The 112,408-nt window shown below is 70.5% G+C and carries 111 protein-coding genes, 2 tRNA genes and 2 pseudogenes (1 of these 115 cut by a window edge); 42 read left to right on the top strand and 73 right to left on the bottom strand.

Features of this window, described 5'->3' with window-relative positions; all coding sequences use genetic code 11:
• From PKF00_RS35390 to PKF00_RS35365, 6 genes are all read right to left on the bottom strand, one after another.
• Window positions 1–785, bottom strand: the 5' portion of a protein-coding gene (locus tag PKF00_RS35390; protein WP_271222074.1) for an SCO4651 family lipoprotein. It extends 70 nt beyond the left edge of the window; 785 of the gene's 855 nt are visible here — the first part of the coding sequence; its start codon is at window positions 783–785; its stop codon lies beyond the left edge, outside the window.
• A gap of 163 nt (window positions 786–948) precedes the next feature.
• Window positions 949–1,662 (bottom strand): 50S ribosomal protein L1, encoded by a 714-nt coding sequence (gene rplA, locus PKF00_RS35385; RefSeq protein WP_271222073.1) that lies wholly within the window; start codon window positions 1,660–1,662, stop codon window positions 949–951.
• A 181-nt stretch (window positions 1,663–1,843) separates the two neighbouring features.
• The gene (gene rplK / locus PKF00_RS35380) at window positions 1,844–2,275 is read right to left on the bottom strand and encodes a 50S ribosomal protein L11 (protein WP_012887815.1); all 432 of its coding nucleotides are present in this window, start codon (window positions 2,273–2,275) and stop codon (window positions 1,844–1,846) included.
• A 115-nt stretch (window positions 2,276–2,390) separates the two neighbouring features.
• Window positions 2,391–3,239: a transcription termination/antitermination protein NusG gene (gene nusG, locus PKF00_RS35375; RefSeq protein ID WP_271222072.1), complete on the bottom strand. Its 849-nt coding sequence runs from the start codon at window positions 3,237–3,239 to the stop codon at window positions 2,391–2,393.
• Window positions 3,240–3,304: 65 nt separating this feature from the next.
• A complete protein-coding gene (secE, locus tag PKF00_RS35370; protein ID WP_271222071.1) occupies window positions 3,305–3,553 on the bottom strand; it encodes a preprotein translocase subunit SecE in 249 nt (82 codons plus the stop codon).
• A 75-nt stretch (window positions 3,554–3,628) separates the two neighbouring features.
• A tRNA-Trp gene (locus PKF00_RS35365) sits at window positions 3,629–3,701 on the bottom strand.
• Window positions 3,702–3,972: 271 nt separating this feature from the next.
• Between PKF00_RS35365 and PKF00_RS35360 the strand changes: the two genes are divergently transcribed.
• Both PKF00_RS35360 and PKF00_RS35355 read left to right on the top strand, forming a co-directional pair.
• Window positions 3,973–5,178, top strand: coding sequence for a pyridoxal phosphate-dependent aminotransferase (locus tag PKF00_RS35360; protein ID WP_271222070.1), 1,206 nt, complete (start codon window positions 3,973–3,975; stop codon window positions 5,176–5,178).
• Between the two features lie 250 nt (window positions 5,179–5,428).
• A pseudogene (locus tag PKF00_RS35355) lies at window positions 5,429–6,448 on the top strand (adenosine deaminase); the annotation flags it as partial.
• A 282-nt stretch (window positions 6,449–6,730) separates the two neighbouring features.
• Here PKF00_RS35355 and PKF00_RS35350 read toward each other — a convergent pair.
• From PKF00_RS35350 to PKF00_RS35335, 4 genes are all read right to left on the bottom strand, one after another.
• Complete coding sequence (locus PKF00_RS35350) at window positions 6,731–8,929, bottom strand: ATP-binding protein (protein WP_271222069.1); 2,199 nt, start codon at window positions 8,927–8,929, stop codon at window positions 6,731–6,733.
• Between the two features lie 65 nt (window positions 8,930–8,994).
• Window positions 8,995–10,905, bottom strand: coding sequence for an ATP-binding protein (locus PKF00_RS35345; protein ID WP_271222068.1), 1,911 nt, complete (start codon window positions 10,903–10,905; stop codon window positions 8,995–8,997).
• Between the two features lie 32 nt (window positions 10,906–10,937).
• Window positions 10,938–12,980: an ATP-binding protein gene (locus tag PKF00_RS35340; RefSeq protein WP_271222067.1), complete on the bottom strand. Its 2,043-nt coding sequence runs from the start codon at window positions 12,978–12,980 to the stop codon at window positions 10,938–10,940.
• Between the two features lie 79 nt (window positions 12,981–13,059).
• Window positions 13,060–15,237 carry an ATP-binding protein gene (locus tag PKF00_RS35335; RefSeq protein WP_271222066.1) on the bottom strand — a complete coding sequence of 726 codons (2,178 nt, stop codon included), beginning with the start codon at window positions 15,235–15,237 and terminating at the stop codon, window positions 13,060–13,062.
• Between the two features lie 124 nt (window positions 15,238–15,361).
• On the opposite strand from PKF00_RS35335, the gene PKF00_RS35330 reads away from it, so the two are divergent.
• The gene (locus tag PKF00_RS35330; protein ID WP_271222065.1) at window positions 15,362–16,096 is read left to right on the top strand and encodes a class I SAM-dependent methyltransferase; all 735 of its coding nucleotides are present in this window, start codon (window positions 15,362–15,364) and stop codon (window positions 16,094–16,096) included.
• 82 nt (window positions 16,097–16,178) lie between these two features.
• On the opposite strand, the gene PKF00_RS35325 is transcribed toward PKF00_RS35330, so the two are convergent.
• Window positions 16,179–16,457, bottom strand: a complete 279-nt coding sequence (locus PKF00_RS35325; RefSeq protein ID WP_271222064.1) for a hypothetical protein — start codon at window positions 16,455–16,457, stop codon at window positions 16,179–16,181.
• A gap of 143 nt (window positions 16,458–16,600) precedes the next feature.
• Between PKF00_RS35325 and PKF00_RS35320 the strand changes: the two genes are divergently transcribed.
• A complete protein-coding gene (locus PKF00_RS35320; RefSeq protein WP_271222063.1) occupies window positions 16,601–16,783 on the top strand; it encodes a hypothetical protein in 183 nt (60 codons plus the stop codon).
• 137 nt (window positions 16,784–16,920) lie between these two features.
• Here the strand turns inward: PKF00_RS35320 and PKF00_RS35315 are convergent, their stop codons facing one another.
• The 6 genes from PKF00_RS35315 to PKF00_RS35290 form a co-directional block, all read right to left on the bottom strand.
• A complete protein-coding gene (locus tag PKF00_RS35315) occupies window positions 16,921–18,066 on the bottom strand; it encodes an acetyl-CoA C-acetyltransferase (RefSeq protein ID WP_271222062.1) in 1,146 nt (381 codons plus the stop codon).
• Window positions 18,067–18,140: 74 nt separating this feature from the next.
• A complete protein-coding gene (locus PKF00_RS35310; RefSeq protein ID WP_271222061.1) occupies window positions 18,141–19,745 on the bottom strand; it encodes a DUF2079 domain-containing protein in 1,605 nt (534 codons plus the stop codon).
• Window positions 19,742–20,605 carry a class F sortase gene (locus PKF00_RS35305; RefSeq protein ID WP_271222060.1) on the bottom strand — a complete coding sequence of 288 codons (864 nt, stop codon included), beginning with the start codon at window positions 20,603–20,605 and terminating at the stop codon, window positions 19,742–19,744. The genes PKF00_RS35310 and PKF00_RS35305 overlap by 4 nt, the downstream gene beginning before the upstream one ends.
• A gap of 13 nt (window positions 20,606–20,618) precedes the next feature.
• On the bottom strand, window positions 20,619–21,530 hold the full coding sequence (locus PKF00_RS35300; protein WP_271222059.1) for a hypothetical protein: 912 nt from the start codon (window positions 21,528–21,530) through the stop codon (window positions 20,619–20,621).
• A 645-nt stretch (window positions 21,531–22,175) separates the two neighbouring features.
• The gene (locus PKF00_RS35295; protein ID WP_271222058.1) at window positions 22,176–23,315 is read right to left on the bottom strand and encodes a glycerophosphodiester phosphodiesterase; all 1,140 of its coding nucleotides are present in this window, start codon (window positions 23,313–23,315) and stop codon (window positions 22,176–22,178) included.
• Window positions 23,316–23,510: 195 nt separating this feature from the next.
• Window positions 23,511–23,909, bottom strand: a complete 399-nt coding sequence (locus tag PKF00_RS35290) for a DUF4259 domain-containing protein (protein WP_271222057.1) — start codon at window positions 23,907–23,909, stop codon at window positions 23,511–23,513.
• Between the two features lie 166 nt (window positions 23,910–24,075).
• Here PKF00_RS35290 and PKF00_RS35285 point away from each other — a divergent pair, with 166 nt between their 5' ends.
• Window positions 24,076–24,513 (top strand): hypothetical protein, encoded by a 438-nt coding sequence (locus PKF00_RS35285; protein WP_271222056.1) that lies wholly within the window; start codon window positions 24,076–24,078, stop codon window positions 24,511–24,513.
• Window positions 24,514–24,527: 14 nt separating this feature from the next.
• On the opposite strand, the gene PKF00_RS35280 is transcribed toward PKF00_RS35285, so the two are convergent.
• The 6 genes from PKF00_RS35280 to PKF00_RS35260 all read right to left on the bottom strand — a co-directional run bounded on the left by PKF00_RS35280 (window position 24,528) and on the right by PKF00_RS35260 (window position 30,192).
• The gene (locus tag PKF00_RS35280) at window positions 24,528–25,067 is read right to left on the bottom strand and encodes a GNAT family N-acetyltransferase (protein ID WP_271222055.1); all 540 of its coding nucleotides are present in this window, start codon (window positions 25,065–25,067) and stop codon (window positions 24,528–24,530) included.
• Window positions 25,068–25,150: 83 nt separating this feature from the next.
• Entirely contained in the window at window positions 25,151–26,518 is a 1,368-nt protein-coding gene (locus PKF00_RS35275) for a carotenoid oxygenase family protein (protein WP_271222054.1), read from the bottom strand.
• 409 nt (window positions 26,519–26,927) lie between these two features.
• Complete coding sequence (locus PKF00_RS35270; protein WP_271222053.1) at window positions 26,928–27,752, bottom strand: DUF6461 domain-containing protein; 825 nt, start codon at window positions 27,750–27,752, stop codon at window positions 26,928–26,930.
• A 188-nt stretch (window positions 27,753–27,940) separates the two neighbouring features.
• Window positions 27,941–28,144: a DUF397 domain-containing protein gene (locus PKF00_RS35265; RefSeq protein ID WP_271222052.1), complete on the bottom strand. Its 204-nt coding sequence runs from the start codon at window positions 28,142–28,144 to the stop codon at window positions 27,941–27,943.
• Window positions 28,145–28,151: 7 nt separating this feature from the next.
• Window positions 28,152–28,349 (bottom strand): Scr1 family TA system antitoxin-like transcriptional regulator, encoded by a 198-nt coding sequence (locus PKF00_RS44760; RefSeq protein ID WP_369011193.1) that lies wholly within the window; start codon window positions 28,347–28,349, stop codon window positions 28,152–28,154.
• Window positions 28,350–28,710: 361 nt separating this feature from the next.
• Window positions 28,711–30,192: an NsdA family TPR-like regulatory protein gene (locus PKF00_RS35260; protein ID WP_271222051.1), complete on the bottom strand. Its 1,482-nt coding sequence runs from the start codon at window positions 30,190–30,192 to the stop codon at window positions 28,711–28,713.
• A gap of 580 nt (window positions 30,193–30,772) precedes the next feature.
• On the opposite strand from PKF00_RS35260, the gene PKF00_RS35255 reads away from it, so the two are divergent.
• Window positions 30,773–31,084, top strand: coding sequence for a hypothetical protein (locus tag PKF00_RS35255; protein ID WP_271222050.1), 312 nt, complete (start codon window positions 30,773–30,775; stop codon window positions 31,082–31,084).
• A gap of 533 nt (window positions 31,085–31,617) precedes the next feature.
• Here PKF00_RS35255 and PKF00_RS35250 read toward each other — a convergent pair.
• Entirely contained in the window at window positions 31,618–32,007 is a 390-nt protein-coding gene (locus tag PKF00_RS35250) for a nuclear transport factor 2 family protein (RefSeq protein ID WP_271222049.1), read from the bottom strand.
• A 174-nt stretch (window positions 32,008–32,181) separates the two neighbouring features.
• Between PKF00_RS35250 and PKF00_RS35245 the strand changes: the two genes are divergently transcribed.
• Complete coding sequence (locus tag PKF00_RS35245) at window positions 32,182–32,811, top strand: TetR/AcrR family transcriptional regulator (RefSeq protein ID WP_271222048.1); 630 nt, start codon at window positions 32,182–32,184, stop codon at window positions 32,809–32,811.
• A 446-nt stretch (window positions 32,812–33,257) separates the two neighbouring features.
• Here PKF00_RS35245 and PKF00_RS35240 read toward each other — a convergent pair whose 3' ends face one another.
• The gene (locus PKF00_RS35240) at window positions 33,258–34,580 is read right to left on the bottom strand and encodes an alpha/beta hydrolase family protein (protein WP_271222047.1); all 1,323 of its coding nucleotides are present in this window, start codon (window positions 34,578–34,580) and stop codon (window positions 33,258–33,260) included.
• A 303-nt stretch (window positions 34,581–34,883) separates the two neighbouring features.
• Between PKF00_RS35240 and PKF00_RS35235 the strand changes: the two genes are divergently transcribed.
• From PKF00_RS35235 to PKF00_RS35225, 3 genes are read left to right on the top strand one after another with little or no spacing between them, the layout of a single operon-like run.
• Entirely contained in the window at window positions 34,884–35,441 is a 558-nt protein-coding gene (locus tag PKF00_RS35235; protein ID WP_271222081.1) for a Chromate resistance protein ChrB, read from the top strand.
• Window positions 35,438–36,619 carry an MFS transporter gene (locus PKF00_RS35230; RefSeq protein WP_271222046.1) on the top strand — a complete coding sequence of 394 codons (1,182 nt, stop codon included), beginning with the start codon at window positions 35,438–35,440 and terminating at the stop codon, window positions 36,617–36,619. Before PKF00_RS35235 ends, PKF00_RS35230 begins: the two co-directional genes overlap by 4 nt.
• A gap of 54 nt (window positions 36,620–36,673) precedes the next feature.
• Window positions 36,674–37,456 (top strand): methylenetetrahydrofolate reductase, encoded by a 783-nt coding sequence (locus tag PKF00_RS35225; protein WP_271222045.1) that lies wholly within the window; start codon window positions 36,674–36,676, stop codon window positions 37,454–37,456.
• A gap of 23 nt (window positions 37,457–37,479) precedes the next feature.
• Here the strand turns inward: PKF00_RS35225 and PKF00_RS35220 are convergent, their stop codons facing one another.
• The 6 genes from PKF00_RS35220 to PKF00_RS35195 all read right to left on the bottom strand — a co-directional run bounded on the left by PKF00_RS35220 (window position 37,480) and on the right by PKF00_RS35195 (window position 43,303).
• Window positions 37,480–37,848, bottom strand: a complete 369-nt coding sequence (locus tag PKF00_RS35220; protein ID WP_271222044.1) for a hypothetical protein — start codon at window positions 37,846–37,848, stop codon at window positions 37,480–37,482.
• Between the two features lie 419 nt (window positions 37,849–38,267).
• Window positions 38,268–39,230 carry a threo-3-hydroxy-L-aspartate ammonia-lyase gene (locus PKF00_RS35215; RefSeq protein ID WP_271222043.1) on the bottom strand — a complete coding sequence of 321 codons (963 nt, stop codon included), beginning with the start codon at window positions 39,228–39,230 and terminating at the stop codon, window positions 38,268–38,270.
• Between the two features lie 180 nt (window positions 39,231–39,410).
• Window positions 39,411–40,361, bottom strand: a complete 951-nt coding sequence (locus PKF00_RS35210; protein ID WP_271222042.1) for a hypothetical protein — start codon at window positions 40,359–40,361, stop codon at window positions 39,411–39,413.
• The gene (locus PKF00_RS35205; RefSeq protein ID WP_271222041.1) at window positions 40,358–40,894 is read right to left on the bottom strand and encodes an RNA polymerase sigma factor; all 537 of its coding nucleotides are present in this window, start codon (window positions 40,892–40,894) and stop codon (window positions 40,358–40,360) included. The genes PKF00_RS35210 and PKF00_RS35205 overlap by 4 nt, the downstream gene beginning before the upstream one ends.
• Before the next feature lie 244 nt (window positions 40,895–41,138).
• A complete protein-coding gene (locus PKF00_RS35200) occupies window positions 41,139–42,020 on the bottom strand; it encodes a class F sortase (protein ID WP_271222040.1) in 882 nt (293 codons plus the stop codon).
• Between the two features lie 32 nt (window positions 42,021–42,052).
• Window positions 42,053–43,303: a hypothetical protein gene (locus PKF00_RS35195; RefSeq protein ID WP_271222039.1), complete on the bottom strand. Its 1,251-nt coding sequence runs from the start codon at window positions 43,301–43,303 to the stop codon at window positions 42,053–42,055.
• Window positions 43,304–43,673: 370 nt separating this feature from the next.
• Here PKF00_RS35195 and PKF00_RS35190 point away from each other — a divergent pair, with 370 nt between their 5' ends.
• The gene (locus PKF00_RS35190; RefSeq protein ID WP_271222038.1) at window positions 43,674–44,819 is read left to right on the top strand and encodes an acyl-CoA dehydrogenase family protein; all 1,146 of its coding nucleotides are present in this window, start codon (window positions 43,674–43,676) and stop codon (window positions 44,817–44,819) included.
• A 90-nt stretch (window positions 44,820–44,909) separates the two neighbouring features.
• On the opposite strand, the gene PKF00_RS35185 is transcribed toward PKF00_RS35190, so the two are convergent.
• Window positions 44,910–45,290, bottom strand: coding sequence for a hypothetical protein (locus tag PKF00_RS35185; protein WP_271222037.1), 381 nt, complete (start codon window positions 45,288–45,290; stop codon window positions 44,910–44,912).
• Here PKF00_RS35185 and PKF00_RS35180 point away from each other — a divergent pair.
• The gene (locus tag PKF00_RS35180) at window positions 45,268–45,648 is read left to right on the top strand and encodes a hypothetical protein (RefSeq protein ID WP_271222036.1); all 381 of its coding nucleotides are present in this window, start codon (window positions 45,268–45,270) and stop codon (window positions 45,646–45,648) included. The two genes, PKF00_RS35185 and PKF00_RS35180, sit on opposite strands and share 23 nt — an antisense overlap.
• Window positions 45,649–45,668: 20 nt before the next feature.
• A complete protein-coding gene (locus PKF00_RS35175; protein WP_271222035.1) occupies window positions 45,669–45,830 on the top strand; it encodes a hypothetical protein in 162 nt (53 codons plus the stop codon).
• Window positions 45,831–45,857: 27 nt separating this feature from the next.
• On the opposite strand, the pseudogene PKF00_RS44755 reads toward PKF00_RS35175, so the two are convergent.
• The 7 genes and pseudogenes from PKF00_RS44755 to pdxH all read right to left on the bottom strand — a co-directional run.
• Window positions 45,858–45,983: pseudogene (locus tag PKF00_RS44755) on the bottom strand (MmyB family transcriptional regulator); the annotation flags it as partial.
• Entirely contained in the window at window positions 45,977–46,315 is a 339-nt protein-coding gene (locus tag PKF00_RS44750; RefSeq protein WP_369011192.1) for an MmyB family transcriptional regulator, read from the bottom strand. The pseudogene PKF00_RS44755 and the gene PKF00_RS44750, both read right to left, overlap by 7 nt.
• A 460-nt stretch (window positions 46,316–46,775) precedes the next feature.
• Entirely contained in the window at window positions 46,776–47,549 is a 774-nt protein-coding gene (locus tag PKF00_RS35170; RefSeq protein ID WP_271222034.1) for an alpha/beta fold hydrolase, read from the bottom strand.
• Between the two features lie 481 nt (window positions 47,550–48,030).
• Window positions 48,031–50,259, bottom strand: coding sequence for an ATP-binding SpoIIE family protein phosphatase (locus PKF00_RS35165; RefSeq protein WP_271222033.1), 2,229 nt, complete (start codon window positions 50,257–50,259; stop codon window positions 48,031–48,033).
• A gap of 120 nt (window positions 50,260–50,379) precedes the next feature.
• Window positions 50,380–51,084: an iron-dependent transcriptional repressor DtxR gene (locus tag PKF00_RS35160; RefSeq protein ID WP_271222032.1), complete on the bottom strand. Its 705-nt coding sequence runs from the start codon at window positions 51,082–51,084 to the stop codon at window positions 50,380–50,382.
• A gap of 158 nt (window positions 51,085–51,242) precedes the next feature.
• Window positions 51,243–52,490, bottom strand: coding sequence for an MFS transporter (locus tag PKF00_RS35155; RefSeq protein ID WP_271222031.1), 1,248 nt, complete (start codon window positions 52,488–52,490; stop codon window positions 51,243–51,245).
• Between the two features lie 59 nt (window positions 52,491–52,549).
• The gene (pdxH, locus tag PKF00_RS35150) at window positions 52,550–53,203 is read right to left on the bottom strand and encodes a pyridoxamine 5'-phosphate oxidase (protein WP_271222030.1); all 654 of its coding nucleotides are present in this window, start codon (window positions 53,201–53,203) and stop codon (window positions 52,550–52,552) included.
• 168 nt (window positions 53,204–53,371) lie between these two features.
• Between pdxH and PKF00_RS35145 the strand changes: the two genes are divergently transcribed.
• Together PKF00_RS35145 and serC are read left to right on the top strand one after the other, a co-directional pair.
• Window positions 53,372–54,478 (top strand): citrate synthase 2, encoded by a 1,107-nt coding sequence (locus tag PKF00_RS35145; RefSeq protein WP_271222029.1) that lies wholly within the window; start codon window positions 53,372–53,374, stop codon window positions 54,476–54,478.
• Between the two features lie 180 nt (window positions 54,479–54,658).
• Complete coding sequence (gene serC / locus PKF00_RS35140; RefSeq protein WP_271222028.1) at window positions 54,659–55,768, top strand: phosphoserine transaminase; 1,110 nt, start codon at window positions 54,659–54,661, stop codon at window positions 55,766–55,768.
• Between the two features lie 236 nt (window positions 55,769–56,004).
• On the opposite strand, the gene PKF00_RS35135 is transcribed toward serC, so the two are convergent.
• From PKF00_RS35135 to PKF00_RS35080, 12 genes are all read right to left on the bottom strand, one after another.
• On the bottom strand, window positions 56,005–56,889 hold the full coding sequence (locus tag PKF00_RS35135; RefSeq protein ID WP_271222027.1) for a GntR family transcriptional regulator: 885 nt from the start codon (window positions 56,887–56,889) through the stop codon (window positions 56,005–56,007).
• 107 nt (window positions 56,890–56,996) lie between these two features.
• On the bottom strand, window positions 56,997–57,641 hold the full coding sequence (locus PKF00_RS35130; protein WP_271222026.1) for a rhomboid family intramembrane serine protease: 645 nt from the start codon (window positions 57,639–57,641) through the stop codon (window positions 56,997–56,999).
• 136 nt (window positions 57,642–57,777) lie between these two features.
• Entirely contained in the window at window positions 57,778–58,542 is a 765-nt protein-coding gene (locus PKF00_RS35125) for a crotonase/enoyl-CoA hydratase family protein (RefSeq protein WP_271222025.1), read from the bottom strand.
• A 9-nt stretch (window positions 58,543–58,551) separates the two neighbouring features.
• Window positions 58,552–59,325, bottom strand: coding sequence for an SDR family NAD(P)-dependent oxidoreductase (locus tag PKF00_RS35120; RefSeq protein WP_271222024.1), 774 nt, complete (start codon window positions 59,323–59,325; stop codon window positions 58,552–58,554).
• A gap of 33 nt (window positions 59,326–59,358) precedes the next feature.
• Window positions 59,359–59,709: an STAS domain-containing protein gene (locus PKF00_RS35115; protein WP_271222023.1), complete on the bottom strand. Its 351-nt coding sequence runs from the start codon at window positions 59,707–59,709 to the stop codon at window positions 59,359–59,361.
• A gap of 358 nt (window positions 59,710–60,067) precedes the next feature.
• Window positions 60,068–60,799, bottom strand: coding sequence for an energy-coupling factor ABC transporter ATP-binding protein (locus tag PKF00_RS35110; RefSeq protein ID WP_271222022.1), 732 nt, complete (start codon window positions 60,797–60,799; stop codon window positions 60,068–60,070).
• Complete coding sequence (gene cbiQ / locus PKF00_RS35105; protein ID WP_271222021.1) at window positions 60,796–61,560, bottom strand: cobalt ECF transporter T component CbiQ; 765 nt, start codon at window positions 61,558–61,560, stop codon at window positions 60,796–60,798. Before cbiQ ends, PKF00_RS35110 begins: the two co-directional genes overlap by 4 nt.
• Window positions 61,560–62,591, bottom strand: a complete 1,032-nt coding sequence (locus tag PKF00_RS35100) for an energy-coupling factor ABC transporter permease (RefSeq protein WP_271222020.1) — start codon at window positions 62,589–62,591, stop codon at window positions 61,560–61,562. Before PKF00_RS35100 ends, cbiQ begins: the two co-directional genes overlap by 1 nt.
• Before the next feature lie 68 nt (window positions 62,592–62,659).
• A complete protein-coding gene (locus PKF00_RS35095) occupies window positions 62,660–64,540 on the bottom strand; it encodes a glycosyltransferase family 2 protein (protein WP_271222019.1) in 1,881 nt (626 codons plus the stop codon).
• A gap of 287 nt (window positions 64,541–64,827) precedes the next feature.
• Window positions 64,828–65,826, bottom strand: coding sequence for a fimbrial biogenesis chaperone (locus tag PKF00_RS35090; protein ID WP_271222018.1), 999 nt, complete (start codon window positions 65,824–65,826; stop codon window positions 64,828–64,830).
• Between the two features lie 75 nt (window positions 65,827–65,901).
• Complete coding sequence (locus PKF00_RS35085; protein ID WP_271222017.1) at window positions 65,902–66,429, bottom strand: hypothetical protein; 528 nt, start codon at window positions 66,427–66,429, stop codon at window positions 65,902–65,904.
• 237 nt (window positions 66,430–66,666) lie between these two features.
• Window positions 66,667–67,212, bottom strand: coding sequence for a flavoprotein (locus tag PKF00_RS35080; RefSeq protein ID WP_271222016.1), 546 nt, complete (start codon window positions 67,210–67,212; stop codon window positions 66,667–66,669).
• A 267-nt stretch (window positions 67,213–67,479) separates the two neighbouring features.
• Between PKF00_RS35080 and PKF00_RS35075 the strand changes: the two genes are divergently transcribed.
• Window positions 67,480–67,812, top strand: a complete 333-nt coding sequence (locus PKF00_RS35075) for a PadR family transcriptional regulator (protein ID WP_271222015.1) — start codon at window positions 67,480–67,482, stop codon at window positions 67,810–67,812.
• A 741-nt stretch (window positions 67,813–68,553) separates the two neighbouring features.
• Entirely contained in the window at window positions 68,554–69,030 is a 477-nt protein-coding gene (locus tag PKF00_RS35070; protein ID WP_271222014.1) for a GNAT family N-acetyltransferase, read from the top strand.
• 132 nt (window positions 69,031–69,162) lie between these two features.
• Here the strand turns inward: PKF00_RS35070 and PKF00_RS35065 are convergent, their stop codons facing one another.
• A complete protein-coding gene (locus tag PKF00_RS35065; protein WP_271222013.1) occupies window positions 69,163–69,804 on the bottom strand; it encodes an HAD-IA family hydrolase in 642 nt (213 codons plus the stop codon).
• A gap of 136 nt (window positions 69,805–69,940) precedes the next feature.
• On the opposite strand from PKF00_RS35065, the gene PKF00_RS35060 reads away from it, so the two are divergent.
• Window positions 69,941–70,090, top strand: a complete 150-nt coding sequence (locus PKF00_RS35060; protein ID WP_271222012.1) for a hypothetical protein — start codon at window positions 69,941–69,943, stop codon at window positions 70,088–70,090.
• Window positions 70,091–70,144: 54 nt separating this feature from the next.
• Complete coding sequence (locus PKF00_RS35055) at window positions 70,145–70,531, top strand: hypothetical protein (RefSeq protein WP_271222011.1); 387 nt, start codon at window positions 70,145–70,147, stop codon at window positions 70,529–70,531.
• Between the two features lie 601 nt (window positions 70,532–71,132).
• On the opposite strand, the gene PKF00_RS35050 is transcribed toward PKF00_RS35055, so the two are convergent.
• The 6 genes from PKF00_RS35050 to PKF00_RS35025 all read right to left on the bottom strand — a co-directional run bounded on the left by PKF00_RS35050 (window position 71,133) and on the right by PKF00_RS35025 (window position 77,016).
• A complete protein-coding gene (locus PKF00_RS35050) occupies window positions 71,133–72,743 on the bottom strand; it encodes a flavin monoamine oxidase family protein (protein WP_271222010.1) in 1,611 nt (536 codons plus the stop codon).
• Window positions 72,744–73,202: 459 nt separating this feature from the next.
• On the bottom strand, window positions 73,203–73,499 hold the full coding sequence (locus PKF00_RS35045; protein WP_271222009.1) for a hypothetical protein: 297 nt from the start codon (window positions 73,497–73,499) through the stop codon (window positions 73,203–73,205).
• Window positions 73,500–73,986: 487 nt separating this feature from the next.
• Window positions 73,987–74,059: transfer RNA gene (locus tag PKF00_RS35040), tRNA-Thr, on the bottom strand.
• A gap of 62 nt (window positions 74,060–74,121) precedes the next feature.
• Window positions 74,122–75,090, bottom strand: a complete 969-nt coding sequence (gene rlmB / locus PKF00_RS35035) for a 23S rRNA (guanosine(2251)-2'-O)-methyltransferase RlmB (protein WP_271222008.1) — start codon at window positions 75,088–75,090, stop codon at window positions 74,122–74,124.
• A 23-nt stretch (window positions 75,091–75,113) separates the two neighbouring features.
• Window positions 75,114–76,511, bottom strand: a complete 1,398-nt coding sequence (gene cysS / locus PKF00_RS35030; protein ID WP_271222007.1) for a cysteine--tRNA ligase — start codon at window positions 76,509–76,511, stop codon at window positions 75,114–75,116.
• Between the two features lie 115 nt (window positions 76,512–76,626).
• The gene (locus tag PKF00_RS35025) at window positions 76,627–77,016 is read right to left on the bottom strand and encodes a PPOX class F420-dependent oxidoreductase (RefSeq protein ID WP_271222006.1); all 390 of its coding nucleotides are present in this window, start codon (window positions 77,014–77,016) and stop codon (window positions 76,627–76,629) included.
• 67 nt (window positions 77,017–77,083) lie between these two features.
• On the opposite strand from PKF00_RS35025, the gene PKF00_RS35020 reads away from it, so the two are divergent.
• Window positions 77,084–78,451 carry a hypothetical protein gene (locus tag PKF00_RS35020; protein ID WP_271222005.1) on the top strand — a complete coding sequence of 456 codons (1,368 nt, stop codon included), beginning with the start codon at window positions 77,084–77,086 and terminating at the stop codon, window positions 78,449–78,451.
• A 577-nt stretch (window positions 78,452–79,028) separates the two neighbouring features.
• Here PKF00_RS35020 and PKF00_RS35015 read toward each other — a convergent pair.
• From PKF00_RS35015 to PKF00_RS35000, 4 genes are all read right to left on the bottom strand, one after another.
• Window positions 79,029–79,295 (bottom strand): GlsB/YeaQ/YmgE family stress response membrane protein, encoded by a 267-nt coding sequence (locus PKF00_RS35015; RefSeq protein ID WP_271222004.1) that lies wholly within the window; start codon window positions 79,293–79,295, stop codon window positions 79,029–79,031.
• A gap of 94 nt (window positions 79,296–79,389) precedes the next feature.
• On the bottom strand, window positions 79,390–79,656 hold the full coding sequence (locus PKF00_RS35010) for a GlsB/YeaQ/YmgE family stress response membrane protein (RefSeq protein ID WP_271222003.1): 267 nt from the start codon (window positions 79,654–79,656) through the stop codon (window positions 79,390–79,392).
• A gap of 168 nt (window positions 79,657–79,824) precedes the next feature.
• Window positions 79,825–80,304 carry a 2-C-methyl-D-erythritol 2,4-cyclodiphosphate synthase gene (ispF, locus tag PKF00_RS35005; RefSeq protein ID WP_271222002.1) on the bottom strand — a complete coding sequence of 160 codons (480 nt, stop codon included), beginning with the start codon at window positions 80,302–80,304 and terminating at the stop codon, window positions 79,825–79,827.
• Between the two features lie 17 nt (window positions 80,305–80,321).
• Complete coding sequence (locus PKF00_RS35000; RefSeq protein ID WP_012887713.1) at window positions 80,322–80,804, bottom strand: CarD family transcriptional regulator; 483 nt, start codon at window positions 80,802–80,804, stop codon at window positions 80,322–80,324.
• Window positions 80,805–81,066: 262 nt separating this feature from the next.
• On the opposite strand from PKF00_RS35000, the gene PKF00_RS34995 reads away from it, so the two are divergent.
• Window positions 81,067–81,699 carry a copper chaperone PCu(A)C domain-containing protein gene (locus PKF00_RS34995; RefSeq protein ID WP_271222001.1) on the top strand — a complete coding sequence of 211 codons (633 nt, stop codon included), beginning with the start codon at window positions 81,067–81,069 and terminating at the stop codon, window positions 81,697–81,699.
• A 237-nt stretch (window positions 81,700–81,936) separates the two neighbouring features.
• Here PKF00_RS34995 and PKF00_RS34990 read toward each other — a convergent pair whose 3' ends face one another.
• Window positions 81,937–82,626 carry a response regulator gene (locus tag PKF00_RS34990; RefSeq protein ID WP_271222000.1) on the bottom strand — a complete coding sequence of 230 codons (690 nt, stop codon included), beginning with the start codon at window positions 82,624–82,626 and terminating at the stop codon, window positions 81,937–81,939.
• Window positions 82,623–83,798, bottom strand: a complete 1,176-nt coding sequence (locus PKF00_RS34985) for a sensor histidine kinase (protein ID WP_271222080.1) — start codon at window positions 83,796–83,798, stop codon at window positions 82,623–82,625. The genes PKF00_RS34990 and PKF00_RS34985 overlap by 4 nt, the downstream gene beginning before the upstream one ends.
• Window positions 83,799–83,956: 158 nt before the next feature.
• Between PKF00_RS34985 and phoU the strand changes: the two genes are divergently transcribed.
• Entirely contained in the window at window positions 83,957–84,616 is a 660-nt protein-coding gene (gene phoU, locus PKF00_RS34980) for a phosphate signaling complex protein PhoU (protein ID WP_271221999.1), read from the top strand.
• A 159-nt stretch (window positions 84,617–84,775) separates the two neighbouring features.
• Here phoU and PKF00_RS34975 read toward each other — a convergent pair whose 3' ends face one another.
• From PKF00_RS34975 to mshA, 3 genes are all read right to left on the bottom strand, one after another.
• Window positions 84,776–85,519: a phosphoglyceromutase gene (locus PKF00_RS34975; protein WP_271221998.1), complete on the bottom strand. Its 744-nt coding sequence runs from the start codon at window positions 85,517–85,519 to the stop codon at window positions 84,776–84,778.
• 162 nt (window positions 85,520–85,681) lie between these two features.
• Entirely contained in the window at window positions 85,682–86,161 is a 480-nt protein-coding gene (locus tag PKF00_RS34970; RefSeq protein ID WP_271221997.1) for a type III secretion system chaperone family protein, read from the bottom strand.
• Between the two features lie 18 nt (window positions 86,162–86,179).
• A complete protein-coding gene (gene mshA / locus PKF00_RS34965; protein WP_425582336.1) occupies window positions 86,180–87,466 on the bottom strand; it encodes a D-inositol-3-phosphate glycosyltransferase in 1,287 nt (428 codons plus the stop codon).
• A gap of 105 nt (window positions 87,467–87,571) precedes the next feature.
• Here mshA and PKF00_RS34960 point away from each other — a divergent pair, with 105 nt between their 5' ends.
• The 11 genes from PKF00_RS34960 to PKF00_RS34910 all read left to right on the top strand — a co-directional run bounded on the left by PKF00_RS34960 (window position 87,572) and on the right by PKF00_RS34910 (window position 95,265).
• A complete protein-coding gene (locus PKF00_RS34960) occupies window positions 87,572–88,309 on the top strand; it encodes an SDR family oxidoreductase (protein ID WP_271221995.1) in 738 nt (245 codons plus the stop codon).
• A gap of 23 nt (window positions 88,310–88,332) precedes the next feature.
• A complete protein-coding gene (locus tag PKF00_RS34955) occupies window positions 88,333–89,142 on the top strand; it encodes a class I SAM-dependent methyltransferase (RefSeq protein ID WP_271221994.1) in 810 nt (269 codons plus the stop codon).
• Between the two features lie 136 nt (window positions 89,143–89,278).
• Window positions 89,279–89,635, top strand: a complete 357-nt coding sequence (locus PKF00_RS34950; RefSeq protein WP_271221993.1) for a BlaI/MecI/CopY family transcriptional regulator — start codon at window positions 89,279–89,281, stop codon at window positions 89,633–89,635.
• Window positions 89,632–90,558 carry a M56 family metallopeptidase gene (locus PKF00_RS34945; RefSeq protein WP_271221992.1) on the top strand — a complete coding sequence of 309 codons (927 nt, stop codon included), beginning with the start codon at window positions 89,632–89,634 and terminating at the stop codon, window positions 90,556–90,558. Before PKF00_RS34950 ends, PKF00_RS34945 begins: the two co-directional genes overlap by 4 nt.
• 99 nt (window positions 90,559–90,657) lie before the next feature.
• The gene (locus PKF00_RS34940; RefSeq protein WP_271221991.1) at window positions 90,658–91,200 is read left to right on the top strand and encodes a helix-turn-helix domain-containing protein; all 543 of its coding nucleotides are present in this window, start codon (window positions 90,658–90,660) and stop codon (window positions 91,198–91,200) included.
• A 5-nt stretch (window positions 91,201–91,205) separates the two neighbouring features.
• Window positions 91,206–91,673: a hypothetical protein gene (locus PKF00_RS34935; RefSeq protein ID WP_271221990.1), complete on the top strand. Its 468-nt coding sequence runs from the start codon at window positions 91,206–91,208 to the stop codon at window positions 91,671–91,673.
• 228 nt (window positions 91,674–91,901) lie between these two features.
• Window positions 91,902–92,234: a DUF2516 family protein gene (locus tag PKF00_RS34930; protein ID WP_271221989.1), complete on the top strand. Its 333-nt coding sequence runs from the start codon at window positions 91,902–91,904 to the stop codon at window positions 92,232–92,234.
• A 41-nt stretch (window positions 92,235–92,275) separates the two neighbouring features.
• Window positions 92,276–92,830 (top strand): GNAT family N-acetyltransferase, encoded by a 555-nt coding sequence (locus PKF00_RS34925; RefSeq protein WP_271221988.1) that lies wholly within the window; start codon window positions 92,276–92,278, stop codon window positions 92,828–92,830.
• Between the two features lie 150 nt (window positions 92,831–92,980).
• Complete coding sequence (locus tag PKF00_RS34920) at window positions 92,981–93,589, top strand: TetR/AcrR family transcriptional regulator (RefSeq protein WP_271221987.1); 609 nt, start codon at window positions 92,981–92,983, stop codon at window positions 93,587–93,589.
• Between the two features lie 96 nt (window positions 93,590–93,685).
• Window positions 93,686–94,648, top strand: a complete 963-nt coding sequence (locus PKF00_RS34915) for an NAD-dependent epimerase/dehydratase family protein (RefSeq protein WP_271221986.1) — start codon at window positions 93,686–93,688, stop codon at window positions 94,646–94,648.
• Window positions 94,645–95,265: a hypothetical protein gene (locus tag PKF00_RS34910; protein ID WP_271221985.1), complete on the top strand. Its 621-nt coding sequence runs from the start codon at window positions 94,645–94,647 to the stop codon at window positions 95,263–95,265. Before PKF00_RS34915 ends, PKF00_RS34910 begins: the two co-directional genes overlap by 4 nt.
• Here the strand turns inward: PKF00_RS34910 and PKF00_RS34905 are convergent.
• The gene (locus PKF00_RS34905) at window positions 95,225–95,860 is read right to left on the bottom strand and encodes an SGNH/GDSL hydrolase family protein (RefSeq protein WP_271221984.1); all 636 of its coding nucleotides are present in this window, start codon (window positions 95,858–95,860) and stop codon (window positions 95,225–95,227) included. The two genes, PKF00_RS34910 and PKF00_RS34905, sit on opposite strands and share 41 nt — an antisense overlap.
• 126 nt (window positions 95,861–95,986) lie before the next feature.
• Here PKF00_RS34905 and PKF00_RS34900 point away from each other — a divergent pair, with 126 nt between their 5' ends.
• Window positions 95,987–96,721: an alanyl-tRNA editing protein gene (locus PKF00_RS34900; RefSeq protein ID WP_271221983.1), complete on the top strand. Its 735-nt coding sequence runs from the start codon at window positions 95,987–95,989 to the stop codon at window positions 96,719–96,721.
• 549 nt (window positions 96,722–97,270) lie between these two features.
• Here PKF00_RS34900 and PKF00_RS34895 read toward each other — a convergent pair.
• Entirely contained in the window at window positions 97,271–98,332 is a 1,062-nt protein-coding gene (locus PKF00_RS34895) for a neutral zinc metallopeptidase (protein ID WP_271221982.1), read from the bottom strand.
• A 134-nt stretch (window positions 98,333–98,466) separates the two neighbouring features.
• On the opposite strand from PKF00_RS34895, the gene PKF00_RS34890 reads away from it, so the two are divergent.
• Together PKF00_RS34890 and erm are read left to right on the top strand one after the other, a co-directional pair.
• On the top strand, window positions 98,467–100,209 hold the full coding sequence (locus PKF00_RS34890; RefSeq protein WP_271221981.1) for a DUF2207 domain-containing protein: 1,743 nt from the start codon (window positions 98,467–98,469) through the stop codon (window positions 100,207–100,209).
• Between the two features lie 349 nt (window positions 100,210–100,558).
• Window positions 100,559–101,281, top strand: coding sequence for an ErmE/ErmH/ErmO/ErmR family 23S rRNA (adenine(2058)-N(6))-methyltransferase (gene erm / locus PKF00_RS34885; RefSeq protein WP_425582344.1), 723 nt, complete (start codon window positions 100,559–100,561; stop codon window positions 101,279–101,281).
• A 103-nt stretch (window positions 101,282–101,384) separates the two neighbouring features.
• Here erm and PKF00_RS34880 read toward each other — a convergent pair whose 3' ends face one another.
• Entirely contained in the window at window positions 101,385–102,671 is a 1,287-nt protein-coding gene (locus PKF00_RS34880; RefSeq protein WP_271221979.1) for a serine hydrolase domain-containing protein, read from the bottom strand.
• 349 nt (window positions 102,672–103,020) lie between these two features.
• Here PKF00_RS34880 and PKF00_RS34875 point away from each other — a divergent pair, with 349 nt between their 5' ends.
• From PKF00_RS34875 to PKF00_RS34860, 4 genes are all read left to right on the top strand, one after another.
• Complete coding sequence (locus PKF00_RS34875; RefSeq protein ID WP_271221978.1) at window positions 103,021–104,469, top strand: sensor histidine kinase; 1,449 nt, start codon at window positions 103,021–103,023, stop codon at window positions 104,467–104,469.
• 160 nt (window positions 104,470–104,629) lie between these two features.
• Window positions 104,630–105,328: a response regulator gene (locus PKF00_RS34870; protein ID WP_271221977.1), complete on the top strand. Its 699-nt coding sequence runs from the start codon at window positions 104,630–104,632 to the stop codon at window positions 105,326–105,328.
• Between the two features lie 199 nt (window positions 105,329–105,527).
• Complete coding sequence (locus PKF00_RS34865; RefSeq protein ID WP_271221976.1) at window positions 105,528–106,085, top strand: winged helix-turn-helix domain-containing protein; 558 nt, start codon at window positions 105,528–105,530, stop codon at window positions 106,083–106,085.
• Window positions 106,078–106,923 carry an SRPBCC family protein gene (locus PKF00_RS34860; protein ID WP_271221975.1) on the top strand — a complete coding sequence of 282 codons (846 nt, stop codon included), beginning with the start codon at window positions 106,078–106,080 and terminating at the stop codon, window positions 106,921–106,923. The genes PKF00_RS34865 and PKF00_RS34860 overlap by 8 nt, the downstream gene beginning before the upstream one ends.
• 77 nt (window positions 106,924–107,000) lie before the next feature.
• Here the strand turns inward: PKF00_RS34860 and PKF00_RS34855 are convergent, their stop codons facing one another.
• The 3 genes from PKF00_RS34855 to PKF00_RS34845 all read right to left on the bottom strand — a co-directional run bounded on the left by PKF00_RS34855 (window position 107,001) and on the right by PKF00_RS34845 (window position 110,145).
• Window positions 107,001–107,972, bottom strand: coding sequence for an alpha/beta hydrolase (locus tag PKF00_RS34855; protein WP_271221974.1), 972 nt, complete (start codon window positions 107,970–107,972; stop codon window positions 107,001–107,003).
• A gap of 278 nt (window positions 107,973–108,250) precedes the next feature.
• Complete coding sequence (locus PKF00_RS34850) at window positions 108,251–108,874, bottom strand: response regulator (RefSeq protein WP_271221973.1); 624 nt, start codon at window positions 108,872–108,874, stop codon at window positions 108,251–108,253.
• Window positions 108,871–110,145 carry a sensor histidine kinase gene (locus PKF00_RS34845; protein WP_271221972.1) on the bottom strand — a complete coding sequence of 425 codons (1,275 nt, stop codon included), beginning with the start codon at window positions 110,143–110,145 and terminating at the stop codon, window positions 108,871–108,873. Before PKF00_RS34845 ends, PKF00_RS34850 begins: the two co-directional genes overlap by 4 nt.
• A gap of 565 nt (window positions 110,146–110,710) precedes the next feature.
• Here PKF00_RS34845 and PKF00_RS34840 point away from each other — a divergent pair.
• Together PKF00_RS34840 and PKF00_RS34835 are read left to right on the top strand one after the other, a co-directional pair.
• Window positions 110,711–111,292: a GlcG/HbpS family heme-binding protein gene (locus tag PKF00_RS34840; protein ID WP_271221971.1), complete on the top strand. Its 582-nt coding sequence runs from the start codon at window positions 110,711–110,713 to the stop codon at window positions 111,290–111,292.
• A gap of 317 nt (window positions 111,293–111,609) precedes the next feature.
• A complete protein-coding gene (locus PKF00_RS34835) occupies window positions 111,610–112,203 on the top strand; it encodes an ankyrin repeat domain-containing protein (RefSeq protein ID WP_271221970.1) in 594 nt (197 codons plus the stop codon).
• Window positions 112,204–112,408: the final 205 nt, after the last annotated feature.

Raw genomic sequence — 112,408 nt, 5'->3', positions numbered from 1 at the left:
GGCGGGGCCGAAATCGTCACGGGCTCGTTGAAGCCCCTGAAGGACGTGACCAGGTTGAACGAGGAGCCCTGCTCGGCGCCGCTGAGCGTCACCTTGCGGGGCAGGCTCTCGGCGTCGGCCCACAGGTCGAACTTCACGTCCTTCACCTGCGAGAGCCGCTGCTCGAGCTGCTCCCGCTTGGCCGGGTCGATGACCTGCGCGGCCTCGGCCACCGGGAAGGTGCCGCTGTAGTGCGTGGTCTCGACCCCGCCGACCGTCTCGGTGCCGACCGCCTTGACGTCCTTCGACGCGGTCAGCAACTTGACCGTCCCGGCCAGGTCGAACTGCTGGGCCTGGGTGAGGAAGTCCCTGACGCCCGCCTGGCCCTGGGCGTCGAGGTCGGAGAGCGAAGCCTTGGCCCACGGCTTCGTCGTGCCGGCGAACTTGTTGAGCAGCTCCGACTTCACGTAGACCGTTTCGCCGGTGAGGATCACCCTCGCTCCGCCGGGCACCTTCTGCCCGCCGAGATCGATCGTGCTCAGCGTGACGTCGGTCGCCAGCTGGGGCTTGCTCTGGTACACCAGGGTGCCCTGAACCTTGCCGGCGCCCTTGTCTCCATCAGTGGCGTCGAGCACGAGGTCCGCGGAGTAGGAAGTGACCTCCCCGGCCCTCTGCGCGCTCTGCTGCACCGCCTCGGCGGCGGCCAGCTTGACGTTTCCGAGGGAACCGGTGCTCTGCGCACCGCATCCCGTGACCGCGACCAGCACGGCCGCTCCCAGTGTCAGTGCGGGAGCCAATCGGCGCATTCGTCTTCACTCCTTCGTGTCCCCCGATGGACTTGTTTATGACCCTACGCCGGGAGATCGCCACACGCGTCCTCCGGAAGAACGAAGAAAGGCCTCAACCGAATGGCCATTCGGTTGAGGCCTTCCCGAGAAGACGTCTGCTATTCAGGACGTCTCAGATGTCTCAGGCGTCGAGCTCCGCGGTCATCGCCCGCGTCACGTTCGGGTCGACCGGGATGCCCGGGCCCATGGACGTGGTGAAGGTGACCTTCTTCAGGTAACGACCCTTGGCCGCGGACGGCTTGAGACGCAGCACCTCCTCGAGGGCGGCGGCGTAGTTCTCGACGAGCTGACGATCGTCGAACGACACCTTGCCGATGATGAAGTGCAGGTTCGCGTGCCGGTCGACACGGAACTCGATCTTGCCGCCCTTGATGTCGGTGACGGCCTTGCCGACGGCCGGGGTCACGGTGCCGGTCTTGGGGTTCGGCATCAGACCACGCGGGCCGAGCACGCGGCCCAGGCGGCCGACCTTGCCCATGAGGTCCGGGGTGGCGACGACGGCGTCGAAGTCGAGGCGGCCCTTGGCGACCTCGTCGATCAGGTCGTCGGCGCCCACGATGTCGGCGCCCGCGGCGCGGGCCTCCTCGGCACGGTCACCGGTCGCGAAGACCAGGACCCGGGCGGTCTTACCGGTGCCGTGCGGGAGGTTGACGGTGCCGCGCACCATCTGGTCCGCCTTGCGGGGGTCGACACCCAGACGCAGGGCGACCTCGACGGTGGCGTCGAACTTGGCGACGTTGGTCCCCTTGGCCAGCTTGGCGGCCTCGACCGGGCTGTACAGGTTCGCGTTGTCGATCTGGGCTTCCGCGGCGCGGTATCCCTTGCTGCGCTTCACTTGCTCACTCCTGTTGAATCCGAGTGCTCGTGGTGTGGGCCAGCGCCTGGCCCCTCCACTTACTTCGACGTTGTGGTGATGGGCGCGTTCGTCGGCGCACCCGCCGTTCTCCGGCACCGCCCGGCCCCGTGGACGTCGTCGCGTCCACACGGCCGGCCTTCAGAGCCGGTCGCCGCGTCCGTCAGTCGGCGATCGTGATGCCCATCGACCGGGCGGTGCCGGCGATGATCTTCTCGGCCGCCTCGATGTCGTTGGCGTTGAGGTCCTGCATCTTGGTCTCGGCGATCTGGCGCAGCTGCTCCTTGGTGAGCTTGCCGACCTTGTCCTTCTGCGGGACGGGCGAGCCCTTCGCCACACCGGCGGCCTTCTTGATCAGCTCAGGCGCCGGAGGCGTCTTCGTGACGAAGGTGAAGGTGCGGTCCTCGAAGATGGTGATCTCAACGGGGATGATGTTGCCGCGCTGGGCCTCGGTGGCAGCGTTGTACTGCTTGACGAAGTCCATGATGTTGACGCCGTGCGGACCGAGGGCGGTACCGACCGGCGGAGCGGGCGTGGCCTGGCCAGCGGGAAGCTGGACCTTGACCAGTGCCGCGATCTTCTTCTTAGGAGGCATGGTTCTCTCCGGGTCCTAATCGGGGTGATGCGGCTCCCACGCAGACACGGGGAGCATGTCGGAAGGCCGTGCTTCGCGAGACACGGCCACCGAACGTCTTAGGTTATGCGATCGCTCAGATCTTCGAGACCTGGTTGAACGAGAGCTCGACGGGGGTCTCGCGACCGAAGATCGAAACCAGCACCTTGAGCTTCTGCGACTCGGCGCTGATCTCGCTGACCGTGGCGGGCAGGGTGGCGAAGGGGCCGTCCATGACCGTGACGGACTCGCCGACCTCGAAGTCGACGGTCGCGGTCGAGACCTTGGTGGTCGACTTCTTGACCTCTTCGGAGGGCTCGGGGGCCAGCAGCTTGGCCACCTCGTCGAGGCTCAGCGGGCTCGGCTTGTTGGACAGGCCCACGAAGCCGGTCACACCGGGCGTGTTGCGCACCGCGGACCAGGACTCGTCGGTGAGCTCCATCCGGACCAGCACGTAGCCGGGCAGCACCCGCTCCTTGACCAGCTGGCGCTTGCCGCTCTTGACCTCGGTCACGTGGTGGGTGGGCACCTCGACCTGGAAGATGTAGTCCTCCATGTTGAGGGACTGCGTGCGCGTCTCGATGTTCGACTTCACGCGGTTCTCGTAGCCCGCGTAGGAGTGGATGACGTACCACTCGCCGAACTGACTGCGCAGCTGACGCTTGAACTCCTCGACCGGATCGACGTCGGGGAGGACGTCACCGTCCTCGTCGACCTGTCCGGCGAAGGCCTCCTCGGACTCCTCGTCCTCGTCGGTCTCTTCCTCGTCGTCCTCGTCGTCGTCCTCGTCGACGCCGCCGGCCGCGACCTCATCGGTCTCGGTGTCGGCGTCGGCGTCGAACTCGTCGGACTCGTCGAGCGAGTCCTCCGCGACGTCGACGACCTCTTCCGGCTCGTCAGTCCGCTTTTCGCGGGACTCGCCGGCCGGCTGTGAAGACTCGGACACGGTGGCTCATTCTCTTTCGTCGATGGGCTGATGAAATTACGGGGGGCGATCCGCCGGATGCCGGCTCAGGCTCCGCCGAAGATCCGCAGCACACCTTCGGTGAGCACCGCGTCGAGCGCGGACACGATTCCGACCATGACCAGAACGAAGATCAGGACGATCGTGGTATAGGAAATAAGGTCCTTGCGCGTGGGCCAGATGACCTTGCGAAGTTCAGCAACGACCTGCCGATAGAAGAGGGCGGGAGAAGTGCGCTTGGCCTTCTTCTCACCGCTCGGCTTGTCTGCGGTTTCGCCGCGCGTGTCGATCGCCACAGTCCTCACCTGCTCCGTCGAGTCCAACGCATGTCTGCGGCGCGCTAGACGCCCTGATGCGCGGACCGCTCCTCGCAGGGCACGAGGGACTCGAACCCCCAACCGCCGGTTTTGGAGACCGGTGCGCTACCAATTGCGCTAGTGCCCTAAGACATGAACCACCATACATCGGTTGGACCGAAGTTTGTCCGTGGCTCACTGTCTGACCGCCGATTCACGCACGTGGCGGTGAGACCTGCCGAAGTCTACGGGGGAATGGCCCCTACGTCGAACCGGCAGGTGATCGCCCAGGTCACTGCCTGTTTCTGTCGCTTGCGGCACTTGCCCGCGAGGCGGCGGGGAAATCACGCGGGCCGATCACGAATGCCGATCACGGAGGCGGGGCGGCGGCGACGGCACAGGTCTGTAACCATGGAGGCATGACCCGTCCTCGCATCTCAGCGCGCATCTCCGCCATCTCCGAGTCCGCCACGCTCGCCGTGGACGCCAAGGCCAAGGCCATGAAGGCGGCGGGCCGCCCGGTCATCGGCTTCGGCGCGGGCGAGCCGGACTTCCCGACTCCCGACTACATCGTCGAGGCGGCCGTCGAGGCGTGCCGCAACCCCAGGTTCCACAAGTACACCCCCGCGGGCGGCCTGCCCGAGCTGAAGGAGGCCATCGCGGCGAAGACGCTGCGCGACTCCGGCTACCAGGTCGACGCGGCCCAGGTCCTGGTCACCAACGGCGGCAAGCAGGCCGTCTACGAGGCCTTCGCCACGCTGCTCGACCCGGGCGACGAGGTGCTGGTCGTCGCCCCGTACTGGACGACCTACCCCGAGGCCATCAAGCTCGCGGGCGGCGTCCAGGTCGACGTCGTGACCGACGAGACCACCGGTTACCTCGCGAGCGTCGAGCAGCTCGAGGCGGCCCGCACCGAGCGCACCAAGGTCCTGCTGTTCGTCTCGCCGTCCAACCCGACCGGCGCGGTGTACACCCCCGAGCAGGTCGAGGCGATCGGCCGCTGGGCGGCCGAGCACGACCTGTGGGTGGTCACCGACGAGATCTACGAGCACCTCACGTACGGCGACGCGACCTTCGCCAGCATCGCGACCGTCGTCCCCGAGCTGGCCGACAAGGTCGTCGTCCTGAACGGCGTCGCCAAGACCTACGCCATGACCGGCTGGCGCGTCGGCTGGCTGATCGGCCCGAAGGACGTCGTCAAGGCCGCGACCAACCTGCAGTCGCACGCCACGTCCAACGTCTCGAACGTCGCCCAGATCGCGGCCCTGGCCGCGGTCTCCGGCGACCTGTCCGCCGTGGCGAAGATGCGTGAGGCCTTCGACCGCCGCCGCCAGACCATGGTCCGCATGCTCAACGAGATCCCGGGTGTGCTCTGCCCCGAGCCGAAGGGCGCCTTCTACGCCTACCCGTCGGTCAAGGAGCTGCTGGGCAAGGACTTCGGCGGCAGGCGTCCCGAGACGTCCGCCGAGCTCGCCGAGCTGATCCTCGAGGAGGCAGAGGTCGCCCTCGTCCCCGGCGAGGCCTTCGGCACCCCCGGTTACTTCCGCCTGTCCTACGCGCTCGGCGACGACGACCTCGTCGAGGGCGTCAGCCGGGTGGCCAAGTTCCTGGGCCAGACCCACTAGGGCGCGCCCTGCCGCGGAACCGGCGGGCCCCGGCCGTCACGGCCGTGTGCGGCCGTCGTGTGCGGCCGTCGTGTGCGGCCGTCGTGTGCGGCCGTCGTGTGCGGCCGCCGTCCCGGATCCCCGAACCGGCGTCCTCGCGGGGTCTCAGGGGCGCTTCGAAGAGCCTTGACCGCGAGTCGGCCGGGAGAACGACCGCGGCGGGCACGGCGTACCGCACCAAGGAGCGCCCGGCGTACGGCACCATATGGAAATGCCACGCCCGCTCACCGACCTGCCAAAGGCCCACCTGCATCTGCACTTCACCGGCTCGATGCGGCACACCACCCTGATCGAGCTCGCCAGGGAGCAGGGGCTGCACCTGCCGGACGCCCTCGAGGAGGACTGGCCTCCCCGGCTGCGGGCGACGGACGAGCGCGGCTGGTTCCGCTTCCAACGGCTCTACGACATCGCGCGGACGGTCCTGCAGCGCCCCGAGGACGTCTACCGGCTGTTGCGGGAGGCCGCCGAGGACGAGGCGGCGGAGGGCTCGCGCTGGCTGGAGATCCAGGTGGACCCCTCCGGGTACGCCCACCGGTTCGGCGGACTCACCTCGACCCTGGAGCTGATGCTGGACGCCGCGCGCGGGGCCGCCGCCCACGCGGGCGTCGGGGTCGCGGTCGTGGTCGCCGCCAACCGGACCCGGCACCCCCTGGACGCCAAGACGCTCGCCCGCCTCGCCTCCCACCACATGGACCAGGGCGTGGTCGGGTTCGGGCTCTCCAACGACGAGCGCAGAGGCCGGGCCCGTGACTTCGACGGAGCCTTCAGGCTGGCCAGGCGGGCGGGGCTGCTGGCCGTGCCGCACGGCGGGGAGTTGCTGGGCGCGGCGAGCGTGGCCGAGTGCGTGGACGCTCTGGGCGCGGACCGGGTCGGGCACGGCGTGCGGGCGGCCGAGTCGCCGCGGCTGATGGAGCGCCTCGCGGACCGGCAGATCGCGTGTGAGGTCTGCCCGACCTCCAACGTCGGGCTCGGGGTCGCGGAGCGGGCCGAGGACGTGCCGTTGCGGCGGCTGTTCGAGGCGGGAGTGCCCATCGCGCTCGGCGCGGACGACCCGCTGCTGTTCGGCGCGCGGCTGCTGCCCCAGTACGAGCTGGCGAGACACGTGTACGGCTTCCGCGACGCCGAGCTGGCCGAACTCGCCCGGCAGTCGATCAGGGCGTCGGCCGCCCCCGAGAGCGTGCGCAAGGAGCTCCTCAGGGAGATCGACGAATGGCTGGCCTCCCCCGACCCCGCCGTGGAGAGCCCGGCGGGCACGAGGGAGCCGGCGCTTCCGGAGAGCCGGTCGAGCGCGGCGGACCGGACCGGCACGGAGAGCCGTACGGACACGGAGAGTCGTACGGGCGCGGCGGACCGGACGGACACGCGAGACCGGACGGACACGGAGAACCAGACGGGCGCGGAGAGCCGCGCGGACGCGGAGAGCCGTACGGGTACGGCGGACCGGACGGATCGGGGAGCCCCGCGGAGCCGGTAGAGCCGGTGGGTGCGAAGACGCCTCCGCGCGTCCTGACGGTCAGCCGAGGGCGTAGGCGACGGCGGAGCCGGGGTCGTCGTCGTGGCCCTCGGCGAACAGCGCGTCGTAGACGTCGTCGCCGAGCAGTTGCCTGGCCGTGCGCTCGGCGACCGCTCCGGGCTCGGACATGCCCTCCGGGGCGGGTCTGCGCAGTCCGAAGAGCGCGGAAAGTCGCGTTCCCGTCCCCTGGAGCCTGGCGGCGCGACGGCCGTCCCCCTGGATCGCGGCGATCACGGCGAGTTGGTCCACGGCCAGCACCACGCCGCTCGCGTCGCGGAAACGCCACTTGACCTCCAGTGACCTCCTGGCCGCCGCGGTCGCCTCCGCCACCCGGCCGAGGCCCAGCTGGGCGACGGAGAGCACGTAGTCGCCGCAGGCGCGGGCCCAGCGCTCGCCGCGCGCGTCGCAGAGCCTCCGCATCTCCTCGAGGGCGGAGACGGCCCCGGTGAAGTCGCCGCGCCAGATGGCCGCCATGGCGAGGATCACCAGGGCGAGCGGCTCGCCGACGGTCGCGCCGCCCGCCGTCCCGAAGTGCTCCCGGGCGCGTTCGACGTCGGGCTCGACCTCGTCGAGGTTCCCGGCGAGCAGCGAACTCCCCGCGAGCCTGAGCCGGGCGTGTCCCGCCGCCGCGTGGTCGTCCCAGCCGAGGGCGGCGGGCAGCGCCGCCTCGATCCTGCGGCGGCCGTACTCCAGGTCTCCCTGGGCGAGGGCCACGCAGCCGTCGGCCCACAGGAGCCTGGGCAGCGCGGGGTCGGTGACGGGGGCGGCGTCGATCGCCCGTCTCATGTGGTGGCGGCCCTCCCGTGACCGGCCGAGGCACAGCCACAGGATCCAGAGCGTCCCGGCGAGCTCGACGGACAGCGGGGTCGAGGGGGAGGCGAGGGCGAGGCGGAGGTCGGTGAGCGAGAAGTTCAGCCTGGCCGCCCACTCCTCCTGCCGTGGGCCGTACCAGGCCGCGTCCGCCCTGCGGGCGAGGTCGAGGTGGTAGCAGCGGTGCCGCAGGACCAGCCTGGCCTCGTCGCCGAGGCCGAGGAGCCGCTCCCCTCCGTACTCCCTGACCGTGTCCGGCTGCCGGTAGCCGCCGGGGACCCGGACGAGCAGCGCCCTCTCGACCAGGTGGACCAGCAGGCCCGGCACGTCGGGCAGGTGCTCGTCCCCGCAGACCCACAGGGCGGCCTCGGCGTCGAAGCTCCCCGGGAAGACCGACAGGCGCGCCCACAGCAGCCGTTCCCCCGGGCCGCACAGCTCGTGGCTCCAGCTCAGGGCCGCGCGCACGGTCTGGTGCCGGGGGATCGGCGTCAGGCCGGTGAACAGCTCCTCGAAGCGTCGTTCCAGACGGTCGGCGAGCCGCTCGACCGGCAGGTCCCTGAGCCATCCCGCGGCCAGTTCGATGGCGAGCGGGATGCCGTCGAGCCGCCTGCAGATCCTCGCGGCCGCCCTCAGCGCCGTCTCCGTCTCCGCGCCCGCCCCCGGCGCGGCGTCGTCCACTCCAGCGCCCGTCTCGGCCCCTGTCTCGGCCCCTGTCTCGGTGCCCGCCTCAGTGCCTGTCTCAACGCCCGTCTCAGCGCCCGTCTCAGCGCCCGTCTCAGCGCCCGTCTCAGGGCCCTCCTGAGCGCCCTGGGGGCGACGTACGGCCCCCGCGCGGTCGAGGAAGAGCCTGAGCGCGTCGTCGGCCGCCGGCACGGGCCCAAGCCCCGGCGCGGGCGCCTCGAACGGCTCGACGGGCAGCAGCGCCTCCTGAGGCAGCCCGAGCGCCTGCCGGGAGGTCACGATGATCCGCACCCCCGGCGCGCCGGCCAGGATGTCGGTGACGAGGGCCCGGCAGGCGGTCGTGAGATGCTCGCAGGCGTCCAGGAGCAGCAGCAGACTCCTGCCGGTGAGAAACTCCACGAGCGCCTCGACCTGGGGCCTGGGCGACTCCTCGCACAGTCCCAGCACGGCCGCGACGACGTGGGCGAGCAGGTCGCCGTCGCGCTCGCCGGACAGCCGGACCAGCCATGCGCCGTCGGGGCACGAGCCGTGGCACTGCTCGGCGGCCCTGACGGCGATCCGCGACTTGCCGACGCCTCCGGCGCCGGTGACCGTGACCAGCGGGGTCTCGGTCAGGAGCTTGAGCAGTTGCCCGACCTCGGTCTCACGGCCGATGAGGCTGCTCGTCTCCGCGGGGAGGTTCCCGCGCCACCACGGTCTGGTTTCCAACGCTTCGCGCTCCTTCCACCCACTCAGCGCGCGTCGCACTCGGCGCACATCGCACTCCGCCAGGGTCACGAACGGGTCAGCCGACCGCCTCCCGGTGGGGTTTCCCTCTCCCCGAGTGCAATACTCACCGCCGTTTCGAGGTCGAACTTCTCCCCGCGCGCGCAGAGATCTCCCGGGCTCAGGCGTTCGACGACGAACGCGGCGGAGGCGCTGATCGAGGCGAGAACGGGCGAACGCGGGTGCTCGCCCTCGAGCTTCCCCCAGGCCTCCCCCGCCGCCGCCAGCAGCGCCGCGCCCTCCTCGACCCGGCGATCGGCGACCGCCAGCACGCCGAGCAGTTCGACCCCGGCCGCCTGAGCCGCCCTGTCGTCGAAGAGGCGGGCGGTCCGCAGCGCCTCCCGGGCGTGCTCCCCCGCGGCGGCGACGTCGCCGCGCAGGCAGTCCGCCTGGGCGCGGAGGTGGCACAGGTGGGAGCGGGTCCAGAGTTCCTCGCACGCCTCGCAGAGCTCCAGACCGTCGGCGAGGACCTCGACGGCGGCGTCCACGTCCCCCACGGCCAGCAGGGAGGCGGCCACGACGGTGTAGCCGGGCAGCAGCACGGGCAGGAGCGGCAGGACACGGCCCGCGCAGCGGTCGCGGGCCTCCTGGATGAGCGGCACGGCGTCGGCGGTCTCGGCGCGCCGGGCCGCGACCTGCGCGGCGAGCTGCTCGACGTACGGCGTCGCGTGGCCCCCCGGGTCCCCCGCCCGGCACTCCGACAGCCGCTCCTCCGCCCCCCGCAGGTCTCCCTGGAGGGTGGCGACCCACGCGCACACCCACAGCGCCCTGGTGCGCGCGGGCCCCGTCGCCCGGTCCAGGGTCAGCGCCCTGTCGAGGTGACCGCGCCCCTCCTCGTGGAAGCCGCAGCACACCCACAGGGGCCAGAGCGTCCCGGCCAGGTCCAGGGCCGTCCCGACGTCCATGCCGGTCTCGAGCGCCAGCCGGAGGTTCGCGGCCTCAAGGCGCAGCCTGCGGTGCCAGCGCACCTGGAGCCGCGGCCACTCCGCCTCCGCGCGGCGGGCGAGGCGGAGGTAGAAGTCGTGGTGGCGGAGCCGTATCTCGTCCTCCTGCCTGAGCAGGGCGAGCCATCCCGCGCCGAACTCGCGCGTGGCGTCGAGCATCAGGAACCGGACCCCCGCCGGGGTCTCACGGCGCAGCAGCACGGACTTGTCGACCAGGCCCGCGACCACGTCGACCATGTCCTCCACGCCGAGGGTCTCGTCCTGGCAGACGTAGGTCACCGCCTCGAGGTCGAACTCCCCCGCGAACGCCGAGGCCCGCGCCCAGAACAGTCGTTCCCCGGTCGTGCACAGCTGGTGGCTCCAGCCGACGCAGGTGGCCAGCGCCCTGTGCCGGGACGGGCCCCGCCTGTCCTCGTCCACGAGGAGGCCGAAGCGGTCGTCCAGCCCGGCCAGGAAGTCCGTGACGGGCATCGTGCGCAGCCGCGCCGCGGCCAGCTCGATCGCCAGGGGAAGGCCGTCCAGCCTGTCACACACCTCGGGAAGCCACGCGCCGGTCAGGTCCGCGAGCAGCGCGCACGCGTCCTCGGCGGGCAGGCCGGTCAGCACCCGCAGGTGCTCGCCGGGGACGGCGAGCGACTGCCGGCCGATCGCCAGGACGCGGAGCACGGGGTCGGCGGTGAGCAGTTCGCTCACCAGCGAGGCGACCTCCTCGACCAGGGCCTCGCAGGTGTCCAGCACGAGCAGGGACCCGGTGGACGCGGCCAGGGCGTCCAGGACGGCGGGGGCCAGCGCCTGCGGCCCGTCGACCTCGGCGACGTCGACGACCGCGGCCCCGGGGGCGATCGTCCTGGCGAGCTCGAGGCCGAGCCGGGTCTTGCCCACACCGCCGACGCCGGACAGGGTGACGAGCCGCACCTGCTCGAGCAGGGCCGTGATCTCGGCGGCCTCGCCGCGCCTACCGACGAACGCGCTCATCCCACAGTCTCCTCGCGGCATGCGCATTCATGCTAAAGGTGATCGAAGCCCTCGGTGTCCCGGATCCGCGCGACAGTCGCGTCCAAATCCAGAACCATTCCCCCGTCGAACGCGCGTTCGTACACGATGTCGCCGACCAGTGCCCTCGCCTGCCGTTCGGTGCGCTCCCGAGGGGTCGCGTACGGGGACGCCCCCAGCTCGGGAAGGCCGGAGGTCGTCCACATCCGCCAGGCCGCGCCGAGCAGGCAGGCGGCCCTGCGCCCGTCTCCGCGCGCCGCGGCGGTCGCGGCGAGCTGGTCCATCGCCATGGCCGCGCCGAGCGCGTCGCCGAGACGCCACTTCACCTCCAGCGCGGCGCGCGCGTAGGCCTCGGCGGCGTCGACCTTCCCCCTGCCCAGCTCGGCGTGGGAACGCACGTGGTCACCGTACGAACGCGCCCACAGCTCGCCCCGTTCGGCACACCTGGCCCACTGCCGGGTGAGGACCTCGACGGCCAGGTCGAACTCGCCCCTGAGGCTGTGCGCCATCGCCAGCGTCATCTCGGCGACGGGCAGCCCGATGTGGACGCGCCGCCCGCGGACCGCCTCCTCGAACAGCCCGGCGGACTCGGCCGCCAGGCGCGCGGCCTCGTCGGGGTCGCCGAGGAGGAGAGCGGTCGCCGCGGCGTTCTGCCTGGCGCATCCCGCGGCGACCAGGTCGCCCTCCGCCATCGCCGCCGCGTAGGCCTCCTCGGCCCTGCGCCCCGCGGCGGCCGTGTCGCCCGCGGCCAGCGCCGCCCACGCGCAGACCCACAGGGCCTTGGTGCGGGCGGGGCCGGGATCGGCGTGCGTGTCCAGCATCCGCTCCAGGTGGCGGCGTCCGAGGCTCACCCCGCCGAGACAGCACCAGACGAACCAGAGCGCGGTGACCAGGTCGAAGCCGTCGTCGTTGGCGAGGGCGGCCTCCAGGTCGGGCATGGTCCTGCGGGCCCAGTCCGCCCACTGCGCCTGCCGCGGGCCGTACCACTCGGCCTCGGCCCTGCGGGCCCGCGCCAGGTAGTGCCCGCGGTGGCGCGCGGCCATCATCTCCTCCTCGCCCAGGCGGCGCAGCCACTCCCTGCCGTAGTCGCGGATCGTGCCGAGCATCCGGTAGCGCGACCCCTCGGCCACCAGGATCGACTTGTCCACCAGCCGGGACAGCGGAAGCGCGGCGAGCCGCCCGTCCGCGCAGACGGCCCACGCGTCGTCGGCGTCGAAACCGCCCGCGAAGATCGAGAGCCGCGCCCAGAGCAGGCGCTCGGCGGCGGTGCACAGCTCGTGGCTCCAGCCGACCGCGGTGCGCATGGTCTGGTGGCGTCCCAGCGGGGTACGGCTCCCGCCGACGAGCAGCGCGAAACGGTCGTCGAGCCGTTCGGCGACCTGCGGGACCGACAGCGCCCGCAGCCGCCGCGCGGCGAGCTCGATGGCGAGCGGGATGCCGTCGAGCCTGCGGCAGACCTCGGCGACCTGCTGCGGGTCGAGGACGACGTCGGGCACCAGCGCGTTGGCCCGCTCGGTGAACAGCCGCACCGCCGCGGACGTGGCGGCCTCCGCGCCCTCGGGCACGGCGAACGGCTCGATCGGCATGAGCCGCTCCCCCGGCAGGCCGAGCGGCTGGCGGCTGGTGGCGAGCACCCTGGCGTGGGGGGCGTCGGACAGGATCCGGCGCAGCAGCGCGGCGCACGCGTCGATCAGGTGGTCGCAGGTGTCCAGGACCAGAAGCAGCCGCTTGTCGGCGAGGAAGTCGGCGAGCACCTCGGCCTGGGGCCGCACCGCCTGCTCCCTCAGGCCGAGCACCGCGGCGATGGTGTGGCCGATCAGGCTGCCGTTCTGCTCCCCGGACAGCTCGACGACCCACACCCCGTCGCTGAAGGAGTCACGGAGCCGGGCCGCGGTCCTGACGGCGAGCCTGGACTTGCCCACCCCCGCCACTCCGGTGAGGGTCACCAGGGGGGACCGGCCGACCAGCACGGCGAGCTCGTCGAGTTCGGCTTCCCGCCCGACGAGGCTGCTCGTCTCCGCCGGGACGTTGTCCCGACGTATCCGCGTCTCCGCCACCGATTCCTCGCCCCTCCGCGTGAGGTGGCAAGCCAACCACGGAACCGGCGGCAGACCCGGTGAGATCTGACAGCACCGGTTACGGGATCTTCTCCTCCAGTACATATTTCACGGCAACGCGCAGGTCAAGGACCTTCCCCTCGGCGAAGCGGGTATCGAATTCTGCACCGCCGAGAACCTCGACGGCCCGGGTGACGGCCCGCTGCCTGACGACGATGAAAATCGGGGAGCTGAACTGCGGCAGCCCGGAGGAGTCCCAGACGGCCTGGGCCGCCCCCAGGAGCAGCGCCGCGCCGCCCGCCGTCCTCAGGGCCGTCGCCGCCGGTCTCCGTGTCTCCGCCGTCGCCGCCGTGTCGGGGGCGGCGGGGGTTCCCGACGCCGCGGCCCAGGCGGCCAGCTCGACGCAGGCGACCGTCAGCAGCAGGTCCTCGAAGAGCCGCGCCCCGGCGAGCGCGGCCCTGGCGTGCCTGAGCGCCCCCCGGACCCGCCCCTTGGCGTGCTCGGCCCAGGCGAGGACGTACTCCATCTGGGCGCGGTTCCACTGCTCCCCGTACGCCTCGCAGAGCGCCTGCCCCCGCGCGAGGATCCTGCCGGTCTCCTCCGGCCTGCCCGCCGCGAGCTGACTCAGGGCGGCCAGCGTGTGGGAGGGCAGCAGCCCCGACAGCAGGTCGCCCTCCGCGGCGTGCCGGGCGACGGCCTCCTCGAGCAGCTCGGCCGCCTGGGAGAACTCCCTGCGCATCAGGGCGAGGAGCCCCTCGATCTGGGCGACGTACCCGGCGGCCGCCCCGTCGAAGTCCTCCGCCCTGCAGCGGGCGATCCGTTCCCGCGCGGTGGTGAGGTCGCCCTGGAGGACGGCGACCCAGGCGCAGACCCACAGCGCCCTGGTCCGTTCCGGGCCGGGCCTGGAGTCCGACCGCAGGGCGTCCTCCAGGTGGTGGCGTCCCTCGCGCGCCATGCCGCAGCAGACCCACAGGAACCACAGGGACCCCGCCAGGTCCAGGGCCGTCCGCGACCACCCGGGATCGGCCAGGCATAGCTCGAACACCTTGCGGAAGTTGCGCCGCTCGGCCCGCATGCGGCCGTACCACTCCACCTGCCGCCCCGGCCACTCGACGGCGCACCGCCTGGCCAGAGCGAGGTAGTGATCACGGTGACGACCCCTGACCGCGTCGGTCTCGCCCAGTCTGCGCAGCCACTCGGCGCCGAACTCCCTGACGGTGTCCAGCATGCGCAGCCGTACGCCGGTCGGGTGCTCCTCCCGCTGCACGAGCGACTTCTCGACCAGCCCGGTCAGCGCCTCGAGCACCAGCGCGGCGGGGAGCGGCCCGCCCGCGCAGACCTGTTCGGCGGCCTCGAGGTCGAAGCCGGAGGCGAACACGGAGAGCCTGGCCCACAGGAGCCGCTCCGCGGGAGTGCACAGCTCGTGGCTCCAGCCGACGGCCGCGCGCAGCGACCCGTGCCGCACGGCGGCCATGTCCCCGCGCCTGTCGGCGTTCCCGCCGCCCACCGCGCCGTTCCCCTCGCCGTCGCCGCCCTCACCGTCGCCGCCCAGCAGCCGGTAGCGGTCGCCCAGCTCCCGGATGAGCCGCTCCGGCGACGTGGTGCGCAGCCGTACGGCCGCCAGCTCGATCGCCAGCGGGACGCAGTCGAGTCTTTCGCAGAGCTCGGCCATGCCGTCCGTGTCCACCGCCGGGTCCACCGCCGTGCCCGCCGCCGTGTCCACCGCCCTGCTCGCCGCCGGGTCGTCCGTGAGGCCTTCTGTGAGGCCCGCGCGCTCGCGCAGCAACGCCACCGCGTCGTCGAGCGGGAGCGTCGGGACGGGATAGACGTGCTCGCCCGACACGCCCAGCGGCTGACGGCCCGTGGCCAGCACCCTGAGGCCGGGCGCGGCGCGCAGCAGGGTGTCGGCCAGCGAGGCCACCGCGTCGACCAGGTGCTCGCAGCTGTCGAGCATGAGCAGCGCCCTGCGCGGGCTCAGCCAGTCGGCCAGGAGCTCCTGCGGGGGGCGGGCGGACTGGTCGGCGACGCCCACGCTGTCGGCGACGGTCCCGGGCAGCAGGTGCGGATCGGTCAGGCAGGCCAGCTCGACCTGCCAGCAACCGCCGGGGAACTCCTGTGAGATCTCCTCGACGACCCGGCGCGCCAGGCGCGTCTTCCCGACGCCGCCCAGCCCGGTGAGCGTGACCAGGCGCGACTCGCGCAGCAGCCGGATCACCTGTGCCGTCTCTGCGCGACGGCCGACGAAGGCAGTTTCCATGCGGGTGCCATGCTAGGACGCCACGGGCGGTTTGGGGGTCGCTCTCGGAGAAGCCCTACTAGACTCTTTGCCTGTCCCTAGCCGTGGTCCCCACGGTTTCCTTGAGTGAGCTGGACGGAACCGCATGTCTGGGTATGACCGCGTAGTGCAACCGGCGGCCGGTGACGAGGCCTTGGAGAACCACCTGGGTGGGGACGAAGCCAAGAACTACCGGCAGTACGAGCTCGACATGGTCGCCCCGCACGTGGGCAGGTCCATGCTGGAGATCGGCTCGGGGCTCGGCCACTTCGCCGAGGCGTTCCTTCCCCGCCTGGACAGGCTGGTGGTCAGCGACTTCGACCCCTACTGCGTCGAGCAGCTGAACAAGCGCTTCGCGGGCCGCGACGACATCGACGTCCTGCAGTTCGGCCTGCCGACCGACATCCCGATCGGTGAGAAGGTCGACACCGTCGTGATGATGAACGTCCTGGAGCACATCGAGGAGGACGTCGAGGCCCTGCGGTCCCTGGCCAGGGTCACCCTGCCCGGCGGCCGCATCGTCATCTGGGTGCCGGGCTACATGCAGCTGTACGGAGACTTCGACCGCAAGGTCGGCCACGTCACCCGCTACACCCCCGCGACCCTGCGCAGGACGGTCTCCAAGGCCGGGCTGGACATCGACGTGCTCAAGCCGATCAACTTCCTCGGCGGCATCGCCTGGTGGCTCGCGGTCCGCCGGGGCGGCGTCGGCTACCCCGACCCCCGCCTGGTCAAGATCTACGACCGCACGGTGGTGCCGACCACCCGTTTCATCGAGCGTTTCATCAGGCCGCCGTTCGGCCAGACCGTCTTCTGCGTGGCCCGCGTCCCGAAGAAGTAGCCCTCGCGCGCCAGGAGTTCAAGGGCGGGACGATGACGCTTTCAGGTTGTTGGAAGTCTCATCTCCTGCCCTTTCTTCGCTTCTAGTCTGGGTCGTACGGGGGGACGCCCGGAAGGCAGTCGCCGTTCACCGCCTCGGGGGAGGCCGGAACGCGCCTGTCCGCCGGGCTGACGGGCGGCGGCTGCCGGACGGGGACCAGCAGCAGCCACCGCCGCCCGTCTCCTCCGAAAACCGTCTCTCCTGAGGGCCGCTCCTGCGGAAGACCGCTCTCCGCGGGGCCGCTCTCCAGGAAGAGCGTCCGCCCGCGGTCGGCGATAAATGACTTGCACCGCTCGAAGCGGCCACCGTACGGTGCTCGCATGTGGATTAACTCCTAGGAAGCCGGCGTCGATCAGCCTCGACTGATCCGCCCGCTCTCAGCTCTCCGGTCCCGTCCGTCTGACGCGGCAGCTGAGTTTCCGGCACGGCGTACGGCCGCGTCGTCATGATCCTCAAGGAGTCCATATGCGAATTCGTATTGTCCGAAACCACGACGGCGACGACAAGACCGTCAAGCCCAGCCTCCCGCTTCCCGGGCTTCCCGAGCGGAAGCTGCCTCCGGCGGCGCCCCGGCGCGTGCCGATGCCTCCCACACCGATGAGGCCGACCCGTCAGCCGCGCCGGATCCCGGGCAAGGGCGGTCGCTGACGACACGAACGCCTCGGTCTCCGAATTCTCGGGGACCGAGGCGTTCGCCGTGCTCAGCCGCACGCAGCCACACTCAGCCGCGCTCAATCGCGCTCAATCGCGCTCAACGGCCACGCGGGCCGGTGACGCACGCCGGGTCAGAGGCGCTCGATGATCGTTACGTTGGCCTGGCCTCCGCCCTCGCACATCGTCTGCAGGCCGTATCTGCCGCCGGTGCGCTCCAGCTCGTGCAGGAGCTTGGTCATCAGGATCGCGCCGGTCCCGCCCAGCGGGTGGCCCAGGGCGATCGCGCCGCCGTTGGGGTTGACCTTGGCGGGGTCCGCGCCGATCTCCCTGATCCACGCGAGCGGGACCGGGGCGAACGCCTCGTTGATCTCGGTGACGTCGACGTCGTCGATGGACAGGCCCGCCTTCCCCAGCGCCTTGCGGGTCGCGGGGATGGGCGCGGTCAGCATGTAGACGGGGTCGTCGCCGGTGAGCGCCAGGGTGACGATCCGTGCCCTCGGGGTCAGGCCGTGGTCGCGGACCGCCTGCTCGGAGGCGATCAGAAGGGCTCCCGAGCCGTCGGAGATCTGCGAGGAGGTCGCCGCGGTGATCCGGCCGCCGTCCCGCAGCGTCTTCAGCGAGGCCATCTTCTCCAGAGTGGTGTCCGCGCGCGGGCCCTCGTCGTCCTCGACGCCGTCGACCGGGGCGATCTGGTCCCTGAAATAGCCGTTGGCCACGGCCTTCGCCGCGCGCTGGTGGCTCTCGTAGGCGAACCGCTCGAGCTCCTCACGGCTCAGGTCCCATTTCTCGCACATGAGCTCGGCCCCGCGGAACTGGGAGATCTCCTGCTTGCCGTACCGCTCGACCCATCTGTCGCCGAACGGGAAGGGCATGCCCTTCTCCAGCGCGGCGGTGATGGAGGAGCCCATCGGCACGATGCTCATGGACTCGACCCCGGCGGCGACCACGAGGTCCTGGGTGCCGGAGAGCACTCCCTGGGCCGCGAAGTGGATCGACTGCTGGGAGGAGCCGCACTGCCGGTCGACGGTCACCCCCGCGACGCTTTCCGGCAGGCCCGCCGACAGCCAGGCGTTGCGCGCGATGTCCATGCTCTGCGGGCCGAACTGCATGACACAGCCCATGATCACGTCGTCGACCGCCGACGGGTCGACGCCCGTGCGCTCGACGAGCGCTCCGAGGGTGTGCGCGGCCAGGTCGACAGGGTGGACGGCGGACAGTCCGCCTTTCTTCCTGCCGACCGGAGTGCGGACCGCTCCGACGATGTACGCCTCTGCCACAGTGCCTCCCACCCACGCGAACCGAGCATTGTTCGGCCAGCAGTCGATACGAGGCTACAACAGAGGCGAGGATCTCAGGAGGGCCGGTTCAGCACCACATAGCCGTCGCGGTCGTACACCTTCACGTAACCGGTCCGCAGCGCCTCGTCGACCCGCTGCTGCTGCACCTCGGGCGCGCCGAACGGGTAGGTCCACCGGGCCACGTCGGCCACGATCCACGGCGCCCCGTGGGCCTGCGGCCCCCAGAGCAGGACGGTCGTCCGCGCGGTGAGCGCGGGACCGACGTTGTTGGCCGCCTCGACCACCACCCCGTCGGGAACCTTGGCCACCGCCTCGCGCGCCGCCGCGACGTACGGCTCGCCCTCGTAGAACGACGACTCCAGGAGGTTGCCCAGCGCGAACCTGGGGACGAGCGTGAGGCCGATGACGCAGACCGCGAACGCCCAGCGCCCGGTCAGCTCCCGCCCGGAGAACCGCCGGGCGGGCCTGTCGGGAGACGGCGATCCGGAGGGCGGACCGGAAGGTTCGTCTGCCAGGTCTTCGGGGGACTGCCCGGAGGGCCGGTCGGAGGTCTTCCTGGACGAGCGCGCGGTCAGCCACCCGGCGAGCCGGTGGACCCCGTCGACGGCGGCGCAGACGAGGATGGCGACGACGAAGGCGTTGTACTGGTAGTCAGGCCCCCACCACTGCGGCCTGTCGGCCAGGAAGCGCTCCGCGACGAGCGGCACCGCCACCAGGACCAGCGGGGACAGCAGGGCGGTCAGCAGCATCGGCCACAGCAGGAAGGCCAGGGTGTCCACCTTGACCTCGGGGCTGACCATCTGCCACAGCGCGCCCAGCGGATCGCGGGCGACGCCCAGGGCGACCTCTCCCAGGGTCGTGCCCCAGTTGCCGTACGCCCAGTGGAACCCCGCGCCCGCCGAGCCGAGCAGCGGCATCAGCACGCCGCGGATGACCATGAGCGCGCCCAGCCCGAACAGGACGAACCCCGCGCCCTCAATGCGCCGCCTGGTGACGAACAGGTACACCCCGAACCCGGCGACCAGCAGGCCCATGTCCTCCTTGACCAGCAGGATGCCGAGTGCCGCGGGTATCGCGAAGCGCATCCGGCCCGCGTCGGCCCGCTCGATCATGATCGCGCTGAGCAGCGGGACGAAGGCGACCTCGTGGAAGTCGAACCCGGCGACCTGCGCGACCGGCCACGACACCAGGTAGGCCGCCGCGACCAGGTGGGCGGAGACCGGGCCGAGGCGGCGTTCGGCGTAGTGCCAGACGGGGACGGCGGCCAGCGCGAGCAGCGCCGCCTGCGCGACGATCAGGGTCTCCGGGCCGTCGTGGATCCAGTACAGCGGGGCCAGGACGACCAGGATCGGCGAGAAGTGGTCGGCGAGCTGGAGGAAGTCCATCCCCTGGCCGTAGAACATGCCGACCGTCGGCGCGGCCGGCGGCCCGAAGTGCGCGTAGCCACGCACGGCCTGGTCGAAGATCGCCAGGTCGAAGATGCTGGCCTTGAAGGTGGAGAGCTTGACCAGGCCGAGCACCGTGTAGGCCGTCGCGGCCAGCGCCACGAGCGCCCCCAGCGTCAGCCCGTGCCGCCGCAGGCGCACGAAGGAGGAGAGGTCGGGGGTCTCGCGGGTTTTCTCGACCGGCTCCTCCGCGGCCGTTGTCACGGCGCTCATGCTCTGCGGGTGCTGGTCATCGTCGCGTAGGCGATGACGTTGTCGGTGTAGTGACCGGTCGTGCGGTCGTAGGTGCCGCCGCACGTGATCAGATGAAGCTGGGGGTTGGGCGATTCGCCGTAAACGCGCTGCGTCGGGAACACCGTCTTCTCCGCCTGTTCGAGTCCGCCTACCGTGAAAACCGCGATGATGCCGTCCTTGCGGTGCACCTCGATCGTGTCGCCGTTCCGGATCTCACCGAGACGGCTGAAGACCGCGCTCCCCGACCGGGTGTCCTTGTGACCCAGCATGATCGCCGGTCCGGCCTCACCCGCTGTGGGGCCGGACCTGTACCAGCCGACCAGATTGGGGTCGCCGGCCGACGGCACCTCGATCGCGCCCTGCTTGTCGAGCCCGACGGAGGTGATCGGGGCGTTGATGTTCAGACGCTTGATGACCAGACGCACCGGGGTCGAGGGCTGCATGGCGGGGGCGGGCGGGACGCTCGGCAGCGGCGGCGGCTCGGTCGGGGCCCCCTGGAAGTAGGAGTCGGCGGGCGCGGTGGCGTTGGCCGGGTTGCGGGGCGGCAACGTGGTGCGCTGGTCCGCGAGGCCGTACTGCTCGGGCGAGGCCATCATGAGCAGCAGGCCCACCACGACCGTGACCACTCCGGCGACCCCGGCCAGGATGAGCACCGAGCGCAGGATCCTGCTGCCGTCGAACCGCTCGGGCGGCCACTGCTGGTACGGCTGCTCGTACGGCGGGCCGTATCCCGGCTGCCCCTGGTGCGGGTAGACCGGGTGGACGGGCCCCTGGGCGTACGGCGGCGCGGGCCTGGGAGGATGCCTCGGCGGCCAGCCGTCCGGCGGCGGGGTGGTCATCCAGGCGCCCCGGTCAGCCCCTGGTCGCGGTACGGCGGCGCAGCATCAGCCCGCCGATCCCGGCCGCCGCCGCCATCATCGCCCCACCGAACATGATCATCCGCGCGTCGGGCCCGGCCTCTCCGCCGCCGCCCGTCGCGGCGCCGCCTCCAGGGGTCTTGTCGATCTGCGTGGTCTTCCTGGGCTTCGACGTCTTGGTCTGGGTGACGGTGACCGTCGGCTCGGGCGTGGTGTAGGTGGGCGTGGGCGTCGGGGTGCCTGTGCTCGTGCTCGTGCTCGTGGGGGTGCTGGTGCCGGGCGTGCCGGTGCCAGCCCCCGAGGTGTTCACGGTGATCGTCAGCGCGGCGGCGGACGCCTCCGCCGGGTTCGCGACCGTGCAGTCGTACAGGCTGCTGCCGACGCCGGTGCCCGCCGCCTGTTGGTGGACGAGGGTGAAGGCGTCGGGCCGGACCGCGACGACCCCCGTCGCGGTCGGGGTCAGGGTGATCAGCACGCTGGGGAGCGTCGGCGCCACGCCGGAGGCGACCGCCCCTGGAGTGGAGGTGCCCGTGACCTCCCGGTTCCCCGTGGAGCTCGGGACGGGGGAGCCGGAGATCGCCACCTCCGCCTCGACCACGAGCCGGTCTCCCACCGCGATCGCCGCGGGGACGCCCAGGCTCGGCGAGGCGGCGGGCTGCCCCAGCTTCCAGGTCACCACGATGGTGGAACCGGGTGTGGAGGTGAGGGGGCCCGACACGTCCATCAGCAGCTTGTAGGGGCTGGCGGCGGCCACGCCCGAAACAGAGGTGCACGTGTAGCTGACCGGCTTGGGAGCCGCCGCCAGGGAGGCGATCGCCGGGACGGCGCCGAAGAGAAGGCCCGCGCTCACCACTCCGATGGCAGCCGTCTTAGCCGCGACGCGACGCCGCGTCTTGGACTTCAGCACAGTTTCTCCCCATTTCGGCACAGCTGACCGCTTTGGCGCGGTTGCCCACGATTCCAGGCCATGGTCACAGTCCGGCATAGATCCTATGAACACAAACCGAGAGATGCACGGGTGTTGGGAAAACGGGCATAAATTCCCTCCCATCCCATCGTGGTCATCTTCACCCTTGAGCGCCCATCCGCGCGAGTCGGCAAACAGCCGCCGATCGACCGAAAGGCGTCAGGCGGCCCGGCAGATGTCGAGCGGCCGAAAAACACCGAAAGACATCAAGCGGACGCCCGACGTCAGGCAGGCGCCAACCGTCAGGGAGATGTCAAAGGCCAGACGTCAGGCGAACATCAGGCGTCAGACACCAGGCAGGCGTCAGACACCAGGCAGGCGTCAGACACCAGGCAGGCGTCAAGCGTCAGGCAGGCGTCAGGCGTCAGGTCCGCTGATTGGCGTCCTTCCCAGGATCGTGAGAGCACGTCCCGCCGTGAGGTCACCTCTGGCGCGGGAGGCATGGAGATGGCACATGGGGGTCATGGGGAGAACACAGGGAGGGCGCGGGGCGGGAAGGTCGCCGGGAGGCAGGAGACGGCAGGAGGCAGGGGGACGGGGGAGACAGAGAAGTCGTCGGAGGCAGGAGACGTCGGAGGCAGGAGGTCAGTCGTCTCGTCCGTCGCTGAGAAGGCGGCCGTCGGCGAGAAGGCGGTCCCTGGTGGCCCGCGCGATGTCGGGATCGTCGGCGAAGACCCCGTCCACGCCGAGCCTGTAGAGGTGCTCCAGCCAGCCCGCCACGTCTCCCGCCGCGCGCTGGTAGCCCCGCTCCGCGGGGTCACCCCTCCGGTATTCGACCGGAAGATGTGTGTTCTCGTCACGGACGGTCGCGACATGGACCTGCAGACCCCTCTGGTGGGCGTCCCGGACGAGCGAGGTCGGTGCGCCCAGCTTCCCGTCAGGACCGGTCGGCACGATCCGCGCGATGACCACGCCGACGCCGTCGGCGTAGCTTGCGATCTCCTCGAGTCCCGCCGGGGTGACCATGTCGTCGTACGTGCGCGGCTCACCGGCCTTCGTCAGGTCGTACGGCCTGCCCTCCCCGTCGATGAGCTGGATGAGCCGCACCCGGGTGGCGGAGCGCATCCGCCTGAGGTTTCCGGTCTCGAAGGACTGGACGAACACCGGGGCGCAGGGGCTGTCCCAGCCGTGTCTCCTGAGGCTTTCCAGCAACGGCTCCTCGAGCGGCAGCCCGATCGAGGCGAAGTGACTCGGGTGCTTGGTCTCGGCGTGGACGCCGACGCCGTTGCGCTGCGCGAGCGTGATGACCTCGTCCAGGGTGGGGATCGGCTCCAGCCCGTCGTAGACCGTGTTGCCCGGCCGCAGCATGGGAAAGCGCTCCCTGGCCCTGAGGGTGCGGAGCTCGTCGAGCGTGAAGTCCTCGGTGAACCAGCCGGTCCGCCGGCGGCCGTTGATCGTCTTGGTCGTCCTGCGGTCGGCGAACTCGAGGTGGTCACGGACGTCGGTGGTCAGCGAGAGCTCGTTCTCGTGCCGGGCGACCAGCACGTGGTCCTTGGTGGAGACCAGGTCGGGCTCGATGTAGTCGGCGCCCATCCGGATGGCGGCCTCGTAGGCGGAGAGCGTGTGCTCGGGCCGGAAGGCGCTGGCGCCGCGATGCGCGATGACGATCGGCTCCCTGTCACCGCACATCCGCGGGACGGACGTCACCCCGGCGGACGGAGAGACGTCGAACGTCACCGCCTCCGCCGGTCCTCCCAGTCCCGCCCCCACGAGCACGGCCAACACACCCGCCGACACCTTGCCGACCACTCCGGCACCCCCGCCCGTCCGACTCTCGCGGGGGGAACGCTGACATCCCCTCACCTACCCGGCACGCCAAGGCACCTAAACGATCAGAAGAACGAAGCTCCCCCTCCTCAGGCCGTCACCTCCTCAGACCATCACCCTCGAAACGCCCGAGCGCACGCGTGCCGGTCGCCGTCAGGCGAGCGCCCGCCGGTACGGGGTCAGCTTGTCGAGCCAGGCCTGGATGCCGTCCGCGTCCTCCCACAGCTCGTACAGCTCGTTGTCACCGGGCCGTGTGGCCCTGTCGAGGGTGCTCACCGCCAGGCCGCGAAGCCCGGCGTCGACCTCGAACGGGTTGGCCTCCAACCACTCGGCGGCCACGGCGGCGGGCTCGGAGCCGATCAGACGCGCGCCGACGAGGCAGGCCGCCGCCACGACACCGGACATCTCCGGACTCTCCACGTAGTCGCCCTGGGCCAGGATCTCCCGCATCGCCCCGGCGAGCGCGCCCGCCGGGTCGGCCGTACCGCCGAGCTCGTCAAGCAGGTCGAGAGCGCCGTCGTTCTCGAACGGCCCCATGTCCCAGGCTCCCATGCCGCACCTCTCCATCGTCGTCCGAACTCGTCGCCGGTCGGACTCGTCGTCACTCGGAACGGGCCGATCGTAGGGAGCGGCACCGACAACGACGCCGCGCGCGCCTCCATCGCGCGGCGATGCCGTCGCACCGGATTTCGTCGTATCCGACGGCTACGGTCGGCCCATGGAACGCAGACGCTGGGACACCGACGACCGCTTCACCGGCATCGCCTCGGGCGAGGCGCTCGCCCCCGCCGTGCGGCAGCTCCTGACCCATCTGGGCCGTGACGGCTGGGTCACCGAGGACCCCGACGCGCACCTGCTCCCCCATCTGCGACGGGCCTGCGAGCGGCCCGACTCTCCGTGGCGGCTGACCGGAGCCCGTCTGGCGGACGACGGCGTGTACGTCGTCGACCTCCAACCGCTCGCCTCGACGACGGAGGTCGCGGCGCGGGAGCTGTCGGTCCGCGACGCCGTACGGCTGCTCGCGACGATCGCCGAGACGTCCTTCTTCGTCCGGCAGGTCGACGAGACGACGGTCGACTGCGTCACGGGCATGCACGACGGCGACGGCCCCTTCGCCACCCACGGCCACCTGATCCGCCTACGTCTCGCCCCCTGACGTGACACCTGTCGTCAGGGGGTCGCGTCGTCGGCGAGGTGGACCTCGTCGCGCAGCACGCTGTAGATCACCGCGTCACGCCACCGCCCGTTCCTGAAGGCGTAGCCGCGCAACACGCCCTCCCTGGTGAAACCGGCCTTCTCCAGCGCGCGCTGCTCGGCGACGTTGGTGATCTCGGTGACCGCCTCGACCCTGGCCGCCTGGGTGTGGGCGAACAGATACTCCACCGCCAACCGCTGGGCCCTGGTGCCGAAACCCCTGCCCCGGGCTTCCGGGAGCAGGGCGATGCCCAGGTTCCAGCAGGAGGAGGTCCGCGAGGTCAGGATCTTACGCCAGGAGACGAAGCCCACCCGGTCGGCGCCGCACGTCACCAGAAGCCGACCCCCCTCGGTGTCGAAGAGGCCGTTCTCCGCCCACATGCGGCGCAGCCTGCCGGGATCCGACCACCCCTGCCACGCGAACAGTCCGGCCGCCTCGGGATCGGTCAGGAAGCGCTCCAACACCCGCAGGTCGTCCTCGGCCACGGGCCGTAACACCACTTGATCGTCGCTCATGGCCGACACGCTATGGAGCCGTCAACCGGACCGCCAGGCATCCGCCGCGACAGGCATCGCAGGCGCCGTCCTCGCGGTCGACGTCACGGCCTGCGTCGTCCGGGGACCCAGTTGCCGTGGAAGCCCGCGGGGACGCGCACGGGCAGGTGAATCTCGGCGACCGGGGCGGCGGCGAGGTCGGCGGCGTCCAGGATCGCCAGGTAGCCGGTCCCCCGGGAGCGGTCGTGGGCGAAGGTCATCAGATAGCCGTCGTCCTCGTGGCGGCCCGAGGCGCGGGGGACGAAGACGGCCTCTCCGCAGGTGTGACCGGCGGGCAGGCGGTGAACGTCGCGCACGCCGCCCCGGTCGAGGTCGTACTTGTAGATCTCGGTGCGTTCCGGCTCGGCCTCCATGGAGAAGGAGACCATGTAGCCGTAGCGGTGGGGCAGCCCGATCCTGGCGTCGGCCACTCGTGGATACTCGCTGGACGCGTCGTCCAGCGGGCCCTCCGTGACGGTTCCCGAGGCGAGGTGGAGGGTCCACCTGTACAGCGCGGGCAGCCCGCCGCCGTGGTCGTCCGCGCCCTGACGCCACAGCGTCTCGACGCGGGTGCCGGTCACGGTGATCGAGTCCTCGCTCTCGAAGGCGTTCATGGTGTGCCACACGTAGCAGGGCTCGACGTCGAACCACCGCACCGGCGCTTCGCCGTCGGCCCTGGGCAGGACCCCGAACCGGGCGCGGTGAGCGTCGTCCCACCTCCACGGCGGCCCGCCCACGGCCGCCTGCCGTTCGTCGAACACGACGGGCAGGTCCATGAAGATCACATGGTGTTCGGTGACCGCGAAGTCGTGCATCATCGTCGCCCTGGGCACGTCCACCACCTGCGTCTGGAGCACCTCACCGTCCGGGGACGCCCGGTAGTAGGTGAGATAGGGAGGCCTGAGGCGGTAGCCGAAGAACAGCAGTTCCCCGGTGACGGGGCAGGTCTTCGGATGCGCGGTCATCGGCGTCCGCAGCGCCCCGTCGAAGGTGAAGGCCCCGATCGTGGCCAGCTCAGGGGTCACCTCGTACGGGAAACCGCCCTCCTCCAGGGCGAACAACCGGCCCGCGTGGGCGACCAGGTGCGTGTTCGCGGTGGTGACCCGGTAGTCGATCCGTGAGGTGACCGGGTCGAAGGCCAGGGCGAACCGCGACTCGCCCGGGTGCTCGTACAGCGGGGTGCGCACGTACCGGTTGCGGTACCAGGTGGCCCTGCCCTCCTCCAGCGCGACGGTGTGGATCATCCCGTCGCCCGCGAAGGAGTGCGGCGACCATCCCGTGCGCGGGTTCGGGCCGTTGCGGAAGAACTGCCCCGACAGCTCCTCGGGGATGGAACCGACCACCTCGCTCGGCTCCAGCGTCACCTCCTCGGCGATCGGCGCGTTGTTGCCCGCCAGGTGCAACGGCACGTCACTGCCTGTTTCCAGGGTCATCCTGCTCTCCCATGACGATGTCCGGCCTCCCGTGATGAGGCCGGTGACGCCGCCCAGAGTGCCTGGCAGACCATCGAAGAAACAGTCTTGTTCTTGCCTGCCGCGTCAGCCGCCCCACTTCGGCGCAGGTCAGGCCACGGCCACGAAATCGGTTCTCGTCCGGCCGTGCCATCGGCCCTCACCGCTCAACGCGCTCCGCGCGACTCCGCTCGGACAGCGCCGCCCAGGGGGCGTGCCGCCCCCTTCGCCCCCCGGCAACGAGAGGCTGACGCCCCTCACGCTCCCCTTATCGGACAAGACGTGCTCAACCGGTCACGGAAAACGACCGGATACCTGGGACGCCAGGACGGTCACAGGAGACGACTGGATACCGGGGACACCAGGACGGAAGAAGGCAGCCGGCGGATGCTCAGATCGCGAGCGGGGTGGTGATGCGCCCACCGAGGAGCGGCCCTTCAAGGTGGGCGGGAGTGAGCATGACACCGCTGATCCTCGACGCGAGAGCCAGGGCGGCAGGAAGGTGGTTGTCGATCTGGTCGTCGGCCGCGGGGTCGATGCCGAGCGCACGCAGATGCCCGTCGAGGTGGCCGGGGTCGACGCCCTCGCGGTTACCGGGGAATTCCGGGTTGAAGGAGGTGAGGACCTGTCCGTCGGCGGCGTAGGCGAAGCGGTGGCGGGCGTAGTCTTGGCGGCTGACCGCCATGGCCTGCCCGCCGTCCCGTGACAGCTCTCGGAGCGTCTCGGGGTGCACACCCTGCCAGCCTGACTTCTCCACCGCGACGGTCCACTCTCCGAGGCCGACCACCATGACGAGGTCACTCTGGCCGCCGGTCACCTCGAGACGCTCGTACACATCCCCGTCGGTGAGCGGCTCGACGTCCTGCGGCGCGACCCCGAACCGGTGCAGGACCTCGCCTTCGTCCAAGGCCTGGACGAAGGTGAGGGTGTAGCTGGGGCCCAGCGTCCCGAAGTCGTCCTGCCAGGCGTAGTCGTCGGGGGTCGCGCGCCCGTCACCCGGTTCCCGGACGACGGCGCGGACCAGCTCGATCCGGTCCGCGGCCGCGAGCGCGTCGGGGTGGGCCACGAAAAAGGCATCGATGACCTGGGAGGCGATACGGCCACGCTCACTGACCCCCAGCCCTTGGGCCTTTCCCCACTCGCGGATGCGCCGACTCAGCTCGCTGCTGATGAGGAGGTGCGACACGCGTAGCGGGGAGACCTCGCGATCCGGCATGGAAGAGAACCTATCGGTCGGCAGGCAGGTCAGGCCGCGGCCACGAAATCGGTCCTCGTCACGGCATGTGCCATCGGCCCTCGCCGCTCGACGCGCTTCGCGCGACTCCCGCTCGGACAGCGCCGCCCAGGGGGCGTGCCGCCCCCTTCGCCCCCCGGCAACGAGGCGCTGACGCCCCTCGCGCTCCCCTAACCGTCGAACTCGCCCGACTTCACGACATCGACGAAGGCGTTCCACTCCACCGCCGTGAACTCCAGGACCGCCCCGCGCCGATCCTTGCTGTCACGCACAGCCCAGCCACCGTCAGGCAAGCAGGCGACCTCCACACAGTTGTCGTGTTCACCACTGAACGTGCTGGTGCGCCAGGCGAGTTCGGTCTGGAGGGGTTCCATTTCGCCTCTACTTTCGCAGGTGATCCGCAAGGTCCTTCAGGTGTTCAATGGACTCCTGGGGTGACAACGCCGTCGCCACAACCCGGTTGAATCTAAGGCTATATGTCTGGATTTCCGCTGACTTCTCCAAATGGAGGGAGTCGGTCGCGGTCTCCAGATAGACGACGGAGGGATCCTGTTCCGACCGGCATGGAAGAGAACCTATCGGTCGGCAGGCAGGTCAGGCCGCGACCACGAAATCGATCCTCGTCACGGCATGTGCCATCGGCCCTCGCCGCTCGACGCGCTTCGCGCGACTCCCGCTCGGACAGCGCCGCCCAGGGGGCGTGCCGCCCCCTTCGCCCCCCGGCAACGAGGGGCTGACGCCCCTCGCGCTCCCCGCTGCGCCCCCACTGAGTCACGTCCCGGCGGCCAATCCAAGCCGGGCATCGACGTAACCGCTTGAAACGCCTCCAGTCGGCTCCCGCTCAATGAGCCGTTTCTCGCCAGATGAATGTGCGTTACCAAGCGAACCTAGGCAGATCTGGCCAGGCGTACTTCGGACAGCGCTCAGGGCACCGTGCGTCTCAGGTGGCCCGGGCCTCGCTGAGGGCCTCGTGAAACTGCCGGACCTGCGGTTGGTTCGGCCAGCGAGTCGTCAGAACGGTGTCCAGCTGGGCGAGCTCCGTCAGGACGTGCTCAGAGGACGCTCGCCGCGCTTCGACAAGCGATCCGAGCGCGGCGAAGGCGGCGGCGTCAGGCACCCGGTCAGCGGCGTGGGCGGCTCCGAGCCGCGCGAGATGGACGGCTCGGTCACGGTGATGGGAGACCGGCAGGGAGGTGACCTTGCTCTGCAGGATGGTCACCGCTCGCCCGGGAAGCCCGGCGTCCACGTAGCAGGTCGCCCGCTGGACGTCGGCGAAGTCGACGGTGAAGAACCGCAGATAGGCCGGATCGCCTTCGGAACGCCCTTCGGCGATCAGCTCCGACGCCTCGTCGAGCTGGGCGGTGGCGACCGTGCCGTCGAGCGCGTACCCACGAGCTTCGTACGTCCTGGCGACGCCGTACAGGACCGGCGGGACGGTCCAGGAGGCCCCGCGCACGGCGGTCGCCAGCTCGACGGCCGTGGTGGAGTCACCGGCGTCCAGTGCGAGGCTGGCCTTTCTGACCATCATGTAGGCGGCCATGGAGGTGTCGCCGCCCTCAAGCGCCCACGCGGTCGCCTGGTCGGCCCATCTTTTGCACGAGGCGACGTCGCCGCACTCGCGGTACAGCCAGCTCAGATGCTCGGCGTATTCGCCCTGCACCTGCCGTAGATCACGACGGGTGGCGGTTCCCGCGTCTTCCCGGACGCGGTTGATGTCGTGCAGCGTGCGACGCAGGGAGGCGATGTGGGAACGCGGGTCGAGAAGACGATGCCCTGTCTGATGAGCGGCCAGGAGTTGCCGGTAGTCGGCACCGCTCAGCCCGGCGGTCGAGCGGGCCGTCGCTTCGGCAAGCGAATCGGAGGCGAGGGCCGTTTCGGGCAGCATCGCCGTCAGGCCGGCAGCGGCCAGCAGATGGGTGAACTGGCGGCGGGAAAGCGTCACGGTGATGGCCCCTTCGCCGGTGGGGATGCTTACGGCGATGACCTCGTCATCGTCCTCGGCCTCTTCAGGGTAACCGTCGCCTTTCGACATTGACAGGACGTCGGAGAGCGGCAGGGTCGAGGGAACGGTCGACTGTGACGGGCCTGGTTCGCGAAGCAGGTCGTCGATCAAGCATCCGTACAGGTCGGCCAGCCTCGTCAGATCCTGATACGACGGCGCGCGGGAGGAAGAGGAGGTGCCGAAGGACTCGGGTCCCCGCCAGCATTCCCAGTAGGAGACGTTCTTGAAGGTCTTGGGCGGCTCACTCGGCCAGTGGCGGTTGTAGAGCTCGGCCACCTCCGCCTGTGTCAATCCCGCCGCGTGGCGAAACGCCACCCGGGGATTCACCTGGAACCGCTGGGCGATGATCGCCGCGATCTGTCGTCTCGTCGCACCCTGCCGCTGAAGGGCACCGCGTAGCTCGCTGATCTGACGTCGCATGCCGATGGCGTCCACTGCAGGCTGCCCCTCTCCGAACGAACACGCAGTCCCCCAACGCTATGTCTCGATCACACATCGTGACATCCCCTTCAAGTGGGGAATCAACTTTCGTCGCGGAAAGTAGTCGACTCCTCGCATGCAGGGGTCGGAGTTGTTCGTTTCCCGATGTTTCCTGGGGTCGTGCAACCGGCCCGGTCAAACAGACGCACCGATCTCATCCGACCGCCGTAAGCCGTGAAGGCGGCGGCCGGATGCGCGGCCCCCGGAAGCGTGGTGTGCGCAGACGCCGTCAGTTTCCGGGGACGGGTGGCTCCGCTTCTTCTTGGAGGGGTGGGGGCGGAGCCACTCTCATCTGACCGGGTCCCCTTTCGGAACACGGCCGGCCTGCCGTGTTGACACACCGGGGCGGCTCCCACGCCTTCCCTGATCACGAGAGGCGGAGCCGCTCCACAGACGTCCGGCCCGAGCGGCTCCGTCACGGCCGGACACCGGCCCCCGACGCCCTTCCCACACCCGTCGGGGGCCACCTCGACCGAGAACACGGAGAAGCCCGATCCCGCACCTCACCACCGGAGGCCCCGTGGCCGTTCCCGACGTCCCCGACCCCGAGGTCACGATCACCGCGACCGCGCACCTGGCCCGCCTGACCGAACGCCTCATGCGACACGGCCTGCACACCCGCATCCGCACGTCCCGGCGCGGCTCCCTCCAACTCGTCGTCCTCAGTCCCGACGCCCCCGCCCTGTCCGAGATCGTCTACGCCGCACCGCAGGAAGGAACCTGGTGGTTCTGGTGGTCCTGGTCGGAAAGAATCGCCTCCGTCGACGAGACCGACGTCGCAGCCCAGCGGATCGGCTACGTCGTGAGCTCAGCCGTACGGCGGCACGGCTGACCCCCGAGACCGACCGCTCGGCACCGCCGACCGAGGCTCCCGGCCGTACGGAACCGCCGCCTTCCGCCGCCCGCCGTACGGCGCTGCCACTCCCCCCACCCGGTCGCGCGGCACCGCCGACTCCCGCCCCCGGCTCCGCCCGTGAGGCCCTCGATCTGGAGACCCGAAATCCCGGATGGGTCGTCGTCTGGCGCTGCTGGGCCCAGCGTTACTGGGCCTTCCCCTGCTGGATCGTCGCCGACCCCGAACCCGTCGAGGCCAGGAACGCCCAGGACCTCATGCACCTGATCCGGCTGGTCGAGATCGAACATCAACCGCCACCCCGGGAAGGCCGCCCGCCTGCGGCGTGAGAGCCGCGTGGGGCGGGGCGCCGAATCCGGGAAGGCCGCCCCGCTCCACGCTCGGAGGGCCACGGTCCTCGATCCCGAAACTCTCGCCGCCTGGCAGCGCACCGACCTCGACCGGCACCGGGGCCTGACGCGGCGACGGCACGTCCGCCCACAGGCTCCAGGTGTCGGCCTCCGTCTGGCGGCTCAGGAAGGCGAAGCCTGCGAACGGCCGGTGGCCTGGGCGAGGACGAGGGGGTCCAGGTAGTCGCGGAGGGAGACGATGCGACCGTCCCTGACTCTGATCACGAGGATGATCTGTTGCCGGTAGGGACGACCTGTCGTCGTGATCTCACCGTGTGCCTCGTACTCGGCGATGATCACTTCCGGGTCGAGGGTGCGGTGCACGGTCTCCGAGCGGATCTCGTGAAGCCTGACGGGTGAGCCCGTCGCGCGCGCCAGCAGGGCCCTGATGTTCTCCCGTCCTCGAACGCGACTCGGAAGGCCCGGCGGGGTGTGGGGCCACTCCACGAGGGCGTCCTCCGCCAGGAGATCGACGAAGGCGGCGTGGTCGCCGCCCAGGGACGCCCGTTGCACCTGTCGGAGAACCTCGAGCGGGCTCGCGGCAGAGGACGGCGGTGGTACGGAGGACGCCGGGGATGCGGTCATGGCTCACGCTCCATGTCGATGCGACCCTACATTCATTCCACAAGCGTGGAATGAATGTAGGGTCGCACGGGCGTCCGAGTCAACGTTCGTAGAATCGACGCCGTGAGCGAACCGGGTCCCCCCACGTCACCGGCCGAACGGCGTACGTCACGGACCGAACAGCGGCTCCGGACCCAGGAGCGCATCCTGACCGTGGCGCGCGCGATGTTCGCCGAGTCGGGCTATGAGCGCACCACCATCCGCGCCGTCGCGACACGGGCCGAGGTCGATCCCCGCCTCGTGACGCACTACTTCGGGTCCAAGCGGGAGCTGTTCAACCGGGCCGCCTACCTGCTGCCCGACGCCACGGCCGGCGGTTCCCCCGCGCACGTCGCCGAATCGCTGCTCGGCTCGCTGCACGCGCGCCTTGAGCGTGAGCCGACCGCCTCACTCGCCGTGCTGCGCTCGATGATGACGCACCCCGAGGCGGCCGAGCACCTCAGGACGGCGGCGGCCGACCAGTCGGCGCGGATCGGCGACGCGATAGACGCCCAGGACGCCCAGCTGCGCGCCGCCCTGATCGAGGCCGTCATCCTCGGCGTGGTCGTCGGCCGCCACCAGATCGAACTGCCCGGCCTGCGGGACGCCGCCCCCGACCAGGTCGTCGACCTCGTCCGCCCCTTCTTCCACGCTCTGACCACCGGGACGCCCCCGACCCCCGCAACGGCTCCCGCCCCACAGGACTCGCCCTGAAGAACCCTCCTGACCCAACGACGCCCCCGGCTTCCAGCCCCGGCCGGCGACCTTCCTGTGGACCAGGCCAGCGACCTTCTCTTCCCTACGGACACCAGTGGCCTTTCCCTATGGAGCAGGTCAGCGATCTCCTCTTTCCTACAGGCCCAACCGCTCCTTCCTACGGGCCCAATCGGCGGCCTCGCCCTGAAGAGCCCTCCTGACCCGGCCGACGCCCCGCGCTTCCGACCCCGGCCAGTGGTCTCTCCCCATGGACCAGGCCAGCGGCCTCCTCCTCCCTACGGGCCCAATCGGCGGCCTCGCCCTATGGACCAGGTCAGCGATCTTCTCTTGGGACTCGGTGGGTGGGAGTCGGGCGGGCATCAGACGCACCACCGAAGGGCGTGCCTCACGGGCGGGTGGAAACGGCCCGGCGGGCGCAGCCTCAAGTACCGGCACCGAAGGCGTCAGGGCTGCTGGAACCTGACCTCCGGGTTAGCCGGGGACGGTCCGTCGAGGAGCGGCTGCGCGACGCCCCGCAGGTGCAGGTCGAAGAAGGCGCCCACGTAGTCGCGTGTGATCTCCCCTGAGCGGCGTCCCGGCAGCGGGGCCGAGGGGTCGTCCATGCCGAGTTGCGCGGCGAGCACGGGCAGGTCGATGAAGGTGAAGTGCCCCGAGCCGGTCACGGTCAGCCAGCGCTTCCAGCCGTCCAGGCGGGCCCAGTCCCGGTCCCAGGTGGTGTCCTCGCCGCCCGGCCTGTGGAGGGTCTCGGTGCCGAGCATCATGAAGGGCCTGCCGCCGAGGCCCGACGCGGGGACCGGGGCGAAGAACGTGCCGTCCATGTTCACGCCCGCCCGCACTCGACGGTCGGCCGCCATGGTCCGGGCGGCGCTGTCGCCGCCGATGGAGTGTCCGGCCATGCCGATCCGCCTCCGGTCGATCGTCCGGGCGTGCCTCCACGCGGGACGGCGTCCGGTGAGCCGGTCGATGACGAACGAGACGTCCTTGGCCCTGCCCTCCGCGACGGCGGCCATGACGGCGTCGTCCTCGTCGTCGCCCGCCTCCTCCGCCCGCTCGCAGGCGACGCAGGTGAGCATCCGCCCGCCGGGGAAGAGCGTGCCGAAGGACTCGTAGGCGTGGTCGACCGCCGCGACGACGTACCCCCTGCTGGCGAGGTCCTCGGCGAGGATCGTGAGGGTGGCGCGCGACAGGGAGAAGCCGGGCGAGAGCACCACCAGCGGATGCCTGCCGTGGACGGGGCGCGCGTCGGCGCGGGCGTTGAGGCGGGTTCCGCTCAGCAGCTCCGCCGCACCCGGAGCGTTCCGCTTCTGGCCTTCGAGCAGCAGCCGGGCCTCCTCCACGCTCACGTAGGACGCGGGCCCGCCGGTCCCGGCCCTGGCCGGGTAGTACATCGACACCATCAACTCCCGCGTCGCAGCATCGGGAACCCACGGGTCCCGCCGTCCACGGTCGACGAGGTGCAGCGTGTCCCGGCCGATCGCGTACGGCCCGGTCGGGCGAGGCAGCTCAAGCCTGACTTCGGAGGCGAGCACGGACGCGGTCGTCGTGGCCGCGGACGCCGAGGTCGTGAAGGGGGCTGTCGCGGATGCCGCGGTCGTGAAAGGGGCTGTCGCGGCCCCGGACGAGAAGGTGACGGCCCCGCCCGCGGTCGTGAAGGCGGAAGCGGTGACGGCCGTGCCCGCGGACGCGGGAGTGGCGGCGGCCGCGATCGGCAGTGGCAGGGCGAGCGAGAGCAGGGCGACCATGGCACCCCGGCGAGTTCTGATCACGGCAAAACGGTATGAACCACCGCCTGGCTCCTGACACTGACGAAAGTAAGGGGTGACCCCGGTCCTTGGTCAGGCCCGGAACGGTCACGCCTGAACCGGTTTCCCTCGGAGCGGTCACGCCCAGACCGGTCGACCTCGGAGCGTTCATACCTGGACAGGTCTCCCTCGAAACGGTCACGCCCGGACCGGTCGACCTCGGACGGGGCGCGCCCGGACCGATCAGGCCCCATCTCCCAGCGGGAGCGACAGGAAGAGGATGACGTCGAAAATGTAACAGCTGCTACATTTTCAACTGTGACGAACATGGAGCCGGTGAGCCAGTGGCTCGTTCTCGTGGTCAAACTCCCCGCCGAGCCGTCGCGGCACCGGGTGGCGGTCTGGCGGGAGCTGCGCAAGATCGGCGCGCTCTCGCTCGGCCAGGGCACCTGGGCGGTCCCCGACGTGCCGGTCTTCGCCGACGGCCTGGACCGCGCGGTGAGCCTGACCGAGCAGGCCAAGGGCCAGGCCGTGACGCTGCGGGCGGCGGGGCGCGGCCCCGACGACGCCGCCCGCTTCCAGGAGCTGTTCACCGCCGCACGGTCCGCGGACTGGACGGAGTTCCTCGCCGACTGCGGCAAGTTCGAGCAGGAGCTGGCCAAGGAGATCCGCAACGCCAAGTTCACGCTGGCCGAGCTCGAGGAGGAGGAGCAGAGCCTGGAGCGGCTACGGCGCTGGCACCGTGACCTGACGGTCCGCGACGTGTTCGGCGCGCCGGAGGCCGCCCAGGCCGGTGAACGGCTCAGGCAGTGCGCCGCCGCGTGCGAGGACTACGCAGAGCGGGTCTTCCAGGCCCTGCACGAGACGTCGGGGCAGAGCTGGTGACCGCCCCGGAGACCACGTTGAGACGGCAGATGTGGCCGCTGTACGCCGCCGGGTTCACCACCGCCTTCGGCGCGCACGGCATCGCCGCCAATCTGGGCGGCTTCAGCGACGACGCGGTCACCTCGCTGCTGGTGCTGGGCGGCCTGCTCGCTCTGTACGACGGGGCTGAAGTGCTGCTCAAGCCGCTGTTCGGCACGCTCGCAGACCGCGTCGGCGCCCGTCCGGTGCTGCTGGGCGGACTGCTCGCCTTCGCCGCGGCCTCCGCCGCGTACGTGATCGCCGACAGCCCCGCGTGGCTGTGGGCGGCCCGCCTCGGCCAGGGCGCGGCGGCCTCCGCCTTCTCCCCCTCGGCCTCCGCCCTGGTCGCCCGGCTCAATCCGGCGGCCAGGCATGGCCGTGCCTTCGGCTCCTACGGCTTCTACAAGTCCATCGGCTACACCCTCGGTCCGCTGCTGGGCGGGCTGCTGGTGTGGGCCGGGGGCCTGCGGCTGCTGTTCGCGGTGCTGGCGGTGCTCGGCCTGGCGGTCGCCGCGTGGGCCGCGCTCGCCGTCCCCTCCCTGCCCCCACTGCCCAAGCGTCGCCAGACGGTGCTGGATCTGGCCAGACGGCTGGCCGACCCGGCCTTCCTGGGGCCGACCGCGGCGCTGGCCGCGGCGACCGCGGCCCTGTCCGTCGGGGTGGGCTTCCTGCCCGTCTCCGGCGCCGCCGCCGGGCTGGGCACCGTCGCCACCGGCGCCGCGGTCTCGGTGCTCGCCGGATGCGCCGCGCTCGTCCAGCCCAGGGCCGGGCGCGCGCTGGACGAGGGACGCCTCGGCGCGCGCGGGGGCATCACCGCCGGACTGCTGATCACCGCCGCCGGGCTCGGCTGCGCGACGCTGCCGGGTCTGGCGGGCGTGCTGGGCGGCGCCGCCCTCATCGGTGCGGGAACCGGCCTGATCACTCCCCTCGGCTTCGCCGCCCTGGCGGCCTCCACCCCCGCCGAACGACTCGGCCAGACCATGGGAACCGCCGAGCTGGGGCGCGAGCTCGGCGACGCCGGCGGCCCGCTCCTGGTCGCGGGCATCGCCACCGTCGCCTCTCTCACCCACGGCTACGCGGCGCTGGCCCTCCTGCTGGCCGTCGGCCCGCTTCTCGTCCTGGCCGCACGCCTCCGTGCCGCTCCGCCTTCGTCTCCCTGATGATGATCGGCAATACGCATGACGGCGAACGTCAAGATTTTCTAGATTTGCCCCATGACCAATCGCCCGTTCCAAGTGATCTGTGAGATCGAGCCGCCGACCCGGCCTGACCTGAAGCACGTCCGGCACCAGATCGGAACCCTGAGCAAGGTGTCCGAGACCTTCCTCGTGCCCGACAACCACATCGGCCGTGCCACGGTCTCCAGCGTGGCGGTCGCGCACGAGGTCGAGGCGATGGGCGGGCGCAGCATCGCGTGTCTCAACTCACGTGACCGCAACCTGCTGGGGTTCCGCCGCGACCTGCTCACCGCGGCGGCGTACGGCGTCGAGCAGTTCCTGTTCGTCTACGGGGACAAGCCGGGCGCCGGCAGCCGTACCGGGGAGCTGAACGTGCGGACGATGATCGAGGAGGTCCGCGCCCTGCCGCAGGACGCCGCCTTCTCGGGGGTGCGGCCCTTCCGCGTCGGCACGGCCGCGGCCCTGCGCCCGCTGCCCGCGTGGAAGCGCGCGGCCGACTTCGTCTTCGTCCAGGTCAGTTTCTCGCTGGAGGCCCTGCTCGAGTGGCGTGAGGCCAACCCGGTCGACGTCCCCGTGTACGCGGGCGTGATGGTCCTCGCCAGCGAGACGCACGCCCGGCGTCTCGCGGCCGCGATCCCCGACATCGACATCCCGGGCGAGCTGGTGGAGAAGGTCGCCGCCGACCGGCTCGCCGGGGTCGAGGCCACCTGCGAGCAGATCCTCCGGATCCGCGACTCCGGGGCCTTCGACGGCGTGCACCTGGTCCCGGTCGCCCGCTACCGAGAGGTGGCCGCCCGGCTGGAGCACCTGCTCGCCTGACGGGCTGCCTGCCCCCTCCGCCGCTACATGTGACGGGACCGCTGGGCCGCGGTCCCCGAACGGCCCATGGCGATCAGGGTGACGCCTCCGGCGAGGGCGGCCAGCGCCCCTCCCGCCAGGTACCACCCGCCCTGCTGCTGGGAGGAGTACTCCTGCTGGTCCGTCTCGGCGAAGCCGGTGTACCGCTCGGCGTCCTGCTTCAGCTGCTCGTGCTGTGCGGGGTCGCTCTCCTTGACCGTCTCCGCCTCGCGCAGCGCCGCCGCCGCCCGCTGGAGCTGGCCGTCGATGCGTTCCTTCGTCGTACTCGCCCTGAAGGCCACGAAGGCGCTCAGTGCTCCGACGATCAGAGCCGCTCCCAGCAGAATGACTCCGACCCGCGACATCCATTTCATGACGTTCACTTCCGTGTTGATCTATGTGCTGCCCGGCCGGACTCCCCATGGGCGCGGGCCGGAACCCTCGGACGACCGGGGGCGTCGCGGCGGGGCGGCGTATGCCATGAACTCCGGCCGTGTTCTCCGCGAGAGATCTTGAAGATCAACGCCCTGCGGGCCGTCGTTCCCACGGCAGGCAACGGTAGTTCCGCGCCCTGCCCGGCCGCGCCCGTCGCCCGGGGGATCTTGCCTCCCCCGGGCGGGTGACCTGGCGGCCGACGTTCCCGGAGGAGCGGGCCGCGCGGCGGGGAGAGCCTCGGGCGCGCCGGAAGGCCGACGCCGCGCGGCACGTTCAGAAGGCCGACGTGGTCAGGAGATCAACGTGCTCGGGAAGCCCGCGCGGTCAGGAGACCAGCATGCTCGAAAAGCCCGCGCGGTCAGGAGACCAGCAGGGACGCGAAGCGGTCGAGGTCGACGTTGCCGCCGCTGACGATCACACCGACCCGCTGCCCGGCCAGGTCGGCGGCGAGGTTGCGGACGGCGGCGAAGCCGAGGCACCCGGTGGGCTCGACGACGATCTTCATGATCGACCCGAAGATCCGCATGCACTCCACCAGTTCGGCGTCGGCAGCGGTGAGAACGTCGTCGACGTCGCGGCGGATGATCTCGAACGTGTGGGCTCCGAGATGCTGGGTCTGCGCGCCGTCGGCGATGGTCTCCGGGGTGTCGATGTGGACGACGGCGCCCGCGCGCAGGGACCTCCGGCCGTCGTCACCGGCCTCCGGCTCGACGCCGTACAGCCTGCAGGCCGGCGACAGCGCCCGCGTCGCCAGCGCGGTTCCGGACAGCAGCCCGCCGCCGCCCAGGGGCACGAAGAGCGCGTCGAGATCACCGGCCTCCTCGAACAACTCCATGGCGGCGGTGCCCTGACCGGCGATGACGTCGGGATGGTCGTAGGGCGGGATCAGCGTGAGGCCGCGTTCGGCGGCCAGCGCGCGGCCGATCTCCTCACGGTCCTCGGTGTAGCGGTCGTAGGCGACGATCTGCCCGCCGTACCCCCTGGTCGCGGCCACCTTCGCGGCGGGCGCGTCATGGGGCATGACGATCGCGGCGGGGATGTCCAGCAGCCGGGCGGCCAGGGCGATCGCCTGCGCGTGGTTGCCTGAGGAGTAGGTCACCACACCCGCGCGTCGCTGCTCGGGAGTGAACCTCGACAGGGCGTTGAACGCGCCCCGGAACTTGAACGCGCCCACCCGCTGGAAGTTCTCACACTTGAACACCACGTCGGCGCCGACGCTCTCGTTGACCAGACGCGAACGCAGCACCGGGGTGCGGTGGGCCTGGGGCGCGATGCGGGCGGCGGCGTCACGGACGTCGTCGTAGGTCGGCGACTGGGGCATTGACCGGCTCCTTTGGGTTCGTCCAGTTCGTTGTCTGTTCGGTTCGTCTGGTCTGTTGGGTTCGTCTGGTCTGTTGGGTTCGTCGGGACAGGCTCGGACGTGCCCCTCTCCGGCCGCGACTCTCATCCTCGTGGCAGAACTTCGCCCCGGTCGACCACTGATGAAAACCGCGGGCGAGCCTCAGGAGCCTCCTGGCGGTATGACCGACGTGGGCCAAGGGGCGACGAGGAGTCCCACCGCGCCCCTGTCGCGGCTGCCCCACGCCTCGTGCACGTACCAGGTTCCGGGAACCTCCTCAGGGCGGAGGACGTGCTCGGTCGGCTGCCAGCCGCGTCCGGCCTCTGGAGGGTTCTCCGGGGCGTCGTGGTAGTACCGCTTGACCGTGACCTGTCGCTGTCGCAGCATGAGCCTGACCTCGGCGACCGTCCGGTTCCGCAGAGGGAGCCCCTCCAGGCTCTCTCCCCTGGCGGTCGGATCACCCGCGAGCTCGTACGGCTCACCGGGCCGGGCGGCCCTGCCGAAGGTGATCACGACGGGACCGCGCAGAGCGACGGGGATCCGCACTCCGGTCTTGCACCATATGACGCCGCAGTCAGGGCTGCCGCCGACCCCCTCGATCCTGCTGCTGCCGTTCTTGTCCTGGATGTCGAAGCTGCCGTCCGGGTTGTAGACCGTCATCCTCCCGGGAGAGGACACGGAGATCATCTTGCCGACCAGGCTCGGCGACGCGGACTGCATCCTCAGGTCGACGTCCATGCCGTGGGCGGCGAACTCCTCGCGGTAGCGCCGGGGGTCGGCGTCGGGGTCGACGATCCGGACGTCGACGGTGTCGCCGTTCGCGGTGAACGCCAGCGCCTCCGCCTTGCCCGGTCCCACGTGCACCGGGCCGACGTCACCGGGCCGCAGCACCGCCGTCAGGGCGATCACGGCCCCCGCCAGCACCACGGCGGCGGGAAGAAGGAGAAGCCATCGCCGCCGGAACCACCGCCGGGTGACCCTCCCGGGCGTCCGTTCCGCGCCGCCGACGATCTCTCGCAGGGTGGCGGACGACGCCAACGGGTCCGCGCGCACCCGCCCTGCCGGGTCGTGCGCTTCGAGCATGCTCCTGAGCTGCTTGATGTCGTTGTTCATACGGCGTTCTCCCCATAGGAAGGATGGCGACCGACGGATTGCGGCTCATCCGCGAGCAGGCGTCGCAGACGTTTGCGCGCGCGGTGCAGACGCATCGAGGCCACCGGTCGGGAACAGCCCACGACCACGGCGGCCTGGCGCAGGTCGAGCCCCTCCCAGGAGACCAGGAGCACCAACTCCCGGTCGTCGTCGCTCAGGCCGTCCAGCGCCGCCAGCGCCGCCTGACGGGCGGTGACGGCGTAGGCATGGTCCTGTTCGACGGCATGGCGCGACAGATCCTCGCCCGGCCAGTCGGCGAGCCGTTCCCTTCGCCTGTCTTTTCTGATCAGGTTCAGGGTGAGGTTGCGGGCGGTGACGTACAGCCAGGGCAGCGGCTGATCACGGGGAAACCCGTCGTACTTCTCCCAAGCGATCTTGAATGTCTCCGCGGCTATGTCCGGGGCGTCCGCGGACCCCACCCGCCGCCACGCGTATCGCAGAACCGACTCGTAGTGCTCCTGGAACATACGGGTGAAGCTGGCCTCATCGTTCAAACCCCGTCTCCTGTTCAGCGTTCCGGCACGCTTCGCACCGTCTACTGAACAGATGTCGCGAATCCCCCGAACATCACCGATGTCAGCGGCGAACCTTTCCACGCCGAGACCCGCGCGGTCCGGGAGAACGCACGGAAGGCCACCCGGGAGAACGGCCGGCCCTCCGTACGCGCGCTGACGCCGCCCTCAGGGAGGGTCCCGGGGCCGCCCTGAGGGGCCCGGGAAGCCTGGACGGGAGCGGCAATCAGACGCGACGGGTGGCGGACAGGGTCGCGTAGACGATGATGTTGTCGGTGTAGTGGCCGGTCTGGCGGTTGTAGACGCCGCCACAGGTGATCAGGCGGAGGGTGGCCTCACCGGTGTTGCCGTAGACCCGCTTCGACGGGAACGCCTTCTTGCTGACCTGCTCGACCCCGTCGACCGTGAACTCCGCGATGGTCCCGTCGGAGCGGGAGACCTTGATCTTGTCTCCGCGCCTGATCTCCTTCAGACGGCTGAAGACGGCGGCCCCGCGCCGGGTGTTCACGTGTCCGAGGACGACCGAGGGGCCCTGCGCGCCCGGGATAGGGCCGTGCTTGTACCACCCCGCCTGGTTCGGCCTGCTCAGCGGCGGCGTCTGGATCTCCTTCTTGGCGTCGACGCCGAGCGCCATCAGCGGGGCCATCAGACCGATCTTGGGGATGGCCAGCTTGTTCGGCCGCACCACGCCCTTGCTCTTGAGGGGCTCCGGGGGCTGCACGACGGGCAGCGGCGGAGCCGCGGTGGGAGCCGCGGCCGTCAACGGCACGTCCAGCCCGCCGGGCCCCACCCCCGACGGCAGCGCCGCCGCCACCGGGTCCTGCTGCTGTGGCTGCTCCTGGGGCTGCTGCGCCGGGGCCGTCTGCTGTCCGGGCGACGGGACGTCTTCCACGATCATGGTGTTCGCCGCCTGCGGCACCGGAGGCCCGTACGGCTCGTCGTCCGCCACCGGCGTCAGATAGGTGAGCAGCCCTGTCATGACCGCGGCCACCCCACCGAGCGCACCGACCACCAGCACCGCGGGCAGCAGCCTGCCGCCCCTGCTCCTGGGCGCGCGGCCGTCGCCGTAGTAGGGGTCCGGACCGCCCTGCGAAGGCCCTGGATACATCCGGCGCCCTCCTTACCTTTCCCCGAGCCTGTCTATCCCCGGCCTCGCGCGTGCGCCGACCGCCGCCTCTTCAACGCCACTCCGCCGAGCACGCTTCCGAGCACCATCGCCGTCCCACCGCCGATCAGTCCCATTCCCGAGGACTTCTCGTCGGGAGCCTCACCGGTCTGCGCGCCACCCGTGGGCGTCACGACCACCTGGGGGGTGGTCGGCGTCGCGCGGGTGGGGGTGACGGTCGCGGTGACGGTCAGGGTGGGCTTGGGGGTCGCGGTGGAGGTGGAGGAACCCGGGGGGACGGTCGTGTAGACCGTGCTGGGGGTGACGGTCGGGGTCCTGGTGGGCGTGGGGGCCGGGGTGGTGGGCGTGGCGGTCGGCGTCTTCTCCACCTTCACTGTGACCGTCTCGGCCTTGGTCGGCTTGCAGATGGCGTTGAAGTCATTGACGTGCGTATAAAGCTCAGGCTTGGGCTCTCGGAGTACTTTGAAGGCGTCAATGAGCATGTATTTGTCCGCCGACTTGTTCGTGAGAGTGACGGTGTGGCTGCCGTATTTCAAACCGCTGACATTCCAGAGAACCTGCTGAGTCCGCTTCACATTTGCTGGAACATCGGTCGTCCCGTCCTCCTCTTTGGAGGCGTCAACCGTCACCGCCGGAGAAGGCTTCTGCTTGCCCTCTTCCTGAAGAACGACCTCGACTTTGCCCATGTCATCATCGCGTTCGGTGATGAACTGTGCGCCGGTGCCCGTGAACGTGTATTTCACGGTCGCATCGAGGGTCTTGGCCGCCTGAACGTCCTTCTGAAAGTCGTCGATCTGAGGATCGGCCCTTCGGGTCCAATCTGCGGGATTAGGGCCATAGATGATCTCGGGGTTCTTGCCCTCGCCTACGCTGTCGTTGACGACAGGAAATGAATCAGGCGGGAGGAACTGCACGGTGAGATCTCTGGGCGTGACCTTGATCTCGCCCTCCTTGCCCACGATATAGGAGCCCGGCGTCAGCGTGGGCAACGGCAGCGGCCCCTCTTTCTGCAACGCATTGGCGAGCACGGTCTCACCCATCGAGTCGAGGGTTCCGACGCCGCTCCAGTAGTCAGAGATCCCAGCACTGCCCCTGGCGATCACCCGCGCCTTCTGAGGAAAGTCACCGGGCGCCTTGAAAGGGGAATCCCCCAGAGTCCACTTGATCTCAAGCGGTTGGCCGACGTAGACCTTCGTCGGGATAGCCGCTCTGACCAGCAGCTTGGCTCCCGCCGGGCTCATTTTGCTGGCTGGATTAATATCCACGTTGCAGAAGAAATCAGAGATATAGGTGTCCGTGTCAGCGGCACTCTGGGAGCCGGACAGAACGACCAGGGAACCGACCGCCAGTCCCAGGACTGACGCCGCGACGGCCCTACGGAGCCTTGCTCCCCACCGCACCACTGGACACCTCGATCATCGGAATCCGGCCATAAAACTGGGCATCTAATCACAACTCGGCCCGGATCGTACCGCCCCCCGCCCCCCTGACGCAGGAAGATGACAAGACCTCCAGGAGACTGTGGCGGACTTGTGATGCGGTCAGCTTCTGGGCGAGAGGCGTACAAGGCCCGTCAACTGGGTGTACCTGGGAGTAACAGAATCGTATTCTGGCCTCGAGTCAAGGAGGCAGTCCATGCAGCGAGACCTCTTCGAGGAGGAGCACCTGCTCTTCCGGGAGACCGTGCACGATTTCCTGGCCCGTGAGGTCGTCCCCCACCACGACCGGTGGGAGAAGGACGGCATCGTCCCGCGTGAGGTGTGGAAGAAGGCCGGAGAGATCGGGATGTTCGGCTTCGGGGTGCCGGAGGAGTACGGCGGGGCGGGGATCAAGGACTTCCGCTACAACGCGGTGATCGTCGAGGAGGTCATGGGGATCGGGGCCACCGGTCTGGGCTACTCCCTGCACAACGACGTGATGGCCCCGTACTTCGTGGACCTCACGAACGACGAGCAGAAGGCCCGCTGGCTGCCCGGATTCGTCAGCGGCGAGCTGATCACGGCTGTCGCGATGACGGAGCCGGGCGCGGGCAGCGACCTGCAGGGCATCAGGACGACCGCCGTGCGCGAGGGCGACCACTACGTCGTCAACGGCCAGAAGACCTTCATCACCAACGGCATCAACTCCGACCTGGTCGTCGTGGTCGCCAAGACCGCCCCGGAGGCGGGCGCCAAGGGCGTCTCGCTGCTCGTCGTCGAGCGGGGCATGGAGGGGTTCAGCCGGGGCCGCAACCTGGAGAAGATCGGCATGCACGCCCAGGACACGGCGGAGCTGTTCTTCGACGACGTCCGGGTGCCCGCCGCCAACCTGCTGGGCGAGCAGGAGGGCCAGGGCTTCTTCCAGCTGATGGCCAACCTTCCGCAGGAGCGCCTGTCGATCGCCGTGATGGCCGTGGCGACGGCGGAGAGCGTCCTGCGGACGACCATCGAGTACTGCAGGACCCGCAAGGCCTTCGGTCAGAGCATCGGCAGCTTCCAGAACACCCGGTTCGTGCTGGCCGAGCTGGACACCGAGGTCGAGATCGCCCGCCACTACGTGGACAAGTGCATCCTGGCGCTCAACGCCGGGGAGCTGAGCGCCGTGGACGCCGCCAAGGCCAAGTGGTGGACGACCGAGCTGCAGACCAAGGTCGTCGACCGCTGTCTCCAGCTGCACGGCGGCTACGGCTACATGATGGAGTATCCCGTGGCCAAGGCCTGGATCGACAGCCGTGTGCAGACCATCTACGGCGGCACGACCGAGATCATGAAGGAGATCATCGGCCGCTCGTTCGGCTTCTGACCGCGCCCACCCCGCTGCCCACCCCGCTGCTCGCCCCGCCGCTCACCCCGCTGCTCGCCCCGCCGCTCACCCCGCTGCTCGCCCCGCCGCTCACCCGTCGGACGCCGCGCTGTCCTCCTTGACGATCTCCTCGACCTTCACGGCCACGCCGTCCGCGATCAGCACCTTGCCCTCGAACGAGACACCCGCCTTGAGCGCCTTAGACAGCTGCGCGGACGTGCACCGGTGCGGGATCGCTCCCTGGTCGCAGACGCTCCCCTGCACGTCGAGCACGATCGTGTCGCCGGTGAGCTTCGCCTCTCGCACACCCTTGCCGGTGTCGACCACGATCGAGCCGTTCCCCAGCAGGCTGATCGCCCCGGTCGCCTCGGTGTCGACCTCCTTGACGCCCCCGGTCCGCGACGGCTCGGCCTCGGGCGTCGCGGCGGCGGAGGACGAAGGGGAGCCCGTGGGCCGATCCTCCGTCGGCATGCCCGAGGGCGGCGCGTCCGTCGGCGTGCTTGTCGGAGCTCCCGGAGCGGTCGTCGAGGCGGCGGGGCTCGGCGAGGTCGCGGACGAGCCGCCTCCCGTCGAACACGCCGACAGGACGGCGACCAACGCGGCGCCCACTACGGCGACCGGCACGGCGCGCGCCACGGAGCCCGCCCTGGACGTCGGCGTGAGGCCCGTGGCGAAGCTCGACGTGGAGCCGGGCACGGCCTTCTGGAGGAACGACGGAACGCGTGTCACTTTCATCCATCTACTCACAGGCGGCAACCATTCCACAGGACGCGGCGTCGCGGTTAATCATCACAAGATCCTCGCGGCCGACGCATACTGGTCAGCGTAGGCTCCCCTGAGGCGGTGTTGATGGACAGCGGACTGATCCTGCTGATCTTCCTGGCGTTCCTGTTCGCCTGGGGGCTCAACCGGGTGCGGCGCGCACTGAGGCTCGGCACGATCGCCTACGCGGGCATCATGATCGTGTTCGTCCTGGTGGTGCTCGCCATGTGGGGGCAGACGTTCCGCTAGCGTCCAGCCGGCCGGCAGCCGCAGCGCCGCCTCGGCATCGGCCCCCGGCTCCGCCGCGTAGACGACCAACGCCTGGTCGGTCGCTCCGGCCACCGTGGGCGTCTGACGGCGCGGGGTCAGCTCGCCGACGAACGGATGCCGGAGCCTCATGGTCCCCGGGTCTTCTCCCGGACATTGTGATCATGGTCCTCCCAGACCTTGTGATCGGCCCACCGGTGCCGGAACAGCTCGCTTTTGACCGACAGCTCTCCGACCGGCGCCGTGAATCCGGGCTCCTCCGGACACCTGGCGGCGCTGAGCCGCAGCTGGGCGACCGCCGCCCTGGCCTTCGGCGCCCGGTCGACGAGGATCTCCTTGGTCCGTTCGTCCAGGAAGCGTCCAGGAAGCCGGTCCGGCCGAGGTGGCCAACCTGACCGAGGTGGCCGACCTGACCGAGGTGCTGCGCCGTACAGGGACGCGCCAGGACCCGATCGCCCTCTGAGCACCCCGGACGCCCAAGCATCTAGGCCCCGAGCACCGGACACCCGTGCGCCGGGTGCCTGGTGCCGTGACCGGGAACGTTCACCGGGTCGCGCGCCGTTCGAAGGCGCCGGACATGCCTGTGTCGGCAATCGCCGTACCGGCGCCTGGAGACACCACGGACCCGGTGAAGGTATGCGATCACCACGCGAGGTGCGTTGGACGCGACCGCGTGGTCACGCAGGTGCGCGCTCGCGTGGCTACGCGGTGCTCAGGTAGGTGGCTAAGCGGTGCTCAGGTAGGTGGTTACGCGATTGCGTAGCTACGCGGTGCTCAGGTAGGTGGTTACTCGGTTGTGTGGCTGCGCGGTGCTCAGGTAGGTGGTTACGCGATTGCGTAGCTACGCGGTGCTCAGGTAGGTGGTTACGCGGTTGTGTGGCTGCGCGGTGCTCAGGTAGGTGGTTACGCGGTTGTGTGGGTGCGTGGTCAGCGGGATCCCTCCAGCAGCACTTCGGCGACGAGTTCGGGGGCGTCGCTCATCGGCAGGTGCCCGCAGCCCCGCAGCAGCCTCACCCGCTGCCCCGACCATCTGGCGGCCCGTACGGCCTGCCGCCGGGGCAGCAGCCGGTCGCGCTCACCCCAGGCGATCGTGATCGGCGTCTTCGGCGGCGCGGGGGGCATCAGCCAGGCGAAGGAGTCGAGGGTGTCGTCGAACCCGGGGGCGTCCCGCAGCGCCTGGGCCCCCGCGCGCACCGCCTCCGTGGAGAGCCTGGACGGATGGGCCACCAGCATGCCCACCGAGATCGCGTGTCCCAGCGGGTGCTCCAGGGTGACCGGGGCCTGGCGCGGGAGCACCGCCGTGGCAGAGGCCCTGAGCGCCCTGAGCACGGCTCGCGCGTAGACGAACTCGCTCCGGTTCCAGAAACCGGCGGGAGAGATCGCGGTCGCCGTGCGGACCACACCTCTCGACGCCAGTTCGAGGGCGACGTAGCCGCCCATGGAGTTGCCCGCGACGTGTGGCTCGCGAAGGTCGAGCGTCGCGCAGAAGGACTCGACCGCGTCAGCAAGGGTCTCAGCCGTGTACGGCGAGCCAGGGGGCAGCGGCGGGGAAGCGCCGAAGCCGGGGAAGTCGACGGCGATCACGTCCCGCTCCTCGGCGAGACGGTCGAGCACCGGCAGCCATGCCTGCCAGTGGTGCCCGATGCCGTGCAGCAGGACCAGGGGCGTTCCGGTCCCGCGGCGTTCGAAGGCCAGATCCATGTCCCGAGTGAAGCACCGATCGCGGGCATCTCCTAGCGTGCTCCGGCGGGTCCCGGCAACCAGGGCAAGCGGGACGTGAGGGGGGCGGACGAGTGGTGCCGCGACCGGGAACGTTCACCGGGTCGCGCGCCGTTCGAAGGCACCGGACATGTCCGTGTCGGCACTCGCCGTACCGGCGCCTGAAAGCACCACGAACCCGGCGAAGACACACACCCACCCCGGCAGACGAACCCAGGACGAACAAGCGCGGGACGTGAAAGCCCGGATCAGCCGCACCCGCCGTATTGGTGCCTGAAAGCACCACGAACCCGGCGAAGACACACACCTACCCCGGCAGACGAACTCAGGACGGCCAGGCGCGGGGTATGAAAGCCCGGATCAGCCGTACCGGCACCCGGAAACACCACGAACCCGGCGAAGACACACACCCACCCCGGCAGGCGAACTCAGGACGAACAAGCGCGGGGCATGAAAGCCCGGGTCAGCGGGCCTTGGTGGGGATCTCGAACCAGACGGCCTTGCCCTCCCTGGTGGGGCGCGAACCCCAGCGTCTGGCGAGCTGGTCGACGAGGTAGAGGCCCCGCCCGCCCTCGTCGTTCTCCCCCGCGCTGCGGATGCGGGGAAGGCGGAGGTCCTGGTCGAAGACCTCGACCCAGACCGACTCCCCGCCCCTGCGGAGCCTGAGGGTGAACTCCTTCTCGGTGACGACCTCGTCCTCGAAGCCGGGGACGTCCCAGGAGTCCTCGAACGAGAAGGGGACGGTGGTGTCGACCATCAGCTCGTGACGCGGGACGCTGGCGTTGGCCGCGTGCAGCACGACGTTGGTCACCACCTCGGAGACCAGCAGGCAGGCCAGCTCGGCGCGCTCCTCGGGGACGTTCCAGCCGCTGAACGCCTCAGCCGCCATCCTGCGGGCCTCACCGACCATGATCGGCTGGGCGGGGAAGGTGCGCTCCTCGACGTCGAGCTCGTCGCGGGCGGACCTGACGACCAGGATGGCCATGTCGTCGTCGATCTCGCCGGGCACCGCGACCGTCGCGGCGTCGGCGATGTTCTCCACCGAGTCCTCGGAGATCTCGATGAGCTTGCCGAAGAGCGTCGCGAGGGTCTCCTCGTCGCTGGGCGGCTTGGCGTCGGCGTCGCGCACGGGACGGCGGTCGACGAGACCGTCGGTGTACAGCAGCAGCGCGGCCCCGGCGGGCAGCGTCCGCGTCTCCTCCTTGTAGACCAGGTCGGCGTTTATGCCGCGGGCGCGGACGCCGAGGGGCTTGCCGACCTCCTCGATCTCCAGCTCGGAGCAGGTGCCGTCGACCAGGAGCAGCGGCGGGGCGTGTCCGGCGTTCGCGAACGACAGCTGCCGCGACCAGGCGTCGTAGACGAGGTACTGGCAGGTGACGATGGGCGGCACGCTGATGTCGGCGCCGCTGTCGTCCCACTCGGGGGTGGCGATGCTGTGCGTCCAGTCGTCGAGCCTGGCGAGGATCTCCGCGGGCGGCTTGTCGTCCTGGGCGAACGCGCGCAGCGCGGCCCGCAGCTGGCCCATGACGGCGGCGGCCTTGGCCCCTCTGCCCTCGACGTCGCCGATGACGATGCCGACCCGGCCCGCCGACAGCGGGATGACGTCGTACCAGTCGCCGCCGACCTGGGTCTGGATGCCCTGGCCGTGCGAGGCGAGCGGCGCCGCGGGGTAGTAGCGGACCGCGATCTCGAGGCCGTCGAGCTCGGGCAGCGGCTGGGGCGGCAGCAGGTTCTTCTGGAAGGACTCGGCGGTGTGCCGCTCCTCCTCGAACAGCAGGGCGTTGTCGACGGCCAGCGCGACCCGGGTGGCGATCGCCCCGACGAAGTCGCGGTCGAAGGCGTCGTAGTGCGGGCTGCGCCGGTCGGTCAGGTTGGACAGGCCGAGGTACATCAGGCCGAGGACCTCGCCGCGCACGCACAGCGGCGCCACGATGGCCGAGGTCATGCCGATCTCGGCGGCGAGGCGGGTGCTGCCCTCGCCGGGACTCGGGTAGTTGGTCTGGGAGAAGTCCTCGACGAGGATCGTCTCCTGGCGGCGCAGCGCGATGTCGGCGTAGTGGCCGGTCGGGTAGCGGATCTCCGCGCCGAGCGGGGCCCAGGTGTTCGGCGGCGGGCTCCAGCCCTGGACGTGGCTGGAGACCTTCCTGATCAGCCGGCCGCCGTCCATCAGCTCGATGAAGCAGTGGTCGGCGAACTGCGGGACGAGCATCTCGGCGACGCGCTTGAGCGTCTCCTCGACGTACAGCGAGCCCGCGAGCCGTTCCCCGATCCGCTCGAGCAGCCCGAAGCGGTCCTTCTCGCGCTCGTTGCTGCGCAGCGCCTCGCGGGCGGTGATGACGATGCCCGTCACCGAGCCCGACTGGTGCCGCAACGGCACAGCCTGGGCCCGGACGTAGATGATCGTGCCGTCTCCGCGCTTGACGTCGAAGGTGCCCTCCCAGACGCCGCCCTTGAGCACGTGTTTGGCGAGCTCGACGGCGAGCGGATGGTCCTTCTCCATGATGCCGAGAGAGCGCGACTGGTCGCGGGCGGAGGGGCCCGGCCTGCCGAACAGCCTCTCGGCGAAGGGGTTCCAGTAGACGACGTTGCTGAAACGGTCGGTGACGACCACCGCCATCTCGGCATGGTCGAGAACCGAGCTTGCCGAGAGGTGGTCGGCGGCGTCCTGTGAGAGATCCCCCCACCGTTTCATCCGGTGACCACCCCTTGGGGACGGCTGTGCACAAAGCGAACCACGGTTGCTCCTGCTGCGGTCTCGGCAGGGGAGTGGAGGGTCTCCCGGGGGGAATTCAACCAAGCAGAGAGGGCTTGGTCAGCGGGTGGAGACGAAAACGTGCGCGGCGATGTCTCGCGGAAGGTCCGCCAGAGTATTCTCCGCCTCGTCGTCACCTGTCACCCGCACACCGTCGTCGCTCGCCGCGAGCGTTACCTCGCGTCCGGGTTGTATCCCAACTTGCTTGAGTTTAAGCATCACAGCCGGATCACTTTGCACTTGTTCGCTAATTCGGCGGACGACGACGGGTATATCTCTGGGTCCGGCCAACGCGGCCATCGACGGCAGCGACTGCCATCCGACGCCCGTGAGGCCCGCGACCCCCAGCTCCTCGAGGCCCGGGATGGGGTTTCCGTGCGGGTCCTCCGTCGGGTTGTTCAGCAGGCTGACCAGCCGCGCCTCGACGGACTCGGACATGACGTGCTCCCAGCGACACGCCTCGACGTGCACCTCCTCCCAGGGCAGTCCGATCACCTGGGTGAGCAGGCACTCGGCGAGGCGGTGCTTTCGCATGACGCGCGTCGCGAGTGTGCGGCCCAGATCGGTCATGGTCAGGTGGCGGTCTCCCTCGACCCTGACCAGGCCGTCGCGCTCCATTCGGGCCACCGTCTGGCTGACGGTGGGACCGCTCTGCTGAAGCCGCTCGGCGATTCGCGCACGGAGAGGGGTGATCCCCTCCTCCTCCAACTCGAAGATCGTGCGGAGGTACATCTCCGTGGTGTCGATCAGGCCGTGTGCGGTCAAGGCTCCTCCCGTCCTATCTCGTTCCACGCCCGTCGCGGTGACCTCCCCCGAGGGGCGGCAAGGGCAGGAAACTTCTCAGACTCCGACCCTATTGCGAGATCCACCCACGATGGCCATGGACGGCAACACCGGTGACCGCCAAATCCTTCCCGGCCTGCTCAAACGTTCCCCACGGCAGCCCGGTAACTCCTGAAAGCCGGTACGGCCAGCCCGACGGCGAGCACCGCGACGGCGCACGCGATCCCGCCGCCCACCCAGGCGCCCGTCGCGCCGAACCAGACAGCCGTCGCACCGGCCCTCAGATCCCCGAGCCGGGGACCGCCCGCGACCACGACCATGAACACGCCCTGCATCCGCCCGCGCATGTCGTCCGGCGCGTGGGTCTGCAGGATCGTCTGCCGCCACACGGCGGAGACCAGGTCCGCCGCGCCTCCGAGCGCGAGCAGCGCGACCATCAGCCACAACTGGCCGGCCAGTCCGGCCAGGGCGACGCTGACCCCCCAGGCGGCGATCACGATCGTCAGCGCGAGGCCCTGACGCCGGATCCGGCCGACCCAGCCCGACAGCAGGCCTCCGACGACGGAGCCGATCGAGACGCTCGCCGCCAGCCAGCCGAACGCGAGCGGCGAGCCGCCGAACCGCTCGGCGACGATCTCCGGGAACAGCGCCCTGGGCAGCGCGAAGGCCATGGCGATGATGTCCACGACGAACGACATCATCACCACGGGGTTGCCCGAGATGTAGCGCAGGCCGTCCACGACGGAGCGGAGGCCGGGACGGCTGACCTCGCCGACCGGTTCGAGCCGCGGCAGCCTCAGGGCGGCGTAGAAGCCCGCGCCGAACAGCAGGACGTCGATCAGGTAGGCGACGGCGACGCCGCCCTGGGCGAGCACGACGCCGGCGACCAGCGGGCCGATCACGGTGCCGAGGTTGCCGACCAGGAAGTTGAGGGTGTTGGCCGCCGGGACGAACTCGACCGGGACCAGTCTGGGGATGATCGCCCCTCTGGTCGGCCCGGTGATGGCGAACCCCGTGGCGTGCACGGCCACGGTGGCCAGAAGGAGGCCGATGTTCGCCATCCCCAGGGCGGCCTGGACCAGCAGCCCGACCGTCGCGGTCCAGGCGATCAGCGAGCCGACGATGAGCAGCCTGCGCCGGTCGACCGCGTCGGCGACCGCCCCGCCCCACAGGCCGAAGATCACCAGGGGGATCAGGTTGGCCGGGCCGAGCATGCCGACCCAGAAGGACGACTTGGTCACGTCGTAGATCTGGGCGCTGACCGCCAGCGAGGTGATCTGGAAGCCGATGAAGGAGACGCCCTGTCCCATCCAGAGCCGCCGGTAGGCCGGGACCCTCAGTGGACTGGTGTCCACGGCGAGCCGCCGTACGAAATCCCCGAACCCCACGCATCCCCCTCAGCCTGCCGGACATAAGGGGATATATCAGTAAAGGCAGGGTAGCGGTGTCAGGGGGCCAGGCGTTCGACGGTCCATGAGGCTCCCGAGCGACGGTAGCGGAGGCGGTCATGCATGCGGTCGAGCTGCCCCTGCCAGAACTCCACCTCGGAGGGCACGACCCTGAACCCGCCCCAGAAGTCGGGCACGGGCGGATCCTCCGGCCAGCGCTCGGCCAGCTCCGCGTACCGGTCGTCCAGCTCCTGCCTGGAGTGCACGACGGCGGACTGCCGCGACGCCCACGCTCCGATGCGGGACCCGTAGGGACGGGACTTGAAATAGGCGGCGGACTCCTCCCGAGGCAGCCGTACCACCCACCCCTCGACCCGGACCTGGCGCCGGATCGAGTGCCAGGGGAACAGCAGACTGGCCCGTGGGTTCTCCGCGAGGTCGCGGCCCTTGCGGGACTCGTAGTTGGTGTAGAAGACGAACCCGTTGTCGTCGTAGCCCTTGAGCAGGACGGTTCTGGCCGTCGGCCGCCCGCCCGCCGAGCACGTCGCGACGACCATCGCGTTCGGCTCGGGAAGCTCGGCGGCCACGGCGTCGTCGAACCACCGGGCGAACTGGGTGACGGGGTCGGACGCGAGGTCCGCCTCAAGCAGAGGAAGACCTTCGTAGGTGCGGCGAAGCCCGGCGAGCGAAGGCGGGCGCGAGGTGGCATCCACGGGAAGGTATTCTCCCGTGCTTGACGGAGAGCATGCGCACCGCCCCCACCTGGGACGATCGCGTTCCGGTGGGTCCGGCGGCACGCCACCGAGCCCCAGGGGGTTGAATATGACCCGCCGGTATCTCGACATCAAGGCTTTGACTTCAAGAAAGGGAGGCGGCCGAGAATGTCCGACTTCAAACCCGGGCTCGAAGGCGTAGTAGCCTTCGAGACGGAGATCGCGGAACCGGACAAAGAAGGGGGCGCCCTCCGTTACCGGGGCGTCGACATCGAGGAGCTTGTCGGTCGCGTCTCCTTCGGAGACGTGTGGGGCCTGCTCGTCGACAACAAGTTCCAGCCGGGCCTGGCCCCGGCGGAGCCGTACCCCATTCCTGTCCACTCCGGTGACATCCGCGTCGACGTGCAGAGCGCGCTGGCCATGCTGGCCCCCGCGTACGGCTTCCGCCAGCTGCTCGACATCGACGCGGAGCAGGTCCGCGCCGACCTGGCGCGCGCCAGCGTGACCGCCCTCAGCTTCGTGGCCCAGTCGGCGCGCGGCCTCAACCTGCCGATGGTTCCGCAGAGCGAGGTCGACAAGGCCAACAGCATCGTCGAGCGGTTCATGGTCCGCTGGCGGGGCGAGGCCGATCCCAAGCACGTCAAGGCCATCGACGCCTACTGGACGTCCGCGGCCGAGCACGGCATGAACGCCTCCACCTTCACCGCCCGGGTCATCGCCTCCACCGGGGCCGACGTCGCCGCGGCGCTGAGCGGTGCGATCGGCGCCATGTCCGGTCCGCTGCACGGAGGCGCCCCCGCCCGCGTGCTGCACATGATCGAAGGCGTCGAGAAGCTCGGCGACGCCAAGAAGTGGGTCCAGCAGGAGCTCGACAGCGGTCAGCGGCTCATGGGCTTCGGTCACCGGGTCTACCGCGCCGAGGACCCCAGGGCCCGCGTGCTCCGCCGTACCGCCAAGGAGCTCAACGCGCCGCGTTACGAGGTCGCCGTCGCTCTGGAGCAGGCCGCCCTCGAAGAGCTGCACGCCCGCAAGCCCGACCGGGTGCTCGCGACCAACGTCGAGTACTGGGCCGCGGTCATCCTGGATTTCGCCGAAGTCCCCTCCAACATGTTCACCTCGATGTTCACCTGCGCCCGCACCGCGGGCTGGGCCGCGCACATCCTCGAGCAGAAGCGCACGGGCAGGCTCGTCCGCCCCAGCGCCAACTACGTGGGCCCGCCGCAGCGTTCGATCAACGACGTCCCCGGCGCCTCCGAGGTCATCGGCTCCTTCTGAGCCCACGGACCCGTGCCCTCACGGCTGTCGCGCGTCCCCTCGCGCGGCAGCCGTTTCGCGTTCCCGACGCCCCGCGGGGGGCCGCGGGGGGCGGCCTCCCCGTCTCGCCCGGCGCGCCACGCCCGTCTCAAAATCCGGACCCAGGGCGGGAGCGACCGGCGGGCTCAGTAGGCTGTTCAGGTGGCTGACATCGTGATTCCCTCTGACATCAAGCCCGCCGACGGCCGTTTCGGCTGCGGGCCCTCGAAGGTGCGACCGGAGCAGCTCTCAGCTCTGGCCGCCTCAGGATCCAGCTTGCTGGGCACCTCTCACCGCCAGAAGCCCGTCAAGTCGCTCGTGGGCCGCGTCCGCGCGGGCCTGCGGGAGCTGTTCTCCCTCCCCGAGGGATACGAGGTCGTCCTCGGCAACGGCGGCACCACCGCGTTCTGGGACATCGCCGCCTTCGGCCTCGTCCGTGAGAAGTCGCAGCACCTGCACTTCGGCGAGTTCTCCTCGAAGTTCGCCTCCGTCGTGGCGAAGGCCCCGTGGCTGGGCGAGCCGACCGTGATCAAGTCCGAGGTCGGCAGCCACCCGGAGGCCCGCCTCGAGGAGGGCGTGGACGTCTACGCCCTCACCCACAACGAGACCTCGACCGGCGTCGCGATGCCGATCAGGCGGGTCGGCGAGGACGGCTCGCTGGTCCTGGTCGACGCGACCTCGGGCGCGGGCGGCCTGCCGGTGCAGGCGAGCGAGTTCGACGTCTACTACTTCGCCCCGCAGAAGAGCTTCGCCTCCGACGGCGGTCTGTGGATCGCCCTGATGTCCCCGGCCGCGCTGGCCAGGGTCGAGGAGATCTCCGGCAGCGGCCGGTACGTCCCCGAGTTCTTCAGCCTGCCGGTGGCGATCGACAACTCCGTCAAGGACCAGACCTACAACACCCCGGCGGTCTCGACGCTGTTCCTGCTCGCCGACCAGATCGAGTGGATGAACGGCAACGGCGGCCTGGCCTGGACCACCGCCCGCACCGCCGACTCGGCCCAGCGGCTCTACACGTGGGCGGAGAAGACCTCCTACACCACGCCGTTCGCCGCCCCCGAGTTCCGGTCGAACGTGGTCGGCACCATCGACTTCTCCGACGAGGTCGACGCCGCCGAGGTCGCCAAGGTCCTGCGCGCCAACGGCATCGTGGACACCGAGCCCTACCGCAAGCTCGGCCGCAACCAGCTGCGCATCGCGATGTTCCCGGCCGTCGACCCCGACGACGTCGAGGCCCTGACCAGGTGCATCGACCACGTGGTCGAGCGCCTGTAGTCAGCCGCCCCGAGAAGGAGCGAACGGCCACGACCGGCTCGGCGGCCACGGACGCGCCGTCCACCGGTTCGGCGTCACCGGCCCGCCGTCCACCGGTCTCCGTCGTCCGGAGCGCCGGCACGGCGGGCGGTGACGCCCGCCCGACCGGCGCCTCCGGACGGCGCCTCCGGACGGCGCCTCCGGACGGCGTGCGGCGCGGTGACGCCCGCCGGCGCCGCGCCCTCGTCATGAGCGGGTCAGAACTCGTCCGCGCCCGTGACCTGGGCGATGGGAAAGACGTGACGGGAGGCGGCGCAGACGGTCTCCAGCGTGTGGACCGGGGTCCCGTCGTCGCCGTAGCTCGCACGCAGCACCTGCACGACCCATTCGCCGGGGTCGAGCAGCAGGGTCTCCGCCTCGAACCCGACGGGCGGGCGGGCGACCAGGTGCTCCTCCGCGTGACCGAAGCGGTGGCCGAGGGCCTCGATCCCGGCCTGCAGGGTCGGCCGTACGAAGTCCGGGGCGCAGATCGGCGTGCCGCCGAAGACGTCGAGGCGGAAGTAGCTGGTGGCGATCCGCACCGGCACGTCGTCGGCGAGCAGCAGTTTCCTGCGGGCCAGGACCTCGGTGCCCGGCTCGACGCGCAGCGCGGCCGCGACGTGGTCCGAGGCCGGCTCGGGGCCGACATGGAGCATGCGGCGGCTCGGGCGGATCCCCTGCGCGCCCGCCTCGGTCATGAAGAGCGACGCCGACCCCCGTACGGCGGGCTGGGTGGGCAGCGCGCGCCGTACCGTCACCCGGGGGACCCTGGACATCGGAAGCTCTCCGTCAGGCCCCTGAGGCCCCTCTGGGAGCCTGTCAGCGGCCTCTCCCGTCGCGCCCCAGGCGTCCCAGGGCTCGTCCGCGACGTCCCTCGCTCCGGCCGAGGCCATCTGCGACACCCGTCCCGGGGTCACGCCGAGGCTCCGCGCTATCGCGTCCTGGCGGACCCCCGCGGCCCGCGCCTCCGCGACGGCGGTGCGGCGGAGCCTGGCCAGCTGGGCGATCAGGTCCTGCTGCTCCGCCATCACGCGACTGATCGACCTGGCGCGTTCGACCGGGTCGGCGATCAGGGCGAAGTCGTCGGGAGTTTTTTCTCGCACGAGTGTCCGTTCCAGGGGAAAGCCGTCGTCAGAGCAACTTTAGCTCCCCTAAAGCGGGCTGCGGGAAAGGCCCGGCGGCTCGGCGGCCGGGGCTCGGGAGGAGGGGGTCAGTAGGCGGGGGCCTGGGAGCGTCTGCGGCGCAGGAACCAGGCCGCGACCACCCCGCCGACCAGGCCGAACAGGTGTCCCTGCCAGGAGATGCCCGCCTCCCCGGGAAGCACTCCCCAGATGATCGAGTAGTACGCCGCCGCGACGCCGACGCCGATGACGATGTCGAGGACGCGACGGTCGAACAGGCCTCTGGCGAGCACGAACCCGAAGTAGCCGAAGACCAGGCCGCTCGCGCCGACCGTGACCATGTACGGCGAGCTGGTGAACCAGACGCCCAGCCCGCTGACCACGATGATGATCAGGCTGGCGAGCAGGAACTTGCCGAGTCCGCGCAGCGCGGCGAGGAAGCCGAGGATCAGCAAGGGCAGCGAGTTGGCCATGAGGTGGCCGAACCCCGCGTGCAGGAAGGGCGCGAGGAAGATGCCGCCCAGTCCCTCGACGTTCCACGACCTGATGCCGTACGCGTCGAAGTCTCCGGGGAGGACGTAGTCGGCGACCTCGACCGCCCACATGACCGCGACCAGGACGATGACGAGCATCGCCGCGCCCGCCGCGCCCGCCGCCAGGTTCCCGGCCCTGCGCCTGAGCCGTTCGCCTGAGGACCGCTCTGTGGGGGAGAACCGGGTCCCGTGGTCGTTCAATGCACTCTCCTGGCCTTCGGAGCGGTCGAGTGGAGGTCAAGTGCCCCCGCCGCACCCGTCCACACCTTTACCGTACGCACTCCAGGCCGGAAACGCGCCGGGGGCGACCGGTTAGGTCGCACCCGGCACGAGAGGGCTACTCGCCCCTCCACTGGGGGGCGCGCTTCTCGGCGAAGGCCGCCGCGCCCTCCATCGCGTCCTTCGAGGCGAACACGGGGTTGATGATCTCCGCCTGCCTGGCGAACATCTCCTCGTGGCTCCAGTCAGCGGACTCGACGATCACGCGCTTGGTCGCGGCGAGCGCCAGCGGGGCGTTGGCCGCGATCCTGGCGGCCAGCTCGGCCGCCTTGGCCAGCGCCTCGCCCGCGGGCGTGACGTGGTTGACCAGGCCCACCTCGTACAGGCGCGAGGCCGGGAAGTGGTCGCCGGTCAGGGCGAGCTCCATCGCGACGTGGTAGGGGATGCGCCGTGGCAGCTTCATCACGCCTCCCGCCGCGGCGACCAGGCCGCGCTTCGGCTCGGGCAGCCCGAACCTGGCCTCCTGGGAGGCCACGATGACGTCGCAGGCCAGCGCCAGCTCGAAACCCCCGGCCAGGGCGTAGCCCTCGACGGCGGCGACGATCGGCTTCCTCGGCGGCGACTCGACGATGCCGCCGAACCCCCTGCCCTCGACGTGCGGCAGGTCGCCCTTCAGGAAGCCCTTCAGGTCCATGCCCGCGCAGAAGGTGCCGCCCGCTCCGGTCAGCACGAGGGCGGAGACGTCCGCGCGCTCCTCCAGCTCGTCCAGGGCCGCGGCGATGCCCCTGGCGACCGCGCCGTTGACGGCGTTCCTCGCCTGGGGACGGTTGATCGTGATGACGGCGACGCCGCCGTCGACGTCGACCAGAACCTCGTCAGACACCGGTGACTCCTACTTGGGCTGGAAGCGGATGCCGCCGTCGAAACGGATGACCTCGGCGTTCATGTAGTCGTTCTCGATCACCGAGCGCACGAGGTGGGCGAACTCCGACGGCCTGCCCATGCGCTTGGGGAAGACCACGGGGGCGACGAGCTTGGCCTTGAACTCCTCGGCGTTGGCGTTGAAGCCGTAGATCGGGGTGTCGATGATGCCGGGGCAGATCGTGTTGACGCGGATGCCGACGGCGGCCAGGTCCCGCGCGGCGGGGACGGTCATGCCGACGATGCCGCCCTTGGACGCCGAGTAGGCGACCTGGCCGGTCTGGCCCTCGAGCGCCGCGACGGAGGCGGTGTTGACGATCACGCCGCGCTGGCCGTCGTCGTCGATCGGCTCGGTCTTGGCGACGGCCGCCGCGCCGATGCGCATGAGGTTGAAGGTGCCGATCAGGTTGACCTCGATGACCTTGCGGTAGGAGGCCAGGTCGTGCGGCGAGCCGTCGCGGTTGACCGTACGGGTGGCCCAGCCGATGCCCGCGCTGTTGACCACGACGCGCAACGGCCTGCCCGTCGCGACGGCCGCGTCGACCGCCGCCTGCACCTGCTGCTCGTCGGACACGTCCGTCTTGACGAAGACTCCGCCGAGCTCGTCGGCGAGGGACTTGCCGCGCTCCTCGTTGAGGTCGGCGACGACCACGGTCGCCCCGTGCGCGGCGAGGTCACGAGCCGTGGCCTCGCCGAGGCCGCTGGCGCCGCCCGAGATGATTGCTGCTGCTCCGTTCAGGTCCATGAGCGGACTTTAACGCGGCTACCGAATGAAGTTCTACGCGGGGGGTTGAATCTCGCCGACGGCGCTGCCGACGTCGGGATACACCTTGATGCGCCGGTCGAGCCCCGTGGTGCGCAGGATCCTGGCCACCGGGGCCTGGGGGGCGGCCAGGCTGACTCCGCCGCCCTCTCCCGTGGCCAGCCGCCACGCCTCGATGAGCACGGACAGGCCGCTGGAGTCCATGAACGACAGCGCGGTGAGGTCGAGGACCAGCCGGGCGCCGTCGAGCTTGATGGCGTCACGGACCTCGTCTCGCAGAAAGGGTGCGGTGAACAGATCGAGTTCGCCCTCGACGGCCACCACCACGGCGTCACCGACGGCACGGCGAGCCAGCCGTAGCTTCATCAGTCCTCCTCGCCCATGAGGCAGACCCACTTTACTTCGCCATCACCGTATGTGAGGTCCTGCGACTCTGTGATCATTCACGCGGAGGGGAGGTAGAGCCATGAAAGCTGCATATCGCCCCTACCTCATTGGAGGTCACGCCAGGCGAGACTCCCGGGCGTCCGTCGCCCGGCTCGCCGCCGCTCCCTCTGACCCCGTTGTCTCCTCCACGACTCACGCGGATTTATACCGGAAAAATCACAGATAACACGGTCCAGAGGGCATAAATCGCTATTTCGGCGTGTCGCCGCGCATGGCATGCGTCACCGCCGATCGCCCGGCCTCCCGGCAGATCCCGTGATCAGACGCCTGACCGCGGTCAGGGTGGTGCGAAGCCGTAGGGCAGCTCCAGCCTGTGGGCGGCGAGCAGGTCGGCGTCGGCGAGGATCTCCCTGGTGGGCCCGTCCGCGGCGATCACGCCGCCGGACAGGATGAGCGCGCGATCGCACAACTCCAGCGCGTAGGGCAGGTCGTGGGTGACCATCAGCACGGTCACGTCGAGACTTCTGAGGATCTCGGCCAGCTCACGGCGGGAGGCGGGGTCCAGGTTGGACGACGGCTCGTCCAGCACCAGGATCTCCGGCTCCATGGCCAGCACGGTCGCGACCGCCACCCTGCGGCGCTGCCCGAAGGACAGGTGGTGCGGCGGCCTGTCGATCGCCTCCAGCATGCCCACGCGGTCCAGCGCGTCCTTCACCCGGCGCTCCAGCTCCTCTCCCCCGACCCCGAGGTTGGCGGGGCCGAAGGCCACGTCCTCCCTGACGGTCGGCATGAAGAGCTGGTCGTCGGGGTCCTGGAAGACGAGCCCGACCCGCCTGCGGATCTCCTTGAGCGACGCCTTGCCGACCGGCAGCCCGGCCACGGTCACCGTGCCGTGCCCGGCGGTCAGGATGCCGTTGAGGTGCATCACCAGCGTGGTCTTGCCCGCGCCGTTCGGACCGAGCAGCGCGACCCGCTCCCCGCGCCCGATCGTGAAGTCGACGCCGAACAGCGCCTGCGTGCCGTCCGGATAGGCGTACGCCAGACGGCTCACCTCCAACGACGACGTCATGCCAGCCCCCATGTCCCGAGCAGCGCCACCAGCGCCACGCCCGGCAACATACCGGCGACGAGCCACTGACGCGACGACGCGGACAGGTCCTGGATGACCGGCATCGAACCGCTGTAGCCCCGGCTGAGCATCGCCAGGTGCACCCGCTCACCGCGTTCGTACGAACGGATGAACAGCGCCCCCGCGGACTTGGCCACCACCGGGATGTGCCGCACGTCCCTGGCCGTGAACCCCCTGGACTCCCTGGCCACCCGCATCCTGCGCATCTCGTCGACGATCACGTCCATGTAGCGGAGCATGAACATGGCGATCTGCACCAGCAGCGGCGGCAGCCGCAGGCGCTGCGCGCCCAGCAGCATCAACCTGGGCTCGGTCGTGGCCGCGAGCAGCACGCTCGCGGCCACTCCCAGGGTCGCCTTCGCCAGGATGTTCCAGGCCGACCAGAGCCCCTCGGCACTGAGCGAGACCCCCAGGAGGGAGACGCGCTCACCCAGCCCGATGAACGGCAGCGCGACCGCGAACACCACGAACGGGATCTCGACCGCCATCCGCCGCAGCACGAACCCCGGCGGCACCCTGGCCACCGCCGCCGCCCCGGCCAGCAGCGCCGCGTAGAGGCAGAAGACCCACAGCCACTCACGCGGAGTCGCCACCACCACCAGCGCGAAGGCCGCGACCGCGGCCAGCTTGCACTGCGGCGGAAGCCGGTGGACGAGTGTGTCGCCCGCCCGGTAGAGCTGGTGCTGGTGGCCCGCGCCCACTAGGCGGAGACCTCGTCCCTGGCCGACGCCTCACCCCTGCTGCGGCGTCGCACCGCGAAGAACAGGCCGCCGCCGACGGCGAGGGTCACCCCGACGCCGACCAGGCCCGCGAGCCCGACCGGGATGTCTCCGGCCTCGCCGTAGTCGGCCAGCGGCTGGTCCGCCAGGGCGTGGTCGGCCGCCTGGCCGCTGAAGCCCTTGTCCTCGGCGACCCGCTCGAGGCCGTCGGGCGAGGAGGAGGCGTAGAAGCTGACGATCCCCGCCAGCAGCGCCGCGACCAGGACGCCCGCGGGCAGGAACCAGCCGATGCGGCGCGGAGCGCCCTGCGCCCGCGGCTCCCCGGTGACGACGGCCTCGCCGTCGGCTCCCCGCAGGACCAGCGGCGCGGCCAGGCCCCGCGCGCCGTACACAAGGTCGGGGCGGACCGCCAGCACGGTGCTGACCGTGACCGCGGTGATCAGCCCCTCGCCGATGCCGATGAGCACGTGCACGCCGCCCATGGCGGCGGCGACCGTGCTGACCTCGATGGGCGCGGTGCCCCCGACCCAGAACAGCAGGGCGAAGGTCACCGCCGAGACGGGCACGGAGATCAGGGCCGCGACGAAGGAGGCTGCGACCACCGCGCCCCTGCCCCGGCTCGCCTTCGTGATCAGGCGGAAGACGGCCCAGCCCGCCACGACGGCGACGATGCCCATGAGCGTGATGTTCACGCCCAGCGCGGTCAGGCCGCCGTCGGCGAAGAAGAAGCCCTGCACGAGCAGGACGACCGCGACGCACAACACGGCTGTGTGCGGTCCGACGAGTATCGCGGCGAGCGTGCCGCCGAGCAGGTGACCGCTGGTTCCGGCCGCGACGGGGAAGTTGAGCATCTGGACGGCGAAGATGAAGGCGGCGACCAGGCCCGCCATGGGCGCGGTCCTGTCGTCGAGCTCTCTGCGGGCGCCGCGCAGGCAGAACGCCACACCGGTGGCCGCGACGGCCCCCGCCGAGATCGACACGGCTGCGTTGAAAAAGCCATCGGGTACGTGCACCACAAGCCTCCGAAGTGCGAAATCCTTCCTACTTTAGGCCATGGGCTTGTACTTGCAAGATAGTGGCATTAACGAAACACCCGCCGGACGAACGACCGGGGAGTGAAGGTGCGCACCACCGTGCTGAGCCGTCCCTTGCCCGCGGTGGCGTACGGTTTCACACTGCGCCTGACCAACCCCCGCCACCACGTGCGCGGCGGCGCGATCGCCTCGGCCTCCGCCTCGATCCTGAAGCGCGCCGGAGGTCCGCCCAGGTCCAGCTCCAGGTAGGCGTCCCAGGTGCCCGGGCCCAGCCTGCCCAGCGCCTGCCTGGCGGCGAACGCGCCACCCGCCTCGACCTCGACCGGCTCGCGCCGCTCCCGCCCCGACCACCGCTCCCGCCACACCAGGTGGCGCACGGTGCGCGTCCCCGGACTGGCCGCGCCCACGCTGACCTCGCCGTCGAGCACCAGCCTGTGCCCGAGGGCCCAGCGGGCCCGGATCAGCCGCGCGTTTCCGGGGACGGTCACCACGTGCCCGCCGACGTCGAGGCTGAGGTTGCCGTGCGGCCTGGTGAAGTACGGCAGGGCCACGACGCCGCCGATCACACGGGGCACGGGCTGGACGATCCGCCCGTCCCGGTCCGCGCCGAGCCGCGCCAGACGCGTGACGCCCTCGCACTCGACGTTCAGGTAGACGTCCCAGACGCCGGAGGACAGCCCGGCGACGTCGACGACGCCGGTGAAGCCCTCGTGGTCGCCGGTCACGGGGAGCACCAGCTCGACGGGCCGCTTCGCTCCGCCGTCGCGCAGCCGCAGCACCAGGGCGAGGCCGCCCGCGACGAGCTCGGGACGCTCTTTCTGCTCCAGCGCGCTCAGCGCGACCCTGCCCGAGACGACCAGCCCGCCCTCCTGCTCCCAGTGGAGCCCGGTGAGCTCCCTGCGGACGACGGCCGACTCGATGTGCGCCAGCCGTACCAGGCGGTCGATGTCCCGCAGGGCGGCGAGGCGGCTGCGGTCGATGGGGCTGAGCCGGTCGCGGACCCCGTCGGTCAGCCACCGCTCGCACATGTCGGCCACCTCGGCGGCGATCTCCTTGCGCTGGCCCTCCTCCGCCTCGAGGAAGGGCCTGCCGAGGTTACTGAGGGCGTCCATCCGGAAGTGACGCCTGAGCAGGTGGTCGCGGAGCGCGCCGGGACGCACGTGACGGACCATCAACTCGATCGGCCCCTTCATCATCCGCAGCCAGGAGACCGGGTCGCGGCTGCCCGGCCGCTGCATGATGCTGCTGCCGTCGGACCTGGCGACCAGGTGGTAGCAGTCGTAGTCGGCGACCACCGAGATCACGCCCGCGTGACAGTAGGCGTGGGTGGTGAAGAACACGTCCTCACCCACCAGCAGCGTCTCGTCGAAACGGATGGCGTGCCGCTCCAGCATCTCCCTGCGGAACAGCTTGAAGCAGCTCAGGCTGTTGTAGACGGAGCTGTCCCCGAGCGCGATCCGCTCCGCGCTCTCGCGGAACATCGAGACCGGCGCCCTGCGGTCGTGCCCGACGATCTTCCCGAGGACCATGTCGGAGCCGTTGCGCTCGGCCATCGCGAGCATCCGCTCCAGCGCCTCGGGGCCGAGGTAGTCGTCGGCGTCGCAGAAGAACACGTATGCGCCCCGGGCGTGGGAGAGCCCCACGTTGCGGGGACGTCCCGCGCCGCCGGAGTGCTCCAGGTGGACGACTCTGATGACGCCCCGGTGGTAGGAGGCGTAGAGGTCGAGCAGCTCCGCGCTGCCGTCGGTCGAGCCGTCGTCCACGACGACGATCTCCCTGCTGACCCGCTGCACCAGCAGCGAGGTCAGACACCTGTCGAGGTAGGGACGGCAGTTGTAGACGGGAACGATCACAGTGACGTCTATGTCGGGGCGGCTCGCCTCCTCGCGCGCGCTCCCCCGCTCCCCCGCGGCCTCATCCCGCGTCACGATCTCGCACTCCCCCGCGGTCCGGCTCTCCCGCGTGGCCTGACTGCCCTGCCCCGTGCGGACTGGCTGAAGGATCGTCCCCGTCACCGCCGTGCCCCTCGTCGGTCACTCAAAGTTACGTAGCGTTTCAGTATGTGACGAAGAGCCGCCCGCGCGCGGCCGATCCGACGTCTTGGTCCCCTCACCTTCACGCCGCGATCGTCATGCGGGGGGAAAACATCCGGTCGGCGCGGTTTGCGCCCCGGCTTCCCCGGAGGCGTCGGGGGAGGCGCCGTGCCGGGATCCGGCTACACCCGCCCCTGCCCGTCTGGATGTCCGTCTGGACGTCCGCCTGGATGTCCGTCTGGACGTCCGCCCGGACGTCCGCCCGGACCGTCCCCCTCCGCGTCGCGCAGCGCCCTGGCCGCGCCGAGCAGGTGAGCCCGGTAACGGCGGCGCGCGAGCCGCACGAGGACGTAGAGCGCGACCGCCACGCCCAGCAGCATCGCGAACAGGTGCAGCGGGAAGATGAGCAGGGTGACGCTCCGGCCGGCCGTCCCGGCCGCCCCGGCGAGCGAGACCTCGGCGTGGCAGACGCACATCAGCGGCGGATCCGCCCACCGGACGGTGACGTCCCTGCTGGTCCCGCGCAGCACGGTGAAGTCGGGGAACGGGACCTCCCTTCCGTTCACCTCGACGCTCAGCCCCTCGCGGCCGAAGAAGTCGCGGTGCACGGTGCCCAGGTTGTCGACGGTGACCCCGAAGTCGACGGGACCGCCCATCGAGAACCCCGCGGAGCGCAGGGCCCCGACCCGCACCGAGGTGTCCACGGGCCCGGGAACGGTGACGTAGATCGGCGTGCCTATCGCACGGTTGATCTTGATGTTGTCGGCGCCGGTCTTCGAGCCGGGAGGCGCGACGAAGAGCACCGCGACCTGGTGCTCGCCGTTGTCCGGGTTCTCGGGAGGGGCGATCCGTACGGTGACCTGCCGGTCCTCGTCGGGAGCCAGGTGGAAGGAGGCCGGACTGACCTTGATCCAGTCGGCCGCCGAATAGGGGGCGTCCTCCGCGAAGACGATCTTCCCGTCCTTGTCCGCGGTGAAGCTCGTCCTGTTCACCACGATGTCGATCGGCAGCCGCCCGTCGTTCGAGACCTGAAACGTCTGGACACGGTCGATGTGCTCGGGGCCCACGAGAAGTCGCGTCGGACTCACCGTCAGGGAGAAGTCAGGCCTGGGGGCCGCGCCCGACGCCCCCGGCCCCACCGCCGGCACCGCGACGCCCGCCGTCAGAAGTGCGACGATCATGCGCTGAAGCCTTCCGGCCACTGCGCAGCCCCCCATTGCGGTCGTTGGACGAGTGATTGACGAAGGAGAAGCGGACTACAGGGTGGTCGCGACGTAGTTGAGCGTGCCGCTGTAGGTGTCCGGACGGACGAAGGGAATCGTGATCCGGTAGTCGTTGGTGATGATGTCGCCGCCGGGGTCCGATCTCGAGGTCTTGCGCGCCACCTCGAGGGGGGCGCCGGACGCCAGCGGGGTGAAGTCGCCCTGGGCGGGTCCTCGAACCTCGAGCAGGCCCGACGCGATGCGGTCGAGGTTGCCGGAGACCGCGCCGGCGAGGTCCACGGCGGCGGGCTGGACGGTCACGACGTAACCGGCGAAGTTGTTCGTCGTCACCCGCATCGTGACGGGAAGGCCGTCTCCTGCGGTCACCGTCTCGCCCGGGTTGCCCGCGAGGGTGAACGAGGGGGTCAGATCACTCAACGTGATCGACAGACCCACCTGGATGTTCGCCACCGTACTGTCGGAGTCGAAGTCCGCGCGGGCCGCCGACGCCTGACCGGAGACCCCTCCGACCGTCGCGCCGACCACGGCCATGGCCAGCATGAACGGTTTGATTCTGGACATTGCCGACATAAAGATCGATGACATAAAGACCCCCCCAAGATCTTTTTCACCGATAGTAGTTATGGGACAACGTGGAGTGCAAGCTCCATGGAGGTCGTGTTCTCGCCCTAGCGGGCGACTCGTGAATATATGTCCACAATTGATCCGAATGTCATATGGTCAAGAAAACGAAAAAAGGGATATCCGTCTACAGCAAGGGACACACCCACCGGCGAAATGAGGCCCTTCAGGCCCCTCTCAGGCCCCCGCGTTCCGTCTTGCCTCGATCTCGTCCAGGGCCGCCCGCCATGGCCGGGCGTCCGTACGGCCGTCCTCCGAGCCGGAGGCGTCCGGCCCCTCCTCGTCGAGGAGCACGCACACCCTCTCCGCGCGCAGGGTCTCCACGCTGCGGCGGAACGGCAGCCGGGAGGCGAGGGCGCTGTTGACGAACGGCACCACGACCACCGGGATGCCGAGGCCCGGGGCCTCCGCCATGAGACCGAGGGCGTAGGTGTCGGCGACGCCCTGGGCGAACTTGTTGACGGTGTTGTAGGTCGCGGGGGCGACGACGATCGCGTCGGCTCGGGGCGGCTTGGGCTCGTCCGGCCTGCGGTACCCGCTTCTGACAGGACGACCGGTCAGCCCCTCCAACTCGGGAACGTCGACGAAGCCCAGCGCCGACGGGGTGGCCACGACCTGGACGGCCCACCCCTCGTCCTGGGCCATCGCGATCAGCTCGCCCACCCCCACGGCCGAGGCCGCGGCGCACACGACCACGTAGAGAACACCCTTCCGCCCCGTCATCGGAGCCCTCCCGCGAGACCCGCCGGCACCGGGACGGCTCTCGCCGCGTCGTCACGGCCCGTGCCGGAACCTGGAGACCGGCGCGGAAGGGGAACCGGGGGCGGGGATGCGCTCATGGGCACCAGTCTCGGCCATCCCAGGATCGCGGAGCGGCCCCGCCCCCACACGCCGACTCCCCGGCCCTCACAGCCGCCCCCTTAAGCCCCACAATGGACAAAAGCCAACGAACCGGATGTTTCCCATCTCATGCCTAGCTAGTGTTAAAGCATGGGCACCACTCCACGCATGACCCTGCCGACCCAGCTCGTCCTCCGCGTCCTTCTCGCCGATCCCACACGCGAGATGTACGGGCTGGAGATATGCGCCGCCTCCGGCCTGGCGAGCGGCACCATCCACCCCATCCTCGCCCGCCTCGAGGGCGTCGGCTGGCTGCGATCGCGCTTCGAGGACATCGACCCCCACGAGCAGGGACGACCCCGCCGCCGCTACTACCACCTCACCTCGGACGGGGCCGAACACGCCCGCGCCGCTCTGGCCAGGGCGGGGACCAGGGCGACCGGCCTGCTCCGCCTGCGTCCGGACCTCGGTGGCGCGATGTGACCGTCGGGGACGCTCCGCTACGACCGGCGACGACCCGGCAGGGCACGACCTGAGCGCGGAGGCCGTCCGCCTGGACCGTTTGCTGACGGCTGACAGAGCCCACCGTCCTGAGCCGGTCCGGGACCGCCTGAGTTCTTCGTGGCGCGCCCGGGACATCGGACGCGAGCCGGATCGAACAGTCGAAACGGCGCGTCACACACCCCTCCGAGAGGGCGACCCGCGATTCGGAAGAACGACCGTGAAGGAACGGCCACTTCCCGGAAAGCACCCTCCATCAGCCCGGAAAGGGACTTTTCACTTTCCTCGCCGTTCGGTTTTCCATGCCGTTCTGTTATGAGACGCAACCTGTACGGCCGCCGGCCCGTCTTTTCACAGGAGGGCACATGGCGACACTCGACGACCTCGTGGACACAGATCTCCGCCTGGAGCTGATTCTCGTCGAGGCACTGCACACCGAGGCCGAGCAACTCGCGGCCGACTGACAGGCCGGCCCCGACTCCGGCGAGGGGAGCCGGGGCCTCTGTCCGTGTTCCGGCCGTGTTCCGGCGTGCGGATCGTCGTACGCGCCCACGTGGGCGTCCCCGGCCGCCCGCCGTACCCGAGTCGAACACCGGAGAGGACACCGTCGCCCTCGCGAGAGGCGGTGAGCGGACGGCACGACGGGCCAGGCCGATCTCGGCGCGCCGGCCGGCCCCGGACAGAGCCGGAAAATGTCGGTGCCCGGTGTGACACTCGCTCAGTATGAGCGACGATGTGCGGCTGAGGGATGTGGAAGAAACCGATCTCGAGCTGTTCCTGGAGCACGAGCACGACCAGGAGACGATTCAGCGGTCGAAGTTCGTCCCCCGGGAGCGGGAGGCCTTCATGGCCCACTGGGCCACGAGAGTCCTGGGAGACCCCACCGTCCTGGTGCAGACGGTCACCGTCGACGGCGAGCCCGCCGGCAACGTCGTGGCATGGTGGGATCACGACAGGCGCTTCATCGGATACGTGTTCGGTCGTCCCTACTGGGGCCGGGGCGTCGGCACCAGGGCGCTGACCCTCTTCCTTCAGCGTGAGAGGACCCGCCCGCTCTACGCCGATCCGTTCGTCGGAAACACAGCCTCGGTACGCCTGTTGGAGAAATGCGGCTTTCGACGCGTCGAGAAAGAACAGCACGGCGAGCACGAGCATGTGATGCTCTCGCTGACCGACGACGCCGAGGACCGGTCCCGCTGATCCGGCCTCCCTGAGCCGGCGCGTCCACTGGCCCTGACGGCCTCGACGGTTCTCCGATCTCTCACGTCCGCCGCGTCGTCGGAGGCGGGAGCGGGGGTCGTGCGCTCGTGCTGCCGCACGACCGTCGCGCGCTCATCGCGATGCCGAGGGATCCCCGATCATCGTGAGAAGGCACGGCGTCGCCTCCTCGAGCGAGGAGAAACAAGCGTCCGCCTCGACCAGAGCATCAGGTGCGTGGGTGGTGGCCACAGCGATCACGGCGCACCCGGCCGCCCTCCCCGCGGTTATCCCATGGGGTGTGTCCTCGATCACGACGCAGTCGGCGGGATCCGTCGCGAGGAGCTCGGCCGCTCTGAGATAACCCTCGGGGTGAGGCTTTGACCGCCTGACGTCCTCGCCGTAGATCTGCACCGAGGGCAGCGGGAGCGAGGCGAGCTTGAAGCGCCGGTGAACCGGGCCTCGGCTGCCTGAGGTGACCAGTGCCCAAGGGTGCCGCTCCAGCCCGCCCAACAGGGCTGCGGCCCCACGCGCCGCCGGGAAGGAGTCGCCTTCCCTGACCATCAGATCGTTCAACACCTTGCGCTCGGCGACGGGGTCCAGGTCGGGGGCGACGTCGAGGACGGTGTCCTCTGGGCGGCGACCGTGAGTCAAGCTCCACACCCGCTCTCCGTCCAGCCCGCGCATTTGAGACCAGGCGTTCCAGATTCGCCGGTGCGTCGCGCTGGAGTCCAGCAACACCCCGTCCACGTCGAACAGCAAAGCCTTGATCGCCATGGGTCAGAGGGTGCCACAGACAGCGGGCACGGTGTCCAGTGAGCCAGGCTGGGGACCACGAGATGTCATGCCCCTCTCGGGGTGGGTTCCGCCGGTCCGCCCGAACCACAACCGCCCTGACCGCGTCTCACCCCGTATGACCCGACGCTCGCTCATACGACTGATCGTGATGGCGCTCCTGCTGGGCGTGGCCCTCGCCGCGGGCGCATGGTGGACGCTGGCGGTGCTGGGAGACATGCTGTGGAGCGTCGCCCCGGTCATGCACCTCCCGCACACCGGCCCGTAGGGCCTCCGTCCAGCCGCCGCGCCGCCCCCTGGCCACGACACCGAGGAGACTCCTGTGCGCGACCCGGACGAGACGCTGGCCGCGCTCGACGACGTCCTCTCCGACTGGCACGGCTCACCGGACGCCATGACATGGACCGCCGACCCGTCACCGCCACCGCCGCCCCGCACCCTCAAGGGCACGTTGGCCCGCTGGGCATGGACGGCTGTCAAGGTCATCTTTTTTCTCCATGTGTGGATCGTCAGCGCACACCTCACCGTCAAACTCACCGCCGGGATCTGGGGCACTCCGGTGGCCACCGTCGTAGGCCTGGTCGGCGGCCTCGTCGTGGCGACTCTCGGCATGACTGCCGTCGAAACGATCAGGGAACGACGGAGGCGGGAACGCCCGTCCAGGCGGGAGGGCGACGCGTCAAGAAGATCCGATCGACCGAGCTCGTGAAAAAGACGGAGAGCGTAGGCTGGAATTCCAGAGAAAGGAAATCATGATGACGGCGATTCTGGTGCTTCTCTCCCCCCTCTTCGCTCTGGCCGTCTGGGCTGCCGTTTTCGACTGGAAACAGCGTCGCCGCCGCGTTTCTGTCAACGAGAGAAACATCGGTTCGGCAGTGTGGAGGACCCGGCGGAGAGTGGAAGCTCACGGCGGCTACCCCTCCAGCCCGATCGACATGGGTGTCATGGGCGGTTTTTAGAGCACACGTCATCGTGTTTCGGGGCACACGTCATCGTGGCCGCTTCTGCCGGCGCTTTCTCACTGCGGTGCGCCACCGCGGTGAGAAAGCGCTTCTGCGGGTCAAAGGATCGACCGCGAGCCGCTCCGGACAGGCCGGACTCGCCGAGAGGGCCTGGAGTGACGCCGACCTGACTGGAGTGACGCCGACCTGAGGAGAACCCGACCCGACCGCCTGGTGCGTGTGATCAGGCGTGGGTTGAAGAAGGTCCCGCATCGGTCACGTCTGATCGGCGGGTGCCGGAACCGGCCTGGTCCTCAAGCCGTCGCGACCTCACGCGTTGAAGATCGACAGGCCCGACAGGGCCGCACGCTAGTCGGGGTGGGCCTCGGCTCGCCTGGAGCCGACTCGCGTCTGAATGCCCTGGAGCACGTGATGCGTCGCGCGGATGGAGCCTTCCTGCCAGCCGTTGATGTGGCTCATGTGCTCGCCCGCGAACCAGTACGGCCCGTCCGGCGGCAGAAGCACGGGGTAGACGTCGCGGCGCGCGGTCGGGTCGTCACCCCACTCGGCCCACGCCCCTCCCTGGAACGGCACGTTCGACCACGCGATGGAGACGGGGCGTTGAACCAGGCCGCGATAGCCCGGGAACAGGTGTTCACCGTCGGCGACCGCCGCGGCGGCGCGCTGCGCGGGGGTCATCGCCGCGAAGGACTTCCCGATGCTGTTCGTCCAGATGTAGGCGCCGACAAGGATGCCTTTGCGTCCGTGAATATCTGAACTCGGATACCACATCTGGGTGATGTCCCGGTTGGTCCATGAGATGCCGCCGTAAATCCGGTGATCCTGCTCCCACCACCGTCGCTCCGCCTGAAACGCGACCTTGACAGCGGGCACGTAGAGGCGGGCGCCCGCTTCCACGGCCCGTTTCACCTTGGGCGAGAAATCACTGTCGATGGCGCCGACGACCGGCAGTGGAACCGTCACGATCACATGGTCGGCCTCCCAGGCCCGCACTCGCTGGGTGGCCCGGTCGCGCCAGGTGACACGAGCGCCGGACCCCAGCCGCTGAAGCTTCGTCACCTGCGCGTTGAGTGTGATGAACCGCCGGGTCCGCTGGTAGAAGGCGCGCGCGACGGCGTCCATGCCGCCTGTCGGCTCCATGATGGTCGCCTGCTGGTCGTAACGCTCAGCGAAGATCACGTGCCACGGCAGTGACCCGCCTTTGGCGATCTCGACGAGGTCGAGTGGCTCAAGAATGCGGCCCGGCGTGGGCCCTCCCGGCGGCTCCGCGTACCCGGAGCTCCACGACCCGCGGTACCGGTAGTTCTCGTCGAGCGCGCCGATGGTCTGGATGAAGTCACGCACCCGGGCGAGATCCTCCTCCGATATCTGACGGTCCAGGTCGTGACGGAGCGCGCGCGCCGCGAGCTCCGCGACCGCCCCCCGCGTATCGTTGATCACACGGCGGGCGCGCTGCGGCTGTCCGCCGAACGCGTCGTCGCCGTGCAGATAGGCGTTGCGATTGTCATTGACAAACACCTGCAGCGGGACTCCCAGGTCGTGGCAGTACTGCAGAAGCGCCTCGTGATGATGGGGTATTCGCGCGGCCCCCGCGTTGAAGTAGAGGCGCGGATCCCGGTCCCAGTCGACACGCTGGGTCGAATTGTTCTCGACAACGGTGTCTCCACCGCGGTAGGTCCTGATCCGGCCACCGACCCGGTCCTGCGCCTCGAAGACCCGCACCTCGTACTGCGCGGCCGAGAGTTCGAGCGCGGCGACCATTCCGGAGATGCCGGCGCCGATCACCGCGACCTTGACGCCCTGCCCACCGCCACGTTGAGCGAGGTTCGGCCGACCGGCATAGGCCTCCGGCACAGGTAACAGCCCCATCGCCGTCAGCGTTCCGTACGCGGCTCCGGCGCCCCCGGCGCGACCGACCAGGTTCACGAACGCCCGGCGCGTCAGTCGGTCACTGTACATGTGCCCTCCGATACAGGGGGTGAGTACATCGGATTCAGGGAAGAATCACCCGATTACGGGGATGTTACATAGGAGCCTCCTTTTGCGACTTACTCCTCGGATGACAAACATTGACATTCGACTACAGCATTCTTCCTATGTCTTGTGGAAGCCGTCGCGTACCATTTGCCGCGCGCCTTTGAAGCTCGACTCCCAAATGATCACCGATCTTCATCCCACGGCGTTCGGCGATCATGTGACAGTGCCGGACCTCACCGGCCACCGCACCGGGACGGGAGCGCTCTTCCTCGTACGGTCCCCAACGGCCCCACCTGGACCGACGTTTCCCCCCGGCCTTCCCGAAACGCGCCGGCACGGCGGTGAGCCGCACCCCGAACCGCGACTCCGGCGAGCTCATGACCTGTGCGAACCCGGTGCGCCGATCCTCCTCGGAGGCCGGACCGAAAGCAGCGCCGGTCGTCAGGCCAGCAGCAGGCACACCGCGAACGGCACGGGGATGAGCGCGGCCGCGCCAAGCCATGCCGCCGGCCTTCGTCCGCGCCGGAGCGGGAGGACCACGTCGATCACGACCACCGATGCCAAGACGAACACGCCGGTCACCGCCAGGAGAAGCATGACGGGAAACGCGTGATCGAGGGTCGTGTGGTTGCAGTTGGCGAGACCGGGCCTGGCAAGGTCTTCCACGCTCCCGCAGTCCATCGGCACGTACTCGGTCAACAGCCACCACGCCAGGTAGAGCGGCACGCTCGCGGGCACACCGAGTCCGAGGTTCGCCAGAACGGGACCCCAGAGGCCACCCCCTGCCCGCCTTTCGCGCGGGGCGTTTGCATCAGTCCTGTGCGCAGTCATCGTCACGCTCCTCTCGTGCTCCTGTCGGCCTTCGAGGAGGATCGGCGCCACCCTGCGCCCCCCTGACTCGCCCACGACGATCATCCCGGAACCGGACGCCCCGCCGGAGGCGTCCGGCTCATTGGCTCGCACGGCACTCGGTGATCGGCCGCGTTCCCCGCGAGCCGGGGGGGAGCGACAACCCCCGGATCCGCGGTCCTCCCCGGCCACAGTGGACATCAGCCACCCAGTGGCGATCGTCGGCCCGCGTTCGGGCAGCGGCGCGTTCCAGACGGCGCGGAGACGAAGGCCGAGACACCTGTGGCACGCAGGTGGCGCGCGGCTGCCGGAAGGCCCGGGGACGACAAAGGCCCAGGCCTGGGGATCACGCCCCTGGCCTGGGCCTTCGTAAACGAGCCGACGAGGGGAATCGAACCCCTGACCTACAGTTTACAAGACTGTTGCTCTGCCGATTGAGCTACGTCGGCACGGTCGCCTGATGAGTCTAGTCGGCCTGGACCCCAGGCGTCACCGATGAGAACGTGAAAGGCTAGCGGCGGCGGTGGCGGGCCACCTCGTACAGGGCGATGCCCGCTGCGACGCCCGCGTTGAGCGACTCGGCGGCGGCGTTCATGGGGATGCGGACGACCAGGTCACAGGACTCGCGGACCAGGCGGGACAGGCCTTTGCCCTCGGAGCCCACGACGACGACCAGCGGGCCGTCGAGGAGGTTGGCGTCGCCGATCTCGACGGTGCTCTCTCCGTCGAGGCCGACGACGAACAGCCCCGCCTCGCGGTACTCGCGCAGGGTGGCGGTCAGGTTGACCGCGCGGGCGACGCTCAGAGTGGCCAGCGTGCCCGCGGAGGTCTTCCACGCCCCTCCGGTGACCCCGGCCGAGCGGCGGGAGGGGACGAGCAGGCCGTGGGCGCCGAAGGCCGTGGCGGAGCGGGCGATGGCTCCGAGGTTGCGCGGGTCGGTGACGCCGTCGAGCGCGACGATCAGCGGCGTCTCCGCGGCGTCCTGGGCGATGCGGACCAGATCCTCGGGGTGGGCGTACTCGTACGCCGGGATCTGCAGGGCCACGCCCTGGTGGATCGCGCCCTCGGTGAGACGGTCCAGCTTCTCCCTGCCGACCTCCAGCATCGCGATGCCGCGGTCGGCGGCGATGCGGACGGCCTCCTTCACCCGGTCGTCGTTGTCGATGCGCAGGGCGACGTACAGCGCGCTCGCGGGCACACCGGCGCGCAGCGCCTCAAGGACGGGGTTGCGGCCGCCGATGTACTCGGGGGCGTCCTCGCTTCGCCTGGCGCGGACCTGGGTGCGCGGGGAGGAGGGCCTTCCGGTCCTCTCCTCCCGCTCGATCCGCTCGCCCCTGGCCTTGTCCTTGTGCCAGTGCCGCATGTGCGCGGGCGGGGTCGCTCCCTTGCCCTCCAGACCGCGACGGACGTTGCCGCCCGTGCCCTTGGTCGGACTCTTCTTCTTCGCGGGTCGCCCGGACCCTTTACCCCCACCAGCCATGGTGTATAGCGTACGGCCTGCTTCTACCGCGAAAGTTCCCAACGAGGTCCCTGGGGGGTGTCCTCGACGAGGACGCCCGCCGCGGCGAGCCGCTCACGGATGCCGTCGGCCGCCGCGAAGTCCTTGCGCGCCCTGGCCGCCTGACGCTGCTCCAGAGCGACGCCGACCAGCGCTTCCACGGTCGAGCGCAGCCCCGACTCGTCGCCGGAGGAGCGCCACTGCTCGGAGCGCGGGTCGAGGCCGAGCACGTCGAGCATGTTCTGCGTCTCGGCCAGCAGCCTGGCGACCTGCTCCTTGTTGCCCTGGGCGAGCGCGACGTTGCCTTCCTTGACCACCTCGTGCACGACGGCGAGCGCCTGCGGGGTGCCGAGGTCGTCGTCGAGCGCGTCCACGAACGCCTGGGGCAGCGGCGCGTGCGCGTCCACGTCGTGGATCACCTCGGCCGCCCTGGTGACGAACCCCTCGATGCGCTGGTAGGCCGAGGCCGCCTCGGCCAGCGCCTCCTCGGAGTATTCGATCGCGGAACGGTAGTGCGGAGCCGCCAGGTAGTAACGGAGCTCGACGGGGCGGACCTTCTTGGTCACCTCGGGGATCAGCAGGGAGTTGCCGAGCGACTTGCTCATCTTCTCCGCGCCGATCTTGAGCATGCCGTTGTGCATCCAGTAACGCGCGAACCCGTCACCGGCCGCCTGCGACTGGGTCAGCTCGTTCTCGTGGTGCGGGAAGATCAGGTCGACGCCGCCGCCGTGGATGTCGAAGGTCGGCCCGAGGTACTTGGTCGCCATGGCGGAGCACTCCAGGTGCCAGCCGGGACGGCCGCGGCCCCACGGGGTCGGCCAGGTCGGCTCGCCGGGCTTCTCGCCCTTCCACAGCGCGAAGTCACGCGGGTCCCGCTTGGTCGAGTCGCTGTCGGTGTCACCGGCGGCCCTGAGGTTCTCGAGCTTCTGGTTGGACAGCGAGCCGTACCGGTCGGCGTAGGACATGACGTCGAAGTAGACGTCGCCGTCCACGGCGTAGGCGTGGCCCGCCGCGATGAGGCGCTCCATCAGCTCGATCATCTCGGGGACGTGGCCGGTCGCCCTCGGCTCGACGGTCGGCGGCAGGCAGCCGAGCACCTGGTACGCCCAGGTGAAGGCGCGCTGGTTACGCTCGGCGACGACGAACCAGGGCACTCCCTCGGCTGCCGCCACCCGTATGATCTTGTCGTCGATGTCGGTGACGTTGCGGCAGAACGTCACGTCGTACCCCGAACGGGTCATCCACCTGCGCAGCACGTCGAAGTTGACGCCCGAGCGGATGTGCCCGATATGCGGGGGAGCCTGCACGGTGGCACCACACAGGTAGATCGACGCCCGGCCGGACTCGACCGGAACGAATTCACGGACCGTACGTACGCTGGTGTCGTATAGGTGCAGGCTCACGGAGGCAAGGCTAACGCCTTACCTCACCTCACAAGCCGGGTTACGAGACGTTGAGGTTGCCCAGTAGCACTTTTTATAACAACGAGTGCGAATACCGTCCCCGCTCATTCCAGGATCAGCCCCGCAGATAGACCCGCTCAGGGATAACCCGGACGATCAACCGCTGCGCCTCGGGGTGCGCCTCGACCCAGGACTTGCCGGTGTACTTGTGCGACAGTTCCTCGATGAGCGCGCCGGTCGGGTCCTCGGTGATCGTGACGCTCCCGCGCACCTCCGCGTAGCGGTAGGGGTTGGCATGGTCGATCACCACGATGGTCGTCCTGGGGTCACGGGCGAAGTTCCGGTCCTTGCGCCGCCCCCTGACGGTCGAGAACACGATGTCGTCGCCGTCGGTCTTCGCCCAGACCACACTGGCCTGCGGGCTGCCGTCGGCGTTCAGGCTCGTCACCGTGGCGAAGTTCGCCGCGTCGAAGAGCGCCCGCACGTCACTGGACAGTTCGGTCAACTTTCCTCCTCATCCTGCTTTGGTGCACCGATCATGCCAGGTGCCGATTCTGTAGGCTCGAAGGGCCATGGACGTGAAATCCCCCGAGGCGGCAGACACGCTCTCCCGCCCGTCCTCGACCCCGCCCTCCCAGACGAGCCGGGTGACCGTCGCCCTGCGCCGTGCCGGCATCGCCCTCGTCGGACTCGGCGTGGCCGCGCTCACCGCGGCCGCGTGCGTGCTCTCCTTCGAGGACCTGCGCGGCCTCGCCGTCGTCGGCGAGGCCCCCGCGCACCTCGCCTACCTCTATCCGGCCGCCTTCGACGCGCTGCTCGCCATCGCGCTGATCTCCGTCCTCCTGCTGCGGGGTGGACGCTGGCCGGTGCGGCTGCAGGCGGGCGCGGTCCTGGCCCTGCTGTTCGCCGCCGCGGTCGCCGCCGAGGTGACCACCGCGGTGCGGGCGACCGTGGACGTACGGCGGGCCGCCGTGGTCGTCGCCGTCGCCCCGTGGGTGACGTTGCTTCTCGCCCTGTGGCTCTGGCTGCTGCTGATCAGCCACGCCGCCGCGCGCAGGGCCGCCGCCGACGCGGCGTCCGCGAGGCTCGCCCGCGACATCGTGCCCTTCCCCGAGGCCGACCTCCCGACCGCCGAGTACCCCGCCCCGCGCGGCCGCGACGCCGCGCCCGCCCACGGGGAGCGGCGGGCGCGCGCCGCCCACCCGGACTCTCCCGACCGCCCGGATCACGTGCCGCACCCGGTGCACCATCCGCCCTCGGAGGTGCTGCTGGATCCGCAGGCCGCCCCGCCGATGGAGTCGGCGCCGCATCACGATCTCCCCGTGACCCAGCCGGTGGTCGGCCCGACCCCTGCTCCGGAGACGCCCGAGATAGCCGAGCCTCCCGCGCGTTCCCCCGAGGCTCCGCAATCCTCGGAGTCCCCGGAGGCCGCGGAGTCCCCGGAGGCCTCGGCGCCTCCGCGGGCCTCCGCCGCCCCGGACAGGCCCCTGCGCTGGGGAGACCTGGTCAGGCCCCACCACGGCGACCTGCTCGTCCACCCGCCTCGACCCGCCGCGCGGAAGCCGGAGAGCCGGGTCAGCGAGCGCGTGGAGACCTGGGACGCGGACCGCCCGTCACCTGAGGAGCCGCAGGAGCGGGAGAGCCGGGAGGAGCGGCCCGAGATCGGCGACCGCGACTCCGACACCCAGCCGATGGCCGTGGTGACCGACGACTCCGCCCCCGCTTCCAGAGCCGCCAGGACATCCCGCCCGGCGCGCGAGGACGACGCCGCCGACACCGGGCAGGACGCCGCGCCAGAGACGTTGGAGGCGGCTGAGACGTCCGTCCGGACGGACGCGGACACGGATGAGAGCGAGAAGCGGGAAGCCGAGGGCGAGGGAGCCGCGGCCCCGCCCTCCGGGCGCATGCGCAGCACGCCCACTCCGCCCGAGGAGTCCTGAGGAGCTCCGAGGAGCCTGAAAGGCAGAGTCCGGCGTAGAACACGGGCGAGATCGGGTTGGGCCAGCTCCGGGGCCTGGGAGGAGCTGGCCCAGTCTGGGGGTCGCGTACCCGGCGGTCTTTCCGCCTGAGCGCTCGACGGTCTTCCGGACCGGGCGCTCGGTGATCTTTCGAACCGGGCGCACGACGATCTTTCGAGCTGAGCACTCGGCGCTCTTTCGAGCTGGGCGCTCGGTGGCCTTGCGGCCCGCGGTTTCGGGCCGCTGGACCGGCCCACAGCTTTTCACTCACATCTCGGTGAGCGGCGCCCCGCTGCGGGCCGGCGATCAGCCTGCCTCCGACCCCGTTCCGGGATCGGCCGGAAGGCGGTTCGGCGCGCCTGGTCACACCTGGCGTCTCTGCGCGAACCGGTCCGGAACGGCGGAGACCCGCTCGGCGTACGGTGTGGAACCGAGCGGGTCTTCCTGGTGCGAGACGTCGACGTCGGCGTCGCCGTCTCCGCCTGTGTCAGGCGTCCATGCCTTCGGGACGGAGGGCGTCCGGCCGGACCTCGCCGGGGGCCGGAGCCGCTCACCGCCGTCAGACCCTCGAGCGCTTCATGCCCGCGACCAGGCCGACGCCGATGACGGCGAGGACGATCTGCATGACGAGTTCGATCCAGTCGATGCCGTTGGTGGTCGCGACGCCGAGGACCTGGGCGATGGCGGTGCCGATGAGCGCCGCCACGATGCCGACGACGACGGTCAGGACCCATCCGATCGCCTGCCTACCGGGAAGCAGGAGACGACCGATGGCGCCGACGACGGCACCGATGACGATGGCCCCGAGAATGGATGCGATGGTCATATCGTGAACCTCCCAGTGAGGTGACCTTCACGCTCACGGAGAGTTGGCTACCCCATGCGTCAGGGATATTCCTGGGAACGGCAAATTTTCCGGCTCAGTGCGTCTTTCTCGCCTGGAACTGGACCACCAGCAGCACCCCGATCACCGCCAGCGCGAGCTGGATGATGTGCTCCCACCAGTCGATTCCCCTGGTGTTGGCGATCCCCAGGGCGGCGGCGATGGCGGTGCCGATGAGCGCCGCCACGATGCCCACGATGAGCGTCAGCCATATCGAGAAGTTCTGCCGCCCGGGAACGATGAGGCGTGCCAACGCGCCGATGATGGCGCCGATGACGATCGCGGCGATAATCGAGCCAATCATGTCCGACTCCCCCCGATGACGAGACATGGTCAATAGGGGGCTACCCAGGACATTCGCGGGTCATTCCGGAAAAAGGAGGTGGCCCGTACCGCGCCAGTAAACGGGCCACCGCCTCGAATGCGTCGACGAGCATCCGCGCCGCTCGCCGGAGCGCTTTCGCGTTCCGTATTAGGAGACGCCCGGGAGTGGATTGAGGTTCACCACGATTGCTGTCGCGATGGCCGCCACGCCCTCGCCCCGCCCCGTCAGGCCGAGGCCGTCCGTCGTGGTCGCGCTGACGCTCACGGGCGCGCCGACGGCGGCGCCGAGCGCCTTCTCCGCCTCGGCGCGGCGAGGCGCCATCTTGGGGCGGTTCCCGATCACCTGGACGGCCACGTTGCCGATCTCGAAGCCCGCGGCGCGCACCTTCCTGGCGGTCTCCTCGAGCAGGGCGACGCCGGAAGCGCCCGCCCAGCGCGGGTCGGAGGTCCCGAAGAGGCCCCCGATGTCACCGAGGCCCGCCGCGGACAGCAGCGCGTCACACGCGGCGTGGGCGGCGGCGTCGCCGTCCGAGTGTCCGGCCAGGCCTGTCTCGCCCGGCCAGTGAAGTCCCGCGAGGTGCAACTCGCGGCCCGATGCGAACGGGTGGACGTCGACCCCGACGCCCACCCGTGGAAATGTTGTGTTCAGGAGTTGAGGACCTCGTCGAGCAGGGCTTCGGCCTTGTCCTCGTTGGTCTTCTCGGCGAGCGCGAGCTCGCTGACCAGGATCTGCCGTGCCTTCGCGAGCATGCGCTTCTCTCCTGCGGAGAGCCCGCGCTCCTTGTCTCGTCGCCACAGGTCGCGAACGACCTCGGCCACCTTGTTGACGTCACCGGACGCCAACTTCTCCAGGTTGGCCTTGTAGCGGCGGGACCAGTTCGTGGGCTCTTCGGTGTGAGGCATACGAAGCACGTCGAAGACGCGCTCAAGGCCCTCCTGGCCAACGACATCGCGAACACCTACGAGTTCGGCGTTGTCAGCCGGCACCTGGACGGTAAGGTCGCCCTTGTCGACCTTGAGAACCAGGTAGGTCCTTTCCTCACCTTTGATGGTTCGGGTCGTGATGGCCTCGATCCGAGCAGCCCCGTGGTGGGGGTAGACGACAGTGTCGCCGACCTGGAAAGTCATGTGACAAGTACCCCTTCCGCTGTACTCAAGAGTACCACGTATCCACAGCCTCCCGGAACAGTGAAATCACCATAACTGCAGGTCAAAGCCGCATATTAAGGCTTGACAAGCGTTCAACTCTATGAATCAAGGGTATGAAAAGCCCTCATGACCTGCGTTCCCCCGCCTCTCGACGATCAGGCGGCCCGCCGGAAAACCCGGCGAAGTCCATGGATAGGGTTGGCTCTGCCCTACCTCTAGTGTGACAAGGAGAACTCGCACCGTGACCCGCAACAGCCGTCACTGGGCGATCGCCGCCGCCGCGTTCCTCGCAGCCGCTCCGGTCCTGGCCGGCTGTGGTGCCGGATTCGACGCGATTACCAACCAGCCCTACACCCCGACCGAGGCGCTGTCCGTCAGCGCGGACAAGGCGAAGGGGATCGACATCTCCCAGGCGTTCTTCCTGGGCCCCGACTCCGGCTCGCAGCTGGCCGCCGGAGCGGCGACCCCGCTCTACCTGTCGCTGGTGAACACCAACAAGGACGCCGACCGGCTCGTCGGCGTCGGCGTCGACCCCGCCCTCGGCACCGCCAAGATCGCCTCCCCGGTCGACCTGCCCGTCCAGCAGCGGGTCGGCGTCGGCAAGCCCACCCCCGCGATCGTGATCGAGGGCCTGAAGAAGCCGCTCAGCGGCGGCGAGAGCATCTCGGTGCAGCTGCAGTTCGCCAAGGCGGGCGTCGTCCCCCTGACGGTTCCGGTCATCACCCGCAGCCGCGAGTTCAAGGACCTCCCGCAGGCTCCGGGGGCCTCCCCCGCCCCGTCCGCCACCGCGACGTCGGAGGCCACCGCGACACCGGAGGCCACCGCCACCGCCTCGCCGTCCGCCTCGACGGGCCACGACGAGAGCGGCCACTGAGTCGTCGGCCGGACCGTCGGCCAGGTCGTCAGCCGGTCACCGGCGAACCGCCGCCGAACGGACCCGCGAGGGATCGCGAGGAGAACGCGTGAAAGGGGGGTGTACGGCCCGCGCGAGCCGTACACCCCCTTCGCGTGTGGGAAGTCCCCCGGACCCCCTGAAGGCCGCACCGGGCGCTCCAGGAGCCCCTGGAGGCGCCGGAGGCCCCGGCAGGACCCTGGAGAGGCCCTGGAGAGGTCAGTCCTCCGCGGGGTCGAACTTGTAGCCCAGCCCGCGGACGGTGAGGATGCAGCGGGGGTTGGAGGGGTCGGCCTCCACCTTGGCCCGCAGCCGCTTGACGTGCACGTCCAGGGTCTTGGTGTCGCCCACGTAGTCGGCGCCCCAGACGCGGTCGATGAGCTGGCCCCTGGTGAGGACGCGCCCCGCGTTGCGGAGCAGGACCTCCAGCAGTTCGAACTCCTTCAGCGGAAGCTGCACCTGGTCGCCGCGGACCGCGACGATGTGCCGGTCGACGTCCATCCTGACGGGACCCGCCGCCAGCACGGCCGACTCGAGCTCCTCCACGTCGCCCTGACGACGCAGCACCGCGCGGATGCGGGCGACCAGCTCACGGGAGGAGAACGGCTTGGTCACGTAGTCGTCCGCGCCCAGCTCGAGCCCGACGACCTTGTCGATCTCGCTGTCCTTGGCGGTGAGCATGATCACTGGAACGTTGGACCGCTGACGCAGGGAGCGGCAGACCTCGGTGCCGGGCAGGCCCGGCAGCATCAGGTCGAGCAGCACCAGGTCCGCGCCGTTGCGGTCGAAGGTGTCCAGCGCCTCGGGTCCGGTGGCCGCCACCGCGACCTCGAACCCCTCCTTGCGCAGCATGTATGACAGGGCGTCGGAAAACGACTCCTCGTCCTCGACAACAAGCACGCGAGTCACTGCGCGGCCTCCAAGGGGATGGTGGTGGTACCGGGTACAGCCACCGCCGTGCCGCCGAAGGCGGGCAGGCGGAGAGTGAAGGTGGAGCCGGAGCCTTCCTTGCTCCACACCGTCACCGCGCCGTTGTGGGCGACGGCGACGTGTTTGACGATGGCCAGGCCGAGGCCCGTTCCGCCGGTCGCGCGCGAGCGGGCGGCGTCGACGCGGAAGAAGCGCTCGAAGATGCGCTCCTGGGCGCTCTCGGGGATGCCGATCCCCTGGTCGCTCACGCTGATCTCGACCGACTCGTTGTGCGCGCCCGCGGCACGCGCGCTGACCACGACGCGGGTGTGCTCGGGACTGTAGGCCACGGCGTTGTCGATGAGGTTGCGCAGCGCGGTGACGAGGAGCTCGTCGTCGCCCCAGATGCGCAGCCCCTCCGCGCCTCCGGCGACGAGGGTGATGTCCTTGGCCGCCGCCGTGGTGTTGCAGCGGTCGATGGCCTCGTGCACGGCCTCGTCGATGGGAACGGGACCGGGAGTGGGGATCGGCTCGGCCCCCTGGATGCGGGAGAGCGTGATGAGGTCCTGGACGAGGTAGGTCAGGCGGGCGGCCTCGTGCTGCATGCGCCCGGCGAAGCGGGTGACGGCCTCGGGGTCGTCGGCGGCGTCCTGGATGGTCTCCGCCAGCAGCGACAGCGCGCCGACCGGCGTCTTGAGCTCGTGGCTCACGTTGGCCACGAAGTCGCGGCGCACCGCCTCGACGCGCCTGTGCTCGGTCTGGTCCTCCGCGAGCACCAGCACCTGCCCGTGGGATCCCAGCGGGGCGACCCTGACCGCGAAGCTGGTCGACTCCTGGCCGAACTTGTGCCCGGCGACCTCGATCTCGCTCTCGCGGATCTCGCCGTCCCTGCGCACCTGCCTGGCCAGCGCGAGCAGCTCGGCCGCCATCAGGTGCTCGCCTCTCACCAGCCCGAACGCCCGCGCGGCCGAACTGGCCCGCAGCACCCGGTCCTCCTTGTCGAGCACGACCGCCGAGGACGGCAGGACCGCCAGGACCGAGGCGACACCCTGTGGCAGGGCGGGCTCGTTCTCGTTCGTCGGAGCGGCGACGGCGCGTCCCACGCTCTGACGGACGACCATCACGGCCAGCGCCCCCACGACGAACCCGGCCAGCGCGGCCAGACTCGCCATCAGTTCACTCACATGCTCCTCCTGTCCGCTTCACGTCCTCGATGGTAGGCGGGGGTTTTCCCATTGGGGCAGCTCATGGGGGCAGGACCAAGGCCTTTCCCGCAAAGTTCACTTTATGGTCGAGGTTCGTTCACTGTCGCGCACGTACGGTGAGGGCCATGCGCGACGCCTACCATGAAGAGCTCGACGCCCTCACGGGCCGGCTGGTGGAGATGACCCGACTGGTGAGGTCGGCGATCTCCCGGGCCACCACCGCACTCCTGGACGCCGACCTCCAACTCGCCGAGAGTGTCATCTCCCACGACGAAGAGGTCGACCGGATCTTCTCCGAGATCGAGACAAGGATCTTCGACCTGATGGCCACGCAGCAGCCGGTGGCGGTCGACCTCCGGATGGTCATCGCGGCTCTTCGGATGGGCACCGACCTCGAGCGGATGGGCGACCTGGCCGAGCACGTGGCCAAGGTGGCCCGGCTGCGCCACCCCGACTCGGCGATCCCCCCGGAGATCCGCTCCACCATCGTGGAGATGGGCCAGATCGCCGAGCGCCTGGTCACCAAGGCCGGCAGCTGCATCGCCTCCCGCAACGTCGAGCTGGCCCTGGAGCTCGAGGACGACGACGACGCGATGGACAGGCTGCACCGCAGGCTGTTCAAGGTCCTGATGGCCCCCGACTGGAAGTACGGCGTCGAGCCCGCCATCGACGTGACGCTGATCGGCCGCTACTACGAGCGCTACGCCGACCACGCGGTCCGCGTCGCCCGCGACGTGGTGTACCTCGTGACCGGTTCGAGGACCCCCGAGCCCGACGCCGTGTGAGAGCGCGGACGCGCGAGGTCCACGACGTGTGGGGTTCACCGTGCGGACGAGCGCACGGACAACGGTGAGACAACGCGAAGACGCGAAAGGGGCCCGTCGGATCGACGGGCCCCTTTCGCGTTCCACGTTCGCGGGTCGTTCCCCGTTTCGCCCCGGGGCCTACTTGCCCTGGTTGGCCACGGCCTCGATCGCCGCCTTCGCGGCCTCGGGGTCGAGGTAGCGGCCGCCCTTGGCGACCGGGTGGAAGTCGTCGTCCAGCTCGTACAGGAGCGGGATGCCGGTGGGGATGTTGAGCCCGGCGATCTCGTCGTCGCCGATCCCGTCGAGGTGCTTGACCAGCGCCCTGAGCGAGTTGCCGTGCGCCACGACCAGGACGGTCCCGCCCGCGGACAGGTCCGGCACGATCGCGTCGTACCAGTAGGGCAGCATGCGGTCGACGACGTCCTTGAGGCACTCGGTCCTCGGCAGCAGCTCGTCCGGAAGCCGCGCGTAGCGCGCCTCGCCGACCTGCGAGAACTCGTCGTCGTCCGCGAGCGGGGGCGGCGGGGTGTCGTAGGAACGGCGCCAGAGCATGAACTGCTCGTCGCCGAACTCGGCGCGGGTCTGCGCCTTGTCCTTGCCCTGCAGCGCGCCGTAGTGACGCTCGTTGAGCCTCCAGGACCGGGCGACCGGCAGCCAGAGCAGGTCGGCGGCGCCCAGCGCGAGGTTGGCCGTCTGGATCGCCCGGGTCAGCACCGAGGTGTGGACCACGTCGGGCCGCACCCCGGCGTCGAGCAGCAGCCGTCCGCCGCGCCGCGCCTCCTCCTCGCCCTTGGCAGAGAGGCCGGCGTCCACCCATCCGGTGAACAGACCCTTAGCGTTCCACTCGCTTTCACCGTGCCGAAGCAGCACCAAATTCGCCATGCGGACAAGCTTAGTGGGCCCCCTGCCAGCGCTCCCGCGGGGCGAACCGCCGCGCGGGGAGCGCCGTTCCCGAGGGGCGGATCCCGGCGAGGACGAGACTCGCCGACGGTCCCGTCGGTGTTCCCGTCGGCGGTCCCGGCAGCGTTCCCTTCAGCGTTCCCGTCAGCGGTCCGGGTCGGCGAACCTGGCGAAGGCCTGGAGGTTGGCGAGCGACTCGCCGCGCTTGGCGCGCCACTCCCACTCCCTGCGGATCGAGGAGGCGAACCCCAGCTCGAGCGCCCGGTCGAAACCCTCGTCCGCGTAGGTCAGCACGCAGCCGAGCAGCCGGTCGACCTCCTCCTCGGAGACGGCCTCGAGCGGGACCCTGCCCACGAGGTAGACGTCGCCGACCGGGTCGAGGGCGAAGTGCACGCCGTAGGTGGAGCCGTTCCTGGTCAGCAGCCAGCGGTAGAACTCGGCGTGGTTCTCGTCGGGCTGGCGGCAGAAGAACGCCTCCACGTGCAGGACCCGGTCTCCGACGATGAGCCACGTCATCGTCGCGAGCTTGTGCTGGCCGGGGAGCCTCACCAGGAAGGCTCCCGGCCTCGGCTCCTCGAAGGACGCCTCGGCGCCCCTGAGCGCCTCCTCGATCACCTCACGCATGCGCCAACCCTACGAGCCCTACGAGCTGACGGCGACGGGGACCCGGTGCAGGTGCGCCATGGCGTCGACGTAGACGTCGACGAGCCTGGCCGCGGTCGCCGACCAGCCGAACGCCGCCGCCTGGGCCACCGCCCCCGCCGACAGCGTGTCGCGCCACCCGGGACTGTGGACGAACCTGCCGAGCACCCGCGCCCAGTCGTGCGGGTCGTGCCCCTCGACGAGCACGCCGGAGACGCCGTCGCGTACGGCGGTGCGCAGCCCCCCGACCGACGCCGCGGCGACCGGCGTGCCGCAGGCCTGGGACTCGAGGGCGACCAGGCCGAACGACTCGTTGTGCGAGGGGACCACGGTCACGTCGGCCGCGCGGTACCAGTCGGCCAGCTCGTGCTGGGGCGCGGGGGGAACGATCCTGACCACGTCGGAGATGCCCAGGGAGAGGGCGACCTCGGTCAGGTACGAGGGCCTGGCCAGGCCGTTGCCGCTCGGCCCGCCGACGCAGGCGACGACCAGCCTCGACCTGAGCGTGGGGTCGTCGATGAGCATCCTGGCCGCGGCGCGCAGCAGCACGTCGGGGGCCTTGAGCGGCTGCACGCGGCCGACGAACAGCAGCACGCAGGCGTCCTGCGGCAGGTCGAGGCGGTGACGGGCGGCGCCCTTCGACGCGGGTTGGAAGACGGTGAGGTTGACGCCGGGGTTGACGACCTCGACGCGCTCCGAGGCGGCGCCGTACAGGTCGACGAGCTCCCGCGCCTCGGTCGGGGTGTTGGCCACCAGGCGGTCCGCGACCTCGACGACCTGTTGCTCGCCCATCACCCGGGCGGGCGGTTCCGGCTTGTCGTCCTCGGCGAGCAGGAGGTTCTTCACCTTCGCCATGGTGTGCATGGTGTGCACCAGCGGCACGCCCCAGCGCTCCTTGGCCAGCCAGCCCACCTGGCCCGACAGCCAGTAGTGGGAGTGGATCACGTCGTAGCGGCCCGGGTCGTACATCGCCTCGGTGCGCAGCACGCCGGACAGGAACCCGCAGAGCTGACCGGGCAGGTCTCCCTTGTCAAGCTCCTCGTACGGCCCCGCGGTGATATGGCGGACCGAAACCCCGGGGACGATCTCGGCGACCGGAGGCAGGTCACGCGCGGTCTGCCGGGTGAAGATCTCCACCTCGACCCCGAGCTCGGCCAGGCGTTTGGCCGCTTCAACGATGTAGACGTTCATGCCCCCAGCGTCTCCGGTCCCCGGCTGATCCAGGGGAGACGTGTGCATGCTGATCGTCGCGACTCGGTTGACCCGCCGTCTGACCCGCCGCCTCACCGGCACCACCTCCGAGAGGGATATAACCACCCATTAGTTCGCAACATTCCCTCCCCCAGGACGCGCCGGAATCGACAGCGGCGCGTCCTGGCAGTATTGGGGGCCATGAACAGGACAGCAGTGGTGACGGGCGCCAGCAGCGGCATCGGCGAGGCGACGGCCCGCCGTCTGGCCGCCGAGGGCTTCGACGTGGTCGCGGCGGCGCGGCGCAGGGACCGGCTCGACAAGCTGGCCGCCGAGGTCCCCGGGATCCGCGCCGCGACCCTGGACGTGACCTCCCAGGAGTCGGTCGACGCGTTCGCCGCCTCGCTGGACCGCTGTGACGTGCTGGTCAACAACGCGGGCGGCGCGATCGGCCTCGAACCGGTCGCGGGCGCGGACGTGGCCGACTGGCAGCGGATGTACGACACGAACGTGCTGGGCTCGCTGCGGGTCACCAAGGCGCTGCTGCCCCGCCTCGTCGGGTCGGGCGACGGCGTGCTGGTCATGCTGACCTCGGTCGCGGGACTGGTCTCCTACGAGGGCGGCGGGGGCTACAACGCGGCCAAGCACGCCCAGACCTCGATGACCGAGGTGCTCAGGCTGGAGCTGTGCGGCGAACCGGTCAGGGTCGTCGAGGTCGCCCCCGGCATGGTGCACACCGAGGAGTTCTCACTGAACCGCTTCCGCGGCGACGACGCCGCCGCCGACCGCGTCTACGCGGGCGTTCCCGGGCCGCTGACGGCCGAGGACGTGGCCGACGCCATCTCCTGGTGCGTCACCCGCCCCGCCCACGTGAACGTCGACCGCCTGGTCATCCGCCCCCGCGCGCAGGCCGCCCAGCACAAGGTCCACCGCGTCTGACCGGCGGGAAGCGGAGCCAGGACGTGCCGAAGCGCATCGGGGAGATCACCAGGGGGACGACGGGCCACAACCGGCTCAGACGGGCCGACCGCTGGGTCGCCGCCGTCCACGGCCGCCTGCTGCGCTCCGCGGAACGCCCGCTGGTGGTCGACCTCGGCTACGGGGCCTCCCACACCACGACGCTGGAGCTGTTCCTGCGGCTGCGGAGGGTCTGCCCCTCCGTCGAGGTCGTGGGCGTCGAGATCGACCCGGCCAGGGTCGCCGCCGCCAGGCCGTACGAGCGGGAGGGCCTGTCCTTCGCGCTCGGCGGCTTCGAGCTGCCGGTGAGCAGGCCTCCCCTGCTGATCAGGGCGTTCAACGTGCTCAGGCAGTACGGCGAGGCCGAGGCGTGGGACTACTGGGCGATGCTGAGCGGGAAGGTCGCCCCCGGCGGGGTGGTCGTCGAGGGCACCTGCTCCGAGGTGGGCCACCGCGCGGTGTGGGCGGGGCTCGACGCGACGGGGCCGAGGACGCTGACCTTCTCGGCCAGGTTCGGCGGCTTCGACCGTCCCTCCGACCTCGCGGAGCGCCTGCCGAAGACGCTGATCCACCGCAACGTGCCCGGCGAGCCGATCCACGCCTTCCTGCGCGACTTCGACCGCGCGTGGGCGGTCAACGCCCCCCTCGGCGCGTACGGCTCCCGCCAGCGGTGGATCGCCACCGCGCGGACGCTCCGCGGCGTCTGGCCGGTGGCCGAGCACCCTCCGCTGGGGGGCCGTTCGCGCTGGCGGCTCGGCGAGCTCACCCTTCCGTGGGCGGCCCTGGCCTCCGGTTCTGCCGGAACGTCCGGTTAGGGTCTGCGCCATGGTCGAACCGCGCTTCGTGACGGGGACGACCGCGACGAGATCCACATGGTTCGGCAAGTGTGAGCGAAATCACTCGACAACCCGTAGTACTACCCCTCGTGGTGCAGGAGTTAGGCTTGGTCGCGTGAAGGGTCTCGGCGAGCTTGAACGCAGCATCATGGACATCATCTGGGCGCAGCCATCGCCGGTGACGGCGCGGGAGGTAGGGCGTTTGATCGCCGACCGGGATCTCGCGCCGACCACGGTGATGACCGTGCTCGACCGGTTGACCCGCAAGGGCTTCCTGTTGCGCACCCGTGACGGGCGCGCGTGGCGCTACGAACCGACCGAAAGCCGCGACGCGTACGTCGCGGAGCTTATGCTTGAGGCACTCGACCTGACCGGAGACCGGTCGGCCGCCCTTACCAGGTTCGCCCAGGCCGTCTCAGGCACCGAGGCCGAGATCCTGCTCAGAGCCCTTACGGAGCTGGAGGACGAGTGATCACCGCAGCAGCCCTGGCGACCCTCGCCCTGGTCTGCGCGGTCGGAGCCTGGCGGTTCACGCGGGCACGGTGGACATACCGCGCCCCGCACGTGGCCATCGTCCTGTGGCAGGCACTCGGGGTCACCTGGGGTCTGGCCGGCACGGGCGCGCTTCTCGCCTACGCCCTGGAGCCCTACGGACAGGGTGTGCTGCAGGGGCTCCACGCCTTCACCGTCTCCGCCCTCAACGGCGGCTACGGCCTCTCCGAGCCCTACACCCTGCCGCGGATCCTGGCCCTCATCGCCGGACTGACCGCCCTCACCATCCTGGTCGTCGTGCTGCTCGCCGCGGGCTGGCAGACCTTCCGCGCCCGTCACCGCCATCGCACGCTGCTGGCCCTCGTCGCCCGCGAGGACCCCGAGGTCCCGGGCGTGCGGGTGGTCGACCACCCGGGCCCCGCCGCCTACTGCGTGCCGGGGCTGCGCTCGCAGGTCGTGGTGAGCGCGGGGGCGCTGAAGCTCCTGTCCCCCGCCGAGCTGGCCGCGGTGCTCGCCCACGAGGCGGCGCACGTCCGTGAGCGCCACGACCTGGTGCTGCTGCCGTTCGCCGCGCTGCGCAGGGCGCTGCCCCGGTCGCGGGTCGTCGGAAAGGTGCAGAGCGAGGTCGGCCTGCTGGTCGAGATGGCCGCGGACGACGTCGCCCGCCGCTACTGCTCGCCCCGCCGCCTGGCCACCGCCCTGCTCCGTTTCGGCACGGCGGGCGCCGCCCCGACCCCGCAGGGCGCCCTGGGCGTCTCCGACTCCTGCTCCGCGGTGATGGCCAGGGTCGAACGCCTCGTCAGTCCCGGCCCCGAGCTCCCGCGCCGGATCCGCTACTCCATCGTCGCCTTCTCCGTCACCCTGACCGCCTCCGCGCCGCTGCTCTGGCTGATCCCGCACTGACCCCGGCGGCCCGCGCCGCGCCTCCCTCCTCACCCCGCCGTGCTTGCAACTGTTAGCCAGCGCGTTTGCAATAGCAAGCACAGCGGGTAGACTGAGGGCATGGCACTACCCAAGGTCGGCTCGATCGGCGAGTACATCCGCGAACAGCGCACGCACGCGAAGATCTCGCTGCGCCAGCTCGCCGCGGCGGCGGGGGTCTCCAACCCCTACCTCAGCCAGATCGAACGGGGGCTGCGCAAGCCCAGCGCGGAGATCCTGAACCAGATCGCCAAAGGGCTGCACATCTCCTCGCAGGCTCTCTACGTCCAGGCCGGTCTCATCGAGGAGCGCGAGCCGGACAGCGACGTGCTGACCGCGATCAGGGCGGATCACCTCATCACCGAGCGCCAGCGCCAGGTGCTGATCGACATCTACGAGTCGTTTCGCAGGGAGAACCGGGCCGAGGCTCCGGATGAGGACGCGCAAACCTCCCAGAAAGCGCGCCCCGCACCGGAGCCCCACGCGGGCGACGCGGACTCCTCCCCGGACGAAAAGGCTCCGAACGAAGAGGCGTCGCTGCCCGAGGGGTATCTCGCCGCGTTGAAGCCCTACGCGGCCCCCGTGGACAGCGGAAACGTCACACCGGAATCCAAGGAAGGTTAACACCCATGACTCTCTCCACCGAAGTCAAGAAGCTGGCCGAGTCCAAGCCGTTCTACGCCGTCGCGGGCGCGGGCGACTTCGCGGTCGAGAAGCTCCGCGAGCTGCCCGAGCAGTTCCACAAGCTGCAGAACCGCCGCGAGGAGTTCCGCGAGGCCGCCAGGGAGCTGCCGGAGAAGGCCAAGGAGTTCGCGGGCAGGGCGCCCGAGAAGGCCAGGGAGTTCGCCGACAGGGCCGAGGGCTACGCCAAGGACTTCCCCGGCAAGGCCCGCGTCTACGCCGACCAGTTCGGCGTCAGGGCCACCGAGCTCTACGAGGAGTTCGCCAGCAGGGGCCGCAAGGTCGTCTCCAAGGCCAGCGGCGAGGCCGCCCTCGAACTCGAGGAGGTCTCCGAGGCCGCCGAGCCCGCGGTCGCCACCGAGGCCACCAGGAAGAACTCCCGTTCCTCGAAGAACGGCTCCGCCACGGAGGCCTGATCCCGAACTTTCCCAGGATCCGGCGAAAGGAGAACCCGTCCGGCGCGTGCCGGACGGGTTCCGCCGTTCCCGGCTCACCGCCGGCGTTCGCGGGGAGGGCGGGGTGAGGCCCGCTCCCACCTCACCGGTCTCGACCGGGGAGGGCGGGCACGGCATCGAGCACGACACACACGGGACTTTGGGCATTAGGGTGGATGCTGTCTGTCGGGCGAGCATGGTGGAGCGTCGATGATTTCCATGGGACTGGACCTCATCTTCTGGGTTCTCAGCATCATCGCCTTCGGCATGTCCGCCTGGGCGCTGTTCCACTCGGTGCGCACGCCCGCCCGGGCCTTCGCCGTCACCGGCAAGCAGACCAAGAAGCTCTGGCTGATCATCCTGTCGCTCGCGACGCTGTTCTCGTTCGCCTCGGCCGTCGGCTACTTCGGGATCGGCCTGGGCCAGCTCAACTTCTTCGCCATCGCGGCGGTCGTGGCCTCCGGGATCTACCTGGCCGACGTGAAGCCCGCGGTGAGCGAGATCGGCAAGGGCGGCAACCAGGGCCCCTACGGTCCCTGGTGACCCTGTTGCCCCGATCGGGCACGGGCCGGTAGACACACCGGGTGACCTTCGCGAAGAAACCCACCCTGTACGGCGAGCGTGTGACGCTGAGGCCTGTCGGCCCCGAGCACGCCGACGGCCTCTGGGAGCTCGTCAACGACCCGGAGACCGCCCGCCTCACGGGGTCCCACGGCGAGCTCGACCGTACGGCCACCGACATCTGGTACGCCACGCGCGGTGACCACGACGACCGTCTCGACCTGGCGATCTGCGCCGCCGAGGACGACGCCTACGTCGGCGAGGTGGTGCTCAACGAGCTCGACCCGCACAACCGCTCCTGCAATCTCCGCATCGCCCTGATCGGCCCCAGGGCGTTCGGCAGGGGCTACGGCACGGAGGCGATCCGCCTCACCCTCGAACATGCCTTCACCACCACGGACCTGCACCGGATCAGCCTGGAGGTCTTCGACTTCAACGACCGGGCCGTCCACGTCTACCGCAAGGTCGGCTTCGTCGAGGAGGGCGTCCGCCGCGACGCCCTGCACTGGCACGGCGAGTGGCACAACGCGATCATGATGTCCGTCCTCGCCCCCGAATGGCTCGCCCCGAAGGCCTGAACGTCTCCCGGACGCTCTCCTCCCGTATCTTCCGGACGTCCTTCTCCCCAGGAGGAGAGCGCCGGACGCCGGTGTCCTCGCCGGCCCGGGGTGACGCGGCGACCGGCGGCCCTCTTGGCAGAGTCGGTTAGCAAATGCTAACTTCAGGGTGTGGCCGAAGCACTCCCCCATGTCGAGTCGTTCCTGGCGGACGACCGGGACCCGCCGTCCAAGCGGCGCATCCTGGTCGAGGCGCTGCGCCTGTTCGTCGAGCACGGCGTCGACGGCACGACCGTGCGCGACATCGCCAAGGCGAGCGGCTACAGCAACCCCGCCCTGTTCAAGTTCTTCGCCTCGAAGGAGGACCTGGCGCTTCACGTGTTCGGCAGGTGCTACACCCGCCTCAGTGAGCGGGCCTCACTGGCCGTGGCCCCTGGACGACCGTTCGGCGAGCGGCTCGGCTCGCTGATGCGGACCGTCGGCCGGATCCTGGAGGAGGAGCCCGAGGTGCTGCTCTTCGTGCAGGACAACCTCCGCGTCTACTGGCCCAGACTCACCGAGGCTGAGAGAAGGACGTCGCTGATCGAGGTGCTGCGCGGCCTGCTCCGCGACGGCGCGGCCTCGGGGGAGGTCACCACGACGATCTCCATCGACCTGCTGGTGGCCGCGCTCTCCGGCACCGTCGCGCAGTACGCCAGGATGCGCCACTTCGGCGAACTGTCCTCAGACAAGGCACTCTCCGCCCTGGAACCCCTGGTCATGCGCATGATCGCCCCCTGACCCCGACTCCCGTCCCGCACGATCTCCCACCGCCCTTCGGGGCGTTTTCTTCGCCCATTGAGTTAGCAAATGCTAACCACCCTCTCTGGAGGAACCATGAGACTGCTCGTCCTCGGCGCCGGAGGCTTCATCGGGCGCACCACGATCCGCGAGGCGACCGCCGCGGGCTGGCAGGCCGTCGGCCTGGTCAGGAACGACGAGGCCGCCCTGCGGGTCCTGGAGGCGGGAGGAACTCCGCACCGTTTCTCCACCGGCGACCCGGCCACGTGGGCCGAGGCCGCCCGGGGAGCGGACGCGGTCGTCGACCTCATCCAGCCGAGCCTGCCGGGGCGGATGACCCTCCGGGCCGTCCGCCGGATCAGCGCCGCCCGGCAGGAGACCACCGCCGGAGTGCTGCGGGCGCTGTGCTCCCTGCCCGCCGGGGAACGGCCCCTGCTGGTGTCGGTCAGCGGGATGGACGACCTCGACCCCGGGCCTGGCCGTACGGTCTCCCACACCTCCGCGCTCCGCACGGTTCCCGTCGGGTTCGCCCACATCGGACTGCCCGTGCGACGGATGATCGAGGAGTCGGGGACGCCCGCCGTGCACGTCTATCTGGGGAACATGGTCTACGGCCCCGGCAAGGGGTTCGGCGACCTGATCGTGCCGGGACTGGCGAGACGGCGGATGCCGGTGCCGGGCACGGGAAGGAACAGGCTGCCGATCATCCACGTCGAGGACGCCGCGCGGGCGCTGGCGCACGTGGCGGGGCTGTCCGGGGCCGCGGGACGGACCTTCGTCGCGACCGACGGCACGACCACGACGCTGGGCGAGCTGTTCGACGAGACGGCCAGGCTGCTCGGCGCGTCCGCGCCCCTCAGGCTGCCCCGATGGCTGGCCGGGCCGTTCGCGGGCGAGATCGCCGCGCAGACCCTCACGCTGGACACCGCCGCCGACCCCTCCGCGCTCATGGCGACGGGCTTCGAGCCGCGATACCCCTCCTTCCGGGAGGGCGTGCCCGCGACGCTCGCGGCGGTGGCGGGGACGACGGGGGCCGCCGAGACGGGAGCGGCGCGATGAGGCGGATCACCGGGAACGTCGCGGAACCGCCCTCGGGAAGCCCCGCGCGGAGACTCCTCCGATCCTTCACCGGAAGACTGTTCAGGGGCAGGGTGGCGGCGGCGCTGGTCGCCCTGTTCGTGCCCGTCATCGTCCTGGCCAACGTGGGCCTGCCGTTCAGCGCGGCGGGGATCAAGGAGGTCTCCGGCGGCGTCGGCATCCTCGACCTGGAGCCCGCGGCGACGGCCGAAGGGGTCGGGCGGGCGTTGGCCGCCTACGGGCAGGAGGGCAGGGAGCGCTACCTGGTCCTGCTGGCGTCCCTGGACGTCCTGCTTCCCCTGCTGCTCGCCCTGACCTGCGCCGCGCTGCTGGGCGTGACACTGGGACGGGTGCGCGCGCTGCGGTGGACGCCGCTCACGCCGCTGGTCGGCCTGGCCGCCGACTACGCGGAGAACGGCGTCCTGGCGGTCCTGCTGACCGGCTACCCCTCGGTGCCCGCGGGCCCCGCCGGGCTGCTGTCCACGCTGACGGCGGTGAAGACCACCGCGATCGCGGTCGAGCTGGCCCTGGTCGGGGCGGGGCTGCTGTACGCCGCCCTCACCCGTCCGGCCCGGCGCCGTGCTGGCGCAGTGCCGTGACCAGCCAGCGCGCGAGCCGTACGTGACCCAGGTGGGTGGGGTGGACGCCGTCGCCCAGGATCGCCCCGCGGCCCCAGGGCCGGTCGAGCGGGTCCAGGAAGACCACCGTCTCCTCGTTCGCGGCGACCGCGACGGCGTCCCTGACGCCGGGGACCCAGCGAGGCGTCCGCCCCATCCAGATGGGGCCGACCACCACCACCCGGGTCTGCGGCCACCGGGAGCTGATCGTCTTCAGCAGTCGTTTGGCGGCCCGGTGCACCCTGCCCGGGGAGACGCGGTCGTTGTGCCCGCCGGAGACGATCAGCAGGTCGGGGGCGGGACGCCAGGAGAGCTCCTCCTCGAACGACTTCTGGAAGGTCCTGCGTACCCTGCCGGGATTGACGAACCCCGTCCCCGCCGCCCCCGCCGTGACGAGCTGCCAGCCCAGATCGCGCGCGGCGCGCGCGGCGTAGCTCTCCCACCGCCGCACCGGCCCCGACCCGACGGTGAAGCTGTCTCCGACCACCATGACCAGCGGAGCCCTGATGGGACGGGTCTCGGGAGCGGGAGGAAGGTCGAGGGCGGAGGCGGGAATCGGAGTCGTGCCGATCACCACTCCGCTACTGCATCCCGAAATAAAGCAAGAAATCACCGTAAGAACGGCGACCACGGATGCTCGGGATCGTCGACGCACAGGCCCGTGCATGCCACCTCGGGGAGATTGAGGTTCTAAGCTGCCGATATGAGCACCGACCTCCACGGACGCACGGAGCGTCTGGAACTCGCCGACCAGAACCTGCGTTCCTTCGACGCCGTCGTCCTGGCCTCGTCGTCCGAGGGGATCGTCTTGAGCAGGTCGGCATTCTATCCGGGTGGCGGCGGCCAGCCCGCGGATCACGGAGTTCTGCTCTGGCAGGGGGTCGAGACCCGCATCGTCGGCGCGCGCAAGGGCGACGACCTCCACCTGATCCCCGCGGAGGACGACCCGATCCCTCCTGCGGGGACGACCGTGCGGGCGGCGGTGGCCGACGAACGGCGTTCCGCGCTGATGCGCACCCACTCGGCGCTGCACGTGCTGTGCGGGGTGGTCTTCCGCGACTTCGGCGCGCTGGTCACGGGCGGCAACATGGAGGAGCTGACCGCCCGCATGGACTTCAACCTGCCCGAGGTGCCGCCCGGCTTCAAGGAGTCGGTCGAGGCGGCCTGCAACGCCGAGGTCTCCGCCGACCGCAGGATCGACGTCCGGGTGCTCCCCCGGGCAGAGGCCTTCGCCATCCCCGACATCATCAGGACCGCGACGAACCTGGTCCCCGAGACGGTCGAGGAAGTACGGATCATCGACATCGTCGGCCTCGACTGCCAGGCGGACGGCGGCACCCACGTCGCCTCGACCAGGCAGATCGGCCGCATCCGCGTGGCCAAGATCGAGAGCAAGGGCAAGGGCTTCCGTCGTCTCCGCATCGCGGTGGGCGACTGACCCGCGACGGCGACCGCCGCCCCGGGCGTCACATCCGGTGCAGGTGCCGCCCACTCGCCGGGAGCGGTGAAGGGGGAGCGCATCGGGCCGTCGAGACGCCGGCCGTGGTCCGCGGACAGGACGGCGTCCCGCCGGGCTTCGGTGTCCGGACGCCGGCCGTGGCCGTTCCCGCTGAGCCGGTGGAGCCTGACCGTCCCCCGGTCCCCTTCGTCGCGGCCGCCCCGGCGACGACCCCAGGAGTCGTCACCGTGACGACCAGGGTCGTCACGAGGGTCAGACCGCTCACGAGAGCCATCCGGCTGAACGAAAGTGCCATGCCCGTCTTTCTCCTGAACCCTCGATGCCCTCGTCCGCCCCCGTCGGCGTCCGGCTCCGCCAGTCTGGACCGGCCCCACCCCGCCCGGACCTCGGTTCGACGAACCTGAAAGCGTTCCGCCGGTCGGCGCCGGACGGGTGGGGGGAAGGACGGGGAGGAAGGGCGGCGCGCGGGCCGGCAGGGGCGGGACGGGCGGGGCACCGGACACCCCGGCGAGCGCGGGGAGCCGCAGGTCAGCTGACGTAGGAGGCCGGAACGCTCCAGGTGTTGCAGTAGGCGATCCTGGCGTACTTCCAGCCCTGGTGCAGCCAGCCCGCGAAGTGGTCGCCGTTGCCGTGGTCGCGCTTGCCCAGGCCGTTCTGGTCGTCGCCCCGGCTGTACTCCATCTCCAGTACGGCCTGCCAGCGGGCGGCCGTGACCCCGAGCGGAATCCGGACGGTGCGGATGAAGGCTCCCGCGAAGCACTGCGCCTGCAGCTCGGAGCGCCGGGAGTGGGCGTCCTGGGCGGCCTTGGACTTGTCGGAGACCTCCCACCACCAGGCGGAGCCGATGCCGGACATGGACTGCACGTGATGGCCGTACTCGTGGGAGAGCACCGACAGGTAGGGAACGTGGTTCTGCGCGGGGTCGATCCGGCCGCTCTGCTGGATGAGGTGGGTCAGGCCGATGTACATGCCCCGGTTGGACGGGCAGTAGTAGGCCGCGGCCCCCGAGGCGGGGTAGGTGCCGCACGGCCCTCGTCCAGGACGGGTCCAGTAGACCCGGCGCGGGGCCAGGAAGACCGCTCCCGCCTGGGAGAACTTCCCTGCCCATGCCCGGTCGAGGCACCCGGTCACGGCGTTGAGGTAGCCGAGCATGTCGCCGGGCCGGGTCGAGGGGCGGGGCGCGCGGCAGGCGGTCGGGCGCATGAGGCCGGTGCCGTACAGCGGGTTGCGCTTGAGCCTGGCGGTGGTGTCGGAGCGCCGCATGTAGCGCAGGTCGACGCCCATGTTCCGACGGGCCGCCGCGCCCCTGCCCGCGGCGGCGTCGCTCCGGGCGGCGAGCCTGATCGCGGGACCGCCCATGGAGCCGAGGTTGAGCTTCTGCGGCGGTCTGAAGCTGGGCGGGGAGACCTGGGCCCCCTCGGCGGGCGTGGGCACGGTGGTTCTGGTCGCCACGGGACCGGTGTCGGGGTTGGCCGGAATCTCGGCCTCCTCGCCGCCCGCCAGGCCTGCGACCACCACGACGGCCGCGAACGTCATGGCGAGAACACCGAAGACACCGAAGGCCAGGGGACTGGATCCGCGTGGGCGCATGCGACCACCTCTCCAAACAGTGGATCTCCGGGCGGCAATCTAGCGGATATCGACACATAGACGTTTATTGGTCGAAAAATCTGGAAGGGGGGGTTGCCGTCACGCACCGGAGGTTATGGGTAGGCTCCCGGGCCATGGCGGGATCCCTATTGCACCGAGCGGCCGGAAGCCTGCGTCAGGTGGCCGGAGGCGTGGCCGTGGTCGCCACCCTCACGCTGCCCCTGAGCGCCTCCCCGGCCCTCGCGTCCGGCGCGGCGAGCACCACGACCGGCACTGTGGCCGACACGGTGAACACGACGTCGGGCACGGCGGACGCGGCGACGGCCGCGGCGGGCAAGATCACAAATGACGCGCTCGAGCTCACCCTGCGGCAGGACGGCGTGCTGCACGTCAAGGAGACCGTCACGTTCGAAGGCGACCCGCCCACGCGGAAGCTGGTCGACCGGACGCGCTACGACGACAGCGACGACCGGCTCTACCAGGTCGTCAACCTCAAGGGCGACGGTACGCTGACCGGCGACTCGATCACGCTGAAGGGCTCGGGCAGCGCCAAACTGGAGTACGACGTCAAGGGCGCGGTGACCCCGCTGGGCGACACCCAGGAACTGCGGTGGTACGCCGCGGGCGGCTGGTCGGTCCCCGTCGACCTGGCCAAGGTGAAGGTGACGGGCCCCGCCCAGCTCCAGAACCTGTCCTGCTTCGCGGGAGTGCTGACCTCTGCGGTCGGCTGCACCACCGCATCACCGGACCACACCGGGATCGAGGCCGAGTTCGAGCAGCAGGGGCTGGGGCAGAACGAGGTCCTCACGGTGATCATCGGCTATCCGGCGGGCGCCACCAAGGGCGCGCCCGTACTGGAACGCCGCTTCGAGCTGGCCAACGCCTTCACCCTGAACACCGTCACCGGCGGAGCCCTGGCAGGCCTGCTGGTCCTGATGCTCGGCGGTCTGGGCCTGCTGTACTGGACCCGAGGCCGCGACGCCCGGGTGGTCGGCCACGAGTCGGGTTCGCTCAGCGGCGTCGAGAACGGCCACTTCGCCCCGCCGGACGGCGTGCGCCCCGGCCAGATCGGCACGCTCATGGACGAGCAGGCCGACGTGGTCGACGTGACCGCCACGATCGTGGACCTGGCGGTGCGGGGATACATCAGGATCGACGAGCAGCCCCGGCAGACCTACGACGCGCCCGACTGGATGCTGGTGCGGCTGCCGAACGCCGAGCTCAACTCGCTGCTGTCCTACGAGCGCGCCCTCTACGACGCCGTCTTCGACGGCCGCGACACGGTCCTGCTGTCCCACCTGCAGGGGTCGTTCGGATCCAAGCTCGGCAAGGTCCGCGACGCCCTCTACCGTGACGTGGTCGCACAGGGATGGTTCGCCCGCCGCCCGGACACCGTACGGACCCGCTGGACGACCCTCGGCGTGCTGCTCACGGTGGCCGGGGTCCTCGGCACCGTCGCGCTCGCCTGGTTCACCACGTACGGTCTGCTCGGCCTGGCCGTGATCATCGCCGGAGCCGCCCTGGCCGCGGGCGGCCAGTACATGCCGGCCAAGACCTCGAAGGGGGCGGGCGCCCTCGCCCACACACTGGGCTTCCGGGAGTATCTGGCCTCCGGCGACATCGCCGGGGACATCCCTCCCGCCCAGCGGGTCGAGCTGTTCTCCCGCTACCTGCCCTATGCCGTGATCTTCGACAGCGTGGACCGCTGGGCCCGCGTGGTCTCCTCGATCAACGGCAACGGCCGGCAGGCCGACAACCTGTACTGGTACCACGGCCCGGCGGAATGGGACCTGTCGAAGTTCGCCGACTCGATGCGGACGTTCACCATGACGACCTCGGGCGCGATCTCCTCGACCCGCCAGTTCCGCTCGCTCTGAACCCGCCGCGCGCCCCCCGCGACGTCGGCGGGGGACGCGCGGGCCGTGGAAAAACCGTTTGTGCCGCCGAAACACCGCTGTCTAGCCTGGACGGCATGTCGTTCACGTGCCACGCGCCCCAGGTGTTCATCCGTATGCGTCACTGCCCGGTCCAGGGCCGGTAGAGAGACAGAGGCGCAGACAGACCGCTGTTCTCCGCACCTGCCCCGGGCCTCCGAGACCATTTCCTCTCGGACCCGAAAGGGCAGTACCTGTGGCGCAGTCGTTCGCTCACGGAAACTATTCGCACACTCAGAAGAAGGCCAGGACCGGCGGCGGCAGAACCGCTCGCGACCAGCGTAGACGTACCCTGTCGCAGAACTTCGTCGTCGATCCCGAGGTCGTGACCCGGCTCGTCAGGGCCGCGGGCCCGCACGACCTGGTCCTCGAACCCGGCGCGGGAGAGGGCGTCCTGACCAGGGCGCTGGCCGACAGCTGCGGCCAGGTCGTCGGCTACGAGGTCGATCCGCTGCTGGCCGGGAAGCTGGCCGCCCGCGCTCGGGGCGACGCCCGCATCCGGATCGTCAGGGGAGACTTCCTGTCGGCCCGCGCGCCGCGCGAGCCGTTCGCGGTCGTCGGGAACATCCCCTACTCGATCACCTCGAAGATCGTCGACTGGTGCCTGCGGGCGCCCACGCTCACCTCGGCCACCCTGGTCACCCAGCTGGAGTACGCCCGCAAACGCACCGGCGACTTCGGCCGCTGGAGCATGCTGACCGTGCAGACCTGGCCGTGGTACAGCTGGGAGCTGCTCGGCCACGTCGACCGTGAGGCGTTCCGGCCCGTGCCGGCCGTCGACTCGGCCATCCTGCGGATCGAGCGCCGCGCCCAGGCGCCCGACCTGCCGGGATATCAGGACTTCGTCGACTACGGCTTCACCGGGCTCGGCGGGTCCCTGCACGCGACCATGCGGCTGCGTCACCCCGCGGCCCCGGTCGACGCCGCCTTCGCCGCCGCCGGGGTGGCGCGGGACACCGTCGTCGCACACGTCCATCCCGACCGGTGGCCGATCCTCTTCGAGCACCTCGGGTGACCACCGGCGAAGGGCCGTGCCGTCCGATCTCCTGCCTCGGACGGCACGGCCCCTCGCCTCCCGCCCACTCAGGACAGCGGTCCGGCGGGCGGAGGCGGCGCGGCTATCGCGTGGCGCACAGCGCCCTGTCGACGAGGTCGCCCGCGGCCTTCTCCTGGCGCGCCGCGCGCTCGTCGCCGAGCTGCGTGTTCATCGAGACCACGACGCTGCGCCCGCCGTCGGCGGTCACTCCCGACCTGGTCTTGTAGCCGTAGATGTCACCGCCGTGCGACCAGTAGACCCCGCCGCAGGACAGCGGACGGGAGGTGAGGCCGAGCCCGTAGCGGGCGCCCGGCCAGAGGTCCTGCCACGCGTCGACCAGGATGGTCTGCCGCATCTGGGCCAGTTGCTCGGCCGGCAGCAGCCTGCCGTCGAGCAGCGCCCGGAAGAACGTGTTGACGTCCCTGGTGCTGGACAGCAGGCCGCCCGCGGCGTCCCCGTCGAAGTACCTGGTGGCGTCGATCGGCGCGTGCGGCGGGATCACCATGTAGCCCTTGGCGTGCGGGTTGGGCACGCCGAGGGAGTAGCCCGACCAGAGCGTACGGCTCAGGCCCAGAGGCTTGCTGATCCTGGTGTCGACCTCCTCGTGCCACGGGTTCCCGGTGACCTTCTTGACGATCATGCTGAGCAGCACGTAGCCGGTGTTGGAGTATCTCCACTCCGTGCCCGGCGCGAAGTAGGGCTTGTGGCGGACGGCCTTGGCCACGATCTGCTCGTCCGTGTACGGCTCGTAACGGTGCTTGAGGAAATCCTCCACGGACGCGAAGTTGGGGTAACCCTCCTCGGAGATGCCACTGGTGTGCTGGAGGAGGTTCCGAATGCTGATCTTGCTGCCGTCGTTGCCGTTGCCCTGCAGCAGGCCGGGCAGATGCTTCTCCACGGTGTCGTCCAGGGAGAGTTCGCCCTCGGCGACCAGCTGCAGCACCACGGTCGCCACGAAGGTCTTGGTGGTGCTGGCGATCCTGGTGTAGCCGTTCGGCGGGACCGGACGCCTGGTTCTGGTGTCGGCGACCCCGCTCGTCGCAGCCAGCTGTCTGCCGTCCGCGTCGATCACCCGCGCCTCGACGCCGTTGACCCCGATCGCCCGGATGGCGTCGACGTCACGCTGGAGCCGGGCCTTGCCGTACTCCGATCTCGTCGGAGCGGCGTCCGAGGCCGAGACTCCGGAGGCGGCGGCTCCTGAGGCCGCGGTCGCCGTCGCCGTCGCCGTCGTCAGGGACAGGACGGCCGAGGCGGTGAGCACGACGGCGACGGCGAGCGCCGCCGCCCGCCGCCCCCCGGTCCCCCTCCCCCGGGCGGTGGAGCGTACGGCTTCCCGGGCCGAAGAGGATCCGGAAACGGTGTTGCGCATGGCTTCTCCCGATGAGGTGGACGCCGAGGGTGTCCCGGCCGGTGATTCGACCCTAGGAAGACGGAGCGCCCAGGAAATCGGCCATGAGCACGGCCTCACCTCGGCCACTCGGGGGATATCGGCTCCGCTCGGCGCAACTTTGGTTGTGTCCGATCGGTGCAGGTCGCGGCCGGTTCTACCCTTGACAGCGGGAGGCCTCCCGGCGACGCGGGCACCGGAGACACTGGCAGGCACCGGCAGGCACCGGAGACACCGGAGACACCGGAGACACCGGGGGCGCGCCGGAAGGCCGCCGGAGGACGACGTCCGTTCCCTCGCCGGGGGAACGCGTGAGGGCGCGGGAGCGGTCATGTCAATGCGCGGTCACGACGACCCGACACTGGAGCACGACGGAGTGGCGCGCGACCACAGCGCTCCGGCACGCGACCACGACGACGCGACGCGCGATCACAGCGACTCGACACGCGGTGCCGGCGTCGTGGCACGTGACCACGACGACGCGGCACGCGGTCGCCGCGGCGCTCCGGGCAGAAGGCTGACCTACGAGCCGATCTCCGTGGCACGGCGGTGGTTCGCCGCCCACCCCCGGATCACCGACCTCCTGCTCGCAGCCGTCCTCACGGTGGGCGCGCCGCTGCTCAGGCTGAGCGGGGGAACCCCCCTCGACACGGCGGCGACGGCATCCGTCACGGCCCTGCTGCTGGCGCAGACCGTGCCCCTGGCATGGCGGCGGTCGCACCCGTGGCCGGTCATGGCCGCGGTGAGCCTCGCCCACATGGCGTACGAGCTGACCGACCCCATGGTCGGTTACCGGGACGGTCTGTACGTGGCGTTCGCCGCCTACGCCGTGGCCCGTTACACGCGGACGCCGGGAAGCATGGCGGTGATCGCCGTCACCTCGGCCACCGTCCTGGCCTCCGACCTCCTGCGGCCGTTGCTCGGCCTGCCGTTGCCCCCGGAGCTGCGGCTGGGCCCCGTGGAGATCGTGCTGGTCGTCATGCTGTCGTGGGCACTGTGGCTGCTCGGCAGCTCCCAGCGCCACATCCACGACGACGCGGCCCGGCTGCGGGACCTGACGGAGCGGCTGCGCGCCGAGCGGGAGGTCAGCGCCCGGCGAGCGGTGACGGCCGAGCGCGCCCGGATCGCCCGCGACCTGCACGACCTGGTCGCCCACCACGTCAGCGCGATCGCCATGCAGGCGCGCGCCACCGCCGAGGTGATGTCCGACGACCCCGGCCTGGCGGGCCGGGGCATCGCCGGGATCGGCACGGCCGCCGACGCCGCGCTGGTCGAGATGCGCAGGCTGCTCGGTCTGCTCTCCGACGCCGACGACCGCGACGACGACCCCGGCGGCGGAAGCGTCTCCCGGAACCCGGGGACTCCCCGCACCTCCCGGGTCCTGCGTCCCGAACCGTCGCTGAGCCACCTCGACGGGCTCGCCGACGTCGCCAGGACCGCCGGATGCCGGGTCGAGGTCAACGCGGCGCCCGGGCCCGACGTCCCGCCCTCGGTGCAGGTGTCGGCCTACCGCGTCGTGCAGGAGGCGCTCACCAACGTCCTGAGGCACGCCGGGCCCACCGACGTCCGGATCGACGTACGGCGGACAGGTGAGAGACTGACCGTCGTGGTCGACAACGGTCCCCGGGCGCGTTCCCACCTGCCCGTGACCGGCTCCGGGCTCGGGCTGATCGGCATGCGCGAGCGCACCGCGCTGTTCGGCGGCGCCCTGCGGGCCGGTCCCCGCGACGAGGGCGGCTGGCGGGTCGAGGCCACCTTCCTGTGCGAGCGCCAGGCATGAGGACCCATCGTCGGTCTGTGCGAGCGCCAGGCATGAGGACCCATCGTCGGTCTGTGCGAGCGCCAGGCATGAGGACCCATCGTCGGGTGGACGACGGGCGTGACCGGGTTCCCGCACGGACGGCGGTCATGACGAGGTCCTTCCCGTGCGGGCGGCGGGCGTGAAGCCCGTCCGCGTGCTCATCGCCGACGACCAGGAGCTCGTCCGCGCCGCCCTGCGCGTCATGCTCGAACGGCGTGCGGGCCTGCTGGTCGTGGGAGAGGCCTGCGACGGTGAGCAGGCGGTCGCGGCGGCCTTCGACCTGCGGCCTGACGTGGTGCTGATGGACGTGCGCATGCCCGGCATGACCGGTGTCGAGGCGACGGAGCGCATCGTCGGCGACTGGCCTCACGACGGTCCGCGCCCTCGCGTGCTGGTGCTGACCACCTTCGACCTCGACGAGTACGTGCACGCCTGCCTGCGCGCGGGCGCGAGCGGCTTCCTGTTGAAGAACGGCTCCTCGGACCAGCTCGCCGAAGCGATCCGGGTGGTCGCCGCCGGTGAGGCCATGCTCGCGCCCACCGTGACCAACCGCCTCATCGACGCCTTCGCCGCCCTCCCTCCCGCCCTGCTCACACGACCGCCGTCCCCTGAGGCCGGTTCGGACCGCACCGGCCTGCTCGACACGCTCACCAGGCGTGAGCTGGAGGTGCTGCTGCTGGTCGCCAGGGGGCTGTCCAACGCCCAGATAGCCAGAAGCCTCGAGCTGTCGGAGACCGGGGTGAAGAGCCGCGTCAACCGCATCCTCACCAGGCTCGGACTGGAGAACCGCGTCCAGGCGGCGCTTGTCGCCCATGAGGCGGGCCTGCTCGGCCGCTGATCGTCCCTCGTGCCCGCCCAGTGGGTGATCGGCCTCTCGATCGCCCGGCGGCGACCGCCTGACGGCCGATCGTCCCCTTCCGCCCTCCTGCTCGCCTCGCGCACGATCCACGGCCGGACGACCGTTCCTCCCCGGCCGTGGAGTTCATTGATCCACAGCATTGACAAGGGAGATTTTTACGTACAAAATCATTTTTGCGATGAGAGACGTCCTGTACTTGGAACAGATCGAGCAGGCAGAGGCACTGCTCAAACCGCAGCGCATCGAGGTGCTGCGGCAACTCGCCGAGCCACGCACCTGCGGAGAGGTCGCGGCGCGGCTCGACCAGACCCCGCAGCGGGTCTACTACCACGTCAAACGCCTGGTCGACGCCGGACTGGTCGACCAGGTCTCCGAACGCAAGGTGCGCGGCATCCACGAGGGGATCTACCAGGCCAGAGCCCGCTCCTACTGGCTCTCTCCCCGCCTGGTCGGCCGGATCGGCCTGCGCAAGGCGCAGGACGAGCTGAGCCTGGGCTACCTGCTGGACCTCATGGAGGAGGTCCAGGCGGACATCGCCGCCCTCGACCGGACCGCGCCCGAACTGCCGTCGGTCGGGGTCTCCGGTGAGATCCGCGTGCCACCGGAGCAGCGTCAGCGGTTCCTGGACGACCTTCAAAGCATGTTGCAGGACCTTTTCACCCGCTACGGCGGCGCAGAAGGAGACGCCTTCAAACTCGCCGTGGCCTGCTACCCCAGAGGAGAAGACAATGAGTGAGCCGATGAAGCTGCACGCCCGTGTCCAGGCGCCCCTCGAGAAGGTCCGGCACGCCCTGACCGACGCCGGAGAGCTGCGCGTCTGGCTGGCCGAGCACGCCGAGGTCGACCTGCCGCACCGCTACGAGTTCTGGGGTCGTCACACCCCCGAGGGCGAGGCCCCCCACCAGCGCCCGCTGCACGTCGACGACCGCACGCTGCGCTTCTCCTGGCTGCTCGACGGCGAGGAGACCACGGTCGAGTTCAGCCTGCTGGAGGAGACCCCCGACTCGACCGTCCTGACGCTCTCGCAGAGCCACTTCGACTTCCAGGACGTGATCACCGGCAACAGCATCCGGGGCGTGCTGCAGACGTTCTGGTCGCTCGCGATCGCGAACCTGGTCGACCATCTCGAAGGCCGGGAGCTCACCGGCAGGTGCGACTTCACCTCTCCGGTGTTCGAGGAGCGGGCCCTCGTCGGCGCCTCCCCCGAGAAGGTCTACGAATCGCTCACCGACTCGGAGAAGGTCAGCAGCTGGTTCGGCTACCCCGTCGGGATCGAGCCGTACGTCGGCGGCCGTTTCGCCATGGGCGGCTTCGAGGCGGGCCAGGCCGCGAAGATCATCGATCTGGAGCCGGGACACCGGATGTCCGTCGACTGGGCCGAGGGCGGCGTCACCACCTGGGAGCTCGAGGAGTCCGACGGCAGGACGCGGCTCACCTTCGTGCAGAGCGGCTTCGACACCGGACGCCCGCCGTACGGCGCCTGGATGGGCTGGCTCAGCGGCGTCGCCGAGCTGCGTCGCTTCCACGAGCTGGACGGCTGGCGTCCGATCTGGCTCGACGGCCAGCCCGTGTGACCCAGGCCCCCTCCGGCGGACCCGCGGCGGGACGACGCCCTGGCCGGGCAGGCCAGGGCGCCACAGACGCCGCTCGCTCAGGCGTTGACCTGCGAGTCGGCGGAGATCGGGTGGAAGGCGCGGCGGAGGGCGTACATCAGGTCGTCCTGCATACGCTGGGAGACCTGCGCCTCGGGGACCCAGGCACAGCCGTGGAAGGTGCCCGGATACATGTGGACGCCGACCGGGACCCCCGCCTGGACGAGCTTGGAGGCGTAGGCCAGGCCCTCGTCACGCAGCGGGTCGAACTCGCAGACCACCACGAACGCGGGCGGAAGCCCCGACAGGTCCTCGGCCCTGGCCGGCGCGGCGTAGATCGGGACGTCGTCGCCGCCGGGCCGGTAGTCCTCGCCGAGGTAGAAGTCCCAGCTGATCTCGGCCTTGTCGCGGCTCCAGCCGGGAGTGTCGACGAAGTTCCGCATCGAGGTGGTCTCCAGGCGGTCGTCGAGCTCGGGGATGCCGAGGTACTGCAGGCAGAGCGCGGGTCCGCCGCGGTCCCTGGCCAGCAGCGCGACCGCGGCGGCCAGGCCGCCGCCGGCGCTCTCGCCGCCCACCGCGATCCGCGAGGGGTCGACGCCCAGCTCGCCGGCGTTCTCGGCCACCCAGACGAGCGCGGCGTAGCAGTCCTCGACCCCCGCCGGGTACGGGTGCTCCGGCGCGAGCCGGTAGTCCACCGACACCGAGACCACGCCCATGGTCTCGGCGAGGGACGACAGCAGCGCGTCACCCATCTCGATCTGCCCCACGATGAAGCCGCCGCCGTGGATGAAGACCATCGCCGGCGCCGCCTCCTCGGCCCGCTCACGCGGCGCGTAGGTCCGCACCCGCACCGGCCCCCTGGGGCCGGGGATCTCACGGTCCTCAACCACCACGGTGTCGGGGAAACCGTTCGGCATCGAACTGAAGAACTCCTTGAGCACCTCCCTGGAGTGCACCGGGTCGCGCAGGTCGTGCTCAGGCAGCAGGTCGACGGCGAACGGAGCAAGCTGAGGGTCGAAGTTGTAGGACATCGGGGGCCTCCTCATAGTGCGTGGCCCCATGATGCCCCACCCTTTCTCACCAGGGCGTCCGTCGTCGGCAGCCGGTCACGGACGCACATGAGCCGATGCGTCACGTCCAAGTCCGCGCGTTCCCGGCGGGCTGGAACGGGTCGGCGACGCGAGCCGGACGGCGTCCGGGGCTGCCCCCGGAAACCCGCCCGGAAGCCCGTTCGTCCGTTCTGTTCGACTGTCCTGTTCAGCCGTCCTGTTCAGCTGTCCCGTTCAGCTGTCCTGTTCGGCTGTCCCGTTCAGGAGAGCCGGATGAGACGCCGCTCGACGGCGACGGCGACCGCCGCGGTACGCGTCTCCACACCGAGCTTGTCGTAGATGTGCACCAGATGCGTCTTGACCGTCGCCTCGGTGATGAAGAGCCTCCTGGCCATCTCACGGTTGCCCGCGCCGCTGGCCAGCAGTTCGAGGATCTCGACCTCGCGGCCGCTCAGCGCGGGCCCCGGGTCGCGCATCCGCCTCATCATCCGGGTCGCCACCCTGGGAGACAGCACGGTCTCCCCTCTCGCCGCCGCCCTGATGCCCTGGAACAACTCCTCGGGCGGGCACGCCTTGAGCAGGTAACCGGTCGCGCCCGCGTCGATGGCCCGCACGATGTCGGCGTCGGTCTCGTAGGTCGTCAGCACCAGCACCTGCGGCGGGGCGGGCAGCCGCCTGACCCGCCGGGTGATCTCGACCCCGTCGAGGCCGTCACCGAGTTGCAGATCCATGAGCACGACGTCCGGCTCGCAGGAGGCGATGCCCCGCAGGGCCTCCTGTCCGTCCGCGGCCTCACCGACGATCTCCATGTCGTCCTCGCCGCCGAGCAGCGCGACCAGCCCCGCCCTGACCACGGGGTGGTCGTCGACCAGAAACAGCCTCATCCCTCTCCTGTCCCTCCCGCCGAGCCGTCCCGGTCCCGCGTCCCGCGATCAGGCACGGGAGCGGAACCTGCCCGAGGAGCCGTGCCGGAAGCCGTGCCCGGACCGCCCGGCCGCCGCACGGTGTGCGACCACCCTGCCGGTACGGCCGCCGCGACGGCCGTCCCCTCCCCCGGGGCGCTCTCGACGGTGAGGGAACCGCCCACCTCCGCCAGCCGGTCACGCATCGCCCGCAGGCCGTACCCCCTGCCGGGAGCGGGGGTCGGCTCGGCGAAACCGGTTCCGTCGTCGAACACGTCCAGCGTGACCTCGCCGTCGAGGTAGGACAGCGTCACCATGACCCTCTCCGCGTTCGCGTGGTCGCGCACGTTGGCCAACGCCCCCTGGGCCACCCTGAGCAGCGCCGCCTGGACCCCCGTCTCAAGGGGATAGCGCTCCCCCTCGCACCGGAAGCGCGCCTCCAGCCCGGTGTCGTCACCGGTGTGCTCGCACAACCGGGCGAGCGCCTCGGGCAGCGCGGCGCCCTCCAGCCCCGGAGGCCTGAGGTCCCGGACGAACCGCCGGGCCTCGTCCAGGTTCTCCGCGGCGGCGGCCGCGGCGCGCCGTACGTGGGCGTGGGCCAGGTCCGGATCGGACGTCCACATCCGGTCGGCGGCCTGGAGAAGGATGCCCATGCTGGTCAGCCCCTGGGCGAGGGTGTCGTGGATCTCCCTGGCCAGCCGTTCGCGTTCCTCCAGGACGCCGGTGCGGTGCTTCGACTCGGCCAGCGTGCCCCGCGTGCGGATCAGGTCGTCGATGAGCCGCTGCCTGGAGGCGCTCTCGCGCTGCAGCTCCCGGAAGACCACCGCTGTCATGGTCGCGATGCCGATCGGCGCGAGGATCAGGCTGGGGTCCGGCCTTCGCGTGATCTTGATCTGGGCGACGATGACGACGATCGTGAGCGCCACGGTCGCCACCACGACGCCACGCGGGGTCAGCAGCCGCAGGCACAGGAAGAGCAACGGGACCGCACACCAGCTGAACGACGGCGCGAGAGCCACGAGCACCAGCCAGACGGCGATCACCGCCCCCAGCCAGACGACACGCCCCCGGCCGAGCTCGTCCCAGAAGACGGTGCCGACGGCGTGGACCACCGCCAGCAGACCGGACAGGCCCAGCAGTGCGACGATCCGCGAGTCCAGGCCGTGCTGGGACACCAGCCGCGTGGCGGAGGCCGCGAGCAACAGGTAGAACCCCAGATGCATGGCCCGGTTGAGCCAGACGTGCTCCCTCATCACCGCCCCCGTTCGGTCTGTTCCGACGCTATCGCCCGCGGACGGCGACACCTGCCGAAGGATCCCGCCGGCGACACCCGCCGAGGGATCCCGCGGTCGGCGGCACGGCCGAGAGGTCCTGCGGAGGACGACTCCGCGGGAGATCCTCTGACTCTGCGGGAGGTCCTCTGACTCCGCAGGAGATCCTCTGAGGACGACGCCCGGGGAGATCTTCCGCGGAGACCACTGACCGGGAGATCCCCGCCGAGACCTCTGACCGGGAGATCCCCGCGGAGGCCCCAGAGAGGAGTCCTCAAAGGAGGATGCCGCCCGCGAGGGGCGCACGCGTCAACCGATCGGTTGATCCTCGCCTCCACCTCCCGGCATCCGCGGCTCGACCGGGCGGCCGATGGCGTACGGCGACGCCAAGAGCAGCCTTGTGAGAGTGAGGCCGCACCCCGGAAACCACGTGAGGCCCGCACGAAGCCCTCCGGGACGGTGCCGCCCCCCGCACCGTCCCCGAACACCCCGCACAGTCCCTGCGGGCAACCTCGAACACCCCGCACAAGCCGAACCGGAGAAACCCATGAAGGTCCGCCCCATCAGCACCCGCGCGATCGCCGCCTCCCTCGCGGGACTCGCCATCGTGACCGGCGTCGCCGCCGCGCAGGCCGCCTCCGCCGAGGCCTCCCCCGCCCAGAACGCGTCCTCCTGGACAGGCTCCTCCGAGACCGCTCGCGCCCCGCAGGCCGTCGTGCAGAACGGCACGCTGTCCGCCGACGCCGCCCTGCGGATCGCCGACGCCGCGAGCAAGGAGGCCGCCAAGCGGAACCAGCGCGTCACCGTCGTGATCGTCGACCGTTCCGGCGCGACACGGCTGGTGCTGAAGGGAGACGGCGCGGGCCCGCAGACCGAGGAGTCGGCCAGGCGCAAGGCGTTCACCGCGGTCTCCTTCGGCAAGGCGACCAGCGAGCTGGGCAAGGGACTCTCCGGTGACGGCCCGACCATCGCCGACATTCCCGGCACCCTCTTCCTCGCGGGCGGCATCCCCGTGGCCTCCGGCGGCGCTCCCATCGCGGGCATCGGCGTCGGCGGCGCCCCTGGCGGCGACATCGACGAGGCCATCGCCCAGGCGGGTCTCAAGGCCGTCGCGGGTCAGCTCGGCTGAACCCGTCGAACCAGGTGAGAAAGGACCGGGTGAAGGAGATGGGCGTTCTGCCGAACGGGTCGAGGCTGTTCGGCCCGCTGGTCGGGCCGGGCTCGTCAACCGGCTCGCACCTGTCGAACGGGTCGAATCTGTTCGGCCCACTGGTCGAGCCAGGCTCGTCAGTCACCTCGCACCTGCCGAACGGGGCAGGAAGGGGGCGCTCCGGCCGTGGTCGACCGGCTGCCGGAGCGAGACGACCCTGCCGTCGGGGACTCCTGGCCTCCGGGTTCGGCCTGCTGCTCGCGGCATGCGGAGGAACCAGGGTGAAAGGATCGAGCATGCTCAACGAACAGTTGCTGGCCGCCGCAGCGCGCGGCGACGCGACCGGCGTGAGAGACGCGCTCGAGGCCGGCGCCGCCGTCGACGCCCGCGACCCGCAGCGCCGTACGGCCCTGCTGCTCGCGTCGGCGGCCGACCACGTCGAGGTCGCCGAGGCGCTGGTCGCGGCGGGCGCCGACCCCGACGCGCTGGACTTCAGACACGACACCCCCTGGCTGGTCACCGGCGTCACCGGAAGCGTGACGATGCTGAGGGCGCTGCTGCCCGCCGACCCCGACCTGACCGTCAGGAACCGCTACGGCGGGATCTCCCTCATCCCGGCCTGCGAACGCGGACATGTGGACTACGTCCGGGAGGTGCTCAAGACCGGCATCAAGGTCGACCACGTCAACGACCTCGGCTGGACCGGCCTGCTGGAGGCGATCATCCTCGGCGACGGCGGCGCGCCCTACCAGGAGATCGTCCGCCTGCTCATCGCGGCGGGCGCCGACGTCAACCTCGCCGACCGCGACGACACCACCCCGCTCAAGCACGCGGTCTCCAGGGACCAGGTCGAGATCGCCGATCTGCTCTGGGCCGCCGGAGCCCGCTAGAAGGCTGTTTCCCGGGTTGAGGGCTTGGGACAGTTGCCATCGGGCGGCACGCTGTCCACTTGGCCTGCTTGGCCTGCTTGGCCTGCTTGACCTGCCTGGCCTGCTTGACCTGCCTGGTCTGCTTAGCCCGTGGTGTCGCTTGGTTCGTGGGTTTGCTTGGTTTGTGTTGCGGTGGCTTTGTTCTCTGGGTTCGCTTTGTTCGCGC

Origin of the sequence: Streptosporangium carneum (genome assembly GCF_027922005.1) — a bacterium.
Lineage (GTDB): Bacteria > Actinomycetota > Actinomycetes > Streptosporangiales > Streptosporangiaceae > Streptosporangium > Streptosporangium carneum.
Note: the sequence above shows the minus strand (reverse complement) of the source record. Positions and strands in the feature narration are given on the sequence as shown.

Coding starts and splice junctions, on each gene's coding strand:
- rplK (WP_012887815.1), bottom strand. CDS start 2,275: ATGCCTCCTAAGAAGAAGATCGCGGCACTGGTCAAGGTCCAGCTTCCC.
- PKF00_RS35360 (WP_271222070.1), top strand. CDS start 3,973: ATGACCCGTCCTCGCATCTCAGCGCGCATCTCCGCCATCTCCGAGTCC.
- PKF00_RS35345 (WP_271222068.1), bottom strand. CDS start 10,905: ATGAGCGCGTTCGTCGGTAGGCGCGGCGAGGCCGCCGAGATCACGGCC.
- PKF00_RS35335 (WP_271222066.1), bottom strand. CDS start 15,237: ATGGAAACTGCCTTCGTCGGCCGTCGCGCAGAGACGGCACAGGTGATC.
- PKF00_RS35330 (WP_271222065.1), top strand. CDS start 15,362: ATGTCTGGGTATGACCGCGTAGTGCAACCGGCGGCCGGTGACGAGGCC.
- PKF00_RS35325 (WP_271222064.1), bottom strand. CDS start 16,457: ATGCGAGCACCGTACGGTGGCCGCTTCGAGCGGTGCAAGTCATTTATC.
- PKF00_RS35320 (WP_271222063.1), top strand. CDS start 16,601: ATGCGAATTCGTATTGTCCGAAACCACGACGGCGACGACAAGACCGTC.
- PKF00_RS35310 (WP_271222061.1), bottom strand. CDS start 19,745: ATGAGCGCCGTGACAACGGCCGCGGAGGAGCCGGTCGAGAAAACCCGC.
- PKF00_RS35305 (WP_271222060.1), bottom strand. CDS start 20,605: ATGACCACCCCGCCGCCGGACGGCTGGCCGCCGAGGCATCCTCCCAGG.
- PKF00_RS35290 (WP_271222057.1), bottom strand. CDS start 23,909: ATGGGAGCCTGGGACATGGGGCCGTTCGAGAACGACGGCGCTCTCGAC.
- PKF00_RS35285 (WP_271222056.1), top strand. CDS start 24,076: ATGGAACGCAGACGCTGGGACACCGACGACCGCTTCACCGGCATCGCC.
- PKF00_RS35280 (WP_271222055.1), bottom strand. CDS start 25,067: ATGAGCGACGATCAAGTGGTGTTACGGCCCGTGGCCGAGGACGACCTG.
- PKF00_RS35275 (WP_271222054.1), bottom strand. CDS start 26,518: ATGACCCTGGAAACAGGCAGTGACGTGCCGTTGCACCTGGCGGGCAAC.
- PKF00_RS35270 (WP_271222053.1), bottom strand. CDS start 27,752: ATGCCGGATCGCGAGGTCTCCCCGCTACGCGTGTCGCACCTCCTCATC.
- PKF00_RS35265 (WP_271222052.1), bottom strand. CDS start 28,144: ATGGAACCCCTCCAGACCGAACTCGCCTGGCGCACCAGCACGTTCAGT.
- PKF00_RS35260 (WP_271222051.1), bottom strand. CDS start 30,192: ATGCGACGTCAGATCAGCGAGCTACGCGGTGCCCTTCAGCGGCAGGGT.
- PKF00_RS35235 (WP_271222081.1), top strand. CDS start 34,884: ATGGAGCCGGTGAGCCAGTGGCTCGTTCTCGTGGTCAAACTCCCCGCC.
- PKF00_RS35225 (WP_271222045.1), top strand. CDS start 36,674: ATGACCAATCGCCCGTTCCAAGTGATCTGTGAGATCGAGCCGCCGACC.
- PKF00_RS35220 (WP_271222044.1), bottom strand. CDS start 37,848: ATGAAATGGATGTCGCGGGTCGGAGTCATTCTGCTGGGAGCGGCTCTG.
- PKF00_RS35215 (WP_271222043.1), bottom strand. CDS start 39,230: ATGCCCCAGTCGCCGACCTACGACGACGTCCGTGACGCCGCCGCCCGC.
- PKF00_RS35210 (WP_271222042.1), bottom strand. CDS start 40,361: ATGAACAACGACATCAAGCAGCTCAGGAGCATGCTCGAAGCGCACGAC.
- PKF00_RS35200 (WP_271222040.1), bottom strand. CDS start 42,020: ATGTATCCAGGGCCTTCGCAGGGCGGTCCGGACCCCTACTACGGCGAC.
- PKF00_RS35190 (WP_271222038.1), top strand. CDS start 43,674: ATGCAGCGAGACCTCTTCGAGGAGGAGCACCTGCTCTTCCGGGAGACC.
- PKF00_RS35185 (WP_271222037.1), bottom strand. CDS start 45,290: ATGCCGACGGAGGATCGGCCCACGGGCTCCCCTTCGTCCTCCGCCGCC.
- PKF00_RS35175 (WP_271222035.1), top strand. CDS start 45,669: ATGGACAGCGGACTGATCCTGCTGATCTTCCTGGCGTTCCTGTTCGCC.
- PKF00_RS35170 (WP_271222034.1), bottom strand. CDS start 47,549: ATGGATCTGGCCTTCGAACGCCGCGGGACCGGAACGCCCCTGGTCCTG.
- PKF00_RS35165 (WP_271222033.1), bottom strand. CDS start 50,259: ATGAAACGGTGGGGGGATCTCTCACAGGACGCCGCCGACCACCTCTCG.
- PKF00_RS35145 (WP_271222029.1), top strand. CDS start 53,372: ATGTCCGACTTCAAACCCGGGCTCGAAGGCGTAGTAGCCTTCGAGACG.
- PKF00_RS35120 (WP_271222024.1), bottom strand. CDS start 59,325: ATGGACCTGAACGGAGCAGCAGCAATCATCTCGGGCGGCGCCAGCGGC.
- PKF00_RS35115 (WP_271222023.1), bottom strand. CDS start 59,709: ATGAAGCTACGGCTGGCTCGCCGTGCCGTCGGTGACGCCGTGGTGGTG.
- PKF00_RS35110 (WP_271222022.1), bottom strand. CDS start 60,799: ATGACGTCGTCGTTGGAGGTGAGCCGTCTGGCGTACGCCTATCCGGAC.
- PKF00_RS35090 (WP_271222018.1), bottom strand. CDS start 65,826: ATGATCGTCGCACTTCTGACGGCGGGCGTCGCGGTGCCGGCGGTGGGG.
- PKF00_RS35085 (WP_271222017.1), bottom strand. CDS start 66,429: ATGTCCAGAATCAAACCGTTCATGCTGGCCATGGCCGTGGTCGGCGCG.
- PKF00_RS35080 (WP_271222016.1), bottom strand. CDS start 67,212: ATGACGGGGCGGAAGGGTGTTCTCTACGTGGTCGTGTGCGCCGCGGCC.
- PKF00_RS35075 (WP_271222015.1), top strand. CDS start 67,480: ATGGGCACCACTCCACGCATGACCCTGCCGACCCAGCTCGTCCTCCGC.
- PKF00_RS35070 (WP_271222014.1), top strand. CDS start 68,554: ATGAGCGACGATGTGCGGCTGAGGGATGTGGAAGAAACCGATCTCGAG.
- PKF00_RS35065 (WP_271222013.1), bottom strand. CDS start 69,804: ATGGCGATCAAGGCTTTGCTGTTCGACGTGGACGGGGTGTTGCTGGAC.
- PKF00_RS35060 (WP_271222012.1), top strand. CDS start 69,941: ATGACCCGACGCTCGCTCATACGACTGATCGTGATGGCGCTCCTGCTG.
- PKF00_RS35050 (WP_271222010.1), bottom strand. CDS start 72,743: ATGTACAGTGACCGACTGACGCGCCGGGCGTTCGTGAACCTGGTCGGT.
- rlmB (WP_271222008.1), bottom strand. CDS start 75,090: ATGGCTGGTGGGGGTAAAGGGTCCGGGCGACCCGCGAAGAAGAAGAGT.
- PKF00_RS35020 (WP_271222005.1), top strand. CDS start 77,084: ATGGACGTGAAATCCCCCGAGGCGGCAGACACGCTCTCCCGCCCGTCC.
- PKF00_RS35015 (WP_271222004.1), bottom strand. CDS start 79,295: ATGACCATCGCATCCATTCTCGGGGCCATCGTCATCGGTGCCGTCGTC.
- PKF00_RS35010 (WP_271222003.1), bottom strand. CDS start 79,656: ATGATTGGCTCGATTATCGCCGCGATCGTCATCGGCGCCATCATCGGC.
- PKF00_RS35000 (WP_012887713.1), bottom strand. CDS start 80,804: ATGACTTTCCAGGTCGGCGACACTGTCGTCTACCCCCACCACGGGGCT.
- PKF00_RS34985 (WP_271222080.1), bottom strand. CDS start 83,798: ATGGCGAGTCTGGCCGCGCTGGCCGGGTTCGTCGTGGGGGCGCTGGCC.
- phoU (WP_271221999.1), top strand. CDS start 83,957: ATGCGCGACGCCTACCATGAAGAGCTCGACGCCCTCACGGGCCGGCTG.
- PKF00_RS34975 (WP_271221998.1), bottom strand. CDS start 85,519: ATGGCGAATTTGGTGCTGCTTCGGCACGGTGAAAGCGAGTGGAACGCT.
- PKF00_RS34970 (WP_271221997.1), bottom strand. CDS start 86,161: ATGCGTGAGGTGATCGAGGAGGCGCTCAGGGGCGCCGAGGCGTCCTTC.
- PKF00_RS34960 (WP_271221995.1), top strand. CDS start 87,572: ATGAACAGGACAGCAGTGGTGACGGGCGCCAGCAGCGGCATCGGCGAG.
- PKF00_RS34940 (WP_271221991.1), top strand. CDS start 90,658: ATGGCACTACCCAAGGTCGGCTCGATCGGCGAGTACATCCGCGAACAG.
- PKF00_RS34935 (WP_271221990.1), top strand. CDS start 91,206: ATGACTCTCTCCACCGAAGTCAAGAAGCTGGCCGAGTCCAAGCCGTTC.
- PKF00_RS34930 (WP_271221989.1), top strand. CDS start 91,902: ATGATTTCCATGGGACTGGACCTCATCTTCTGGGTTCTCAGCATCATC.
- PKF00_RS34915 (WP_271221986.1), top strand. CDS start 93,686: ATGAGACTGCTCGTCCTCGGCGCCGGAGGCTTCATCGGGCGCACCACG.
- PKF00_RS34910 (WP_271221985.1), top strand. CDS start 94,645: ATGAGGCGGATCACCGGGAACGTCGCGGAACCGCCCTCGGGAAGCCCC.
- PKF00_RS34900 (WP_271221983.1), top strand. CDS start 95,987: ATGAGCACCGACCTCCACGGACGCACGGAGCGTCTGGAACTCGCCGAC.
- PKF00_RS34895 (WP_271221982.1), bottom strand. CDS start 98,332: ATGCGCCCACGCGGATCCAGTCCCCTGGCCTTCGGTGTCTTCGGTGTT.
- PKF00_RS34890 (WP_271221981.1), top strand. CDS start 98,467: ATGGCGGGATCCCTATTGCACCGAGCGGCCGGAAGCCTGCGTCAGGTG.
- PKF00_RS34880 (WP_271221979.1), bottom strand. CDS start 102,671: ATGCGCAACACCGTTTCCGGATCCTCTTCGGCCCGGGAAGCCGTACGC.
- PKF00_RS34875 (WP_271221978.1), top strand. CDS start 103,021: ATGTCAATGCGCGGTCACGACGACCCGACACTGGAGCACGACGGAGTG.
- PKF00_RS34865 (WP_271221976.1), top strand. CDS start 105,528: ATGAGAGACGTCCTGTACTTGGAACAGATCGAGCAGGCAGAGGCACTG.
- PKF00_RS34860 (WP_271221975.1), top strand. CDS start 106,078: ATGAGTGAGCCGATGAAGCTGCACGCCCGTGTCCAGGCGCCCCTCGAG.
- PKF00_RS34855 (WP_271221974.1), bottom strand. CDS start 107,972: ATGTCCTACAACTTCGACCCTCAGCTTGCTCCGTTCGCCGTCGACCTG.
- PKF00_RS34850 (WP_271221973.1), bottom strand. CDS start 108,874: ATGAGGCTGTTTCTGGTCGACGACCACCCCGTGGTCAGGGCGGGGCTG.
- PKF00_RS34845 (WP_271221972.1), bottom strand. CDS start 110,145: ATGAGGGAGCACGTCTGGCTCAACCGGGCCATGCATCTGGGGTTCTAC.
- PKF00_RS34840 (WP_271221971.1), top strand. CDS start 110,711: ATGAAGGTCCGCCCCATCAGCACCCGCGCGATCGCCGCCTCCCTCGCG.
- PKF00_RS34835 (WP_271221970.1), top strand. CDS start 111,610: ATGCTCAACGAACAGTTGCTGGCCGCCGCAGCGCGCGGCGACGCGACC.